This window comes from Aquincola agrisoli, from assembly GCF_036621135.1.
Taxonomy (GTDB): domain Bacteria; phylum Pseudomonadota; class Gammaproteobacteria; order Burkholderiales; family Burkholderiaceae_C; genus Aquincola; species Aquincola agrisoli.
Window position 1 is genome coordinate 1 of sequence record NZ_JAZIBG010000019.1, and the last position, 112880, is coordinate 112880.

The following is a 112880-nucleotide window of genomic DNA, read 5'->3' on the forward strand; positions in this document are numbered from 1 at the left end:
TGCGCAAGCTGCTGACCACGCTCAATGCCATGGTTCGCACCAACCAACCTTGGAACCACTCGCTTCACGGCGCTTGACTTCGAAGACGGTTACTCAGTGCAGCCGCTCGTTGAGCTGGTCGATCAGCGGCACCCAGTCGGCGTCGTCGCGCCATTCCTCGCGCAGGAACTGCGCCTGGGCGGGGGTCCAGAAGGGCGCGTCGGCGAGCAGCTGCCCCGGCGGCAACGGCCGGTGCGACGCGATGAAGCGCTCGATCTCGTCGCCGCCCGAAGGCAGTCCGAGCTGCTCGAACAGCTCGCTCAGCGTGTGGACGGGGGTTTCCATGGGGTTCTCTCCTCGAAGGCCGCGGCCCTGCCGGCCGCTGCGCCACCGTAGCAGCCGCGGGGCCGCCGGGCTGTAGGACAAGTCCACCTGTCGGGCGCCGCGCCGCGCTGGCGGACAATGCCAGCTTCCGCGAAATGCGACCGTTGGGGTGACGTCGATGTCCTGCGTCTCTGGGCAAGCAATGCGGCCGGCACGTGGCTGAGGCGAGGCCGCGGCCTGACGGCGCGCCCGCACCGCGGGCGCGCTCGCTGCGCACGCTGCTGGCGGCGCTGGTGGCGGCCTGCATGCTGCCGGCGGTGCTCGCCACGGGCGTGCTGCTGTTCGAGGACTACCGGCTGCAGCGCGACAGGCTCTACCGCGAGGAGCTCCTGCTGGCGCAGGGCGCGGTCGCGGAGATCGACCGCGAGCTCGCCCGCATCGATGCCACGCTGCAGGCCTTGTCGACCTCCCACGAGCTGGCCGCGGGCGACCTCGCGGCCTTCCACGAGCGCGCGAGCCGCGCGCTCGCCATCGGCCTGGTCGACAACTACGTGCTCGTCGACCGCCGGGGGCGGCAGCTGCTGAACACGCTGCGCCCCTATGGCGAAGCCCTGCCGGAGCACGGCACGCCCGCCGCGCTCGCACGGGTCTTCGAGGGCGGCGAATCGGTGGTGACGGGCCTCTTCGTGGGGGCGCTGTCCAAGGAGCCGGTCATCGGCCTGGCCGTCCCGGTGTGGCGCGACGGGCGGGTGGTCTACAGCCTGGGGGTCGGGCTGGCGCCGAGGCGGGTGGCCGGGCTGCTGCGCCGGCAGGCTTTGCCGGAGGGCTGGATCGCCGTGGTCGTCGACGGTTCCGGCTCCATCGTGGCGCGATCGCTCGACAACCAGCGCTTCGTCGGCGAGAAGGTGGTGCCGCAGCTGGCCGAGGCGCTGGCGACCCGGCGCGAGGGCGTGTTCGACAGCGCCACGCGGGAGGGCTTCGAGGTCATCACCGCGTTCAGCCGCTCGATGGTGTCCGACTGGACCGTGGCCGTCGGTGCGCCCCATTCGGTCCTGGTGTCCAAGCTCTACCGCGCCGTGTCGATCGCCGCGGTCGGCGTGGCCTGCGCCATGGGGCTGGGCATGCTGCTCGCGCTGTACTGGGCGCGGCGGTTGAACTCGTCGATGCGCCGCCTGATCGGGCCGGCCCTGGCACTGGGCCGGGGCGAGCCGGTGGCCGCGCCGCGCACCGGCCTGAAGGAGGCGGACGCGGTCGGCGAGGTGCTCGAGCAGGCTTCCAACATGCTGGCCCACGCGCAGCACCTCGCGCACACCGATGCGCTGACCGGCCTCAGCAACCGCCTGCTGTTCGAGGCGCTCGCGCACCGCCAGCTGGCCGACGACCTGCGTCACGGCCACCGCCGCGTGCTGCTTGCCCTCGACCTGGACGGCTTCAAGGCCGTCAACGACCACCATGGGCACGCCGTCGGCGACCAGGTGCTCAAGATGGCTGCGCAGCGCATCAGCGCCAGCCTGCGCTCGGCCGACGTGGCGGCCCGGCTGGGCGGCGACGAATTCGTGGTGCTGCTCAGCGACACGAGCCCCGACGGCGCCGTCGTCGTCGCGGAAAAGCTGGTCCGCATGCTGTCGGAGCCGTATCCGGGCGTCAGGCAGCCGGTGTCGGCGAGCGTCGGCATCGCGGTCGCGCCCAGCGGCGGCGTCACGCTGGCGGATCTGCTGCGCCGTGCGGACGAGGCGCTCTACGAAGCCAAGCGGGCCGGCAAGCGCCGCTGGGCGGCGCACGGCTGACCCGGGCGCAATCCACCCACGCCTGCACGGCCGGCGCCGCTCGGGTAGGCTGCGCCATTCGTTGACATCAGCAACCACCTGCAAGCGCATGACCACCCACCGGCACGCCGAACATCCCATTGCCCCGTTCTTCTTCGAGCGCTGGTCGCCGCGCGCCTTCACCGGCGAGGCGATCGATGAACCCACCCTGTGGACGCTGTTCGAGGCGGCGCGCTGGGCGCCGTCGGCCTTCAACGCCCAGCCCTGGCGCTTCATCTACGGCCGCAGGGGCACGCCCGCGTTCCAGACGCTGTTCGACGGCCTGCTGCCTTCCAACCAGGCGTGGGCGGGCCAGGCCTCGGCGCTGGTGGCGGTGGTCTCCGCCCGGCAGGTGACCGCGCCGGGCAAGGCGCAGCCGCAGGACAACCACTCGCACAGCTTCGATGCCGGTGCCGCCTGGGCGCACCTGGCCCTGCAGGCGCAGCTGTTGGGCTGGCACACCCATGGCATGGGGGGCTTCGACCGCGACAAGCTCCGCGCGAGCCTCGGCGTGCCCGAGGGCTATGCGTTCGAGGCCGTGGTCGCCATCGGCCGCATGGGCGACAAGTCCACGCTGCCCGAAGCGCTGCAGGCGCGCGAGGTGCCGAGCAGCCGCCGGCCGGCGGGCCAGTCGGCGGCGGAAGGCCGGTTCGACTTCGAAGGGGCCTGACCGCGCGGGGGCCTTGCGGCGGGCGGGGCCGGCTTCGCTGCGCGCTGGGGAACTAGGGGTGGGCGCCCCGCATGGTTTTTGTGACATTCCCGAACGCGAATGCCAAGCCGTGCCTGTAGGAGATGCCCATGACCGTCCCCCGTGCCCTGACCTTGCTGGCCCTGGCCCTGCCGCCGCTGCACGCGGCCGCGGTGCCGGTGGAGATCGGCGACGTCGCCCACTACCTCGACAACCGGGGGCCTTCCACCACCGGCCTGAGCACCGGCGTGCGCACGGTGCTGAGCGCCCTGCCGGTGCAACCGATCGGCGGCACGACGGCGTTCGCCTTCAATCCCGACTACCTGGACGGCACCCCCGTCCCGCTGACGTTCCAGTCGTTTGTCGTGGGCGGGGCGGAGTTCGCACGGACGCAGCCGGCCGCAACGGCGCCGTCCAGCGCCTGGACGCTGGTGTTCCGCAACGGCGGCGACGAGGTGCGGCGCCAGACGCCGGACATCGCCGGCGCGGCGCTGATGGGCTACGCCCGCAACGTGGCCATCGGCGGCACCGGCACGCCCACGCTGAGCTGGGCGGCGGCGGCCGGCGAGTCCTACGATGCCGTGCGCCTCAACTTCTACAACCTCGACCAGCGGGTGAATGGCGTCGCCACGCTGTTCCGCACCGCCAACCTGCCCTCGTCGTCGGCCAGCCAGTTCACCATTCCGACCGGATGGGGCCTGGAGGACGACACCCGGTACTCGGTCGAGATCAGCCTGATCCGCACCCGCGACGGCACCGGCAACCTGGCGCCGTCGAACCTGCTGTCGCGGTCGCGTTCGTACTTCGACTTCGTGCTGCTCGACGAGCCGGTGGCCGGGCCGGTGTACCTGCCGACCGTGACCGGCGGCGGCAGCGATCCCTACACCTTCCGCTTCAACATCAGCGGCGTGTCGAACGAGACGACGACGTTCATCGATCCGGTGGTGGCCGTGGGCTACGAGTACACGATCGGGGCGGGCGACCCGAACTTCGCCTCGGTGCTGCTGCCGTCGATCGGCGACGGGCAGTACCAGCTGCACCTGTGGGACGGCGCCGGCTGGGTGGCTGCGGGCAGCCTGCTGGCCGGCGAGCGCTTCGACTTCGCGCCCGGCGGTGTCGGCAGCTTCCGCATCACCGGCATCGAGCTCGAGGCGGGGCTCGATCCCGCCGATGCCACCGCGTTCGTCACCGGCCTGACCTTCGCGGCCAGCGGCAGCTTCACCGGCACGATGACGCCGCTGGTGGCTGCCGTGCCGGAGCCCGGCACCGTCTCGCTGCTGCTGGCCGGCCTGGCGCTGGTGGGCGGCTGCGCGCGCCGCAGGCGGCCTTGAAGCCGTGAAGACGCGCCCGCGGTGCACGCGGCGCGCCGGCGCCGCCGCACCTCAGGCCGGCGTGGCGAACTCGGGGCCGTCGTAGGCCTCGGGCACGTGCCTGCGGCCCTTGGCGATGTCGTCGGCCACCTGCTCGATGCGGGCCTTCACCGCGGCCGGTACGTCGGCGGCCATCGTGAGCCGCACCGCCTGCGGGTCGGCCAGGCCGACCTTGCGCACCTGGCCGGCCGGGAACGTGCCGGCGCGCACGTCACGCACCGCCTGGTAGACGCCGATGCTCACGTCGGCCACGGCCGAGGCCACGAACACCGAAGGGTCGACCGTCACCCAGTCGATCACGTTGCCGATCTGGCGCGTGCCCTTCTCGCGGCAGGCCTGCGTCACGCCGTCGCGCCCGGCGTTGAGCATCGTGAAGATGACGTCGGCGCCCTGCGCCATCTGCGCCAGCGCGACGCGCTTGGACAGCGCGTTGTCGTCCTGGTGGCCCGAGAAATTGGTCAGCACGCGCACCTTCGGGTCCGTCGCGCGCACGCCGGCGACGTAGGCCGCACGGCCCTTCAGGCCCGGCCGCACGCGGATGCCCGACATGTGCCCGACCACGCCGGTGCGGGTCGTCAGCGCGGCCAGCACGCCGCCGAGGTAGGCCGATTCTTCCTGCAGCACGTCGTAGCTCGCGAGGTTGGCGCCCGTCACCGCGCCCTGCGTGACGACGAACTTCGTGTCGGGGAACCGCGCGGCCACCTCGGCGCAGGCTTCGTTGTTCTGGCCGCCGTGCGCGATGACGAGGCCGGCGCCGCCGGACGCCAGGCGCGTCAGTTCGGCCGCCAGCAGCTCCTTGCGCGGCTGGATGTTGTCGATGAACCGGGTCTGCACGCCCAGCTCGGTGCGGGCGCGTTCCAGGCCGCGCCAGCCGCTTTCCATGAAGCCGCGGTCGTCGACCTTGCCGGCGAAGAGCGCGCCGACCGAGAGGGCGCGGCCGTCGCCGCCGAGGCCGCGCTGCGCGGCGCAGCCGGTGAGGAAGGGGGTTGCCAGGAGCGCTGCGGTGCCCAGCGCCATGCGGCGGCGAGAGAGTGTGTGTGTCATGGATCGGCAGTGTGAAAGGATCGCCGGCCTGGCCGGCGCCGCACGATCATGCACGGTATGTGCCAGCCCCACCGCTGCGGTGGGGCAGGGCACCGCTCACGCCGGCACGAACCCGCCGTCGAACGTCGGCCGCACGTCCAGCCGCTGCTTCAGCAGCCCCGCCTCCAGGAAGAAGTCGGCCGTGCGCTGCTGGTCGGCCAGCACCTGCGCATCGGCCGCGATCCACTGCTGACGGCGCCGCTCGAACTGCAGCCGCGCCGCGTCTGGGGCGATGCCGATGATGCGGGCCAGCGAGGCGGCGAACTCGGGCACGTGCCGGTAGGACCACTTCTGCGCCCGCACCACGCGCTGCGCGAAGTCCTGCAGCGCGGCACGCTTGTGGGCCAGCGCGCTGTCGGTCGCGGCCAGGAAGCTGAGCCCCGACGACAGCCCGCGGCCGCTGACGAGCACACGCGCCTGCCCGGCCGTTTCGGCCATGGCGGTGTAGGGCTCCCAGGTGGCCCAGGCGTCGATGGCGCCCTGCGTCAGCGCCAGCTTGGCGTCGGGCGGCGGCAGGAAGCGGAAGGTGTCGGCGTCGGGCTGGAGGCCGGCCGAGGCCAGCGCCTTCAGGGCGATGAAGTGCCCGATCGAGCCGCGGTTGGTGCCGATGCGCCTGCCCTTCAGGTCGGCCGCGGTCTTCAGCGGCGAATCGGGCCGCACCAGCACCGCAGTGCCGTACGGATCGGAGCGGTTGACCGCGAAGGCCTTGATGCGCACCCCGTTGGCCAGCGCGAAGATCAGCGGCGCATCGCCGATCGGGCCCAGGTCCACTGCCTCGGCGTTGAGCGCTTCGGCCAGCGGCGCGGCGGCCGGGAACTCGGCCCACTGGATCTCGTAGTTCAGCCCCTTCAGCTCGTCGGCCGCTTCGAGCAGCGCGCGCAGCCCGCCCTTCTGGTCGCCGGCCTTCAGCACGGTGGCCCGCGCGCTGCCGCTTTGGGCGCCCACGAAGGCCGGCACGGCGGCCAGCGCAGCCATGCCGAGGGCGAGCTGGCGGCGGGTCGCGTCGATCGTCATGGGCGTGCCTGCGTCGGTCGAGGTGGGAGGGACAGGGCGGCATTCATCGGGTCAGGCTCCGGACGCAGGCGAACGCCGCGTTTCGAACCGGACCTTAGGCCGCCCAGGCCTCACGGAGAACGAATGTTTTCCGATGACCTTATGCGCGCCGTCACGGCGTGTACGTGAGCGTACCGTCGGCGTTGCGCCTGTACTTCGAGAACATCTGCGTCCACATCAGGTCGGCCTGGCCGCCCGGATGCCAGAAGTGCGGCACGTAGTCCGTCGTCTGCCAGACGTAGTGCGCCTTGCCGCCGGTGAAGTACCTGACGTGCTTGCGCGCGTCGGGCCCGAGCGTGGCGGTGCTGGTCGGGACGGCCTCTTCCTCCCTCGCGGCATCGGCGTAGCCGTTGACCACCACGCGCCAGAAGCGGCGAGACGCTTCCTGCCCCGCGGCACCGCCGGGGAAGGAGTTGTCCGGCTCGGTGCCGCCGCGGCATTGCCACAGGGGCATGGGCACGTCGGTGCGGATCTGCGGATAGTTCTGGTAGTTGTTGTAGACCGTCGCCGAGAAGTGGCCCGAGTAGCACGGCGCGGCCCCCGCGAAGAGCTGCGGGTACTCCACGATCACGCGGTTGGTGAACGCGGCCCCCGCCGAGACGCCGGTGATGAAGATGCGCGAGCTGTCGATCCGGTACTTCGTCTTCAGGTGGTCGATCAGCTCGACGATGTACTGCACGTCGTAGTTGACCGTCCGCGTGGTGCTGATGGTGCTGCTGAAGACCGCGTCGAGCCCCTGCGGGAAGACGGCGATGAAGCCGTTCTTCTCGGCGGCGGGCACGTAGTCGGTGTTGATCGCCTGCCACCACGCCGAGCCGCGGATGCCGTGGAAGTTGAGCACCAGCGGCACCGTGCCGTTGCCGGCCGTCAGCTTGGCGTAGCCGGTGGGCAGGTAGGTCAGGAAGCGGCGGTCGCCCCGTGCGGCCTCTGAGAACTTGTGCGTGCTGTCGATCAGGCCCAGTTCCTGGTCCGTCTTCGTCTGCACCAGGGTGCCGTTCACGCGGTCGTCGTTTTTGAAGCGGATGACGTGGCTGAACATGTTCTTCCACAGGTACTGGCTCAGGTCGCGTCCCGAGAGCTCGGACCTGGCGGACGACACGCGCACCTCCTGGAAGCCGTTGGCGGCGTTCTTGTGGGTCGTGGTGCGGAAGTACCGGTCGCTGCGGCTGGTGGCCGCGGCCGCCACCGCGTTCTGCGCTTTCCAGTAGTCGGCCTGCCGCGTGACGTCGAGGCCCGCCTTCGTCGTGATCATCCATGCCGACATCGCCGTCGCGGGCAGCGAGGCACCGAACGGCGTGTCAGGCGACCGGACGACGGGGCCCGGCGTGGCAGGGTAGGTGTACGCCGTCTTCGGCAATGTGAACACGGCAGGGTCGGCCACGCCGTCGATGCCTGCCACCGCGCTGATGGGCGCCAGGTAGCCGATGACCGGGCCCATCATCGCGAGCTGGTGGGCCATCGCGGCCCCGGTGCCGAAGCCCGTGGGGTACACCGCATTGGTGTCGGAGATGTTGAACTTGCTGCGGATGTCCGCCCAGGCGGCCTGGATGTAGGCCAGTTCGTCGGGCCCGTCCTTGGCGAGGGTCGTGTTCCAGGTGCCGTTGACGGCTTCCGGATAGATCACGACGAAGCCGTTTGCTTCGGCCAGCTCGTGCCAGAGCGTCTGCCTGGCGTTGGCCTCGCCGTTCTGCCCCTGGTCGTGGAACGAGACGACGATGCGGATGTTCTTCAGGTTGACCGCCTTCAGCGCGTCGAGGTTCGACGGCAGGTAGTAGCGGTAGCTGCGGGCGGCACCGTTGACGGTGACCGTGCCCGTCGCGACCTTGTCGATCGCCACGGTCGGTATGGCCATCCCGCCATACAGGTCGTCGGTATCGTCGTTGTCGTCGCTGCTGCCGCAGGCGCCCATGGCCAGTGCCATGGCCACCACCACGGCCGACCGGCGGATGCCGGCTGTCCAGTGCTTGTCCATCTTCATCTCCCTCTGCAAAAATTCCGGTTCATCTCAAGAAAAAGGAACGACGAGCCGCGCCAGCACCACCTGCCCATCCGGGAGGTTGACGATGACCTGCAGCTTGTCGCCGGGCTGCAGCGCCACGTCCGGCGCTGCCATCCCGTTGGACGGCAGCGCGGCCAGCGCGAGCGTCGCCGTGCGGTCGCCTCGCGTGATGTCCAGCGCGCCCGTGGCGCCCTGGAGGGGCACTGGCGTGCCGTGGTCGTCCACGAACACCAGCACCCCGCCTTCAGCCTGCCGGACGAGCTCGACCGAGAGTTCGTTCGACCAGGCCACGAGGCCGCCGCGCAGCGGGAACAGGTCCCCGTGCGCGGCCGCCGGCAGCGCAGCGGCCAGCGCCGCTGCGAAGGCGAGCCGCCGGGCGAAGGGCCTCATGGGTCGCGCGTGCTCAGCGCGGCAGCACCTGGGCGCTGCGTGCCGCGGAGGCCCGCACGCACATCGACTGCACCTTCAGGAAGCGCTGCCACTCGTCGGTGCCGACCACGTAGGGGTGCGGGTCGGCCATGTCGGCGGCCGACTGCGGGTTGGGCACCAGCGCGCGGCGGTGGCGCAGCAGATCGTGGTTGAACAGGCTCAAGTCCTGCGTCTGGTGGTTGGCGAGCAACGTGTCGACGTTCTTCGCTGCCGTGACGGCTGCGAACTTGGCGAGCGAATCGATCTGCAGCATCTTGTTGGTCGCGTTGCCGGGAATGCCGAAGCCGCCGTACATGCCCGCCATGCGCTTGGTGCCGTGGTCGTACACCGGGAAGATGCTGGACACCGCGCCGTTGGTGTGGCCCGGCGTGGCAACGAAGTGGAAGGTGGTGTCGCCGACGGTAAAGTCCTCGCCGTCGCTGATCACGATGTCCTTGGCCGGGGAGTTGGCGCTCGTCATGCCGGCCCATGCCGCTTCGGTGGCCATCACCTTGAGGCCGTAGGTCTGCTGCAGGTAGCGGGCGCCGCCGTTGTGGTCGCCGTGCTCGTGCGTGATCAGCAGGTACTTGGCATCGGCCATGTTCAGCCCGAGCTTCTGCAAGCCCGCCACCAACACGTCGGCGGCCAGCGCCGCGTTGTTCAGCGCGTCGATCAGCACCAGGCCCTCGCTGGTCTTCACCGCCCAGGCCGACACGGCGCCGCCGCCCGCCCAGTAGAGGTTGTCGAAGACCTGGATCGGCGGCATCAGGTACGGATCCTCGGCGTCGCCCGAGTACATCGAATAGGCCTGCGCCAGGATGCAGCGGCGCAGGAACGCCGGTGCCTGGTCGCCGCCCGCCAGCTCGCGGGCACCGTTGAGGTAGGCGTTGACGAGGTCCTTCTGCTCGTTGGGGAAGGTGGGCACCGACGGGATCGTCTGCGCCGCCGCGCCGAAGGTGGCGGCCGCGCCGATGGTCATCACCATCAGCGCGCGGAGGAATCGCGGGTTGTTCATCGAGGTCTCCTGGGAGGGGTGGGCTGGCGCGGGGGAGGGGCCGCTCACCGCGGCAGCACCTGGCCGTTGCGGGCCGCGGCGACGCGCGTGCACTCCGAGATGATCTGGAGGAAGCGCTGGTACTGGCCGCTGGCCGCCATCACGTAGGGATGCGGGTCCTGGAAGTCCGCGGCGGACTTGGGCGCGCGGCTGAAGGCCCGGCGGTGGCGCAGCAGGTCGTGCCCGTAGACGCTGAGGTCCTCCGAGCCGTAGGCCGACATCAGCACGTTGACGCCCGCGGCCTGGCTCACCGTCGCGAACTTGGCGAGGGAGTCGATCTGCGTCATCTTGCCTTCGGCGCTGTCGGGGATGGCCAGGCCGCTGTGGAAGGCCGCCATGCGCCGGGTGCCCTTGTCGCTCACCGGGAAGATCGCCGTCAGCGCGCCCGCCGTCACGCCGGGCGTCAGCGTGAAGTCGAAGGTCACGTCGCCGATGGTGCTGCGCTGGCCGTCGTACAGCACGATGTCCTGCATGGGCGCGCCCGCCGCCGAGGCCATTGCGGCCCAGGCCGGCGCCGAGGCCATCACCTTGGCGCCGTAGGTCTCCTGCAGGTACTTGGCGCCGCCGATGTGGTCGGCGTTCTCGTTGGTCAGCAGCACGTACTTGATGTCCGCCGGGTTGAGGCCCAGCTTCACCATGCCTGCCACGAGGATCGTCTGCGCCTGGCTTGCGTTGTTCAGCGAATCGATGACCACCAGGCCGGCCGAGGTCTTCACGACCCAGGCCGAGATGGCGCCCTGGCCGACCCAGTAGACCTGGTCGAAGACCTGGATCGGCGGCATCAGGTACGGCGCCTGCGCGCTCGCCGCATACATGGGGTACACCTGCGAGTAGATGCAGGCGCGGTAGAAGTGCTGCCGGTTCTCCTTGCCGGCGATGATGCGGGCCTGGTTGAGGTGCTCGGCCACGTCGGCGTGGATCGCGTTGGGGAAGGTGGGAATCGACGGCGTCTGGGCGGCAGCGCCGCCCGTCAGGGCCGCGCCGAACGCCAATGCGGCGGCGAGCCTATGGAATCGCATAGGGCACATGGAGGTCTCCTGTGAGGGTGGGGACGGACCGGCGGTCCGCTGGGCGCCGGGGTGCGTCGGCGCGGCCGCGGGCTTCAGCCGGCGCTGCGGCGGCGGCGGACGGTCCAGGCGAGCGCGCCCACGCCGGCGAGCATCAGCGCGTAGGTGGAGGGTTCGGGCACGGCCACGGTGATGCCGCCGATCGTCGGCCACGCCGCCAGCAGGTTGCCTTCGTCCACCGCGATGCTCAGCGACAGCAAGGGTGCCGACGACACCACGCCGAAGAAGGCCGTCGCCGAGTTGAGCGACAGCAGCGTGGTGCTTTCGTTGAGGGCGGTGTCGGTGACGGTGATGCGCAGCGTCTGGTTGGCCAGCACGCTGCCCAGGTCGTTGGTGCCGAAGAACAGGCCGCCGATCGCGGTGGCGCCGCCGGAGAAGCCGCTGAAGGAAATGGCATCGCGCCGGTCGTTGTTCGACAGCCAGCGGCCGGCGTCGCTGCCCGCGCCGTACAGGCCGCCGGCGGAGGCCACGGTGTAGCCGTAGGCGCCGGCGCTGCGCGCGAGCGAGGCGGCCAGTTCGCCGCCGGCCAGATCGGCGAACGTGTCGGTCGAGGCCTGGCTCACCTGGGCCAGGAAGTCAGCCTCGGTGGTGTAGGTGGCGAAGCCTGCGTGCGCTGATGCGCCCATGGCGACCAGCGCCGCCAGGGCCAGCGGTTGGAGAACCTTGCTGTCGATCATTCACTTGCTCCTCGTTGTGATGGCTCTGAAGGGAGATGCGCCACGTACACGTTGCCGCTGCCCTCAGGTGGATTGTTAACGCTCACAATTTGGTAGCGCAACCATGTTCTCGTAGGTGTTAGCCCTGCCGGTACATGACTGACGGCGGGACAGAGCGTTGGCCTCAGAGCAGCGCGGGCTGCGACGCTTTCTATAGGAGGTATCGCTACCAGAGGGGCGATATGTGCCGGTCCGACACGTGGGTCTGCCACACCGTGCGCCCCGCCCGCGCAGGGCGCTGGAATGGCGCGGCAACTTGGAGACAATGTTGCATCTCGCACACGAACCGTAAGAAGCTGTGAACACTGGCGCCAAGCCCTTCACGATGCACGACGTCGCCCGACTGGCGGGCGTCTCGCCCATGACCGTCTCGCGGGCGCTGAACACGCCAGAGCGCGTCTCGCCCGAGATGCTCGCGCGGGTCCGCGAGGTCGTCCGACGCACGAACTTCGTGCCCAACGCCATGGCCAGCGGCCTGCGCCGCGCGCGGGCGCGGCTGGTGGCGGCGCTCCTGCCCACGCTGGTCGGTCCGGTGTTCCAGGAGATGGTCGAGGCGCTGGACCGGGCACTGCACGAGCGCGGCTACCAGTTGATGATCGGCCAGAGCGGCTATGACGCCACGCGCGAGGAGGCACTGCTGCGCGGCATCATCCAGCGCCGCCCCGACGGCATCATCCTCGTCGGCGCCATGCGCTCCGAGGAGGGCCGGCGCGCGCTGCGGGCGAGCGGCATCCCGGTCGTGGAGGCGTGGGAGCTGACGGCGACGCCGGTGGACATGCTGGTGGGCTTCTCGCATGCGGCGATCGGTGCGTCGGTGGTCGACTACCTGCATGCGCGCGGCCACCGCTGCATCGGCATGGTGAGCGCGGGCGACCAGCGCGCCCTGACGCGTGTGAACGCCTTCGCCGAACGGGCGCAGGCGCTCGGCATCACCGCCGTCGCGCCTGCCTTCACGCCCGCGCCGAGCACGATGGGCGCCGGCCGGGCGGGCCTGGCCGAGCTGCTGGCACGCTCGCCCCAGGTGACCGCCGTCTTCTGCAGCTCGGACATGCTGGCGCTCGGCGCCTCGATCGAGGCGCGCGAGCGCCGGCTGGCCGTGCCCAAGAAGCTGGCCATCATCGGCATGGGCGACCAGAGCGTCGCGGCGGATGCCGCACCCCCGCTCACGACGGTGCGCATCGATGGCACGCGCATCGGCCGCATCGCCGCCGAGATGGTCGTGGCGCGGGCGGACGGCCAGGCGCCGGGCCAGGCCGTGGTGGACATCGGTTTCTCGATCGTCGAGCGCGCGAGCACGTAGGCGCCGGCGCGGCATCGCTCAAGGGTCCATCGGCCCGAGCACGCCCTGCACCGCGAGCCGCAGTTCACGCACGATCAGCGCCATCTTGGCGTCCAGCCTCGTTACCGGGCCCCCCACGCCGAAGGCGACGGGATGGCCCCGCACCGGCCAGGGCAGGGGCATGGCGATCATGCCGGTACCGTCGAACACGCCGTGCCGGGACATCGCGAAGCCGTGCCGCCGCACCTGCTCGACGGCCTCGCGCACCCGCGGCAGCGTGGTGACCTTGACGATGCCGCGGCGCTCGCGCTGCGCACGGGCGACCAGGCGGCGCAGCGCCTGGTCGTCTTCGAGGCTGAGCAGCGCGATGCCGGTGCCGGACGAGCACACCGGCCGCAGCACGCCGGGCTCGGTCGGCACGACCTTCGGCCGCGCCCGCTGCGCGACGATGACGTACTGGGCATAGGTGCCGCGCCGCACGGCGGCGACGGCGGTCTCGCCGGTCACGCGGTGCAGTTGCTCGATCGCACGCTGCAGCGCCGGCTCGGCGGCCAGTCCGTCGTCGGCGATCCAGCTGCCCAGCTGTGCGACGCGGGCGGTCGGGACGTATTCGTGGCTGCGCCGGTCGTGTGCAACATAGCCTTTGCGGATCAGCGTGGCCAGCAGCGCGGCGGTGCTCGACTGCGGGAAGCCGGTGAGCTCGACGATCTCGCGCAGCGTCAACGGCACCTGCCGCGACTCGAACAGCTCCAGCAGCGTGAGCACACGCGCCGCGCTCTTCACTTCCTCGTGGCGGTCCATGCGGTGCAGAGATTTGGTGCCGGTCAGACCGGCAGGAAGGCGCTCTCGTGGCGGTGCACCTCGTCCATGCCCAGCATCTGTTCCAGCTCGCCCGTGGTCGCACGGCCGGCGGGCAGGGCCAGCCCCTGTCGCAGCGCTTCGAGGTTGTCGCGCACCGACCGGGCCGCGCCGGCGAGCGGCAGCAGGGGATGCGTGATCACGCTCGCGCGGCCGTGGAAGAGCGCCGCGTCCTGCGTGGCGGCCCAGCCGAGGCTGGAGATGAAGAGCGGCAGCGCGGGGAACTCTGCGCGCAGGGCGTCGAGCAGGTCGGTGGAGCGCAGCGCCGGGCTGATCAGCTTGAACCCGTCGACGCCCGCTTCGGCGTAGGCGCGCGCCCGGTGCAGCACCTCCTGTGGTTCGCGGGCATCCGTGCGGGCAACGACCATCAACGCCGGATCGCTGCGCGCAGCCAGTGCGGCCCGCAGCTTGCCGACCGCCTCCGGCACGTCCAACAGTTCGGCGTCGGCACTGATCAAGGGGCAGCGCTTGGGCGAACGCTGGTCTTCGAGCGTGATCGAGGCCACGCCGGCCGCTTCGAGTTCGGCCACCGTGCGCATCACGTTGAGCGCGTTGCCATAGCCGTTGTCCGCATCGGCCAGCACCGGGCGCGCCACGCGCCGGCAGACCGAGCGGCACACGCCGGCCATCTCGCTGGCGGTGGCCAGCTCCACATCGGGCAGGCCGAGCAGCGAGGCCGACACACCGAACCCCGACACCAGCACGGCCTCGAAGCCGGCCTGCTCGATCAGCCGGGCGCTGAGCACGTCGTAGCAGCCGGGGACGACCAGGGGCTGGGGCGCGCGCAGGCGCTCACGCAAGGCAAGACGGGTCGAGGCGGGCACGCTGCTGTCTCCTTCGATGCGCCGGCACGGGCGCGGCATGGCGACGACTGTAGCGAGCCGTCCGCAGGCGCATTCCATGGATGTGGAATCGGAAGCCGGGAATCGCTCGTCGTGAGGGGTCGGCGATGCACGGGCGTGCTCCACTGGCTGCACATCCAATACGCAAGGAGACAAGCATGGTCCTCGATCGACGCCAGTGGTTGACCTCGGCCGCGAGCCTGGGGGCGCTCGGCCTGGCAGGCGGCCCGGCGTGGGCGCAGGCCGCCTACCCCAACCGGCCCATCCGCATCATCGTGCCCTTCGGCAGCGGGAGCGGCTCCGACGCCACCGCGCGCTACTTCAGCGAGAAGCTGGCACCCATCCTCGGCCAGTCCATCTACGTCGAGAACAAGCCGGGCGCCGACGGGGCCATCGGCATGCTGTCTGCCAAGGGCGCGCCGGCCGACGGCTACACCCTGGTGCAGGGCGGCATCTCTCCTTCGGTCGTCAACGCCGTGCTGGTCAAGGACCTGGCCTACGACCCGGTGAAGGACTTCGTGCCGCTGCTGGGCTACGGCCGCAACATGAATGTGCTGGTCACCGCGAACGAATCGCGCCTGAAGACCTTCGCCGACGTGCAGCAGCAAGGGCGCGCCGCGACCGCACCGCTCAACGTGGGCACCTTCTCGACGACGCTGCATCTCGCCGTCGCCTGGCTCGGGGAGGCGACAGGCGTCCCGTTCACCAGCGTGCCGTACAAGGGCCAGTCGAACGTGCTGAACGACGTCATCGGCCAGCAGCTCGACCTGGCGCTGGTCGACCTGGGTGGCGCCTCGCCGCTGCTTCGCAGCGGCAAGCTGCGCGCCCTGGCCGTGACCGGGGAGAAGCGCAGCCCCGACTTCCCGGACATCCCGACGGTGCTCGAAAGCGGCGTGCCCGGTTACGTGCTGTACAGCTGGAACGCGTTCTACGTGCGCAGCGGCACGCCCGCGCCGATCCGCGAGCGCCTGGCCGATGCGATCCACCGCGTGATGACGTCGCCCGAGACGATCGACCAGCTCTACCGTCCCAAGGGCACCGAGGGCATCCCCCTCAGCGCCGAGCAGATGCGCAAGCTGCAGCTCGAGGAGATCGAGCGCTTCCGCCAGATCGCCGGCAAGCTGAGCACCGTGCTGCCGCGCTGAGGTCCCGATGTATCCCCGTCCCAATCCCTTGAAGGCGCGGCTCGCGGCCGACGAGCACATCCTTGGCCTGTTCGTCCAGACGCCCAGCCCGGACGCGGTCGAGATCGCCGCGGCCGCAGGGTTCCACTACGCGATCATCGACCTGGAGCATGGCTCCTTCGGCCTCACCGAGGCGCTGGCGATGATCCGCGCGGCCGAGGCCAGCGGCATCTGCCCCCTGGTGCGCGTGCCCGACCAGAGCCCGGCCATGCTGCGCCGCGTCGTGGAGGCGGGGGCCATGGGCGTCTACGTGCCGGACGTCCGCACCGCCGACCAGGCGCGGGCGGCCATCGCCGCCCTGCGGTTCAAGGCGGGGCACAACGGCGGTACGCGGGGCGCGTGCCCGACGGCCCGCGCCGCCCGGCCGCGCAACGCAGGCTGGCACGACTTCGTGCGCTGGTCCAACGACGAGCTGATGGTCTGCCTGCTCGTCGAGAGCGCCCAGGGGCTTCGCAACCTCGACGAGATCCTGGGCGTGCCGGGCATCGACACGATCGTGCTGGGGCGGTTCGACCTGTGGCACGAGCTGGGGCTGGAAGGTGACCGCTACCATGAGGAGATCGACCGGATCTTCGAAGACTTCGCGTCGCGGGCGAGGGCGGCGGGGGTGCGCTACGCGACGCGCCTGAGCAGCCTCGAGCATGCTGCGGCGCGTGAGCAGTGGCAGGCGGCGATGGCGCGCGGCGAGCGCGTCTTCACGCTCGGCTCGGACCGCCAGCTCCTGCTGCGCGCCTTCGAGGCCGCGACCGCCCCGATGGCGGCGGGGCCGGGGGTGGCTGCGGCTCAGAAGCTGGCGCTCAGGGTGCCGTAGAGGGAACGGCGCGGCCCGAACTGGGGCGCCCCGACGCCGACACCTGTGCCGTCGCGGACCTCGTACGACTTGTCGAAGAGGTTGACGATGGCCAGGCGCAGCCCGATGCGGCTGTGCCCCGGGCCCTTGACTTCCCGCGCCACGCCGACGTTCGTCTGCAGGTACGAAGGCAGGTGGTCCGAGTTGGGTGAGCCGCCCTCCGGGGTGCTGCGCATGCCGCTGCCGAAGAAGGCATCGGCGGATAGGACGTTGCCCCGCCACTTGTACGCCACGCCCCCCGACAGCGCGAGCCGCTGGTCGTGGTCCATGTAGACCCACTTGCCGTTGATGTAGTCGAGTTCTTCCTGTTCGAAGTTGTATTGCCCGGATGAAAGGCCCTTGCCGCGCGCCCAGGACACCGCGGCATTGAGGTAGGCCGAGACGTTGTCAGATCGGTACTGCGCGGTGAACTCCAGGCCGAAGACCCGGGCCTTCGACCAGTTGTACGGCGAGGTGACCAGGGCCCGCCCGAACTGCCCGAAGTCGACCATGTTGCGGACGAACTTGCCGTACACGTCGACGCCGAGGTGGAGTGCCGGCGTGGCCTGGTGTGCCAGCCCCAGCTCGAGGTAGTGGATGCGCTCCGGCACCACCGGCGACGAGAGCTGCACCTCGGGCTGATTGGTCGTGTTGGCGAACTTCGAGATCGTGTCCGGGCCGATGAGTTCGAGCCGGGGCGGATTGAAGAAGCGCGAATAGCCGGCATGCACCGACGTGCGCCCGCCCAGCCTGTACACGGCGTTCAGCCGCGGGCTGAGCTGGCTGTTCCGCGTCAGCCCGTCGAGCTTGTCGTACCGCAGCCCGTAGTTCACGGTCAGGTCCGGGGTAGCCTTCCACTCGTCCTGCAGGTAGACGCCGGCCAGATCGGCGGCGACCGAGCGGCCGTCGTTCACGCGCAGCGGCGCGCCCGGCACCTGCGCGCCGTCGTCGTCGGCGGGGAACACCAGGGCGTCGTTCTCGCTGTCGGTGCGCTGGTGGCTGAAGGAGAAGCCGGCGCGGACCGTGTGCGCCTTCGACGCGTGGAGGCTGGCATCGACCTGCAGTCCGTCGGCGCGGCTGTGGCGCGCGACGCGGGAGGCGATGCCACGGTAGAGGAGGTCGCCCACCGCATCGGGACGGAAGAGCACCTTGGAATCGCGCGTGAAGAACGCGACCTGGTAGTCGAGATCGCCGCCGTTGTTGCCTTCGTAGGAGAGCACGGCGTAGCGGGTCATTTCCCGTTGCGTCTCGTTCAGGTCGGCCGATGCGACGTCGCGAAGGTCTGCCACGCCATCCAGTGGGAAGGTGGGCGTCTCGCCGCGCACGTTGGGGATCTGGAAGCGGGACTCCGCCACGCCGGCCATCACGCTCCACCGCGACCGCAGGTCCGGCACGTAGGACACCATCGCGAAGCCCTTGGCCTGCTTCGTGTCGTTGTGGATCGCGTGGCGGTCGGCGGTGGGGAACAGGATGCCGTTGCGGCCTTGCAGGTGGCTGCCGGTGACGTAGTAGGTGAGCTTGTCGGTCGAGCCGCTCAGTTCCACGGCGGGGTGCAGCGTGCCGTGGCTGCCGCCCGTGAAGCCGATCTTGCCGCCGTCCTCATAGCTGTCCTTCGTCTCGATGTCGACGATGTTGGTGCGGTAGTTGTACTGGGCGGGCAGCGCCCCCGAGATGAACTCGACACGGCGTGCGATCCGCAGGTCGAACACCTGCCCGAAACCTCCGATGCCTTCAGGAATGATCGTTCCGTTGATGCGGTACTGCGGCTGGGTCATCTCGCCGCGGATGTGCAGCCCGCCATGGTCGCCCTGCACCACGCCCGGCGCCTGCAACATCAGGTGGTTCAGGGGCGTCTCCTCCCCGCGGGGGAGCTGCTCGATGTCCCGGCGATCGAACACATAGCGGCTGGTGCCGGTCTTGGGCGACAGCCCGTTGCGTGCCTTGTTGAAGCGTTCGCCGATCACTTCGACGGTGGTTGCGTCAGGGCCGGCGGCAGGGGCGGCAGGCGCCATGCCGAGCAGGGGCATGGCCAGCAGCGCGCGCGCCACCAAGTTGCGATGGGATTCCACGGGGTCTCCTCTCTCCGTCTTTTTCTCTGGGATGAAGAAGGCCGCCTCTGCGGGCGGCCTTCCGGGCTGATGCCCCGCGGCGCGGACTCAGTCGGCCGTGATCTTTCCGACCTCGATCACCTTCTTCCAACGGGCGAATTCAGCCGCCTGGAAAGCGGTGAATTCCTCCGGCGAGTTGGCGACGATCTCGAAGCCGAGGTCGAGCAAGCCCTTGCTGGTCTGCGGGTCGTTGAGTGCTTCGGCAATGGTGGCGTGCAGCTTCGACTTGACGTCGGCCGGGATGCCCTTGGGCGCCGCGAAGGCCTGCCACGAGTAGACCGTCACGCCCTTGTGCCCCAGTTCCTCCATCGTCGGCACGTCGGGAAGCAGCGGCGACCGCTTGGCGCTGGTGATGGCCAGCGCGCGGAGCTTGCCCGCCCGGATGTTGGGCATCAGGATGTTGATGTTGGTGAACGTGATGTCGACCTGGCCACCCAGCAGATCCTGCATGGCCGGCGCGCCGCCCTTGTAGGGCACGTGGATGGCCTGTGTGCCGGTCTCCTGCCAGAACAGTTCGGCGGTGAGGTGATCGGACGTGCCGTTGCCGGCCGAGGCGAAGCTCATCTTGCCCGGGTTGGCCTTCATGAACTTCATGACGTCGGCCAGCGACTTGTGCGGTGACGAGGCGGGAACGACCAGCACGTTCGGCGCCTGCACGGCGACGCTGATGTAGTCGAAGTCCTTGAGTGCGTCGTAACCCGCGTTCTTGATCAGGTGGGGGCCGATGACGTAGGGGCCGAGCGATGAGACGAGCACGGTGTAGCCATCGGGGGCTGCGCGCTTGACGGTCGCGGCGCCCAGGGTGCCGCCGGCGCCGGGCTTGTTGTCGACGACGACGGTCTGTCCGTACTTCTGCTGCAGCTTCGGCGCCACGGCGCGTGCGATGGAGTCGGTCGAGCCGCCCGCCGGGAACGGGACGACGAAGGTGATCTGCTTGTCGGGCCACGCGGCTTGCGCTGCGGCGGCGGCCAGTCCGAAGACGGCGGCGATGAGGGTCTTTTTCATGGAGGGGGCTCTAGCGTTGTCGAGATCGCGGCGTGCAAGAGGGCTGCGCCGCGCTGGCGGCGCCCGGCCGGCGGAAGGCTGCTCGAGGGGGCTCGTGGCAGGCCTTCGTGCCGGCCGGGCGTCCGTCCCGTTACCTCAGGGCGGTGACCGTGGCCGAGGCGACCAGCGTGCCCTTAGCGCCGCGGAGGCTGCCGACGATGTTGAACTGGTTGCCGGTCGCGGTGGAGGCGATGTCCGCCTTGCGGAACGTGGCCACCACCGACTTGCCGTCGCCCGACACCGCATAGGACAGCGCCTTCACGCCGTTGGCGTTCACCTGGCTGATGCCCCAGGTGCGCAGGTCCGCATTGCCGGCCACCGTCAGCACGGTGTTGACCGTGCCGACCGGCGTGCGCAGGTTCAGCACGTTCGGCACGACCTGCAGCGACGCGGTCGGCTTCACCGGATACGGCGGCGAGAAGGTGTCCACGGCCTTGATCACGCCTTCGATGTAGCCGAAGCCCTGCGCGAAGCCTTGCCTGTTGCCGCTGTCGTCGGGGCTGGAAGGCATGTGGTCCGGGTCGATGCCGTACTCGAAGCCTTCCTCGGCCAGCACCTGGATCAGCTTCGGGTAGTTGATGACGCCTTCGTCCGGCCACACTTCGCGGAAGTTGTCGCGATGACCTTCGATGTTGCGCAGGTGGATGTTGAAGACCCGCTTGGTGCGAGCCAGCGCGCGGACGATGTCATAGATCTCGGCATCGGGATCCCAGAGCGCCTCGGCCAGCGTGCCGCAGCACAGGTTCAGGCCGTGGTACGGGCTTTCGTACAGCGACAGGAACTTGAACAGGCCCATGCCGTAGGGCTGGCTCAGCACGTTCTCCAGCACGCCCTGGTAGCCGCCGGGCGGCGTGCCCGGATCCTGCGGGTGGCAGGCCGCCCGGATCTTGTACTGGTCGCAGACGGGCATCACGCGCTGCAGGAAGTAGTCGATGCGTTCCCAGAAAGAGTCGGCGGTGACGATGCCGGCGCGGGTCGGGCCCGGATCCGACAGCTTGCTCGCGTCGAACTCGCGGTAGGTGGAGTTGCCGCGGCCCGGGATCCGGCCCGAGGTCAGCACGCCCAGCAGGCTCATGTTGTACTTGAACGCCGGTATGCCGGCGGCGGCCATCGCCGAGATGCAGAGCTGGATGCTTTCGATGTCCCGGTCGCGCTGCGGGCTGTCGGCCATCATGATGGCCGGATTGCGTTCGCGGTCGATGTGCGTGGAGCCGAGGAACGGCAGGGTCACGCACTCCACGGTCAGGCCGTGCTTCGCCGCGAAGTCCATGACAGGACCGAAATCGGACGGCACCCAATAGTTGCGGCCGCCGCTGGTGGGCACCGACGGCAGCCAATGCTTCACGCCGTGGCGGACCAGGTAATTCGCCCATTCGTCCGTGGTCGAGCCACCCTGGCGGCTCACGTGCAGCTTGAGGGGGCGTGGAATCAGCCCAGGCGCGTTGCCGGCAGCGTTCTCTGCCAGCACGCTGGTGACGGCGGCGTGGACGCTGGGCGATGAGGCCAGCATCCCCGTGGCACCGGCCGCCGCGACTGCCGCCGCGCCACCGCTCTTCTGGAAAAATCCTCTGCGATCCATTTGTCTTCTCCTGAATGCCCTACCGGGCGTTGAGATGCCTGCATGCCGGATCTGGCGCACAGTCTTGTGATCAAGCTTTGAATGCCGCGTGTCCCACGCGGGCTCGCATCAAGCCGCGAGCGTGTCGCGCCAGCGGCTCGCCGGACGGGCCTTGAACGCCACCAGCAGGATGCCGGCCAGCATGAGCAGCCACGTGGTGGGCTCGGGGACGGCGGTCACCTGGAAGCCCACGGACGCCACGTTCAGCGCGTCGCCCCCCACGAAGGCCGTGGCTTCGCTCGTTAGCGACAAGCTGAACGTGTTGGAGGTGCCGGAGGGAATGAACAGCGAGAAGCTGTAGTTGTCGTTGACGGGAACGATGGTGCTCACCAGGGTGCCGGTGCTGTTGGTCAGCAGGAACGACAAGGTGCTGTCGGCGTAGGTGCCTGCGCTGCCGAAGTTCTCGCTGGTGTAGTTGAACTGGAAAGTGAAGTTGCCGCCGCCGGCGAACTCGCCGGTGTAGGTGCCCGAGCCCGACGCGCTGGCGAAGCCCGACAGGCCGCTGGCTTCCGCCGTGGTGCTCAGCAGGCCAGCCGTCGCGATCGCGGTTCCTGCGGCGTAGTTGCTGCCGTCGAAGGCCAGTGCGTTCGTCAGCAGCGGCAACGGCGCGGCGTCGCTGCTGCCGGACTTCACATCGGCGGTGGCATCCGCGATGGCTGTGGCGGTCGTCTCGTACAGCGAGCCGGTGAAGACCACCGGCGCAGCGTGAGAACCGAACGTCGCGCATGCCAGGGAAGCCACGAACAGTTGGGCTACGGTCCCTTGTCTCATACATCCTCCATTGACGTCTATCGAAGTTGACTCATGGCTCACCTTGAGCCGCTCACCTCATCTGCGGCCTCGCCCATCGGGCAGGGCGCACCAGATCAAAAGATATCGATAACAAATTCGGCTGCAAAAGCGGCCTATTGCGAAGCATCGATGCTTCAAAGCTCAGGAACGATGGCCGGGGGTGTCGATGGGCGAAGGCTGCGCGGGCGCGCTGCCTTGCGCATTGGTGTCGCGGGCCTCGGCGCCGCTGCCGACGCCCTCCTTGAAGCCCTTCACGGCGCCGCCGAGATCGGCGCCGATGTTCCTGAGCTTCTTCGTGCCGAAGATCAGGACGACCACCAGCAGCACGACGAGCCAATGCCAGATGCTGAACGAACCCAATGGCGGCCTCCAGACATCAGCGGTACACGCGACCCGTTGCAGCCCGGCTCAGCGGGCCCGGGCTGCCGGCTTGCTCGACATGGACACCGCCTGCGCGATCGGGTTCATGCCCGTGTAGCGGAGCTCCGAGACGATGGCCTGCCGGTTCGGCAGGTTGATGACCACGCGCAGCATGTCGCCGTGCTTGATCTGCGCGCCGTTGAGCACGACGGCGGTGCCGTCTGCCGTGGGTTGCATGGGATGGCTGCGGACCTTGCCGTCGCGCTGGATGTCGATCTGCGCCTTGGCGGCCTTGACGGAGAGCGGGATGTCGTGTTCGTCGACGTAGATGCGGAACTTGCCGTCCGCTTCGTTGGTGATCTCGATCGAGCGATCACCGCTCGCGGAGGCCGTGATGCCGCCGCGGACCGGCAGGTGCTCGTCGCATGCCCAGGACGCAGTGCTCAACACTGCCATCGCCCATACCGTGATGCCGCGCGTGAATGGAAACATGGGATTCGGACCTCGATGAAGGGAAGGGGCGCCGCCGGCCATGCGGTGGCGGAGGCTTCGTGCGCCACGGGGTTGGTAGCGCTACCGTCATCGTAGCTTTCAGGCGTGCCGCGTCATTGATCGTTTACGCGGAGTTGTCCGGATGCTTTGTATGACGTCTTCTCGAGGCCTTGCCGCGCGAGACGCGGCATGTTCCGTGCGCACGGGATGTCAGCCCGCGGCCGGCCGCCGGCTGCGGGCATGGCGGCGCCGGCTCCTTAGCGCTGCGTCGCCGTGTACCGCTCCACTCGGACGCCTTCCAGCGCGTAGCCGCTGCTGCCGTGCACGGTCGTGGCGCGCCGGGCCGTCAGGCGGCCGCTGATCCAGACCGTGTCCATCGTGCTCAACGACTTGTTCGGCTTGTCCAGCCGTACATGGATGATCTGGTTCGACGCCGGGGGCGGGGTGTGGATGCAGGCGCCGTAGTGCGGCACCAGCAGCAGCTCCCGCAGGCCCTGCGCGCCCGGATCGAGCGGCACGACATACCCCGGCACGCGGACGGACTGGCCGTCCATCGCCATGTTCAGCGGCGCCTCGTCCCAGACCTTGCGCAGCCGCTGCAACGCCGCAGCCGCACGCGGGTCGTCGTCGGAGAGCCGCGTCATGTCGATGCCCTTCAGGTCGCCCTGCCTGAAGTCGGCCCAGGGGTCCCAGTCCTTCGGCAGCAAGTCGTCCCAGCCGATGGTGCGGAAGGAGGGGCCCTGGCCAAGCGCGGGCCCGCAGAGCAGTGCGGCCAGCGCGGTGCACGCCCATCGGCGCCGGGGGTTCATGGGCGGGGCTCCTGCGGCGCGGCGGGTGAGAACGGGGCCAGCTTCTGGAAGAGCAGCGGGCCGGCGAGGCTGGGCAGGTCGTGCTCATGGTCGTCGTGGGGCGCCACGCCTTCGCGCGACTTGCGCAGCCAGACACGTGCCAGCGCCGGGTCGCGGGTCACCCCCTCGCCCCGCGCGTAGGCCCGGCCGAGCGCACGCTGGGCCGTCGGGTTGCCGGCCTCGGCGGCCTGCTGCAGCCACTCGAACGCGGCTCGCACGTCCTTGCGCACGCCCTGGCCGGTGGCGTGGGCGCGGTACAGGGCGTACTGCGAATTGGAGGCACAGGGCGCGTCGGCCTTCGCCGTGCTGCGGTACCAGCGCACCGCCTGGCGGCTGTCCTTGGCCGCGCCGCCCCAGCCGTGCTGGTGGAAGTCGCCCAGCATGCATTGGGCCGCCACGGCCCCTTGGTCGGCGGCGGCCCTGAACCAGCGGTGGGCGGCGGCCAGGTCCTTCGCGACCTTGGCGTTGCCGTTGAAATAGACGTAGCCGAGGTCCACCTGCGCCGGGACGTGGCCGCGGTTCGCCGCCTGCAGGAGGTAGGCCTGGGCCGCCTCCAGGTCCACCGCTTCGCCCGAGAGCCCGCGGTGGTGGCGCGCCATCGTGTAAGCGGCGGCGGCATGGCCCGCCAAGGCGGCCTGCATGAAGAGGTTCCTGGCCTGGCCGCGGTCCAGGGCGACGCCTTCGCCGGTGGCGTAGCGGCTGCCCAGCGCGAACTGGGCCTCGGCGTCGCCGCGCTGGGCGCCGGCCTGCAGGGCTTCCAGCGTCGCGGGGGCGGCCGCGCGCGCCTGGGCCGCGCACGCCGCCACGAGGGCGGCGCCCGCCAGCAGGCTCCGCAGGGCCGATGGCCGTTCCATGGCGTCAGCGGAACGTCTGCGTGACGTCGGCCGGCACGACGATCTCGCTGGCCGGGGTCAGCGTCATCGTGACCGAGCGTCCCTGCGAGATCGTCGCGAGGATCGCCTGCGCCTCGGCCAGCGAGCCCAGGCGGCGCGTGCGCAGCACCTCGCCCGGCTTGGCGTGCACGGACTCGACCGGGCCGCCGCGGTAGGTGATGCTGCGGTTCATGCCGGGGCTGAACTGCGTCAGGTTGTCCGGCAGGAAGCCCTGGTAGCCGTCCTGCACCTGCACCGACACCTGCACGTAGTAGCCCGCGGGATCGTTGGTGAACTGGTCGGTCGCCGTGACGATGCCGTTGGCCAGCAGCGGGATGGCCGGGTTCTTGTTCTGCGGGCCGACGAAGCCCTGGATGATCCTGCCGCCGTCGAGCAGCGTCGCGGTCACCGTGGGGCCGGCCTCACGGCCCGGCTTGAACGGCCCCGAGGTCTCGATGCTCTTGTAGGAAGGGTTCGCCGCATCGCTGGTCGCGTAGGAGACCACCGAGCGCCGCTTCTCGAGCTGGTTCGAGAACTCGCTCGTCAGGTTGGCGCCGGCCACGGCGGGCGAGTCGTAGACCTTGGAGCGCATCGCGTCCATCATCGTCAGCTGCCTGTTGGCGTTGGCCGGGTCGCGGTTGTACGCCTTCAGCGCCTGGTACACCTCGACGATGGGGAACTGGTTGGTGTGCTGGGGCGACACGAAGTCCACGTCGAGCGTCTGCTGCAGATAGCTGAAGCCGGACTGGAAGGCCAGACGCAACCAGCCGCTCGTGGCCGTCGGCGTCGCGAGGCTGCCGACGCCGTAGCCGCCGTGGTAGCCGAAGGTGTAGAACTTGCCGTCCACCGGGTTCTTGACGCGGAACAGCATGTTGGTGGTGCCTGGCGTGTGGCCGGGCGCCCAGATCACCATGATCTGCACGTTGCCGTAGTCGTACCACTCGTCGTACTTGTAGAAGTCCGTGGTGCGCGCACGGATCTCGGTCTCCGAGGCGGGCAGCGCGCCGGCGATGTTCCAGAGGTTGCCGCGCTGGTCCTGCTGGATGCCGGACGATTCCTCCTTCGAGGCCCACAGCTTGATGGGCTTGCCCGCGTTGTCCATCATGCGGATCTGCTCGATGACGGTGCCGTAGTGGTCACCGTGGCCGTGGGTGAGCCAGATGTCGGTCACGGCGCGCGGGTCCAGGCCCAGCAGCTCCATGTTCTTCCAGTACTGGTAGCCGCTGTTGGGCCAGCCCGCATCGATCTTGATGAACTTGTCGTCCGACTTGTCGTTGGGCGTGCCCATGTCGGCGCGGAACAGGTAGGACGCGACCTCGTTGTCGCCGACGTAGTACATCGTGTCCTTGACCATCTCGAACGGCTCGGTGCTCCGCGTGTAGGGCGCGTTGGTCACACCCGTCGCGTTGATCGCGACGTAGGGCTGCCCGGAGACCGGGTCGTTGCCTTTGTCCGCCAGCATCGGGCTCTGCGACGGCACGTCCCAGACTGGCTTGCCGTCGCTGGTGGACTTCGGCGTGAAGTACCAGATGGCGACGACCTTCGCCTTGTCCGCTTCCTGGTGGTTGCGGTCGAAGAGGAGGTAGGCGGCCTGGCGCGAGGTGGTGCTGTAGGCGTAGTCGGCGGTGACCGGGATGGAGGCGAAGTCCGACGCTGCGCTCGACGCGTAGTCCTCGGTGTTGACGTTGAAGACCTTGACGTCCGAGGCGATCTTGTAGGTTTCTTCGTAGCGCTTGATCGGCTTGTCGTAGGCACGCCCGGCCTGGTCGGCCAGCACGATGTTGCCGTCGCCGACCGTGATCGTGCCGTCGGTCTTGCCGTAGACCCAGCCGGCCGCGACCATCGGGCCGGGTACGTCCTTGTTGCGGCTGACCTCCGGTCCGTATCGGGCGACGTCGAACTGTGCGTTGGTCGACGTGCCCTTGCTCAGCACGACGTTGAAGGTCTGTGCCGGCTCCTGCGCCACCACGACCCGGTTGGCTTCGGTGCCCGCCACCCAGTCCACCAGGTTGCCGGGCACGAGCTTGGCGCTGATCGCTGCCGCGGCCTCGGCGGAGGCGGCCGTCGCGGTGAGCGTCCTGACGCCGTCCTTGGCGAGGACGGCGACGCTCACCGTCGGGTGGCCCGCGGCGTCCGTCCCGGTTTGCGGCGCGGCATACACCAGGCCGGCGGCCCGGAAGGCAGAGCGGTCGACGGCGTCGTTGCCGTCGCCGCCGCAAGCGGCCAGCGTGGCGCAGGCGATGAGCGTCGGCAGCACATGCCAGGGTCGGGTGGTCTTCACGGGAGTCTCCTTGTTGAGTTTGAAAGGGGATGGCATCAAGGCGATGGCCGGGTGAACGGGCGCAGGCCCGCCTTCGCCGTGCGTGCGGCGGCGGGTCCAAGGGTGCGGAAGGGCCGACGCTGCGGCCCGCCCGTCAGGCAGGCGAGCAGCGGGCGGGGGGCGACGTGTGGGCGGCGGGGGGCAGCGCGCGGGCCGCGGCGATGAGCAGGGTCTTCATCTCGACAAGGCGGCGGTATCGGTCTCCGACCCGCGCGGGGGTGCGTCAGGAGCGTTAACGTTAGCACTCCTGGTAGCGTTATCAAGCGTGCTTCGGGAAAACCCCGTGTTTTGCGCTTGCGGGGGCGGCGACGACTGGGAGCGCCGTGTCAGCGCGTGTGGGGCAGCCCCTGCCGCACGGCCCGCACCGGCTCGGCATCCATGCGGGCGATCAACCCGTCGAGCCCTGCGGCCGTACCGCTGCCGGCGGACCCCTCGGTGCGGCAGAGCAGGTCGTCCTCCGACCAGTCGGCCTGGCCTGGCCGGCCCAGGGCGCGCAGCCAGCCGTCGCGGTCGACGATGAACTGCAGGCCGGCCAAGGTGGCGGGCGCGCCGGGCAGGTGGCCGGCGATGCGGCCGTAGGCGCGCGCCGCCGCCGGTGCCGGCGCGATGCAGTCGGCACCAGCGGCCTCGGCGCCAGGGCCCATCACGACGGTGACGAAGCGCGGGTCTTCGATCGGCCGCGGCAGCGCACCGCCGGCGACCACCAGCCGCACGCGCTGGCCCCGCCATGCGGCCAGCGCGCGGGGGCGCTGGCCGCCATCGTCGCGACACTGCACGTCCAGTTCGGGCGCGCGCACCGGCCAGGGCCAGCTCGCCTGCCGGCGGGCGCCGTCGCCGGCCGCGAGCACCTTCATCGCGTCGAGCACTGCCCAGGTGTCGTCGGCACTCAGCGTGCCGGCGAAGCCCGGCATCGTCGGCGTGCCCCGCCGGTCCTGCAGGCCGTGCCTCACGCGCCAGAACAGCTCGCCCTCGGCCCGCTTCCACAGCAGGCCCGCGCCGAGCGTCGGCGGCCATACCGGCAGCGCGGCGGCATCGGGCCCTTCGCCGCGGCCGTCGCTGCCGTGGCAGCGCAGGCAGTGGCTCGTGTAGAGCGCCATCCCGCGCTCGATGCCCACGGCGTCGAAGGCCGTCGGCGAGCGGTGGAAGCTGGTCGGCACGGCCGCGGTCAGCACCAGACCGGGTTGCGGCCACGGTGCGAGCAGCCAGGCCGCGAAGGCCGCGGTCACCAGCGGCCAGCGCCTGCGCCGCCACAGCAGCCCGGCGGCGAGCAGCAGCAGCCCCGCTGCGGCCGCGGCCAGCGCCAGCGAGAACCGGCGCGCCAGGCCACCGTCCATCGCCAGCGTTTCCGCCGCGATGCGCCAGGGCAGGGGCCAGGCCGGCTGGCCGTCGACCGTGCCGGCCAGGCCCAGCCCGTGCAGCAACGCGAGCAGGCCGCCCTGCGCGGCCTCGACGACCGCGAGCAGCGTGTTCACCAAGGCGCGCCTACCAGGTGGCGTCCAGCCCGAGCAGCCGCAGCGCCTGGTGCCGCAGCGCGGCCAGCCGCGGGTGGCCGCGGTGGCGCGGGTAGGGCAGGGGGTTGGCGATGTCGGCCACGATGCGCGCGGGCCGGTCGCTGAACACGATGACGCGCTGCGCCATGAACAGCGCCTCTTCCACGTCGTGCGTGACCAGCAGCGCCGAGAAGCCCGCGCGCTGCCACAGCGCGACGAGTTCGCTCTGCATCGTCAGCCGCGTCAGCGAATCGAGCTTGCCCAGCGGCTCGTCCAGCACCAGCAACCGCGGGTCGTTGACCAGCGCACGCGCCAGCGCGACGCGCTGCGCCATGCCGCCCGACAGCTGGTGCGGATGCGCCTGCGCGAACTGCGTGAGGCCGACCCGCGCCAGCGCCTCGTCGACCCGGGTGCGCTGCGTCTTCAGCAGCCCGCGCGCCTGCAGGCCGAGCGCGACGTTGTCCCACACGGTGCGCCAGGGGTAGAGCGTCGGGTCCTGGAAGACGACGATGCGCGACGGATCGGGGCGCGTGATGGGTTCGCCGTCCTGCAGCAGCTCGCCTTCGGCCGCGGGTTCGAGCCCGGCCACCAGCCGCAGCAGCGTCGACTTGCCGCAGCCGCTGGGGCCCAGCAGCGCGACGAACTCGCCGGGCGCCACCACGAGGTCGACGCGGTCGAGCACGGGCAGCGGGCCCGCAGGCAGGTCGAAGTGGTGGCTGACGGCGCGGATGTCGATCTTTGCCCCTCCGAGCCGCTCGGTCGCCGGGTGCGTCGACCGGTCCGCCGCCCGCCCGCGGTCTTCCACTGTGTTCGGAACGGCGCTCACCATTTCACCGTGCCCTTCTGCCACGACAGCACACGATCGCGCACCGTGAACAGCAGCGTGATCAGCCCCGAGCACACCACCGCCATCACGATCAGCGCGGCGTACATGTTGCTGTACGAGGCCCAACCCTGCGCCCACGTGAGGTACCAGCCCAGGCCCGACTTCACACCCATCATCTCGGCCGTCACGAGGATCGAGAACGCCGCGCCCAGGCCCATGAAGAGGCCGACGAACACCTGCGGCAGCGCCGCGGGGATCGCCACCCGCAGCACCAGGAAGGTGGCCGAGGCGCCCATCGTGCGGGCCACGTCGTAGTAGTGGCGGTTGACGCCGGCCACGCCCGACCAGGTGAGCACCGCCACCGGGAAACCGGTGGCCAGCGCGATCAGGAACACCGCGGCCGCGTAGCTCGACGGAAACACGAAGAAGGCCAGCGGCAGCAGGGCCGAGGCGGGCACCGGCCCGAGGAAGCGCACCACCGGGTGCACCCAGTAGCCCACCAGCCGCGACCAGCCCATCGCCACGCCGACGACGAAGCCGGTGACCGCGCCCCAGCCCACGCCGTAGGCCAGCAGCTTGACGGAGTTGACCGTGCTGTCGCCCAGCCGCCGCCAGTCGTCGAGGTAGACCTCGGCCAGCGCGGTGGGCGGCGCGAAGAACGGCGTGGGCAGCCAGCCGAGCTTGGCGGTGAGCATTTCCCACGCGCCGAAGAGCGCTGCCAGCGCGACGATCCACGGCCCTGAAGGCCGCAGCGTGCGCAGCACCGCGTCGCCCCCGCGGCCGGCCGCGGGCGCGAGCAGCGCCACCGCCAGCAACAGCCCGGCGAGGCCGAGCGCCGCGCGGCCGAACTCGGCCGTGTAGACCCAGTCGGTGAAGCCCTCGACGCGGTTCTCCCACTGCAGCGTGAGCACGCCGACGGCGGCCCACGCGATGGCGGCCACGAGGCCCAGCCACCAGAAGCGCGGCGCTTCGGACCGTGTCCGCGCAGCGGCCCGGCGTGCAGCGCCGACGCGGGGCAGGGGGGCTTGCAGGGTGCTCATCGCAGGGCTCCTCAACCCAGCACGTGGGCGTAGACGTGCCTGGCCAGCCGCGCCGGATCGGTGCTCTGCTTCAGCACGCCCACCGAACGGAAATCGCGCGCATAGAACTCGATCTCCTTCAGCAGGTCGCCGCCCACCGGGTGGTGCTTGTGCGTCAGCGTGCCCAGCAGCGCGCGCAGGTCTTCCACCGGCACCTTGGGCGAATACTTGGCGAAGAGCTTGGCCGACTCGTTGGGGTTGTCGGCCACGTAGTCCGACGCCTGCACGATCGCGCGGGCCACGCCGGCGGCGACCGGGCGCTCCTTGCGCACCAGCTCGCCGCGGGCGCCAACGATGCAGCAGACCTTGTCCTTGTATTCGCCGGTGAGGTTGGTGGCGATCTCGGTGTAGACGCCGGGCTTGCGCTTTTCCAGCAGGTAGAGGTTCGGGTCGCCGTCGGCGATGGCCTGGATCTCGCCCTTGTCGACCGCCACGCCCAGCAGGTCGGCCGGGTACTGGCGCCAGGTCACGTCCTTGTCGGGGTCGATGCCGTTCTTCGCCAGCAGGATCGAGAAGAAGTTCTTGCCCGGCGCGGCGAGGTCGGGCACGCCGATGGTCTTGCCCTTCAGCGCCTGCAGCGTGGTGGCGCCGGTGGACTTGGCGCCGATCAGCCGCACGCAGCCGCCGTGCGAGCTGCCGATCAGCTTGACGTCGAAGCCCGCCTCCAGCGGCTTGAGCCAGCGGTGGATCATGCCCACCGCCGCATCCGCCTTGCCGGTGGCCAGCGATTCGAGCAGCTGGTCGGTCGAGCCGGTGTAGTTGATCAGGTCGACCGCCACGCCGTTGCGCTCGAAGTAGCCCAGCTCCTGCGCCGCCACCACGGGCGACAGGCAGAACGCGTTGGCGTTCCACGCGAACGTGAGCTTGCGCGGCTGCGCGAGCGCGCCGGTGGCGGCGACCGCCACCGGGCCCACCACCGCGGTCGCGCCGGCGGCGCGCAGCAGGTGGCGGCGGGTCAGGCCGGCGCCGTTGCGGGTGAATGGGTTCGTCATGCGGTCCTCCCGTTGATCGTTGTCAGGGTGTTGTCTAGGCAGGTGGCCCGGCGGTCAGGCGGCGCGTTGCTCGCGCGCGGCCAGCCGCTCGGCCACCAGCGCGCGGGTGCGCGGGATCAGCTCGCGGCCGTAGTCGATGGCGTCTTCCAGCGGGTCGAAGCCGCGGATCAGGAAGGTGGTCACGCCCAGGTCGTGGTAGTCGAGCAGCGCCTCGGCCACCTGCTCGGGCGTGCCCACCAGCGCGGTGCTGTTGGAGCGGGCGCCGGTCTCCTGCGCGATGGCCGTCCACAGCCGCTTGTCGACGCGCGTGCCCTTCTCGGCGGCAGCCAGCAGGCGCCGCGCGCCTTCGCTCTGCTGCGGGCCGCCGCGGCTGTAGCCGGCGTCCTGGCGGATCCGGCGCGTGGTCTGCAGGATGTTCTCGGCGCGGTCCCACGCGGCGCCTTCGGTGGCCGCCAGGATGGGACGGAACGACACCGAGAAGCGCACGCTGCGGCCGTGCTTCGCCGATTCGGCGCGCACGCGGGTGGTGATGTCCTTCACCTGGTCGAGCGACTCGCCCCACAGCGCGTAGACATCGGCGTGCTTCCCGGCTACCTGCAGCGCCACCTCGGACGCGCCACCGAAGAAGACCGGCACGTGCGGTTGCTGCACCGGCTTCACCTCCGAGAAGCCGGCCTCGAAGCGGTAATGCCGGCCTGCGTGGTCGAACGGCTGGTCGCTCGTCCACAGCCGGCGCAGGATGGCCAGGTACTCGTCGGTGCGCTCGTAGCGCTGGTCGTGGTCGAGGTAGTCGCCGTCGCGGCGCTGCTCGGCGTCCGACCCGCCTGAGATGAAGTGCACGCCCAGGCGGCCGCCGGTGAACTGGTCGAGCGAGGCGATCTGCCGCGCGGCCAGCGTGGGTGCCGTGAAGCCGGGGCGGTGCGCCAGCAGGTAGTGCACGCGCTCGGTGTGCGCCGCGGCGTAGGCGATGGTCAGCGTCGCGCTCGGGCCGGTGGAATGGTGTGGCACGAGGATGCGGTCGAACCCGGCGGCCTCGTGGGCCTGCGCGAAGCGGCGCACGTAGTCGCGGTCGATCGCCGGGCCTTGCGCGGCGTGGATCTCCGAGACCTTCTGGCCCTGGATCATCCCGATGAACTCGATGGTCATGATGGTGTGTGTCTCTGCAGCGGAGGTTCGTCGATGGGGGTGACGCTACGCCTCGTGCATGCGCGCCACAAAGAATCAAAACGAGGTTCGATGTGCGGATTGCATGTTTCCCAGGGGCTGGCTGCCCGCCTACGCTGTGCCTCCCGACCCAACCTCTCGCGCCCCGGGGCGACCGACGATGAGCAGCGTTTCCCTTGCCTACCAGGCGCCGCCGGCGCGTGGGCTGTTCGACGATTCACCCGCCACCCTGGCGGCGCTGACACGGCGTTTCGCGGCCGGCGCCGAGCAGCACGACCGCGACGGCTCGTTCCCCTTCTGCAACTTCCTCGAGCTGCATCGCCACGGGCTCGTGTCGGCCGTGGTGCCGACGTCGCACGGCGGCGGCGGGGCCTCGCTCGCGAGCGCACGGCGCATCGTCGCGGCGGTGGCGCGCGGCGAGCCCGCCACCGCGCTGGTGCTGACGATGACGTACCTGATCCACCGCTCGCTGTCGCGTGCCGACGCGCGCTGGCCGGCGGCGCAGCGCGACGCGGTGTTCCGCAGCGCGGTGGCCGACGGCGCGCTGGCCAACGCGCTGCGCGTGGAGCCGGCGCTGGGCTCGCCGGCGCGCGGCGGGCTGCCGGACACGGTGGCGCGGCGCACGCCGCGGGGCTGGCGCCTGTCGGGCCACAAGCTCTACACCACCGGCATCCCCGCGCTGCGCTGGCTGGCCGTGTGGGGCCGTACCGACGAGCCCGAGCCGCGCGTGGGCGTGTTCCTGGTGCCGCGCGAGCTGCCCGGCATCCGCGTGGTCGAGAGCTGGGACCACCTCGGCCTGCGCGCCTCGGGCAGCCACGAGGTGGTGTTCGAGGACGTGGCGCTGCCGCCGGAGAACGCGGTGGACCTCCGCCCGCCGGCCGATTGGGCCGCCGGTCCCGACCCCGACCAGCACGCCTGGATGATCGTGTTGCTGGGCGCGCTCTACGACGGCGTGGCGCGCTCGGCGCGGGCGTGGCTGCTGGACTTCCTCAGCGAGCGGGCGCCCGGCAGCCTGGGCGCGCCGCTCGCCACGCTGCCGCGGGTGCAGCAGGCGGTCGGCGAGATCGAGGCGCGGCTGTGGGCCAGCGATGCGCTGCTCGACGGCCTGGCGCGCGCGGCCGATGCCGGCACGCCGCCAACGGCGGCCGAGAGCGGCCTCGTCAAGTTCAACGTCACCGCCAACGCGATCCGCGCGGTGGAACTGGCGCTGGAGCTGACCGGCAACCACGGCCTGTCGCGCCGCAACCCGCTGGAGCGCCACCACCGCGACGTGCTGTGCAGCCGCATCCACACGCCGCAGAACGACAGCATCCTGCTGGCCGCCGGGCGCCTCGCGTTCGAGCGGACGGCCGGCACGGCGCCGCCGTGAGGCCGGGTGCGGCTCGTGGGCCCGGCCGCCCTGGCAACATCGCCGGCGACGGTGCGCGCACCTTGACCGGGAAGGTGTCGGTGCCATCGAACTTCATGCAGCATCCGACGAAGGGAGGAAGCGTCCATGCAAACTGATCCTGCGGTCCCCACGGCCGTTCCGCGGCTCGGGACCTTCGTCGATGCCCTGTCCGCACTGCTCGACGGCAGTCCGCCCGAGCGAGAGATCCTCGACACCGGCGGCCGCATGCTGGGTGCGCTGGTGTCGCACGACGACTGGCTGCCCGAGCCCTTCGCCCGGCCGGGCGACCGCTACCGGCAGTACGCGCTGCACCGCGACCCGGGCGGCCGCTTCTCGGTCGTGAGCTTCGTGTGGGGACCGGGCCAGGCCACGCCGATCCACGACCACACCGTCTGGGGCCTCATCGGCATGCTGCGCGGGGCGGAGTATTCGCAGGGCTACCGCTTCGCCGGCCCGGGCCGGCTCGTGCCCAGCGGCGAGGCCGTGCGCCTCGTGCCGGGCCAGGTGGAGGCGGTGTCGCCCCGCATCGGCGACATCCATCGCGTGCACAACGCCTTCGACGATCGCGTGTCGATCAGCATCCACGTGTACGGCGCCGACATCGGCACCGTCGAGCGCGCCACCTATGGGGAGAACGGCAGCCGCAAGCCCTTCGTCTCCGGCTACTCGCCGCTGCTGCTGTAAGTTCCTCCCCGATCCTTCGCCCGACCCCCTCACGCAACCCATGAGCCAGACCCTCGACCCCACGCCCATCCCCTTCGCCACGCCCGCCGAGGTGCGCGCCGCGCTGCTCGCACGCCGCGAGATCGCGCTGCTTGACGTGCGCGAGGAAGACCCGTTTGCCCAGGCGCATCCGCTGTGGGCCGCGAACCTGCCGCTGTCGAAGCTGGAACTGGAGGCCTACGGCCGCATCCCGCGGCGCGATACCGAGATCGTCGTCTACGACGACGGCGAAGGCCGTGCCGAGCGCGCGGCGCGCGGGCTGGTGCAACTTGGCTATACAAGCGTGCGCGTGCTCGAAGGCGGCCTGGCCGGCTGGCGCGACGCGGGCGGTGAGCTGTTCCGCGACGTCAACGTGCCCAGCAAGTCGTTCGGCGAGCTGGTGGAGGCCGAGCGGCACACGCCCTCGCTCGCGGCGGAGGAAGTGAAGGCGCTGCTCGACGCCAAGGCCGACGTCGTGGTGCTCGACGCCCGCCGTTTCGATGAATACCAGACCATGAGCATCCCCACCGCCACCAGCGTGCCGGGCGCCGAGCTGGTGCTGCGTGCGCGGGCGCTGGCGCCGGACCCTGCCACGCGCGTGATCGTCAACTGCGCGGGCCGTACGCGCAGCATCATCGGCACGCAGTCGCTCGTGAACGCCGGTCTGCCCAATCCCGTGGCCGCGCTGCGCAACGGCACCATCGGCTGGCTGCTCGCGGGCCAGCAGCTCGATCACGGCCAATCGCGCCGCTATCCCGCCGAGGTGCCGGCCGGGCAGCAGGCGGCGGCGCGGGCGGCCGCTGCCGACGTGGCCCGGCGCGCCGGCGTGCGGCGTGCGGGCCACGGCCAGCTGGCGGGCTTTGTCGCCGAGGCGGGCCGTACCACCTACCGCCTCGACGTGCGCACGCCGGAGGAGTACGCCGCGGGCCACCGCGAAGGTTTCCGCAGCGCGCCGGGCGGCCAGCTCGTGCAGGAGACCGACGTGCACGTGCCCGTGCGCGGCGCGCGCATCGTGCTGACCGACGAGGACGAACACGCGAGCGGCGGCGGCGTGCGCGCGGCGATGACCGCCTCGTGGCTCGCGCAGATGGGCTGGGAGGTGTGGCTGCTGGATGCACCGGCCGTCTCGCCCGCCGAACGGGTCACCGGCCCCGACGTGGCACCGCTGCCGCCGCTGCCCACGCCGCGCGGCGTGAGCCCCGCCACGCTGGCCGACTGGCTGGCGACCGGCGACGGCGCCGCGGGCGGGGGCACCACGGTGATCGACGTGACCACCAGCGCCAATCACGTCAGGCGCCACGTGCCGGGCGCGTGGTGGGCGATCCGCGCCGACCTGCGCGAGGCGCTCGGCCGCATCCCGCCGGCGCGCCGCTACGTGCTCACCTGCGGCAGCAGCCTGCTGGCGAAGTTCGCGGTGGCCGATCTGGAGCATGCGCTGCAGCAGGCGGGCCGCGACGCGGAGGTGTGGCTGCTCGAAGGGGGCAACAACGCCTGGGCCGATGCCGGCTTGCCCACCGAGTCCGGCGACGCGCACCTGGCGTCGCCGCGCATCGACCGCTACCGCCGCCCGTACGAAGGCACCGACGCCCCGCGCGAGGCGATGCAGGGCTACCTGGACTGGGAGTTCGGCCTCGTCGAGCAGCTCGGCCGCGACGGCACGCACCACTTCCGCGTCCTGCCCGCCGAAGGCGCGCTGGCGTGAGAACCGTCCTCAGCCAGTGGGGCGACACGCTCGATGCCGACTTGCGCGCGTGCCGCCGGGCCGACCATGTGGTGCTGGCCGCGCCCGGCACGCCGCAGACGCGCCACATCGTCGACGCCGCGGCGCTGGCCCATGCCCGGCCGGGGCTGCACCTCGTCAACGTGGCGCGCGGCAGCCTGGTGGATCAAGATGCATTGCTCGCCGCGCTCGACGCCGGCCGCATCGACAGCGCGTCGCTCGACGTCACCGAGCCCGAGCCGCTGCCCGCCGGCCACCCGTTCTACACGCACCCGCGCGTGCGGCTCTCACCGCACACCAGCGCCATCTCGCCGGCACAGCAGACGGCGCTGGTGGACAAGTTCGTGCGCAACCTGGCGCGGTTCGACGCGGGGGAGCGGTTGGAGGACTTGCTGGATGCGCAGCGCAGGGCGAGGGGCTACTGAGCGGGCGGTGCGGCGGCCGTGCTGCCCAAGTCCGAGAGCGCTTCGATCGTGGCATCGCCCAGCGTCACGCGCCGGGCGTTGCCGGTGGCTGGATCGAACAGCATGAGCGCCTGCGTGGTCGACAGGATCACGCGGCCGCGGGCGATCTCGTGCTGTTCCTTCACGACCCTGACGCAGCGCACGGTGGGCGCTGCCATGGCCGTGGCGGCCGGCTGGCGCCGGGGCGCCAGGCGCTGCTGGCGGGTCCGCAGCGGCTGGCACTTCTCGGGTGCGACGACCCACTCGTGGAAGAAGCTCTTGCCGGCGGCGTGTCCGATCATCGGCAACATGGCCACGGTCACCAATCCCAGCACGACGACGATCGCGGCCAAGATGACCACCAGCGGGGCCGAGACCGTGGCCAGCAGCATCACGGCGTGGCCATGCCACCCCAGGCCAGTCGCCTCCGACGGAGGCTTGCGCCATCCCACGCGCCTCGATTTCGTGCTGGGCTTGCTACTCGCCTTTCGAAAGAACAGCGTCCCTGCGATCCAGGCCACCGCCATGATGGCCATGAGGTGCCATTGCTCGGCGTAGAGCCGTAGCAGCAAGCGGGGTTCGACAAGGCTGGGGCCCATGCGCTCGAAGATCTGGTGCACTGCGATGGTGGCCAGCGTCAGCAGGTCGAACGCTGAATCGAAGGCACTGCCGGCCGGCAGCGAGAACATCGTCTCCGCGGCCAGTGCGACGCCGTAGCCCAGCAGCGCGGCACCGGCGGTCAGGGATGTCGTGCTGATGACTGCCAGCCATGCAGGCCAGTGGGTCTTCTTCGCCGGCGCGGTGGCATCCGGAGCCTGGTGTTGCGGATCCGTCATGAAGCATCTCCTCCTGAACGAGTTGGATGGCAGGGCGATGCTTTCTCGCGTGAGGCTCGCTGCGTGAGCCTGTTGCGTGTGCCACACGTTCCGGTCCGGCACGAGCTGATTGCAAGGCGCGGCGGCGTCGGGTAGATTGAGCCCGCCTCACTCAGCGGAGACCCCCATGCCATCGAGCCGTGTCCAAGCATTCTTCCGGACCTTGCGCAGCGATCCCGGGCTGCGCGGCGACTTCGATGCGGATGCAGAAGCTGTCATGGCCGAGTACGCGCTCGATGAGGCCGACCGGGCCTGGCTGCTCGACATCACCCGCCGCGAACGGGCTGCCGATCGTGGTGCGTTCAGGCCCCCTCCGGGATTCTGAGCGGCGCGGCCGGCGCGTGTTCATGACCATGCGCGTCGGCGAAGAGGAGGGCCGCGGCTTCGAGGTCGTCGACGATCTGCTGCCGCCCGCCGAGTTTGCGGCCGTGTGGCACAGCGTGCATCAGCTGCGTTACGAGACGGGTGGCGCATGGAACAAGCTCTGGGGCCTGGCCAGTCCGATGCCGGCCGTGTCGGCCAGCACGAGCAGCTTCGATCGCCCGCTCGGCGACGGGCTGGATGGCTTGATGGGGATGATGGAAGAGCGCATGCGCGCGTCTTCGTTGTTCGATCGCCCCTGGGCGGAACTCCTGGCGCTGGTGTTCCTGCAGCCCCGGGGCAGCCGGCTCGGCGCACATGGCGACTCGCGTTATGCGGGCAGCGCCGTGTTCTACGCGCACCCCGTATGGGAGCCGGATTGGGGCGGTGAGCTGTTCTTCCCGCAGATGCCGCGGCAAGACGATGGCGAGGAACCCGAGCCGCTCGACGGCCCGCTGGCCGAAGCCCGGCAACGGGCCCGCGAGGCCAGCCAAGGCACCGGCTGCTTCGTGGCTGCCCGGCCGAACCGGCTGGTACTGATCCGCCACGGCGTGTGGCATCGCACGCAGCGCGTTGATCCCGATGCGGGAGCGCATCTGCGGTGCGCGGTCGCTGCGTTTGCGGTGCCGCTGACTTGAAAGGCTTGCCCCCGCATCCTTGAGCCATCAGTGCAAACCCTGGCCCCTGCTAAATTCCGGCGTCTTTTGTATGCAGGAAGGAATACAGGGCATGGCGGGAATGCTGGCGATCGTGGTGTCGCTCTTGTCGTTGATGTACTTCGCCTACCGCGGGGTCACGGTGCTGCTGCTGGCGCCGCTGATGGCCGCGCTGGCGGTGGTGCTGTCGGGCGATCTGGCGCTGCTGCTGCCGATCTACACCCACACCTTCATGCCCGCGCTGGCCGGGTATGCGATGAACTTCCTGCCGGTCTTCCTGCTCGGCGCGCTGTTCGGACAACTGATCGCCGACTCGGGCGCCGCCCACACGTTGTCGGCCTGGATCGTGCGCGTGGTGGGCCAGCGGCATGCCGTGGTGGTCGTCGTGGCCGCCTGCGCACTGCTGACGTACGGCGGGGTGTCGCTGTTCGTGGTGGCGTTCGCGGTGTATCCCATCGCCAAGGATCTGTTCCGCACGGCAAAAATCCCCAAGCGGTTGATCCCCGCCGCCATCGCGCTGGGCTCGTTCACCTTCACGATGACGGCGCTGCCCGGCACGCCAGCCATCATCAATGCCATCCCGATCAAGTACTTCGGCACCAACGCGTTCGCGGCGCCGGGCCTGGGGCTGATGGCGGCCGCCATCATGGCCAGCGGCGGCCTGTGGTGGCTGCAGTCGCGCGTGGCGGTGGCGCGCCGCGCCGGCGAAGGCTACGGCCGGCACGATGACGAGCAGGACGCACCCGCCGTGCCGGAAGCCGAGGCTGCCGGCGCTGCCGCCATGCCGGTCTGGCAGGCGCTGCTGCCGCTGCTGCTGGTGGTGGGCGTCAACGCGCTCTTCACCTATGCGGTGTTCCCGAACGTGGACCTGGGCTTCATGCGCGAAGCCTTCCCGGCCTTGAACACGGCCACCAGCACCGGCCTGTGGTCGCTCGTCGTCGCGCTGGCGGTGGCCTGCACGGCGCTCGTGCTGATGCGCCTGGGCCGTTGGGCGGACCTCAAGGCCAGCGTCAACAAGGGCGTGTTCGGCTTCATGCTGCCGCTGTTCAACACGGCGTCCGAGGTCGGCTACGGCGCGGTGGTGGCCAGCCTGGCGGGCTTCGCCCTCATCAAGCAGGCGGTGCTGAACGTCTCGCCGAACAATCCACTGATCTCCGAGGCCATTGCGATGAACATCCTGGCGGGCATCACGGGCTCGTCGTCGGGCGGCCTCAGCATTGCGCTGGAGGCCCTGGGCGCCGACTACGTGCGCATGGCGCAGCAGGCCGGTATCGCCCCCGATCTGCTGCACCGCGTGGCGGTGCTGGCCGCTGGCGGCATGGACACGTTGCCGCACTGCGGCGCCATCATCACGCTGCTGGCGATCTGCAAGCTCACGCACCGGCAGTCGTACCTGAACATCGCCGCGGTCACCATGCTGTTCCCGATGACGGCACTGGTGCTGGTGATCACGCTGGGCAGCGTGTTCGGGAGCTTCTGACGCGGCGGGCCGCCGGCTTCAGGCCGGGTGCGCCGCGATGAGCCGGCCGCTCCTTCACACCCCCGCCCCCCGGACCGAGAACCCCTGCAGCGCCAGCTGCTCCCGCACGATCTCGGCCGCCCTGCGCTGCGCGGCCACGTCGTGCCGCGAGGCCAGGCCGATCACCACCATCGCCCCCAGGAAGCTGCCGTCGCCCTCGAACACCGGCAGCGCCACCGAGGCCATCTCGGCCACGCGCTCCGAGCGGGTCATCGCATAGCCCTGCGCGTCGATCTCGGCCTGGTGCGGCGTCTGCCCCCCGGTGAAGGCGAGCAGCACGTGGGCCGACGAGCCGCCGTCGGCCAGTGGGATGCGCGTGCCGACCTCGACATGGTGGCGAACCTCCTTCGAGGTGTTGCGGCGATACAGGCACACGCGCTCGTCGCCGCTGCGGATGTAGAAGGCGACCGTCTCGCCGGTCTGCCGCATCACCTCGTCCAGCGCGGGCTGCAGCCGGGCGCCCACTTCGAAGGTGTTGCGGTACAGCAGGCCCATGTGCAGCAGCGCCGGCCCGAGCGAATAGCTGCCGTCCTCGTGCCGGTGGACCATGCGGGCCTTCGCCAGCACGCCCAGCAGCCGCAGCAGCGTGGCCTTGTCCAGCCCGGTGGAGGCGGCCAGCTCGCGCAGCGTCATGCGCAGCCGGTCCTCGTGGAAGCTCTGGAGGATGGACAGGCCGCGCTCCAGCACGCCGGCAGGCGGCGTGGGCGGCAGATCGGTGTCGTCGAGGTCGGAGGACATGGTGGGCGGCAAGGGTGGGCGGCGGCGTGGGTCCGGATTGTTATGGCGGTTATTCCTGCTTGACAGTGCGGAGCCCATGCACCTACAGTTTTATTCATTGAACTGTAGTTCATTCAATGAAACGGCCGCAAGTGCAACACCCCGTCATCCCGGCGCTGGCTTCCCTCGTGGGCCCTGCCTACGTGCTGACCGATCCGGCCGCCACCGCGCGGTACACCACCGACTGGCGGCGCAACTTTCCCGGCGCGGCGCTGGCCGTGGTGCGCCCCGGCAGCACCGAAGAGGTGGCGCGCGTGGTGGCCGCCTGCGCCGAGCACCGCATTGCCCTGGTCGCGCAGGGCGGCAACACCGGCTTGGTGGGCGGCTCCACGCCCGATGACTCGGGGACCGAGGTGGTGCTCAGCCTCGACCGCATGACGGCCGTCCGGCGGGTCGACCCGCTGGACAACAGCATGACGCTGGAAGCCGGCTGCACCGTGCTGGCGGCGCAGGAGGTGGCGGCCGCGGCCGGCCGGCTGTTCCCGCTGTCGCTCGCCTCCGAGGGCAGCGCGACCGTGGGCGGCGTGGTGTCGACCAATGCGGGCGGCGAGCAGGTGCTGCGCTACGGCAATACCCGCGACCTGACGCTGGGCCTGGAAGTGGTGCTGCCCGACGGCCGGGTGCTGCAGGCGCTGACCGCCCTGCGCAAGGACAACACCGGCTACGACCTGAAGCAGCTCTTCATCGGCAGCGAAGGCACGCTGGGCATCGTCACCGCGGCCACCTTCAAGCTGTTCGCGCCGCCGCGCAAGGTGGTCACCGCCTGGGCGGCGCTGCGCGATCCGCAGGCCGCGGTGGGCCTGCTGGCGCGGCTCACGGAGGTGGTGGGCGAGCGGGTGACGGCCTTCGAGCTGATCGGCCGCGAAGCCCTGTCGCAGGTGCTGGCCCATGCCACGCCCGGCATGCGAGATCCGCTGGCCACGCCCTGCGACTGGATGGTGCTGTTCGACGTGTCGGAGACCTCCGCCGTGCTGGACCCGGCCCCGGCCGTCGAAGCCGTGCTGGGCGATGCCATGGAGGCGGGCGAGGTGCTGGACGCGGTGGTCGCCGCGTCGGGCCGGCAGGCGCACGAGCTGTGGGCGCTGCGCGAGCACGTGCCCGAGGCGCAGCGCCTGCACGGCGCCTCGATCAAGCACGACATCTCGGTCGCGGTCTCGCGCATCCCCGAGTTCATCGAGACGGCCGGCGCCGCGCTGCGTGCGCGCTTCCCGGGCATCCGCATCGTGTGCTTCGGCCACGTCGGCGACGGCAACCTGCACTACAACCAGAGCGCCCCCGAGGGCATGCCCGAGGCCGACTTCCGCGCGCAGGAAGAAGCGGTGCACGAGGTGGTGCACGGCGTCACCGCGCGCCTGCAGGGCTCGATCTCCGCCGAGCACGGCATCGGCCGCCTGAAGCAGGCCGCGCTGCTGCAGCACAAGCAGCCGCTGGCGCTGGAGCTGATGGCCCGCATCAAGCGCGCCATCGACCCCGCCAACACCTTCAACCCCGGGCGGCTGCTGCCGCCGGACCTCCACTGAACCGCCAGGACTTCCCCATGCCCGTTTCCGTCTTCGACATGCAATCGCTCCAGCACCTGTGGGGCACCGACGAGCTGCGCACGATCTTCGGCGAGGAGAACCGCGTCCAGAAGTGGCTCGACTTCGAGGCCGCGCTGGCCGCCGCCCAGGCCGAGCTGGGCATCATCCCCGAGGCCGCCGCGCGCGAGATCGCGGCGCAGGCCCGGGTGGAGCACATCGACATCGCCGCGATGTCGGCCGAGATCCGTCGCATCAAGCACTCGCTCGTGCCGGCCCTCAAGCAGCTGCAGGCGCGCTGCTCCAAGGAGAACGGCGAGTGGGTTCACTACGGCGCCACCACGCAGGACGTGGTGGACACCGGCGTGGCGCTGCAGCTCAAGGAGTTCCACGCCGTGGCCCTGCGCGACCTGAAGGCCGTGGGCCGCGAGCTGGCGCGCCTGGCGGTGGCGCACCGCGACGTGCCGATGGCCGGCCGCACGCACGGCGTGCAGGCGCTGCCCATCACCTTCGGCCACAAGTGCGCGCTGTGGCTCGACGAGATCGGCCGCCACCACGAGCGCCTGCAGCAGGCCGCGCCGCGGGTGCTGGTGGGCATGCTGGCCGGGGCCGTGGGCAGCCAGGCATCGCTCGGGCCGCAGGCCGAGGCGCTGGAGCGCCGCCTGCTCGACAAGCTGGGCCTGGGCACGCCGGCCATCAGCTGGGCGCCCGCGCGCGACCGCTTCGCCGAGTACGCCAACCTGCTGGCGATGATCGGCGCCACGCTGTCGAAGATCGGCAACGAGCTCTTCAACATGCAGCGCAACGAATTCGGCGAGGTGGAGGAGGGCTTCTCCGACGGCAAGCTGGGCTCGTCCACCATGCCGCACAAGCGCAACCCCACCTCGGCCGAAAACCTGGCCGGCCTGTCGCGGCCGCTTCGCTACAACGCCGCGATGATGGTCGAGGGCATGGTGCAGGAGAGCGAGCGCGACGGCATCGCCTGGAAGATGGAATGGAAGGCGCTGCCCGAGTGCTGCATGGTGGCCGGCGCGATGCTGTTCCAGGCCAAGAACCTGCTGGCCGGCCTGAAGGTGAATGCCGACGTGATGGCCGCCAACCTCGACCGCATGCGTGGCTACCTGCTGTCGGAGCGGGTGATGCTGGAGCTCTCGGAGCGCGTGGGCAAGCAGACCGCGCACGAGTGGATCTACGAGGCATCGATGCACGGCATCACCGCCAAGCTGGGCTTTGCCGATGCGATGCGCCAGCACGCCGGCCTGGCCGGGCTGCTCACCGATGCCGAGATCCGCGACTTCACCGACCCGATGCAGTACCTGGGGCAGTGCGGCGCCACCGTCGACCGCGTCGTGGCCCAGCAGCAGCACTGGCTGGATTGACCCCGAGGCGGTGCCGACGCTGCACCGCTCGATCACCAAGGAGACAACCCTCATGAAGAAGACGACTCGCCGCGCCGCGCTGGCGCGCACCCTGCTGCTGTGCGGCGCCGGCCTGCTGTGCGCGGCCATGGGCAGCGCACGCGCCGCCTACCCCGAGCAGCCGGTGAAGCTGGTGGTGGGCTTCCCGCCCGGCGGCGGCGGCGACCTCTACGGCCGCCTGATCGCCACCGCCCTGGGCAAAACGCTGGGCCAGACCGTCATCGTCGAGAACCGCACCGGTGCCGGCGGCAACATCGCGGCCGACATGGTGGCCAAGGCCAAGCCCGACGGCTACACGCTGCTGCTGGCGATGAGCGGCAACCTCGCCGTGGCCCCGGCCTTCCGGCCGCAGGCCATCCCGTACAAGGTGCCGGAGGACTTCACGCCCATCGGCCTGATCCTGGAGGCGCCGCACGGCCTGTTCGTGGCGCAGAACTCGCGCTTCAAGACGGCGCGTGAGCTGCTCGACGCGGCCAAGACGGCCAAGCTCAGCTTCGCTTCCACCGGGGCCGGCGCCGCCGCGCACATCGGCATGGAGATGGTCAAGCGCGAGGCCGGCGTGGACATGCTGCACGTGCCGTACCGCGGCTCCGGCCCGGCCATCACCGACATGCTGGGCGGGCAGGTCGACAGCTTCTTCGCCACCGCCTCGCCGCTGATCGGGCAGGTGCGGCAGGGCCAGATCCGGCTGCTGGCGGTGACCGGCGCGGCGCGCAACGCGGCCATCCCCGACGTGCCCACCTTCAAGGAACTGGGCGTCAACGTGCCCGTCACCCAGTGGTACGGCCTGGTCGCGCCGGCCGGCACGCCGCAGCCCATCGTCAAGCTCCTGTCCGAGCACCTCGCGCGGGCCCTGGCCACGCCCGAGGTGCGCGACGTCATCCGCAAGGATGCCGCCACCGAGCGGGTGCTGCCGATGGAGGAGTTCCGCCAGTTCATCGTCGACGACATCGCGCGCTACCGCGCCGCCGTCACCCCCCAACTGCTGAAGGAGATCGCGCCTTGACCGATCAACCCACTTCCACGAGCCCGGCCGTGTTCGACACCCTGGTCTCCGCCGGCCAGCTCGCCGAGGCACTGCGCTCGGCCACGCCGCCGGTGGTGCTCGACTGCAGCTTCGAGCTGACCGACCTGGAGGCCGGCCGGCGCCTGTACGAAGGCGGGCACATCCCCGGTGCGCAGCATGTGCACCTGGAGCACGACCTGTCCGCCCCCAAGACCGGCCGCAACGGCCGCCACCCGCTGCCGTCCCGCGAAGACTTCGCGCGGACGATGGCGCGCCTGGGCATCGGCGACGACACGCAGGTGGTGGCCTACGACAACGCCGGCGGCATGTACGCGGCGCGGCTGTGGTGGATGCTGCGCTGGGCCGGCCACCGCGCCGCCGCCGTGCTCGACGGCGGCCTGGCCGCGTGGCAGGCCGCCGGTGGCGCCCTCAGCACGCAGGTGCCTGCCGCGCCCGCGGCCGGCGGCTTCAGCCTGCGGCCGGCGCTGGTGCAGACGGTGGGCTTCGACGAGGTCAAGGCCAACATCGAGCAGCCCGAGCGGCTGGTGCTGGACGCCCGGGCGCCCGACCGCTTCCGCGGCGAGAACGAGACGCTGGACCCTATCGGCGGGCACATCCCCGGCGCGCGCAACCGCCTGTTCCGGGACAACCTGGGCGCCGACGGCCGCTTCAAGCCGGCCGCGCAGCTGCGCCAGGAGTTCGATGCCCTCACCGGCGGGCGGCCCGGCACCGGGCTCATCAGCCAGTGCGGCTCGGGTGTCACCGCCTGCCACAACCTGCTGGCGATGGCGCTGGCCGGCCTGCACGGCGCGGCGCTGTACCCCGGCTCGTGGAGCGAGTGGAGCGCGCAGCCCGGCGCGCCCATCGCCACCGGCGCGGCCTGAGCGGCCCGCCCTCCTGAAGCCCTCCTCGGAGTTCGCATGCTTCCCACATCCTGGTTCCGGCGCTGCACACGCGCCCTGGCCGCCGCCTGCCTGGCGGGCCTGGCTTCGGCGGCCCTGGCGGCCTACCCCGACAAGCCCGTCAAGCTGCTGATCGGCTTTCCGCCCGGCGGCGGCGGCGACCTCTACGGCCGCGCCATCGCCAACGAGCTGGGCAAGGTGCTCGGCGCCACCTTCGTGGTGGAGAACAAGGCCGGCGCCGGCGGCAACATCGCGGCCGAGCTGATGACGCAGGCCGCCCCCGACGGCTACACGCTGCTGCTGGGCATGAGCGGCAACCTCGCCAGCTCGGTGGCCATCCGGCCCACCATGCCCTACAAGGTGCCCGACGACTTCGTCTTCATCTCGCAGCTGGTCGAGACGCCTTACGGCCTCGTGGTGAGCGCCGACAATGCCAAGCTCAAGACCATCCAGGACTACATCGCCCAGGCCAAGGGCGACAAGCTCACCTACGCCTCCACCGGCACCGGCGGCGCCGCGCAGATCGTGATGGAGATGGTCAAGCAGCAGGGCGGGCTGGAGGTGCTGCACATCCCGTACAAGGGCTCGGGCCCGGTGATGACGGACCTGATGGGCGGCCTGGTGGACAGCTTCTTCGCGCCCTACACGCCGCTGATGGGGCAGATCACGCAGGGCAAGCTGCGGCTGCTGGCCGTCAGCAGCGACAAGCGCGTGCCCAGCCTGCCCGACGTGCCCACGCTGAAGGAGTCCGGCATCGACGTGGTGATGACGCAGTGGTACGGCCTGGTGGCGCCCAAGGGCACGCCCCAGCCGGTGGTCGACAAGCTGCGCCAGGCGGTGAAGCAGGCCCTGCAATCGCCCGAGCTGCTGAAGGTCTACCGCGGCGACGGCGCGCGCGAGGGCAGCCTGGCCGGCCCGGCCTTCCGCGACTTCGTGCTGAAGGACCTGGCCAACTACAAGCGCGCGGTGGAGCGCGGCAACCTGAAGATGGAATGAGCAGCGGCATGCTTTCCCACAGCGCGCACTGGGGCGTGTTCCGCGCCGCCTGGGACGGCGGGCGCCTGACGGTGCAGCCGCATCCCGGCGACCCCGATCCCAATCCCATCATCGACAACCTGCCCAGTGCGCTGCGCCACCCGGTGCGGGTGACGCAGCCGATGGTGCGGCGCGGGTGGCTGGCGCGCGGGCCCGGCCCCGACGCCACGCGAGGCCTCGACGGCTTCGTGCCGATGGCCTGGAGCGAGGTGCTGGACCGCCTGGCCGCCGAGCTGCGCCGGGTGAAGGACACGCACGGCGCCGAAGCCGTGTTCGGCGGCTCCTACGGCTGGTCGAGCGCGGGCCGCTTCCACCATGCGCAGAGCCAGGTGCACCGCTTCCTCAACACGGTGCTGGGCGGCTACGTGCGCTCGGTCAACAGCTACAGCGCCGGCGCCTCGGGGCCGATGCTGCCGCACATCATGGGCACCATGGAGGAGGTGGCGCGTCGCAACGTCACCTGGGAGCAGATCGTCGACCACACCGACGTGGTGCTGGCGTTCGGCGGCATGGCGCTGAAGAACTCCCGCGTGGCCTCGGGCGGCATCAGCCGCCACGTGGAGCGCGATGCCATGCGGCAGGCCGCGGCGCGCGGTTGCCGCTTCGTCAACATCAGCCCGCTGAAGACCGACCTGCCCGAGGAGGCCGCCTTCGACTGGCTGCCCGTGGTGCCCGGCACCGACACCGCGCTGATGCTGGGCATGGTGCACCAGCTCGTCGCCGAGGGCCGCCACGACCGCGCCTTCATCGCCAGCCACTGCGATGGCTGGGAGGCCTTCGAGGCCTACCTGATGGGCCGCGACGACGGCGTGCCCAAGAGCTGCGACTGGGCGGCGGGCGTGTGCGGCATACCGGCCGACACGCTGAAGGCCCTGGCCCGCTCGCTGGTGGGCAAGCGGGTGCTGGTGGTGGTGGCCCATTCGCTCCAGCGGGCCGAGCACGGCGAGCAGCCGGTGTGGATGGGCGCGGTGCTGGCCTGTGCGCTGGGCCAGATCGGCCTGCCCGGCGGCGGCTACAACTACGCGCTGGGCACGCTGGCCCACTACGGCAAGCGCAACAACGCGGTGGCGGCGCCTGCGCTGCCGCAGGGCAGCAACGGGGTGAAGGACTTCATCCCCGTGGCCCGCATCAGCGACATGCTGCTGAACCCCGGCCAGCCCTTCGACTACAACGGCCAGCGCCGCCACTACCCGCACATCCGGCTGGCCTACTGGGCCGGCGGCAATCCCTTCCACCACCACCAGGACCTGCAGCGCCTGGCCGAGGCCTTCCGGCGGCTGGACACCTTCGTGGTGCACGAAACCGCCTGGACGGCCACCGCGCGCCACGCCGACATCGTGCTGCCCTGCACGATGACGCTGGAGCGCGAGGACATCGGCGGCACGCCCACCGACCCGATGCTGGTCGCCATGCGCCGCGTGGCACCGCCCATCGGCCAGGCCCGGGACGACTACGACATCTTCTGCAGCCTGGCGCGCCGGCTGGGCGGTCTGGAGGCCTTCAGCGAGGGCCGCAGTTCGCAGCAGTGGCTGCGCCACCTGTACGCCCGTGTGCAGCAGGGCCTGCAGGCGATGGACCTGGAGGCGCCCGACTTCGACACCTTCTGGGAGCGCGGCGAGCTGATGCTGCCGCAGAAGCCCGACGACGGCGGCCTGCTGCGCGCCTTCCGCGACGATCCCGCGGGGGCCCGCCTGGCCACGCCCAGCGGCAGGATCCAGATCAGCTCGCCCGCGGTGGCGGCCTTCGGCTACGCCGACTGCCCCGGCCACCCGGCCTGGCTGCCGCCGCGCCATGCGCCCGACGCCACGCACCCGCTGTGGCTGGTGGCCAACCAGCCCCACACCAAGCTGCACAGCCAGCTCGATTTCGGCGCCTACAGCCAGGCCGCCAAGCGGCAGGGGCGCGAGGTGTGCACGATGCATGTGAACGCCGCCCGCGCCCGCGGCATCCGCGAGGGCGACATCGTGCGCCTCTTCAACGAGGTGGGCGCCTGCCTGGCCAGCGCGCACCTGAGCACCGACCTGCGCGAGGACGTGGTGCAGCTGCCCACCGGCGCCTGGTACGACCCCGCGGTGGACGCCCAGGGCCGCCCGCTGTGCGCACACGGCAACCCCAACGTGCTGACGCGCGACATCGGCACCTCGTCGCTGGCGCAGGGCTGCGCCGGGCAGCTCGGCACGGTGCAGGTGGAGCGCTTCGACGAGCCGCTGCCGCCGATCCGTGCCTTCGATTCCCCCGAGCCGCCTGCCGCATGACCGCCACCACCACGACGCCTTCGGGCATGGAGCGCCCCGGCCTGCCCGAAGCGGCGCTGGTCGCGCACACCCTGGGCCTGATCGAACGCCCACTGGCAGCGCCCACGCGCGAGCGGCTGGCGCAGGCGCTGCTCGACTGGTTCACCGCGGGCTGCTCGGCGGCGGCCCTGCCGGCTGCGGGCCGGCTGCGCGAGCTGGCGGCCCGGCTGTTCCCGGGCGAGGGCACGGCGCCGGTGTTCGGCGGCACGACGCGCGATCCGCACACGACCCTCTCGCCGATGGCGGCGGGCTTTGCCAACGCCGGCATCACCCACCTGCGCGAGATCGACGACGCGCACCGCGCCGCGATGCTGCACCCCGGGGTGGTGGCCGTCTCGCCCGCGCTGGCGCTGGCGCCCGGCCTGGGCCTCACGCAGCGGCGCGTGGCGCAGGCGGTGCTGGCCGGCTACGAGGTGGCCCTGCGTGTGGGCGAAGCCATGGGCGCGGGCCATGCCGGGCTGTTCCATGCCACAGCCACGGCCGGCAGCGTGGGGGCCGCGGCGTCCGCCGCGGTGGCGCTGGGCCTGGGGCCTGCGGCGTTCCACCATGCACTGGGCATCGCGGCCACGCAGGCCGCCGGCCTGTGGCAGCTGGTGGACGACGGCGCGCACGAGGCCAAGGCGCTGCACCCGGCCTTCGCGGTGCGCAACGGGCTCACCGCGGCCTTCGCGGCGCAGGCCGGCTTCCCCGGCGCGGCGGCCTTCGTCACCGGGCGGCGCGGCATGCGTGCGCTGCTGGCGGGCAACGGGCCGGTGGAGGTGCTGGCCGGCGATGCACGGGACATCGCGCGGTTGCACACCGCCACCATCAAGGCCTGGCCGGCCTGCGCAATGCTCTTCACGCCGCTGGACGCCATGCTGTCGCTGATCGAGGACCATGGCCTGCGGGCAGACGACGTGGCGGCGGTGGAGGTGGAGATCTTCAGCCACGCGCTGAAGATCGCCGGCGTGCACTGGCCGGCCGCACCGGCCGAGGCCGCCTTCAGCCTGCGCTACCTGCTGGCGGTGCTGCTCACCCGCGGCCGCATCGGCATTGCCGATACCGAATCGCCGCAACCGGAGGATCCTGCGCTGAAGGCCCTGGCCGAGCGCATCGCCGTGCGCGGCAGCGAGGGGTTCCAGCAGGCCTTCCCCGGCCGTCGGCCCAGCCGCGTGACGGTCACCCTGCGCTCGGGCCAGCAGCTCAGCGCCTACCGCGAGCTGCGCCGGGGCGATCCGGAAGACCCCTATACCTGGCCCGCGCTGCAGGCCCGCATGCGTGCGTTCGTGCCCGGCATGGACGATGCGCAGGCCGCGGCCCTGGTGGACGCCTGCGAGCGGCTGCTGGACCCGGCGCGGGACGACGAGCCCGCTGCGTTCCCGGCCGCCCTGTTCGGCGCCTGACCTGCCCGCCCATGGCATCGCCCCTTCCCGACGCATCCGCCCGGCCGCCGGCCGCGCGCGTGCACAGCTTCTTCGACCGCAGCACCGGCACCGCCACCCACGTGTTGTGGTGCCCGGCCACCCGCCGCGCGGCGGTGATCGACAGCGTGCTCGACTTCGATCCCCGGTCGGGCCGCAGCGCGACCCGCTCGGCCGACCGCGTGCTGGACTTCCTGCGCGACGAGGCGCTGGCGGTGGACTGGCTGCTGGAAACCCATGTGCACGCCGACCACTTCTCCGCCGCGGCCTACCTGCGGGACCGGGTGGGCGGCCGCATCGCCATCGGCGCGGGCATCCGGCAGGTGCAGCAGGTGTTCAAGCCGATCTTCAATGCCGCGCACATGGGCACCGACGGCACGCCCTTCGACCAGCTGTTCACCGACGGCGAGCGCTTCGCCATCGGTGAGCTCCAGGCCACCGTGATGCACACGCCCGGCCACACGCCGGCCTGCGTCTGCTACGTGGTGGGCGGCGACGCCTTCGTGGGCGACACGCTGTTCATGCCCGATGCCGGCTCGGCCCGCTGCGACTTCCCCGGGGGCGACGCCCGCACGCTGTTCCGCTCGATCCGCCGCATCCTGGCGCTGCCGGCCGAGACCCGGCTCCACCTGTGCCACGACTACCCGCCCGCGCACCGCGAGGCCACCTGGTGCACCACCGTCGCCGCCCAGCGCGCGGCCAACGTGCATGTGCACGACGGCATCGCGGAAGACGACTTCGTGGCGCGGCGCACCGCACGCGACCGCACCCTGGACATGCCCGCGCTCCTGCTGCCCGCCATCCAGGTGAACGCCCAGGCCGGCCGCTTTCCGCCGGCCGAGGACAACGGCGTGCGCTACCTGAAGATTCCGCTCGACGCGCTCTGAGTAACCGTCTTCCGAGTCAAGCGCCGCGCCGCAGGGCAGGCAGGGCCTACAACGCAAACCGCAGGGATGAGAACACCAGCGGCTGCGGCGAGGGTGCTTCCTCCCCGGCCGGCTGCTGCAGCACGCGCTGCAGGATCTCCGATTCATGCCGCGCGAACGCCGCCGAGCCGTGGCTGCGCGGGCGGGGCAGCCCGATGCGCTGGTCGAGCGAGACGTGGTGGTCCTCGATCAGCAGCACGCGGTCGGCCAGCGCGACGGCCTCGGCCACATCGTGCGTGACCAGCAGCGCGGTGAAGCCGTGGCGCTGCCAGAGCGATTCGATCAGGCGGTGCATCTCGATGCGCGTCAGCGCGTCCAGCGCGCCGAGGGGCTCGTCGAGCAGCAGCAGCCGCGGACGGTGGACGAGCGCACGCGCCAGCGCCACCCGCTGCCGCTGGCCGCCCGACAGCACGGCCGGCCATTCGTGGCCGCGGTCCGCCAGCCCCACCTGGGCCAGCGCCTCGCGGGCCCGGTCCTTCGCGTCGGGGCCTTCGAGGCCGAGCGCGATGTTGCCGAGCACGCGTTTCCAGGGCAGCAGCCGCGCGTCCTGGAACATGATGCGGATCTCGTCGCGGTGCTCGGCCAGCGTGCGCCCGTCGGGCGAGGCGATCCGGCCCCGCGTCGGCTGCTCCAGCTGCGCCAGCAGCCGCAGCAGCGTGCTCTTGCCGCAGCCGCTGCGCCCGACGATCGCGACGAACTCGCCCGGCGCGATGTCGAGGTCGATCGCATCCAGCACGGGGCGTTCGCCGTATTGCTTGCCGATGCCGCGCAGCGCGAGCGCCAGGCCGTGCGGCACAGGCTCATGGTGCCCGCGGGCGAGCGGCGCCGTGGCGCGGGGGGATGCCACCGCCGGGCGGTTGCCCAGCAGCGCGCCGCCGTCGAGTTGCAGGGTGGTCGGGTGATTCATCTTCTCGATCTCCATTCATGCCGCGCAACCCGAAGGCGCTACGGGGGTGGGCTACTGATACCCGGGGTGCCAGCGCAGCCACCAGCGTTCGAGGCCTTTTGCCAGCACGTCGGCCAGCTTGCCCAGCGCCGCGTAGAGCAGGATGCCCACCAGCACCACGTCGGTCTGCAGGAACTCGCGGGCGTTCATGGTGAGATAGCCGATGCCGGCCTGCGCCGAGATGGTTTCGGCCACGATCAGCAGCACCCACATCAACCCCAGGCTGAAGCGCACGCCCACCAGGATCGACGGCAGCGCGCCCGGCAGGATGACCTGCCTGTACAACGGCCAGCCGCTCAGGCCGTAGCTGCGCGCCATCTCGATGAGGCCCTTGTCGACCGAGCGGATGCCGTGGAAGGTGTTGAGGTAGATCGGGAAGAAGACACCCAGCGCCACCAGGAACAGTTTGGCCGTCTCGTCGATGCCGAACCACAGGATCACCAGCGGAATGAGCGCCAGCGCCGGGATGTTGCGGATCATCTGCAGCGTCGAGTCGAGCAGCGTCTCGGCCGTGCGGAAGGTGCCGGTCAGCAGGCCCAGCAGCAGGCCCAGGCCGCCGCCGATCGCGAAGCCGATGGCCGCGCGCTGCGTACTCACGGCCACGTGGGTCCAGATCTCGCCGGAGGCCGTGAGCCGCCAGAAGGCCTTCAGCACGGCCAGCGGCTCGGGCAGCACGCGCGTCGACAGCCAGCCCAAGGCCGACGCGGCCTCCCAGGCGGCCAGGATCAGTATCGGCACCAGCCACGGCGCCAGCCGGTGCACCACGGCGGAAGGTTGGGGCAGGGACATGGTCAGCTCGCCGAAGCGGTTTGGGGTACGTAGGAGTTCGCCACGATCTCGCCGAAGGGGCCAGTGAGCCGGGGCTGCACCAGCTTCTCGCGCAGCGACAGCGGCAGCAGCGGGAAGACCAGCTCGGCAAAGCGGTAGGCTTCTTCCAGGTGCGGGTAGCCGCTGAGCACGAAGTACTCGAGCCCCAGGTCGGCGTATTCCTTGATGAGCGAAGCCACCTGCTGCGGGTTGCCCACCAGCGCGGTGCCGGCCCCGCCGCGCACCAGGCCCACGCCGGCCCACAGGTGCGGGTGCACCTCCAGCCCCTTGCGGATGTCGCCCGGATCGAAGCGCCCGCCGTGCAGCGCCGCCATGCGGCGCTGGCCCTCGCTGTCCATGCTCGCGAACTTCTTCTGCGCCGCGGCCACGGTGGCCGGGTCGAGGTGCTTGACCAGGTCGCGCGCCGCGGCCCAGGCTTCGTCCTCGGTCTCGCGCACGATGACGTGCAGCCGGATGCCGTAGGTGAGGGTGCGGCCCAGCGCGGCGGCGCGCTCGCGGATGTCGGCCACCTTGGCCGCCACCGCCGCCGGCGGTTCGCCCCAGGTGAGGTAGGTGTCGAGCTGGCGCGCGGCCAGGTCGTGCGCCTCCGGCGACGAGCCGCCGAAGAAGAGGGGCGGATAGGGCGCCTGCACCGGCGGGTAGAGCAGCTTGGCGCCCTTCACGCGCAGGTGATCGCCTTGGTAGTCGAACGGCGTGCCTTCATGGCTGCGCGTCAGCACCTCGCGCCAGATGGCCAGGAACTCCTGCGACAGCTTGTAGCGGTCGGCGTGCGACAGGAAGAGGCCGTCGCCTTCCAGTTCCTCGGCGTCGCCGCCGGTCACCAGGTTCAGCAGCAGCCGGCCGCCCGACAGGCGGTCGAAGGTGGCGGCAATGCGGGCCTGCTGCACCGGCGTCATCAGCCCCGGCCGCAGCGCCACCAGAAACTTCAGCCGCCGCGTCGCGTCGATCAGGCTCGAAGCCACGGTCCACGGGTCTTCGCACGACTTGCCGGTGGGAATCAGCACCCCCTCGTAGCCCAGCGTGTCGGCGGCCACGGCCACCTGCTTGAAGTAGTTGAAGTCGGCTTGCCGGCCCCCGTGCGCGGTGCCGAGGTAGCGGCTGTCGCCGTGCGTGGGGATGAACCAGAGGATCTTGAGCGTCATGGCGCAACAGGCTTCGAAGAGGGGAGGGATGGGGTCAGCGCGCCGCCAGCTTGGCGCCGCCCGGCTGCCAGACGATGTCGGCCACGCGGATGGGCTTGGGGATGAGCCCGAGCTGCGCGAAGGCATCGGCCACGCGCTGCTGGTCGGCCACGATGGCGGGCGTCAGGGGCCCCACGGGCGACGGCGGCCGGCGTTCGAGCACGCGGTGCACGGTGGCCAGGCCCAGGCCCGCGAAGTCGGCGAAGCGCTGCGCGGCTTCCTTGCGGTTGGCCTGCGCCCAGGCATCGGTGGCGGTGAGGGCGGCGAACAGCGCGGCGAGGTCGGCCTCGCGCTGCGTGAGGCCGCGGGAGGCGAGGTAGAACGAAGTGTTCGACGACAGCCCCTGGCCCGTGGCCAGCACGCGCACGTTGCCGCCGACTTCCGCGGCCGCGTAGTACGGATCCCAGATGGCCCAGGCGTCGACCGCGCCCTTTTCGAAGGCGGCGCGGGCATCGGCCGGCGGCAGGTAGACCGGGGTGATGTCGCTCCACTGCAGGCCGCCCTTCTTCACGGCCTGCACCAGCAGGTAGTGCGCGCTCGAGCCCTTCTGCGCGGCGATGCGCTTGCCCTTCAGGCCGGCCAGCGAGGTGATGGCCGAACCGGGCTTCACCAGCAGCGCGGAAGCGAGCGGCTTGGCGGGCTCGGTGCCGACGTAGAAGAGGTCCTTGCCCGCGGCCTGCGCGAAGACCGGCGGTGAATCGCCCACGGCGCCGAACTCGACGCTGCCCACGGCCAGCGCCTCCAGCAGTTGCGGGCCGGCGGGGAACTCCACCCAGCGGACCGGGGTGCCCGGCAGGTGCTTGTCGAGCAGGCCCAGGCTCTTCAGCAGCACCAGCGTGAAGGAGCCCTTCTGGAAGCCGATGCGCAGTTCACCGGGCGAGCCCTGGGCATGGGCGGCCCCGGCGGCGACAAACGAGGCGGCCAGCGCACCGAGTACGGCGCGCCGCCGCGCGAAGAGGGGTTGTTGCGATGCCATGTCGATCCTCGAGGGAGTGCGCTTACTTGGCCGCGTCGGGCAGCGCGTCGGTGATGCGGATCGCCTTCGGGATCAGCTTCAGCTCGAAGAACGTGTCGGCGATCTTCTGCTGCTCGGCCGCCACCGCGGGCGTGACGGGCACGACGTTGAACTGGTAGCGCTGCAGCGCCTGTTCGACGACGGCCACTTCCAGGCCCTGGATCGGCGCGATGAGCTGCGCGGCCTTCTGGATGTTGGCCTTCAGCCAGCGGCCCTGCTCCACGCTGTCGGCGAAGAGCGCCTGGATGACCTGCGGCTTCTTCTGCGCATAGCTGCGCTCGGCCAGGTAGTAGGCGTAGTTGGGCACGATGCCCTGCGCATTGACGAGCACGCGCGCGCCGGCCTGCTTCTCGACCGCGGACAGGAACGGATCCCAGATCGCCCAGGCATCGACCGCGCCGCGCTCGAACGCGGCGCGTGCATCGGCCGGCGGCAGGAACACGGGCTGGATGTCGGCGTACTTCAAACCCGCCTTCTCCAGCGCACGCACCAGCAGGTAGTGCACGTTGCTGCCTTTGTTGAACGCGACCTTCTTGCCCTTCAACTCGGCCACGGTCTTCAGCGGCGAATCCTTGGGCACGACGATGGCCTCGGCCTGCGGCGAGGCGGGGTCGTTGCCGATGTAGACGAAGTCGGCGCCCGCGGCCTGCGCGAAGATCGGCGGCGCCTCCCCCACGAAGCCGACGTCGACGGAGCCGACGTTCAGGCCCTCCAGCAGTTGCGGGCCGGCCGGGAACTCCACCCACTTCACGCCCACGCCCAGGGGCGCGAGCTTCTTCTCCAGCGTGCCCTGCGCCTTCTGCAGCGCCAGCAGGCTGGCCGACTTCTGGTAGCCGATGCGCAGCAGCTCGCCGCTTTGCGCCCAGGCGGCAGGCAGCGACAGGGTGATGGCGGCGGCGGCCAGCCAGGAGGGTATGCGTCGAATCATGATGAGGTCCGTGGTCCGTCGAACAAGGTGGACGGAACGATACGCAGCGGCCTGCATACGCAGAACGAATCAAAGCGAGCTTGTATATGCAGGCCGTGACCTGCAGGCCGTGCCGGCGCGGGCCAGCGGGCGCAGCCGCTGGCGCGGCGGACGGGGGAGCGTGGCGGCCTGGACGGCCCGAACGGCCGCGGCGGCGCTAGGCGGCTTCGCGCAGCAGCGACTGCCCGGGCGTGCGTGCGGCGAGCAGGAGGCGGGCCTGCAACACGGCTTCGTCGATGCGGGCCCGCAGGGCTTCGCTGTCGAGCACGTAGCCGTCGAAGTCGGATGCCGCGGCGTACACCGCTGAGGGCACCGTCAATGCGCGGAAGAACGCGAACAGCGGCCGCAACTGATGGTCGACGACCAGCGCATGGCGGTCGCTGCCGCCGTTGGCCGCGAGCAGCACGGGCCGGCCGACGAGGGCGTCCGGCGACAGCAGGTCGAACAAGTGCTTGAAGAGGCCCGAATACGAGCCCTTGTAGACCGGGCTCACCGCCACGACGAGGTCTGCCGTCTCGATGGCGCGCAGCGCCGCGGCGCCTTCGGGCGAGAGGTCCTGGGGGGCGTTGGCCACGCCGATGTGCGGCGCGAGCTTGGCGATCTCCAGCACCTGCAGCGTCACGGGCAGGGCCGCCGAGAGCGCGTCGGCGATGGCCTGCGCGAGCACCTTCGTGCGGGAGCGTTCGCCGGTGTTGCCGACGACGACGGTGATGCGATGGGGTGTGGTCATGGTGTGGAAGGCTAGGTGCCGGGGGCGGGTGCGGCAACGAAGGTTTTGTCAGACCGATATGCGCTGGCCTGTTCGTGCAGCTCGCTCGTCAGGCGGTCGAGCAGCAGGCCGTGCCGCTTGAGCAGCGTGCGCAGCGTGTTGCGGGTGACGCCCAGCCGCTGCGCGGTGTGGACCTGGTTGTTGTTGCAGGCCTCGTAGGCGCGGCGCACCAGTGTTTCCTCGACGGCCTGGAACAGCGACGCGGTGTGTTCGCCCAGCAGTTCGTCGAACAGAGCGCCCAGGCGCTGCCGGGCATCGGGCGGGGCAGCGGCGGGCGACGCCGGCTCGGGCTGCGGCGGCCGGCTGCGCCGTGTCAGCTGCAGGTCGCCGAGTTGCAACACGCCGTCCCGCGATACCAGCAGCGCGAAGTGCACGGCGTTCTCGAGCTCGCGGATGTTGCCAGGCCATGCATGCGCGAGCAGGGCCTCGCGTGCGGCGGGCGAGAACACGGCATGCGCCAGGCCGAGCTTCGGGCCGTACACGCCGATGAAATGCTGCGTCAGCGGCAGGATGTCGCCGCGCCTCTCGCGCAGCGGCGGCAGTGCCACGGGCGCCACGCTGAGGCGGTAGAAGAGGTCGGCGCGGAAGCGCCTGGCATCCACCGCGGCATGCAGGTCGACGTTGGTGGCGGCGATGAGCCGCACATCCACCGGCACCGGCCGCCGCGCCCCCAGGCGCACCACCTGCCGCTCCTGCAGCACGCGCAGCAGCTTGACCTGGTGCATCAGCGGCAGGTCGCCGATCTCGTCGAGGAACAGCGTGCCGCCGTTGGCGGCCTCGAACCAGCCCGCGCGTGCGCCGGCCGCACCGGTGTAGGCGCCGGCCTCGTGGCCGAACAGCTCGGCATCGATCAGCGATTCGCTGAACGCGCCGCAGTTGATGGCGACGAACGGCCCGCCTCGCCCGCTCGTGCGGTGGATGTGGCGGGCCACCAGCTCCTTGCCGGTGCCGGTCTCGCCAGTGACGAGCACGGTGGCATCGCTGCGCGCGAGGCGCTCGATGTGCGCCAGCAGTTCCAGCGAGCGCGGATCGTGGCAGTACAGGGCCTTCGCGCGCTGGGGCGCGGCCGCGGGCGGCGGCTCGGGCAGGGCGAGCAGGTGGGCGGCCACGGCGGCGTTCAGACGGAGAAGCGCAGCCCGGCCAGGTCCGGTGCGCGATGGGAGGCGTGCGGCTGTGCGATGAGTTCGAGCCGGTTGCGGAAGGGGTCTTCGACGTAGAGGCGCTCCTCGCCGCTAGGCAGCGGCGCTTCGTCGAGCGGCAGGCCGGCGGCGCGCAGCTGGCGCGCGATGCCGGCGAGGTCGCGCACCCGCAGCGCCAGATGAGCCTGGGGCGCGACGCCGCTGTAGTGGCCTTCGGTGAGATCGAGCCGGTGCGTGCCGAGCGCGAAGCGCAGGGTGCCGGGCCGGTCGAGCAGCGGATCGCGCAGCTCGACGAGGCCGAGCAGGCCTTCGTAGAAGGCGCGGGCCTGCGCGCTGCCGCCCGGATCGATCGGCAGCTGGATGTGGTCCACCCCTTCGATGCGATGGGGGGCCTGGGGCAGGCGGGCGGTCAAGGCGTGTTCCTGAGGGTGGGTGGCGTCGCCGTGCAGCGTAGGGGCAGGCCGGTTGGCCGTGAACGAAGCGCTGCGGCTATGCATCGGCGGCGGGCGCATATGGCCCGTTTGAACGCCGGTGGTCTGGCAAGGCGCCGGGCTGCAGGGCGCCTCAGTGCGAGCGCGAGAAGCGCCGCAGACCGTCGATGTCGTTGACGTCGATGGCCCCGTAGCTCACCCGCACGAGGCCGGCGTTTTCCAGTTGGTGCAGCGCGCGGTTCGCGATCTGCCGCGACAGGCCCGACAGCCGCCCCAGCTCTTCCTGCGACAGCGCGACGGTCTGCGGCGAGGCAGCGCTCGGCATCCCTTGCGCCTGCGGATTGAGCTGCGGGTTGAACAGCTCGGCCAGGCAGTGCGCCACATGGCCCGCGACGTCGTGCATGCGGCTGCTTTCCACCAGTGCGATGAACTGGCCCAGCCGCGCGTTGAGCTGGTCGATCAGGAAGCGGTTGAACGGCAGGCTGGTGGCCAGCAGCCAGTCGAAGGTGGCGATGGGCATGAGCGCCATGCGCGTGTCGTGCAGCGCCACCACCTCGTAGGGGCGCGGCTCCTTCTTCAGCACCGAGCCTTCGCCGAACCAGCCGCCGGGCGACATGCAGCTGAACGTGGTCACGCGGCCGTCGGCGGCCACGTTGTCGACCTTGGCCATGCCCGCGATCACGCCCAGCCAGTGCAGTGCGGGCTCGTCGCGGCGGCAGATCACCGCACCGGCGGCGTAGCTGCGCTCCAGCGTGTCGCGCTCGACCCGGTGCATCTGTTCCTCGGACAGGCCGTGTGCCCACATCGAGCCGCGCAACATCGCCGCGAGCGAGGCCGAGATTGTCATTGCACAGACAGTATGCCGACGGGGGCCGGCTTAGCATGATTTCGGCGGCGTACCAGCCGTTCGAAAACCCTGCAGGCGTCCAGTCTAGGAACGCCCGTGCCAAGGAGACAATGATGAGAAACCCCTTCCCGGCCCGCCGGGCGCAGTGGCTTGCGGGCGCCTGCGCCGTGGGCATCGGCCTGCTCGTCTCAGGTTGCGGCGACGACGATGACGACGACGGCACGCCCCCCGTCAGCGCCCAGGCCGCCTGCGATGCGCTGGCCGGGCAAACGGTGGCCGGCGCCACCATCCGCACCGCCGTTATCGTGCCGGCGGCGCAGTCGGTGGGCGAATACTGCCGCGTGCTGGGCTCGATCCGCACCTCGCTGAACTTCGAGGTGCGGTTGCCCACCACCTGGAACAAGAAGCTGCTGTACGGCGGCGGCGGCGGATGGGACGGCGCCATCAGTGGGCCGCCGCAATCGCCTTCGGCCACGACGGCGGGCTACGTGATCGTGAGTTCCGACGGCGGCCGGCAGGGCAGCAACCTCGATGCGTCCTCGTTCCTGCGCAACCCGCAGGGGCAGCAGGACTTCGGCTACCTGTCGATCCACACCGTGCTGGAAGCGGCGAAGGCGATCGTCCACAGGCGCTACGACGCCGCGCCCGAGCGCAGCTACTTCGAGGGCTGCTCCAACGGCGGGCGCGAGGCGCTGATCCAGGCGACGCGCTTCCCCAACGACTACGACGGCATCGTCGTGCGCGCACCGGCCTACAGCTTCACCGAGCTGTTCCAGGCCTTCGTCGCGAACGGCAAGGCGCTCAATGCACCCGGCGGCCAGATCAACGACGCCAAGGCGGCGCTGATCGGCAACGCCGTGCGGGCGCAGTGCGACGCGGCCGATGGCGTGGCCGACGGCATCGTCAGCCATCAGGAGGCTTGCAGCTTCGACCCGGCGGCCCTGCGCTGCACCGCGGGCGACGCCGACACCTGCCTGACCGATGCGCAGATCCACACCGTGAACACGATCTACGGCGAGCTGCGCCGCGCCGACTCCAGCCTCGTGTATCCCGGCTGGGGGCCCGGCGGCGAAGGGCTGGGCTGGCCGGCGTGGGTGACCGGCACGGCCGTGGGGGGCACCGGGCTGCAGTTCCAGTTCGGCAGCGGGCTCATCAAGTACTGGGTGACGCAGGACCCCGCCTTCGACGTGCTGACCTTCAACCCCGAGAACTACGCGCCCGCGCTCGGGCTGGCGGCCAGCACGCTCGACGCCGGCCCGGACCTGCGCACCTTCTTCGCCCGCGGCGGCAAGATGGTGCTGGTGCACGGCACGCACGACTGGGCCATCAGCTACAAGGGCTCGATCAAGTACTTCAACGACGTGGCCGCCACGGTGGGCGGCGCCTCGGTGCGCGACGCGTCGATGGAGTTCTTCCTGCAGCCCGGCGTGCAGCACTGCAGCGGCGGCGTGGGGCCCGATACGGTGGAGCTGGTCGACGCCGTCGCCAAGTGGGCGGAGAGCAACACGCGGCCCTCGGCGCAGGGCATCGTCGCGAGGAAGCTCGACACCGCCGGGGCCATCCAGGCGAGCCGGCCGCTGTGCCGCTACCCGACCTTCCCGAAGTACAAGGGCAGCGGCGACGTGAACGCCGCGGAGAGCTACACCTGCCAGGCCTCGTAGCACCCGCGGAGGCGGATTCCTGCGCCGGCGGCGAGGGGGCGTGCCGCCAGGCGATACCATCGCCGGCCCGCCCCGACCGCCACCCATGCAAGACGCCCCGCCGCCCCCTGTCCAGCCCCGCAATCCGCTGCATGGCGTGACGCTGGAAGCCATCGTCACCGCTTTGGCGGCGCACTACGGCTGGAAGGGGCTGGGCGAGCGCGTGCCGGTGCGCTGCTTCACCAGCGACCCGAGCGTGCCGTCCGCGCTGAAGTTTCTGCGCAAGACACCCTGGGCACGCGAGAAGGTCGAGGCCCTCTACCTCTTCATGCTGCGGGAGCAGCGCCGCACCGCGCGGGACGCGGGCCGACCGGGCTGAGGCCGAACCGCCATGGAAGACGAATCACCCGTCGAGCACCGGCTGACCGAGCTGGAGATCAAGGCCAGCTACGCCGAAGACCTGCTCGACCGGCTGAACGACATCGTCGTGCGGCAACAGGCGCAGATCGACCTGCTGCTGCGCGAGGTGGCGCAGCTGCGGCGCGACAGACCCGAGCCCGACGGCGCGGTGATGCGCAACCTGCGCGACGAGTTGCCGCCGCACTACTGAAGCACCGGCCCGCCCGTCGCGGGCGGGGCTCAGAACGAGGCCCAGTCGTCCTCGCTGCCGGCCATCGCGGGCACCGGCGGCGCGGCCCTGACCGGGGCCGGGGCCGGGGCGGTTGAGCCGCCCGCGGCCATCGGCGGCTTCTTCGGCGCGGCGGCCGCGCGGGCGGCTGGCGCCGGCACAGGGCGGCGGAGGGCCGCGGCGCCCGTGCGTGCCGCCTTCGGCTGGGCTTCCAGCTTGAAGAGGCCCACCACTTCCGTCAGCCGGGCTGCCTGGTGGCGCAGGCTTTCTGCCGCGGCAGCGCTTTCTTCCACCAGCGCCGCGTTCTGCTGCGTGACCTGGTCGAGCTGCGTCACGGCCGTGCCCACCTGCTCGATGCCCGAGGCCTGCTCCTTCGTCGCGGCCGAGATCTCGCTGATGAACTGGCTCACGCGCTGCACCTGCGAGACGATCTCGCCCATCGAGCGGCCGGCATCGTCCACCTGCTGCGAGCCGGCGTGCACCTTGTCGACGCTGGCGCCGATCAGCACCTTGATCTCCTTGGCCGCTTCGGCCGAGCGCTGCGCGAGGCCGCGCACCTCGCCCGCCACCACCGCGAAGCCGCGGCCCTGCTCGCCGGCGCGCGCCGCTTCCACCGCGGCGTTCAGCGCCAGGATGTTGGTCTGGAACGCGATGCCGTCGATGGTGCCGATGATGTCGGCGATCTTCTTGGAAGAGGCGGTGATGTCCTGCATCGTCGACACGACATGGCCGACCAGCTCGCCGCCGCGTGCGGCGGCCTGCGACGCGGCGCTGGCCAGGGTGTTGGCCTGCGCGGCGGTGGCGGCGTTGTTCTGCACGGTGCTGGTCAGCTCCTCCATCGAGGCGGCCGTCTGCTGCAGGTTGCTGGCCTGCTCCTCGGTGCGCTGGCTGAGGTCGGCGTTGCCGGTGGCGATCTGGTCGGAGCCGGTGGCGATGCTGTCGCTGCTGGCGCGCACCTGGCTCACCACCTCCGCCAGCCGGGCCTGCATGCGCGCCATCGCCGCGAGGATGCTGGTGTCGTCGCCCGGCCGCACGGGCACCTGCGCCGACAGGTCACCTTCGGCGATGCGGCCCGCGATGCCGACGACCGTGTCGGGCTCGCCGCCCAGCCGGCCGGTGATGTTGCGCGTGATGCCGATGGCGACGCCGGCGCCGAGCAACACCACGCCGCCCAGCGTCGCGAGGATGACGAGGCGGGCGCTGCCGTAGGTGGCGTCGGCCGCGTGGGTCGCTTCGACACTGCCCTGGGCGTTCAGCTTGACGAGCTGGATCAGCAGGGCGCCGCCGTCGTCGAGATGGCGCTGCGAGGCGGCGCGAGCCAGGTCGCGGGCGTCGTCGTTGCGGTTGGCCCTCGACAGCGCACGGATCTTCGGATGCTCGCCCAGGTACAGCGCCCACTGGCGCTTGAAGTCGTCCCACAGCGCCTGCTCCTGCGGCGAGGAGACAAGAGGCTCATAGGCGGCGAAGTCGGCGGCCATCTCCTGGACCAACGCGTCGAAGCGGCCTTCGTAGATCGTCATCTGCTCGTCGCTGGTCGACAGCAGGTGCTGCAGCTCGGCGCGCCTGACGTCCGAGGCGGTCGCCTTGATCTCGGAGATCACCTGCACGCTGGGCAGCCAGTTGGCGGTGATCTCCTCGACGTTGCCTTTGAGGGAGGCCAGCTGCCCGATGGCGGACAGGCCGAGCCCCGCGGCCAGGGCGATCACCCCGCCGAAGGCCAGGGCGAGCCGCTGGCCCAGTCGCAGATTGCTCAGGAATTTCATGACGTTGGTGCTGTTTGAAATGGCGGTAGATGCTTATCGGAGGCATCGACCGCAGTTGAAGCGCCAAATCGTCAAAAGTGATTGAAATTCCTGGTGTAAGTGATGGGTGAATCTGCGGCGGCCGAAAGTGTCAGAAGGATGCCCAGTCGTCCGCCCCCGCTGCCGCGGTGGCCGGCTGCGGTGCAGGCGCGGGGGCGGGTGAAGCCTGCTTGGCGGCAGGCCGGGAGGCGGCCGCTGGTCGTGCGGCCGGCGTGGCGGTATGCGGCGCGGAGGCCGTGAAGGCCTTCGCGGCGGGGGCTGCGGCCAGGCTGCCCCCGCCCTGCTGCAGCTTGAACACCGCCACGGCCTGCACGAGCTGCTGCGCCTGCTGGCGCAGGCTGTCCGCGGCGGCCGCGCTTTCTTCCACCAGGGCGGCGTTCTGCTGCGTGGCCTGGTCCATCTGGCTGACCGCTTCGCCGACCTGGGCCACACCCGCGCTCTGCTCGGCGCTGGCTCGGCTGATGTCGCTCATGATCTGGTTGACGCGGCCGATCGACTGCACCACTTCGCTCATCGTCGTGCCGGCCTGGTCGACGAGCTGGGTGCCGGCCGCCACGCGTTCGACGCTCGCCGAGATCAGCGTCTTGATCTCCTTCGCGGCCTCGGCGCTGCGCTGGGCCAGCGTGCGCACCTCGCCGGCCACCACCGCGAAGCCGCGGCCCTGCTCGCCGGCCCGCGCCGCTTCCACCGCGGCGTTCAGCGCCAGGATGTTGGTCTGGAAGGCGATGCCGTCGATCACCGCGATGATGTCGGCGATGCGGGTGCTGCTCTGGTTGATCTCCTTCATGGTGTCGACCACGCGGCTCACCACCTCGCCGCCCTGCACGGCCACGGTGCTGGCGGTCTGGGCGAGCTGGTTGGCCTGCTGGGCGTTGTCGGCGTTGTGCTTGACGGTGGTGGAGAGCTGCTCCATCGACGCGGCGGTTTCCTCCAGCGCACTGGCCTGTTCCTCGGTCCGGGCCGAGAGGTCCTGGTTGCCCTGGGCGATCTGCGCCGAGGCGGTGGCAACGCTTTCCGCGTTCTGCCGGACGTTGGAGACCACCTTCACCAGGTTGGCCTGCATCGCGGCCATGCGGGCGACGACGCTGCTGTCGTCGCCGGCCTTCGCCCGGATCGGCCAGGTCAGGTCGCCTTCGGCCACGGCATTGGCGGCGGAGGCCACCTCGGCGGGCTCGCCGCCCAGCGGACGGGTGATGCTGCGGCTGATCAGCAGCGACACGCCGACCGACAGCAGCACCGCGGCGACGATCACCGCCCAGGTCGCCTGGGTGCTCTCGGCGACGATGACGTCGCTGTCGTCATAGGCCTTCTTGCCGAGCGCCACGTTCACGTCGACCAGGGCGGAGAGCAGGTCGTCCGCCTTCTGGAAGATGGGGGCCACCTGGTCCAGCAGCGCCGCCAGCGCCTCGGCGCTCTGCCCCTCGTCGATGAGCTTCGTGGTCTGGGCGGCGGCCGACAGGTACGGCGGCCAGGCGGCGTCGAACTGCGCCAGCAGTTCGGTTTCCTTCGCGGTGAGCGAGGTCTTGCGGTACTTGTCGATCAGCGCATTCATCTGCGCGATGTTCTTGGTCATGCCCTCGGCGATCGCCGCCCGCTTGGGTTTTTCGTCTTCCGCCAGGTACGCGAACATTGCGCGGTTGTGGTAGATCGCCTGCATGTTGGCGTTGGCGACGTCGGCCGTCGGCACCAGGTTGGTGTCGTACATCGTGTTCAGCATGTCGTTGACCTTGGAGGTCTGCGACAGGCCGAACAGCCCCACGCCGAGCGTGAGGGCCGCGGCGAGCAGGGCCAGCCCGATCATCCGGGCGCTGATGGTGCTTTGCGCTAACCACTTCATGTTTCTTCCCCTTCGATAGTTGAGGTGCCAGATGGCAGGTCACTATCGGATGGTGAAGCAATAATTGAAGTGATAAAAAAGAAACAGGCCGTCATTTTCCGACGTTATAACGGCCTGCCTGGCAGGAACGGACGGGCTCAGGGGAGCTGCGCAGTCACCTTGATCGACGAGAACCAGGCCGCCAGGTTGTCGATGTCTGCGTCGGTCAGCGGCTTGGCCATCACGCCCATCACTTCGTGCGCGCGCGCGCCGCTGCGGTAGGCGCGCAGCTGCGCGGCGACGTAGAGCGCGGGCTGCCCGGCGAGGTGGGGCGCATCGGGCGCGGTGCTCAGGCCGTTGGGGCCGTGACACACCGCGCACATCTGCGCCTTGGCCTTGCCGGCGGCGGCGTCGGCCGCCCCGGCGGGCAGGGCGGCCAGCGGCACCCCGGCCAGCAAGGCGGCGAGCCTGGCCGTGGTCAGGATGCCTGCCTTCACGGTGCGCTGTAGGTGATGCGGTAGATCGCGCCGGCGAAGTCGTCGGAGACGAGCAGCGATCCGTCCTTCATGACCGCCACGTCCACCGGCCGGCCGCGGTACACGCCGGTATCGCCGTCGAGCCAGCCGTCGGCGAAGACTTCGGTCTTGTCGGCGGTGCCGTCGGGCTTCAGGGAGGTGAAGAGCACCCGCGCCCCCACCGGCTTGGTGCGGTTCCAGGAACCGTGCTGCGCCGAGAAGAAGCCGCCCTGGTACTTGGCCGGGAACTGCTTGGCCGTGTAGAAGGCCATGCCCAGGTCGGCCGCGTGCGCATCGGTCATCACCTGCGGATTCACCGCGCCGGCGGGGATGGGATCCTTGTCGTAGCCGCCGTCGGTGATGCGCGTCTTCGCCACGATGTATGGGTAGCCGAAGAACTGGCCGGCTTGCGTGGCACGGTTGATCTCGCCCATCGGGATGTCGTCGCCCATGCCGTCGGTCTGGTTGTCGGTGAACCAGAGGGTCTTGTCCTTCGGGTTGAAGTCCATGCCCACCGAGTTGCGCACGCCGCGCGCGAACACCTCGCGCTTGCTGCCGTCGAGCGCCATGCGCACGATGCCTCCGATGCCGACTTGCTCGTACAGCTTCAGCTTTTCGCGCGGCTGCACGTTGAACGGCTGGCCGAGCGTGATGTACAGCAGGTTGTCGGGCCCCACCCGGCAGGTGCGTGCGCCGTGGTTGAAGGACTCCTCCTCGACCGGGATCAGCTGGCCCTGCGGCACGACCTCGGCCACCGCGACGTCGGGGCCTTCGTAGAAGAACTCCGCTGCCGGGAACATCAACACGCGGTTGTGCTCGGCGACGAGCAGGCTGCCGTCGCGGGTCCAGCACACGCCGTTGGGGACCTTGAAGTTCAGCGATGGCGCGAAGGCCTTGACCTCGCTGGCGGTGCCGGTGGACAGGCGGTCCGTCACGGCCCAGACGGCCGTCTTGCGGGTGCCGACGAACAGCATGTTCGTCGATGGCGCCACCGCCATGTGGCGCGCGTCGGGGACCATCGCATAGAGCGAGATGCGGAAGCCGGCCGGCAGCTTCACCTTCTCCAGGTTCTTGCGGATCGCGTCGGCGGCGGGGCCGGTCTGGGGCACCGGGGGGATGTTCAGGTCGGTGCCCGAGACCTTCATCTGCTTGAGCTTGTCGATGTTCTGCGCCTGCGCCGGCAGCACGGCGCAGATCGCGAGCGCGGCGGCGATCAGCGCGGCCTGCGGGCCGGGGGACGGGCGGTTCGTGCGTGGCATGTGTCTTGTCTCCTCGTTGTGGATGAATGCCCCCGGGGCTCCGCGGCCCGGGCCCACCCACCTTTGCAATGCATATGCCGGCGCGCGGCATCCGGGCAGCAGATGCCGCCTGCCCCGGAGGCCTCAGGACAAACCCGCGGCCCGACGCAGCGCCGCAGGTGTGCAGTGCCTGGGCATCGGTGCAGAGGCATGACCAGAAACTGGTCAGTTGTCTGAAGCTGTGCAGGCCTGCTATGGTCTGCGCTCCACAGGGGCCAGACGAGCGGCGTCAGACCGCGCGAGGAGACCACCCATGCTGGTACAAGCCCGTAGTGCAGTGCAGGACGATTGGCGGCTGGCGCAGATGCGCGCGCTGCTCGCGCGGCGCAATCCCGGTGCCGCCGAGGAGCCGCCGGTCGACATCCTCGAGAGCTGGGCGCGCTGCCTCGATGCGGGGCTCGATTTCTCGCGGCCGGTGCCGCTGGCCGTGGTGGAGGACGCCGACCTGCGCCGCCGCCGCGACGAAGCCGGCCGCGTCCGCGAACTGGCGCTGGTGGAACTGGAGATGCTGTTCCAGCAGATCGCCGGCTCCAACTTCCTGCTGGCCTTCGCCGACACCGACGGCATCGTGCTCGACCGGTACGCCGACCAGCGCTTCGCCACCAGCCACGCCGGTGCCGGCATCCCCGCGGGCAGCCTGTGGACCGAATCGGCGGCCGGCACCAACGGCCTGGGGACCGCGCTCGCTTGCGGCCGGTCGGTGGCGGTGAACGGGCCCGAGCACTTCTTCGGGCAGTTCTGCGACATCTCGTGCACCGCGGCGCCGATCCGCGACGCGGACGGCAGGATCGTCGGCGCGCTCGACGCCTCGTCGTACTTCGACACACGCCAGCGCCACACCCAGGCGCTGGTGCAGATGGCCGCGGCGCACATCGAGAACGTGCTGCTCGCGGAGCAGCGCGCCGCGCACCTGGTGGTGGCGATCCATCCCCGGCCGGAATTCATCGGCACGCTCAGTGCCGGCCTGCTCGCGTTCGGCGGCGACGGGTGCGTCAGTGCGTTCAATGCGCGTGCCGCCGGGCTGTTGAGCGGGCTGGCCGTCCGGCGGGGCACGGCGTTCGAGGACTTGTTCAACGAACCGTTCGAGCGCTTCGTCGCCCGCCTGCATGGCAGCGGCACGCGGCTGCGCGACGCGCTGGGCAGCGTGCTGGCGGTGTCCTGCCTGCAGCCGGGCGGCATCGCGGCGCGGCGGCCCTCGGTACCCGTCTCCGCGCCCGCGTCCACCGGCCGGCTGCCGCGTCCGGCTGCGTCGCTGCCGGCGGCGGGGGAAGTGGCCGAGGACGCCGCAGTGCAGCAGGCCTACACGCTGGCCGCGGCCGCCGTCCGCCGCGGCCTGCCGGTGCTGATCCAGGGCGAGACGGGCAGCGGCAAGGAGCTGCTGGCGCGGCACGCGCATGCGGCCAGCGGCCGGCCCGGGCCCTTCGTGCCCGTCAACTGCGGCGCCGTGCCGGCCGAGCTGTTCGAGGCCGAGTTGTTCGGTTATGTGGGGGGCGCGTTCACGGGCGCGCGCCGGCAGGGGCACGAGGGCCTGCTGGCCGCCGCGCACCGCGGCACGCTGCTGCTCGACGAGGTCGGTGAACTGCCGTTGCCGCTGCAGGCGGCGCTGCTGCGCTTCCTCGACGACGGGCTGCTGCGGCCGGTGGGCGGGCGCCAGCTGAAGGCGGTCGACGTCCAGGTGCTCGCGGCCACGCACGTCGAGCTGGCGCAGGCGGCGGCGCAGGGGCGCTTCCGCGCCGACCTGCTGTACCGGCTCGATGCGGTGACCGTGCGGCTGCCGCCGCTGCGCCAGCGAACCGATTTCGAGGCCGCCGCCGACCATGCGCTGCGGGCGCTGCAGGCCGATGCGCGCCTGACGCCGGCGGCGTTGCGGCGGCTCGCGGAACACGCTTGGCCGGGCAACTTCCGCGAGCTGCGCGCCTGCCTCGCGCGTGCACTGCTGGTGCATCCCACCGGCCTGCTCGATGCCGGCGACGTGGCGGGGGTGCTGCCACCGTCGCAGCGCGAGGCGCCGGGCCCGGGCCTGTCGCGCCTGCAGCAGGGCGCAACGCAGGCCGTGGTGGCCGAGTACCGCCGCAGTGGGTCGGTCAGCCGCACGGCGCGCAACCTGCGGGTCTCGCGGACGACGGTGTACCGGCACCTGCGCGAGGCCGGCGCGCTCGATTGAGCCGCGGCCGGGGCCTGGCGGCCCGCACGCTCAGATATCGCGGATGAGCTGCCGGAACTCGTCGACGTCCTCGAAGCTGCGGTAGACCGACGCGAAGCGCACGTAGGCGACCTTGTCGATGCGCTTGAGTTCGCGCATGACGAGTTCACCGAGCCGCGTGGAGGGCAGCTCCCGTGCGCCGCTGGTTCGCAGCTTCTCCTCGATGCGCTCGATGGCGGCATCGACCTGCTCCATGCTGACGGGCCGCTTGCGCAGCGCCAGCAGCATCGACGCGCGCAGCTTGGCGCTGTCGAACTCGACCCGCGCGCCGCCCTTCTTCACCACCGACGGCATCGCGATCTCCGGGCGCTCGTAGGTCGTGAAGCGCTTGTCGCAGCTCAGGCAGCGGCGGCGACGGCGGATGACGTCGCCTTCGTCGGAGTCGCGGGTCTCGACGACCTGCGTCTCCTCGTGGCTGCAGAAGGGGCAGCGCATGGAGCGGCGCGGGGCTGCCGGGTGTCAGCGGTAGACCGGGAATTCCCGGGTCAGCGCAGCCACCTTCTCGCGCACCTGGGCGATGACCGCCTCGTCGTGCGGGCGGTCCAGCACGTCGGCGATCAGGTGGCCGGTCTGGCGCGCCTGCTCCTCGCGGAAGCCGCGCGTGGTGAAGGCCGGGCTGCCCAGGCGGATGCCGCTGGTGACCATCGGCTTCTGCGGGTCGTTCGGGATGCCGTTCTTGTTGCACGTCATGTGCGCACGGCCCAGGATGGCCTCGGCCTCCTTGCCGGTGAGGTTCTTCGGCCGCAGGTCGACCAGCATCACGTGGCTTTCGGTGCGGCCGCTGACGATGCGCAGGCCGCGCTCGATCAGCGTCTCGGCCAGCACCGCGGCGTTCTTGGCGACCTGCTGCTGGTAGGTCTTGAACTCGGGCGCGAGCGCTTCCTTGAAAGCCACTGCCTTGCCGGCGATCACGTGCATCAGCGGGCCGCCCTGGATGCCGGGGAAGATCGCGCTGTTGATCTGCTTGGCGACCGCATCCTTCATCAGGATGATGCCGCCGCGCGGGCCGCGCAGGCTCTTGTGCGTGGTGGAGGTGACCACGTCGGCATGCGGCACGGGGTTGGGATACACGCCCGCGGCGATCAGGCCGGCGTAGTGCGCCATGTCGACCATGAAGTAGGCACCGATGGCCTTGGCGACCTTGGCGAAGCGCTCGAAGTCGATGCGCAGCGCGTAGGCCGACGCGCCGGCGATGATGAGCTTGGGCTTGTGCTCGTGGGCCAGCCGCTCCATCGCGTCGTAGTCGATCTCTTCCTTCTCGTTCAGGCCGTAGCTGACGACCTTGAACCACTTGCCGCTCATGTTCAGCGGCATGCCGTGCGTGAGGTGGCCGCCCTCCGCGAGGCTCATGCCCATGATGGTGTCGCCGGGCTGCAGCAGGCCGAAGAACACCGCCTGGTTGGCCTGCGAGCCGGAATTGGGCTGCACGTTGGCGTGCTCGGCGCCGAAGAGCTGCTTCACGCGGTCGATCGCGAGCTGCTCGACGATGTCGACGTACTCGCAGCCGCCGTAGTAGCGCTTGCCCGGGTAGCCTTCGGCGTACTTGTTGGTGAGCTGCGAGCCCTGCGCGGCCATCACGGCGGGGCTGGTGTAGTTTTCCGACGCGATGAGCTCGATGTGCTCTTCCTGGCGGCGGTTCTCCGACTGGATCGCGGTCCAGAGGTCGGGGTCGATCTGGGCGATCGTGTGCTGGTTCCGGTCGAACATGGCAGTCCTTCTTCAGAGTTGAAGACCCTGATCGCGGGCCGCCATCCGAGAGGACGGCGGTGCCATCGAGGGCTGCCCAGGCGAACGGCGGGCACGGCCTGGACAACAGGCCGCCCGCGCTCCACGGTGGTCATCCACCTCGGGCCTGCTGCAAGGCCCTATCGCCAGTCGCGCGGAACGCGAGTGTATCCGGTGGTGCAGCGGCCTTGCGCCGCCGCGGGGTGTCAGTCGAGCAGTGCCACCTGGGCCGCGTCGTCGGCCTTCGGCGCGGCGGGGATCGCCGGCGCCACCGGGGCCGCCGGCGCCGGTTCACGGGTCGCCGTCACGGCGGGCGTGATGGGTGCGTTGGTCGGTACGCCCTTGCCGTTGGCGATGCGCAGCAGGTTGGACTGCTCAGCGAGCACCTTGCCCGCGTAGCCGCCGTCGTCCGCCAGGTTGGCCGCGCCGACGTAGTAGCGCAGGCCCGCTTCGAGCCCGCCGGCGCGGGCGATGCACTCCTTGAGCACCTGCACCCCGACGCGCAGGTTGGTGACCGGGTCGAACGCCGCGTGGATGCCGCCGAACGCCTGGTACTTGTCGTCGTGCACCCGGGTCATCACCTGCATCAGACCCTGGGCGCCCACCGCGCTCTGCGCGAAGGGGTTGAAGCTCGATTCGATCGCGACGATGGCCAGGATCAGCGTCGGATCCAGGCCGGCGCGCTGGCCCACGTGCCATGCCTCCTGCACCAGCCGGCTGACCGGTTCCGGCGCGACGCGGTAGCGGCGTGACAGCCATTGCGCGACGGCCGCCTGCTGGCGTGTCAAGGCGCGCGGATCGGCCGCGGTCGCGCGGGTCACCGCATCGGCCTCGCCGAGCGACACCAGCATGTTGCCCTGCAACTCGGCCCGCGCCTCATGGCGCGATTGGAGCCAGTCGTAGGCCGCCTGCTCCACTTGGTGGCGCAGTTCGGCCCGGCCGCCGGCGAACACCAGCGCCGCGACCACGGCCAGCCCCAGCAGCGCCAGGGTGTTGTGGCTGACTTCCAGCAGGCCGTGGCCCACATCCCGGATGAACACGCCCAGCGAGGTTCTGACGGCGCGGACGATTCGAAGCAATTCCATCGTGTCCCTTCGTCGGTGGCCGCTCGGCCCGGCTGCGTGGGGCGCAGGGCGGGTGGCGAGGGGCGACCGTGATAATTCGCCGTGCTTTCGAGGCCTGTTTTTGCAGGACGCTCGCGGACGGCACCGCCCCGTGGGGCGGACATCGCAGCGTGCCGAACGTCACGGCAGCGGCTGCGGGTAAACCCTGATTAAGTCCGGGTAGGCGAATTCTGTGGGTGTTTTAATAACCGGTCAACCATAATGGAATCGTTCTTCATTCTAGGAAGTTATGAAGTACCGCGATCTTCGTGACTTCATCGCCCAGCTGGAACGGCTGGGCGAACTGGTCCGCGTGAGCCAGCCCGTCTCTCCCGCGCTCGAGATGACGGCGCTGGCCGACCGGGTGTTGCGGGCCGGCGGGCCGGCCCTGCTGTTCGAGTCCACGGGCAGCGCCGTCCCCGTGCTGGCGAACCTGTTCGGGACGCCGCGCCGGGTGGCGCTGGGCATGGGCGCCGACAGCCTCGGCGAGCTGCGCGACGTGGGCCGGGTGCTGGCCGCGCTGAAGGAGCCGGAGCCGCCGCACGGCCTGAAGGACGCCGGCCGCCTGCTCCACATGGCCAAGGCGCTCTGGGACATGAAGCCCACCCGGATGCGGGGGGCCCCGTGTCAAGAGGTGGTGATCGACACCGCCGACGTGGACCTCGGCCGCCTGCCGGTGCAGCTGTGCTGGCCGGGTGACGCCGGCCCGCTGATCACCTGGGGCCTCGTCGTGACCCGGGGGCCGCAGTCCGTACCCCAGCCGCGGCGCCGGCAGAACCTGGGCATCTACCGGCAGCAGGTCATCGGGCGGCGGGAGGTCATCATGCGCTGGCTGGCGCACCGCGGCGGCGCGCTCGATTTCCGCGAGTTCGCGCGGGTCCACCCGGGCCGGCCGTTCCCGATCGTCGTGGCGCTGGGCGCCGACCCCGCGACGGTGCTCGGCGCGGTGACGCCGGTACCGGACAGCCTGTCCGAGTACCAGTTCGCCGGCCTGCTGCGCGGCAGCCGCACCGAACTGGCCGACACGGCCGTCGGCGAGGGGGAATGGAAGCTCCAGGCGCCGGCTTCCGCCGAGTTCGTGCTCGAAGGCCACATCCCCTGCGCGCCGGCCGGCTTCGAGGGCACCAGCGAGCATGGCGTGCGCCTGCAGGAGCGCGGCGGCTACCTCCACGCGCTGGAAGGGCCGTTCGGCGACCACACCGGCTATTACAACGAGCAGGACTGGTTCCCGGTCTTCCGCATCGACCGCATCACGCACCGGCGGGATCCGATCTACCACTCCACCTACACCGGCAAGCCGCCCGACGAGCCGGCCGTGCTCGGCGTGGCGCTGAACGAGGTGTTCGTGCCGATCCTGCAGAAGCAGTTTCCGGAGATCGTCGACTTCTACCTGCCGCCCGAAGGCTGCAGCTACCGCATGGCGGTCATCTCGATCCGCAAGAGCTACCCCGGCCATGCCAAGCGGGTGATGTTCGGCGTGTGGAGCTTCCTGCGGCAGTTCATGTACACGAAGTTCATCGTGGTCACCGACGACGACGTCGACGTCCGCGACTGGAAGGAGGTGGTCTGGGCCATCACCACGCGCATGGACCCGGTGCGCGACACCACGCTGGTCGAGGGCACGCCGATCGACTACCTCGACTTCGCGTCGCCGGTGAGCGGCCTGGGCGGCAAGATGGGCCTGGATGCCACCAACAAGTGGCCGGGCGAGACCTCGCGCGAATGGGGCCGGCCGATCACGATGGGGCGTGAGATCGAGGACCGCATCGCGCACGTGTTCGACGCGGTGATGGCCGCAGGAAAAAATTCCAATTGATCCGGCGGGCGCGATGGGCAATTCGCGCTTGCGGCGCCAGGGGGGCTCACCTATTGTTGGTGGGCCTGCACGGCAGGCAACTTCCAACCGCGCAGTCTCTGCACGGGCGGAGCCCCGGACCTTCTACCTCCGGAGCCCCACTGGTGGCGTGAGTCACCCGCCCCTTCGCACCTTGGTGCGAAGGGGTTTCGCTTTTCAGGCCCCGGCCCACCACCCCAGCTTCTCGTGCCAGAAGTAGCGGTTGACCGTCACACCCTCGGTGGACGGCATCCAGCGGGTGAAGTCGGGCTCGCCGCGCGACGCCAGCCCCGCGGGAGCCGGGACCACTTCCAGCGCCATGCCGGCCTGCGCGGCGGCCTCGCGGAAGGCCCGCAGCGAACGCGGCATGTGCATGTCGTGTGTCACCAGCACGGCCTTGCGGATGCCGTCGCGCTGCAACTGCTCCACCATGAACCGGCCGTTCTCCCGCGTGTCGCGCGAGCGCTTCTCCACCCAGCGCAGCGGCAGCCCGAACTCCTGCGCCGCGATGCGCTCGGCGATGTCGCCTTCCGAGGGGCCGGGCATCGACCCGTGGCCGACTCCGCCGGTGAAGCCGACCGGCGCCCCGGTCTGGCGGCCGAGCCACACGCCGTAGCGCAGCCGCTCCATCGTCAGCGGCCGCAGGTTGGGCTGGCCGTACTCCGGCGCGTAGCGCTCGCGGCCCGCGCCCAGCACGATGATGGCCACCGGCTGGCCGGCGGCGGCTTCGCTGCGCAACTGCGCGACCTGCGCCGCGCCGAACGCGGCCGCGGGCGGCATGCCCACCTGCCGCAGCCATTCACCCGCCCCGACCGTCATGCCGAGCCAGCTCGCGGCCAGGCCAATCGACAGCGTCCACAAGCCGAGCGTCCGGCGCCGGCGCACGAGCCAGAGCCCGGCCAGCGACAGCAGCAGGAAGGGCGCTGGCGGCATCACCAGCGCGTTGAGCGCGGCTTTCCAGCTCTCGATGCCCAGCAACAGGAAGAGGTCGTTCACGGCAAGCGGTGGAAGCGGCTGCGGGCCGGCGCCCGCGCCGCGTCGGGCACAAAGCACGGGATTGTGGCGTGTGTCCCCGCGTGCGCTCCGGCGGCTTGTGTCGTGCGCTGCGGGCGGGCAGGATGCGGCCCCCGGAGGTTTGATTGACACGAGAACAGCGTTCGACAAGGTGTTGGGTGCACCGGCTGGGCCTGGCGGTGCTGGTGCTGGCGGCGGCCTGGCTGCTGCTGTGGCTGGCCGTCCCGCCTCTCCTGAAATCGCAGGCCCAGCAGCGGCTGAGCGCCCTGCTCGGGCGCGAAGTCACGATCGGTGCGATCGACTTCGCCCCCTGGGCGCTGGCCCTGACCGTGAGCGACCTGCGCATCGCGTCGGCCGCCGGTGCGTCGGCGCCGGCCCAGCTGGAGGTGGGCCGGCTGCACGTGAACGCGACGGCCGCCTCGCTGCTGCGCTGGGCGCCGGTGGTCGAGGCGCTGGAGATCGACGACCCGGTGCTGCGGGTGGCGCGGGTGGCCGAGGGCCGCCTCGACGTCGACGACGTGCTGGCGCGCCTCGCCCCGCCGCCGCAGTCCGCGCCCTCGGAGCCGGCGCGTTTTGCGCTCTACAACCTGCAGCTGCGCGGCGGCCGGGTGCTGGTCGACGACCAGTCGGTCGCGACGCGGCACGACGTGAGCGGCCTGACCGTGTCGCTGCCGTTCCTGTCGAACCTGCCGGCCGACATCGCCGTGAAGGTCGAGCCGCGCCTGGCGTTCCAGCTCGATGGCAGCCCGTTCGACACCGGCGCGCAGGTGCTGCCGTTCTCCGAGGTGCGCAGCGGGCGCGTCGCGCTGCGCGTCATCGACCTGAACCTGTCGCGCTGGGCCGCCTACGTGCCGCCGGGCGCGCCGGCGCGGCCGCAGCGGGGCTCGCTCTCCACGACGCTGGACATCGAGTTCTCGATCGACGCCGCCGGCGTGCCGACGCTAGCGCTGCGCGGCACCGCGTCGCTGCGCGACGTGGCGCTGGCCGATGCCTCCGGGGCGCCGCTGGCGGCCTGGCAGCAACTGCAGGTGGAACTGGCCGATGTGCAGCCGCTGGCGCGGCGCCTGGCCTTCGGCGCCGTTCAGCTCGACGGCCTGCAGCTCGAGGCGCGGCGCAGCGTCGACGGCCGCGTCAACCTGGCCGACCTGGCCGGCGGCCCGCCGGCGCCGCCTGCACCGGCGGCGTCCCCCACGCCGGCCGGCGCGGCCTCTGCCAAGGCGGCTCCGCTGGCCTCGCCCTGGCAGGTGAGCGTGCAGTCGTTCCGTCTCGGCGGCGCGGCCGTGCGCTGGCAGGATGCGGCGGTCTCCCCGGCGGCCGCGCTGAAGCTGGACGGCGTCGAGGTGGCTGCCGGGCCGTTCAGCCTGGCGGACGGCACGCCGATGCCTTTGCGCTGGTCGGCGCGTTTGGCAGGGGCTGGCGCCGGCGCCGCGCACGTGACCGGCGAGGGCCGCGCCGGCCCGGCCGCCGCCGCGCTGTCGGTCGACCTGCAGGACCTCGACCTCGCCTGGCTCGCGCCCTACGTGGCCGAGCACCTCGTGCCGCGCCTGTCCGGACGCGTGGCGCTGCAGGGCAGGCTCGACTGGGCCGCGGGCGACGCACCGCGCCTCGCATTCGACGTCGACGCCTTGCGCGTGTCCGACCTGCGCCTGGACGAGGCCGCCGGCGCGCGGGCGCCGCTGGCGTCGTGGCGCGTGCTGGCGCTGGCGGACAGCCGCGTCGACCTTCTTGCGCGCGAGGTGGCTGTCGGCCGGTTGACGATCGAGCAGCCGCAGCTCGACGTGGCCCGCGCGGCCGATGGGTCGTTCAACCTGGCTGCCTGGCTGCGAGCCTCGCCTTCTGGCACGGCGGCAACCGGCCCAGCGCCGCCGGCCGCCCCGGTGGCCGGTCCTGCCTGGCAGCTGCGGTTGCGCGAATGGGCGATCGACGGCGGGCGTGTGCGCTGGCGCGACGCCCGCCCGGCGAATGCGCCCTTGCCCGTGCCGGTCGCGTTGCAGCTCAGCGGGCTGCGCGTGGCGGGCAAGGGCCTGGCCTGGCCCAGCGGCCCGCGCGCCGCGCCAGCCCAGCTGCAGGTCTCGGCCCGGCTGTCGGAAGAGGGCGCCGTGAGGGCCGGTGAGGCGGCACGCATCGAATGGTCCGGCCAGCTGGCCCCCGATCCGCTGCTGGCGCGCGGCGAGCTGCGCATCGAGCGCCTGCCGGTGCATGCGCTGGCGCCGTATGCACCCACGGGCCTGCAGCTGGTGCTGGCCCATGCCGATGCCGGCTGGCGCGGGCGTGTCAGCGTGCAGCATCGGCCCACGGGCGTCGACGTCGCGGCCGATGGCGATGCCCAGCTCACCGACGTCCAGCTGCTGGCGCTGACGCCCGAAGGCGCAGCCGGCGACGAGTTGCTGAACTGGCAGCGCTTTGACCTGAAGGGCCTGCGCGTGCGGTTGGCGCCCGGGGCGGCCCCGAGCGTCGAGGTCGCCGAGGCGGCGCTGTCGGACTTCTATTCCCGGCTGGTCATCACCGAGCAGGGCCGCTTCAACCTGCGCGACGTGGCCGCGCCACCCGCCGCCGCGGCGTCCGCGCCGGCAGAGCCCGCACGCACCGTGTCGGCGCCCGCGCTGGCGTCGGCCAGCGCCGCGGCCTCCGCCGCCTCCCGGCCCGAGGGCATGGCCGAAGTGGACACCGGCGGGCTGCCGCTGGTCCTGTCGGTCGGCAGCACGCGCATCACCAACGGCCGGGTCGACTTCACCGACCGCTTCGTCAAGCCCAACTACAGCGCCGCGCTCAGCGAGCTGAACGGCACGCTCGGCGCCTTCCGCGCCGGCTCGCGCGAGATGGCGACGCTCGCGCTGCGCGGGCGCGTGGCCGGCACCGGCCTGCTCGACGTGAGCGGCGCGCTCAACCCCACCGCCGATCCGCTCGCCCTCGACATCCGTGCCAAGGCCACCGAGATCGAGCTGGCGCCGCTGTCGCCCTATGCGGGCCGCTATGCCGGTTATGCGATCGAGCGCGGCAAGCTCAGCATGGACGTGGCCTACCGGATCGACCCCGACGGCCAGCTCGCCGCCACCAACCGCATCGTGCTGAACCAGCTCACGTTCGGCGAGCGAGTCGACAGCCCGGACGCCACCAAGCTGCCCGTCACGCTGGCGATCGCGCTGCTGAAGGACCGCAACGGCGTCATCGACCTCGACCTGCCCGTCAGCGGCTCGATCAACGATCCGCAGTTCAGCGTCTTCGGCATCGTGATGAAGATCATCGGCAACCTGCTGGTCAAGGCGATCACCGCGCCGTTCTCGCTGCTGTCGGGCGGAGGCGACGACCTGAGCGTGGTGGAGTTCCTGCCCGGCACCGACCGGCTCGCGCCGGCCGGGTTGGCGGCGGTCGACAAGGTGGCCAAGGCGCTGGCCGACCGGCCGGGGCTGAGCCTCACGGTCAGCGGCAGCAGCGACCCGGTGGCGGAGCGCGATGCGATCCGCGCCGCGGCACTCGAGGCCCGGCTGGAGGCGGAGCGCCGCCGCGGCGCCCCATCGCCCGCGACGGCTGCGTCGGCTGCTTCGGCCCCCGAGCCGATCCCGGCCGGCGAGCGCGCCGCGCTGCTGCGCCGCGTGTACGCGGACACCCGACTGCCCGACAAGCCGCGCAACCTCATCGGCCTGGCGAAGGACCTCCCCGACGCCGAGATGGAAAGCCGCCTGAAGGCGGTGCTGCCCGTCACCGAAGAGGGCGCCCGCGCACTGGCGCTGCAGCGCGGCGCCGCGGTGCGCGACGCGCTGCTCGCCAAGGGCCTGCCGAGCGACCGCATCTTCCTCGCCGCACCGAAGCTGCGTGGCGAGGAGGCGGCCGGCCCGGCCGACGCCGCCAGCGCGCCCAAGGCCGGCGAAGTCCCGGCCGCGTGGACACCTCGCGCGCAGCTGGTGCTGTCGGCCCGCTGACGCCCGGCGGCGGCGCTGCCGCCGCCGTCAGATCGCCTGCAGCGCGCGGGCAAAGTCGCGTTGCAGGTCCTCGATGTGCTCCAGCCCCACCGCGAGGCGCACGAAGTTCGGCGCGATGCCGGCCGCCGCCATCTGCGCCTCGTTCATCGTGCCCGACCACATCGCCGCGGTGTGCACGATCAGCGTCTCGACGCCGCCGAGGCTCACCGCGTGGGTCGCGAGTTCGAGCGACGCGACGAAGCGGCTCGTCTGCTCGAAGCCCCCGCGCAGCGCCAGCGCGATCACCGGCCCGCAGCCCGACATCTGCCGCTTCGCCAGCGCATGCTGCGGATGGCTGGCGAGCCCGGGGTAGTGCACACGCTCCACCTGGGGCTGCGCCTCCAGCCAGGCCGCCAGCGCCAGCGCATTGGCGTTGATGCGCTCCATGCGCACCGGCAACGTGCGCAGCCCGCGCAGCAGCAGCCAGGCATCCATCGGCGACAGCACCGCGCCCAGCGTGATGTGCATCGGCCAGATGCGCTCGGCCAGCGCGTCCGGGCAGCAGATGACCCCCGCCGTCAGGTCGTGGTGGCCGCCGAGCGACTTGGTCGCGCTGTGCACCACCACGTCGATGCCCAGCGCGTGCGGCTTCTGGTTGATCGGCGACGCGAAGGTGTTGTCCGCGATGGTGAGGATGCCGCGCGGCCGGGCCAGCGCGGCCACGCCGGCCAGGTCGGTCAGCACCAGCGTCGGGTTGGCCGGGGTTTCGACCATGATCAGCTTCGTCTCGGGCCGCAGCGCCGTCTCGATCGCGGCCAGGTCGGACTGCTCGACGATGCTCACCTGCACACCGAAGCGCGGCAGCACTTCGTCGAACAGCTTGGCCGTGCTCATGTAGTGCCGGCTCTGCGCCACCACGTGGTCGCCGGCCTGCACCAGGCCCAGCACCGCGGTGCTGATCGCGCCCATGCCGGAGGCGGTGAGCATGGCCGTCTCGGTGCCTTCCAGCGCCGCCATCACGGCCGCCACGCGCTCGTGCGTCGGGTTGCCGTAGCGGGTGTAGTACGCCGCATGGCGCGGCGTGCCCGCCATCTCGGCGAACTCGGCCGCGTCGCGGGCCTTGAAGGTGGCGCTGTAGTGGATCGGCGCCACCACCGCGCGGTCGTCCGACAGGCCCGCGTCGGCGTGCAGCACCTGCGTGGTGTCGTGCCAGGCGGCGCCGCCGCCGGGCCGGCCGCTGCGCCCCGGCGTCATTTGCCGGCGATGCCGAGCAGCTCCACCTCGAACTGCAGCGTCGCGTTCGGCGGGATGACCCCGCCGGCGCCGCGTTCGCCGTAGGCGATGCCCGGCGGGCAGGTCAGCCGCGCCTTGCCGCCGACCTTGATGCGTTGCACGCCCTCGGTCCAGCAGGGGATCACGCGGTTGAGCGGGAATTCCGCCGGCGTGCCGCGGGCGATGGAGCTGTCGAACTCCTTGCCATCGGCCAGCACGCCGCGGTAGTGCACGCGCACGCGGTCGGAGGCAGCCGGCTGCGGGCCGGTGCCGTCCTTCAGGGAGCGGTAGACGAGCCCGCTGGAGGTCACGGTGGCGCCGGGTTCCTTGGCCGCCGTGGCGGCCAGGTCCGGCGTTGTTGCCGCTGCCGGCTGGGCAGCGGCAACAGACAACGCGGCGGTGCTGAGCAGGGTGGCAAGAAGTGTTTTCATCTGATTGGTTTCAGGACAGCAAGGTACCGATCATCGCGGATTGTGCGCACTAGGATCGCAGGCACCATGTTCCTCGGTCTCGACTACGGCACCTCCGAAGTGAAGGCGCTGCTCCTCGACGAGCGCCACCGCGTGCTCGGCACGGCCGGCGCACCGCTCGAGATCAGCCGCCCGCAGCCCGGCCACAGCGAACAGGCGCCCGCCGCGTGGTGGGACGGCACGCGGGCCGCCTGCGCCGAACTGCGCGCCGCGCAGCCCGAGGCCTGGGCGCGGGTGCGGGCCATCGGCCTGTCGGGCCAGATGCACGGTGCGGTGCTGCTCGACGGGGCTGACCGGGTGCTGCGCCCGGCCATCCTGTGGAACGACACCCGCTCGGCCGCCGAGTGCCAGGCCATGACGGCCGAGATGCCGGCGTTGGCGATGCTGTCGGGCTGCGTCGCGATGCCCGGCTTCACCGCGCCCAAGCTGCGCTGGGTGGCCGCGCACGAGCCCGAGGTGTTCGCGCAGGTGGCCAAGGTGCTGCTGCCGAAGGACTACGTGCGGCTGCTGCTCACCGGTGAGCACCTCACCGACTGCTCTGACGCCAGCGGCACGATGTGGCTCGACGTCGAGCGGCGCGACTGGTCCGACGACCTGCTCGCGCTGACGGATCTCACGCGCGCGCAGATGCCGCGGCTGGTGGAAGGCAGCGAGCCCGGCGGCACGCTGCGGGCCGGTGCCGCCGCGGCATTGGGCCTGCCGGCGGGCACCGTGGTGGCCGGCGGCGCGGGCGACAACGCCGCCAGCGCAGTCGGCATGGGCACGGTGCGGCCGGGCGCGGGCTTCCTGTCGCTGGGCACCAGCGGCGTGCTCTTCGTCGCCACGCCGGCCTACCAGCCCAATCCGGCCAGCGCGGTGCATGCGTACTGCCATGCGCTGCCCGGCCAGTGGCACCAGATGAGCGTGATGCTCTCGGCCGCCAGTTGCCTGCGCTGGGCGCGCACGCTGCTGAATGCGCCGTCGGAAGCCGCGCTCGAGGCGCAGGCCGCGGCGCTGACGCCGGCCCGGCGCGCCGCGGCGCCGATCTTCCTGCCCTACCTGAGCGGCGAGCGCACGCCGCATAACAGCGCCAGCGTGCGCGGCAGCCTGCACGGCCTGAGCCACGACACCGACAGCGCCGCGCTGGCCTACGCGGTGATCGAGGGCGTGAGCTTCGGCCTGGCCGACGGCCTGCATGCGCTGCAGGCCGCGGGCACGCAGGTGCGGCGCCTGTCGCTGGTGGGCGGCGGGGCCCGCAGCGCGCTGTGGGCGCAGCAACTGGCGTCGCTGCTCGGGGTGGAGATCGTCACCCACGCCGATTCCGCGGCCGGCGGTGCGCTGGGCGCCGCGCGGTTGGGCTGGCTGGCCGTCGGTGGCGTGCTGGACGAGGTGTGCACCGCACCGGCCGCGAGCCACCGCTTCGAGCCCGACATGGCGGAACAGGCCTTGTTGCACGCGCGCTACGGGCGCTTCCGCGGCTTGTACGGCTGAACCGGAGCGGCATGCGCCGCTGCGTCCCATCGTCGCTTTTTTGATCACTTGATGATCAGTATTGGCATATGCGTTGCACTCACGCCCCAGGTCATGGCACATTTGTGATCACAAATTGACCACAGGCGAACCCCCATGCACGCCGACGACGCCCGCCTCCGCGCCTTCCTGACCGAGCACCGCATCCACGAAGTGGAGTGCGTCATCCCCGACATGACCGGCATCGCGCGCGGCAAGATCCTGCCGCGCGACCTGTTCCTCAACGCCGGCGAGATGCGCATCCCCAAGAGCGTGCTGCTCAACACCGTCAACGGCCAGCAGCCCGACAACGGGCCGTTCGTTGGCGACACCGATCCCGACATGGTCTGCCTGCCTGACCCGGGCACCGTGCGCGTGGTGCCGTGGGCGGCCGAGCCGGTCGCGGTGGTGATCCACGACTGCCAGGAGTGGGACGGCCGGCCCGTGCAGCTCTCGCCGCGCGCGGTGCTGCGGCGCGTGCTCGCGCTCTACGATCGCGTGGGCTGGCAGCCGGTGGTGGCGCCCGAGATGGAGTTCTACCTCGTCGCCCGCCAGCAGAACCCGCACGAGCCACTGCAGCCGCCGCTGGGCCGCACCGGCAAGCCCGAGGTCGGGCGGCAGAGCTACTCGATCGACGCCGTCAACGATTTCGACCCCTTCTTCATGGAGCTGTCGAGCTTCTGCCAGCAGCACCAGCTGGGCGTGGAGACGCTGATCCACGAGGCCGGGCCGGGGCAGATGGAGATCAACTTCTCGCACGGCGAGCCGCTCGACCTGGCCGACCGGGTGTTCCTCTTCAAGCGCACCGTGCGCGAGACCGCGCTGCGCCACGGCGTATTCGCCACCTTCATGGCCAAGCCGATGGAGCAGGAGCCGGGCAGCGCGATGCACATCCACCAGAGCCTGAACGACCGCGAGACCGGCCGCAACGTCTTCAGCCGCGAGGACGGCAGCGCGAGCGACATGTTCTTCCACTACATCGCGGGCCTGCAGACTTACATCCCGCAGGTGATGCCGATGTTCGCGCCCTACGTCAACTCGTACCGGCGGCTCGCGCCCTACATGTCGGCGCCGATCAACGTGCACTGGGGCCACGACAACCGCACCTGCGGCATCCGCATCCCCAAGAGCGGGCCCGAGGCGCGGCGCGTCGAGAACCGCGTGCCGGGCGTCGACGTGAACCCCTACCTGGCGATGGCCGCGACGCTGGCCTGCGGCTGGCTCGGCCTGCGCGACAAGCTGCAGCCCGGCGAGCCGACGACCGACAGCGCCTGGAACGTCGAGCACGAACTGCCGCGGCACCTGGAAGACGCCATCGAGGCCATGCGCGGGTGCGAGCCGATGCGCGAGGTGCTGGGCGAGACCTTCGTCGACGCGTTCTGCGCGGTGAAGGAGCTGGAATACGCCACCTACAACCGCGTGATCAGCTCGTGGGAGCGCGAGCACCTGCTGCTGTTGGTGTAGGCCATGGATTCCTTCATCGACCCCGCGCGTGTGCAGGCGTTGACGGCGCGCGAGCGCAAGCGCTTCGCAGCGGCCCGCCCCCGCAGCGCCGAACTGGCCGCACGCGGCGCCGAGCACCTGCTGTTCGGCGTGCCGCTGCACTGGATGAACGACTGGGGCACGCCCTTCGCGCTGCATGTGGCCGAGGCGCAGGGTGCACGCCTGACCGATGCCGACGGCCACCAACTGGTCGACTTCTGCCTGGGTGACACCGGCGCGATGTTCGGCCACTCGCCGGCGCCGGTCGTCGCCGCATTGCAGGCCCAGGCGGCGCGTGGCATGACGGCGATGCTCGCCAGCGGGGACGCCGCCGTCGTCGCCCAAACGCTCGCGCAGCGCTTCGGCCTGCCGCGCTGGCAGTTCGCGATGACGGCCAGCGATGCCAACCGCTTCCTGCTGCGCTGGCTGCGCGCGGCCACCGGGCGGCCGGTGCTGCTGGTGTTCAACGGCTGCTACCACGGCACGGTCGACGACGTGTTCGTCGACCTCGAAGACGGCCGGCCGGTGCAGCGCGCCAGCCTGCTCGGGCAGGTGCACGAGCTCACGCGCACCACGCGCGTGGTCGAGTTCAACGACCTCTCCGCGCTCGAAGCCGCGCTGGCCCCCGGCGACGTGGCCTGCGTGCTGGCCGAGCCGGTGATGACCAACATCGGCATGGTGCTGCCCGACCCCGGTTTCTGGGAAGCGGCCACGGCGCTGATCCGCCGCCACGGCAGCCTGCTGGTGATGGACGAGACGCACACGCTGAGCAGCGGCCCCGGCGGCTATGCGCGCCTGCATGGCCTGCAGCCCGACGCGCTGGTGCTGGGCAAGCCGCTCGGCGGCGGCATGCCGTGCGCGGCCTACGGCTTCAGCGCCGAGCTGGCCGCGCGCTGCGAGGCGGCCAAGCGCAGCGCGCCGCCGGGCCATTCGGGCATCGGCACCACGCTGACGGCCAACCTGCTGGCGATGGCGGCGATGCGCGCGACGCTCACCACGCTGATGACCGACGCCGTCTACGCCCCGATGATCCAGCGGGCCGGCCAGCTCGCCGAAGGCCTGCGCGCGGCCATCGCGCGGCACGGCCTGCCCTGGTGCGTGACGCAGGTGGGGGCGCGCGCGGAATTCCAGTTCTGCGCCAGGCCGCCCCGCAACGGCACCGAGGCCGCCGCGGCGATGGACGATGCGCTGGAGCACCTCGTGCACCTGGCGCTGCTGAACCGCGGCGTGCTGATCACGCCCTTCCACAACATGATGCTGGTGTGCCCCGACACCACCGGGGCCGACGTGGCGCGGCTGCTCGCTGCGTTCGACGAGGTGCTGCACGACCTGGTGGCGCCGGACGGCCCGGCATGAGGGCCGATGCGCACCCGGCGCCGGCGGACGAGGCGCCCACGCAGCAGGACGCCATCTACGCCCGGCTGCGCCAGTGGGTGACTGTGGGGCGCTTCCTGCCCGGCGAGCGGCTGAAGATCCGCACCGTCGCGCAGCAGCTCGGCGTTGGCGAGATGCCTGTGCGCGCCGCCCTGCAGCGGCTGGCCGCCGAGGGTGCGCTGGTGAACGTGCCGCACGCGGGCGTCATCGTGCCCCGGCTGTCGGTGGCCGAGTTCGACGACCTGCTGCAGATGCGGCTGCTGCTCGAAGGCGAGGCTGCGGAGCGCGGCGCGCTGCGCATCGACCGCGCCGGCCGCGCGGCGCTGGCCGCGCTGGGCCGGCGCATGGCCGACACGCTGGGCCGTGCCGATGGCGCCGGCTACCTCGCGGCCAACGAGGATTTCCATGTGCTGCTGTACCGCGCGGCCGGCTCGCCGCTGCTGTTCGGCCTGATCGACACGCTGTGGTTGAAGGCGGGGCCGGTCTCGAACCAGCTGTTCGAGCTGCCCGAGGCCGCCGGCGCGCTCAATGCCGGCCACGATGCGGCGCTGGCCGCCCTGGCCGCGAACGATCCGGCAGGCGTACGGCTGGCGGTGGAGCAGGACATCTTCACCGCGGGGCAGCTCATCCGCCAGCGCCTGCGGTCCCGGGACCGCTGAAGCGCCGGCCGCGTCCGCGCCCTGCCGCCGCTCAGGGGGGCGGCCCGCCGAGCGCGCGGAAGTCGAGCGACTTCAGCAGCTCGGCGGTCTCCCGCATCAGCCGTGTCGCCGGCCGCGCGCGCGGCATGCCGAGCACCAGGTTGTTGCGCACCACGGGCGAGACGATCGGCGCGCGCTGCAGGCTGCCGGGGCCGAGCTCGTGGGGCAGCGCGCTCTGCGGCAGCACCGTGCAACCCACGCCCTGCTGCACCAGCCGCACCACCGTCTGCACCGAGCCCACCTCGGCCACCACCTGCAGGTGGATGCGCCGCGGCCGCGCGATGGCATCCACCAGGCTGCGGATCGCATTCGGCGCGCTGGGCAGCACCATCGGCCAGTCCGCCAGCGCGGCGAAGCTCACACGCGGCGGCAGCCGCGGGCCGTCGGCCGGCGCCACCAGCAGCAGCGATTCGCGCATCAGGGTCTCATAGGCCAGCAGCGGCGACGCAGGCGGATCGAACAGCAGCGCCAGGTCCAGGCGGCCGGCGATGAGCCACTCGCGCAGGTGCAGGCTGAGGCCTTCGGACACGGTGATCACCGCCCGCGGCAGGCGCTCGCGGAAACGCGTCACCAGTGCCGCCCCGAGGCCGGCCGCGACGCGGGGCGGGAGGCCCACCGTGATGCGCCCGCCGGGGCTCGCGTGCAGTTCGCGCAGCTCGTCGCGTGCGCGCTGCGCGGTGTCGAGCATGAGGCGCGCATGCACCAGCAGCGCCTCGCCGGCCTCGGTGAGCAGCGCCCCGCGCCCCGTGCGCACGAACAGGCGCTGCCCCAGGTCCGCCTCCAGCAGGCCCACCTGCCGGCTGAGCGTCGGCTGCGCGAGGTTGAGCGCCACCGCCGCGCGGCTGAAGCTGCCGGCGTCGACGACGCTGACGAAGTAGCCGAGCTGCCGCAGGTCCATGCCAGTTCCTCCATGTCGATTCAGCATAGCTGGTATAGACGACATGCCGTTACGCTCTGTGAGGCCGCTGCGCAGAATCGGCGCCATGCCCGCTGCATCCCAACTTCCGCCGCTGCCCGAGGGCGCCTGCAACGCACACTGCCACGTGTTCGGCCCGCGCGACCGCTTCCCGTATGCCGAGGGGGCCTTCGCGCCTGCGGCCGATGCGCCGAAAGAGGCGCTGCAGGCGTTGAACGACCGCTTCGGCTTCCGCCGCTGCGTGGTCGTGCAGTCGGCCTGCCACGGCTTCGACAACCGCGCGACGGCCGACGCCGTGGCTGCGCGGCCGGCCGACTACCGCGGCATCGCGCTGCTGCCGGCCGATGTGCCCGACGCCGAACTGGCACGGCTGGATGCCGCCGGCTTCCGCGGCGTGCGCTTCAACTACATGGGGCACCTGGGCCACAAGACGCCCATCGAGGACGTGCTGGCGCTCGCCGCGCGTCTGGCGCCGCTGGGCTGGCACCTGCAGATCCACGGCGACCCGGGCCTGCTGACCGAGCTGGGCCCCGCGCTGCGGCGCTCGCCGGTGCCGGTGGTCATCGACCACATCGGCCGCATCGACGCCGGAGCGGGGCTCGACCAGCCCGCCTTCCGCGCGCTGCAGGGCCTGATGGACGACGAGCGCTTCTGGGTCAAGGTGAGCGGCTGCGACCGCATCACGCGCGAGGGCCCGCCGTACGGCGACGCGCTGCCGTATGCGCAGCGCCTGGTGGCCGACCACGGCGACCGCGTGCTGTGGGGCAACGACTGGCCGCACCCCAACCACGCCGGCCCCGTGCCGGTGGAGGAAGAACTCGTCGCCCTGATCGCGCGCATGGCCCCGACGGCCGAAGCGCGCCAGCGGCTGCTCGTTGACAACCCCGAGCGGCTGTACCGCTTCGGCTGACATGCCTGGGATGAACAGATGACTGCACGATTCGAGAACAAGGTGGCCATCGTCACCGGCGCCGGCTGCGTGGGTGCCGGCTGGGGCAACGGCCGCGCGGTGGCCGTGCGGCTGGCGGAAGAGGGCGCCCGCGTGCTGGCCGTCGACCGCGATCCCGAGCGGCTCGAGGAGACGCTCGCGCTGGCCGGCCCGCTGCGCGAGCGCATCCGGCCCTGGTCGGGCGACGTGACGCAGGGCGACGGCGTGGCCGCGATGGCGGCGGCCTGCCTGGACGCCTTCGGCCGCATCGACGTGCTGGTCAACAACGTCGGCGGCTCGGCCGCGGGCGGACCGGTCGAGATGAGCGAGGAGGTCTGGCAATCGCAGATCGACCTCAACCTGAAGAGCGTGTTCCTGGGCTGCAAGCACGTGCTGCCGACCATGCTGGCGCAGCGCAGCGGCGCGATCGTCAACGTGTCGTCGACCTCCGGCCTGCGCTGGACGGGCGCGGCGCAGGTGGCGTACGCGGCCAGCAAGGCGGGCGTGATCCAGCTCTCGCGCGTGGTGGCGGTGCAGCACGCGGCCCAGGGCGTGCGTGTCAACTGCGTGGTGCCGGGGCAGCTCCACACGCCGATGGTCGAGGTGCGGCTGGCCAAGCAGCGCGCCGGCGGCGACGTGGAAGCGCTGCTCGCGCAGCGGCAGAAGCGCATTCCGGCCGGCTTCATGGGCGACGGGCGCGACACCGCGGCGGCCGTGCTGTTCCTGGCCAGCGACGAGGCGCGCTTCATCACCGGCACCGAGATCGTCGTCGACGGCGGGATGACTGCCCGATGTGATTGAGCCCACCCCCGAGCGCCTTCGGCGCTCCCCCTCGAGGGGCGCCACCAGCGGCCCGGCGGAGCCGGATCCGCGGTGGCCGCTTGGATTGTTCTTTCCTTGCCTGCTTTTTTAGATCGACTGGAGACATCCCCATGAAGATTCATCGTCGTTTGGCCATCGCCGCGCTGGCCCTGGCCGCTGCCGGCGGCGCGCTCGCGCAGCCCAAAAACACCCGCATCGTCGTCTCGTTCCCGCCGGGCGGGCCGGTTGACTTCGTGGCGCGGGCGCTGGGCGAGCAACTCGGCAAGGAACTGCAGCAGACGGTCATCATCGACAACAAGGGCGGCGCCAACGGCGCACTGGGCGCGAGCGACGTGGCCCGCTCGCCGGCCGATGGCAGCACGATCTGGATCACCAGCGTCGGTGCCGCGGCGGTCAACGCCTCGCTGTACGAGAAGCTGCCCTACGACATGAACCGCGACTTCGCGCCCGTCTCGCTGGTGGCCAACAACGTCGAGCTGCTGGTCGTGAACCCGGCCGATCCGGCGAAGAACGCCAAGGAGTTCGTCGCCAACGCCAAGGCCGCCAAGCAGCCGGTGTCGATGGGCAGCTCCGGCATCGGCAGCATCCCGCACCTGGCGATCGAGCAGCTCATCGACGCCAGCGGCGCACCGTTCGTGCACATCCCCTACCGCGGCGCGGCGCCGGCCATCACCGACGTGATGGGCGGACAGGTGGGCGGCTTCTTCGGCGACATCCCCGGCCTCATTGGGCACGTGAAGGGCGGCAAGCTGAAGGCGATCGGCCTGGCCTCCACCAAGCGCCACCCGGCGCTGCCCGATGTGCCCACGCTCGCCGAGCAGGGCCTGCCGGGCGTGGACACCAACAACTGGTATGCGCTCTTCGTGCCGGCCAAGACGCCGCCGGCCACCATCGACGCGTTGAACAAGGCTGTGCGCCGCGCGCTCGAGAACCCCGGCCTGCGCGAGCGCCTGCTCTCCACCGGCGCCGAGCCCGCACCTTCCACGCCGCAGGAGCTGGCCGCGCTGCTGAAGGCCGACACGGCCAAGTGGTCCAAGCTGATCCGCGACAAGAAGATCAAGGTGGAATGAGGATGAGCGGCGCACCACGCATTCCCCTCGTCGTGCCCGGCACGCGGCCCGAACTGGCCGAGACCGAGGCGCGCATCCTGGCCGAGCGCGGCCGCATCTCGCTGCTGTACCAGGCGCTGCTGAACAGCGCGCCGATCGCCGCCGGCTGGGAGCGCATGCTCACCGCCGTGCGCAACCAGACCGGCGTGCCCGCCGACCTGCGCGAGTTGATCATCCTGCGCGTCGCGGTGCTGAACCGCGCGAGCTTTGAGTTCCATGCGCACGTGCCGCACGCCGAGAAAGCCGGCGTGCCGGCCGCCACGATCGACGCGGTGCGAGAGACGCCGCTGCCCGCCGTGTTCACGCCGCGCGAGCGCGTGGTGCTCGAACTCACCGACGCGATGACACGCGACATCGAGGTGCCCGACGCGCTGATGGCACGCCTGCAGGCCGAGTTCGACGCGACCGGCGTGCTCGAGGTGGTGGCCACGGTCGCGGCCTACAACATGGTGTCGCGGCTGCTCGTCGCGCTGAAGATCGAACATGGTTGACGCTGCTCCCGCCGACGTGCTGCTCGCGTGGTTCACCTGGCCCGCCGAGGGCCAGCCCGCGCCGGACCTGCCGGCGCTGGCTGCGGCCGGCGTGCATGCCGTCTACCGTGCGGTGGACGGCAGCGATGCCCGGGCGTACGCGCGCCCCGGCGCCGATGCGCAGGCCATCGCGCAGCTGCTGCCCGGTGCCGTGCTGCTGCGCCTGCAGAGCCTGATGCAGCGGGATGGCGCCTCGGCGGAGGCGGACGCGCCGTTCCACTACGTCGTGGCGACCGACGTGGTGCCCGAGCACGAAGCCGACTTCAACGCGTGGTACGAGACCGAACACGCCCCCGGCCTGGCCGCCGTGCCGGGCACCGTGCACGCTGCGCGCTACCGGTCGAGCGACGCCGAGCGTGGCAGCCTGCCGCGCTACCACGCCTGCTACGACCTGCAGTCGCCCGACGGGCTCACCAGCGCGCCGTGGCTCGCGGTGCGCGCGACCGACTGGAGCAGCCGCGTCCGCCCGCAGTTCCGCAACACGCACCGCACGATGTACCGCCGCGTGGCCGGCCTGCGCAGCACGTCCTGAGCCCGCCCGGGCGTCAGCCTGGGAAGGCGCGCGTGAGCAGCGCGGCGACGTCGAGCGTTCGTGCATCCACCGCACCCACCACGCGGCCCCAGCGCGCCTCCAGCCGCGTGGCGAGGAATCCCTCCGCCACGGCGGTGGGCGCGTGCTGGCGCAGCAGCACCGCCTGCGCCAGCAGGACGAGGCGCTCGGCCAGCCGGCGGCCCAGCGCTTCGAGCGCGCCGGGCGGGGTGGCGAGCAGGGCGCGCAGGCCTTCCACCTCGGCGCGCAGCCGGGGTTCGTCGCCGGCCAGGTCCTGCAGCTCCGACAGCAGCGCGACGGCGGCGTCGGGCTCGCGGGCGATCGCGCGCATCACGTCGAGGCACATCACGTTGCCCGAGCCTTCCCAGATCGAGTTGACCGGCGCCTCGCGGTACAGGCGGGCCATCACGCCGTCGTCGATGTAGCCGTTGCCGCCGAACACCTCCATCAGCTCGCCGCACAGTTCCACCGTGCGCTTGCACACCCAGAACTTGGCGGCCGGCGTGACGATGCGCTTCCAGGCGCGCTGCGCCGGCTCATCGCCATGCTCGAAGGCCTGCGCGAGCCGCATCGCGAGCGCGAGCGACGCCTCGCTTTCGAGCACGGCATCCGCGAGCACCGCGCGCATCAGCGGCTGCTCGGCCAGCGCCTTGCCGAAGGCGTGGCGCCGGCGGGTGTAGGCCAGGGCCTGCACCACCGCCTGCCGTTGCATCGCCGCGCTGCCCACCACGCAGTGGAGCCGGGTGCAGGTGGCCATTTCGATGATGGTGGGGATGCCGCGCCCCTCCTCGCCCATCAGCCAGCCGTCGGCATCGAGGAACTCCACCTCGCTGCTGGCGTTGCTGCGGTTGCCCACCTTGTGCTTCAGGCGCTGGATCTGCACCGCGTTGCGGCTGCCGTCGGGCCGCCACCGGGGCACGTAGAAGCAGGAGTGGCCGCCGTCCGGCGTGCGCGCCACCACCAGGTGGGCATCGCACATCGGCGCCGAGAAGAACCATTTGTGCCCGCGCAGCCGGTACAGCGCGCCGCGGCCGCCCGCACCGGCGGGCGTGGCCGCCGTGGTGTTGGCCCGCACGTCGGAGCCGCCCTGCTTCTCCGTCATGCCCATGCCCAGCCAGACCGCGCGCTTGCCGGCCGCGGGCACGTCGCGCGGGTCGTACTCATCGGCATACAGCCCCTCCTTCAGCGCCGCCCACAGCGCGGGCTCCTGCTGCAGCACGGGGATGCTGGCCTGCGTCATCGTCGCGGGGCACAGCGTGCCGGCCTCGACCTGGCCCTGCAGGTAGAAGCCGGCGGCCCACGCCGCCCAGCGGCCGGGGCGCTCGTCCCTGAAGGGCAGCGAGACGAGGCCCTGCGCGCGGTACTGCGCCAGGAAGGCGTGCCAGCTCGGATGGAAGCGCACCTCGTCGATGCGGCGGCCCCGCGTGTCGAAGGCATGCAGCTCGGGCGTGAAGCGGTTGGCCAGCTCGGCCTGCGCGTAGCTCTCGGCGGTGCCCAGCGCGGCGCCGAAGCGCGCCAGCCGTGGCGCCATCCACGCCGCGCCGGCGCGCTCGACCGACTCGCGCAGCGCGGTGTCCGTCGTGTACAGGTTGTAGCCGCTCAGCTCGTCGAACTGGTTGGCGATCTCGTGGGTGGCTGCGGGGGCGTTCATCGTGCTGTCTCCAGGGGCCATGCCGCAGTCTAGGAACAAGCGGCGGTGCACGCGAGGCGGTGTTGCGTGCACACCCCCGTAAGCGCGACTGCACCTTTTGGGCGAGGCATCAAGGCGAGGCGCGGCCTAAGGTGATCGCACGAGCCCAGGCGGATCGGCGCCGGCGCCCCCAGGGGCCCGTCCGGGCCGGCCGGGCTGGCTCGCCGAAGGAGATCCCACCATGGCCCAGCAAGACCCCCGCCGCGTCGCCGGCCCCCTGCGCGTCCAGTTCGCCGGCCTGGCGCCCGGCGAGCCGATGCCCGTCTTCGCCCTCTATGAAACCGACGTGTCCGGCAGGCCGCTGCGCAAGCTGGCGGTGTCCAAGGATGGCACGCTCGACGTCGGCGAATCGCTGCCCAAGCTGCGCTATGTCGGCCTGGGCCCGGACGTGGAAGACCCGGCCGCGCTGCCCCGGCAGTCGCTCACGCGCTACCGCGTCTCGTCGGTCCTCGAGCCATGGACGAAGAACGGCATCCTGCTCGGCCGCGACATCTGGGACCGCTTCCGCTTCCACGTCACCTGCGTGTCGGGCACCGCGAAGAAGTGCCGGCCCTGGTGGTGGGACCTCGTCGCCCAGCCGCTGTTCGAGCGTGCGCCGCTGGCCCGGCTGCAGCTGGCGCAGCACGCGCTGCAGCCCGCGGCGCTGGCGCTGAACCCGCAGCTGTTCCCGTGGCGCTGCCTGCCGATGTGCGATGGCCTGGTGGAGGTCTACCAGCGCGAGTGCTGCTGCCACCGCATCCACCTCCCGGACCTGTTCGACCGCTTCGCCGAGATCCTGGCGGAGCTGCCCATTCCGCTGCCGGAGCCTTGGCCTCCCGGCCCGGACCCGGCGCCGCTCGAGCAGCAGTTCATGGCAGGCCGCGCGGCGAAGTCGGCGCGCAAGAGCCGCCTGGCCCGCTTCGATCCAACGAAGCTCGAACTCGCCAGCGCGCCGCCCCGGCGGCTGCTCGACGACTACACCGCCCTGCTTGCGATGCCCTCGGCCGCCGAGCAGGCAGCCTACGTGCAGGCGCGCCCCCACCTGCATCCGCTGCTGTGCCACTGCAGCACGCGCAAGGTGGGCGAGACGCCGCTGCAGCCGGGCGGCCGCTTCGACTTCTGCTTCATCGACTGGCCCCACCCGCACCCGCACCGGCACCTCTCCTGCACCACGGTGTACGCCTACAAGGTCAAGCAGTTCATCAATGGCGCCTGGGTGGTGGTGTACGACGGCCTGGCCGCGCACGACTATTTCGGCACGGGTGAAAGCGCCGAGCTGCATTCGCACGACAAGCGCGCCATCGTCTGCGACGAGCCCGACGACCAGGGCGACGGCACCGCCTACGCGATGCTGGACACGGTCGGTGCCACGGAGCACTTCAACTTTGCCGACCAGACCGGCGAATCGCAGCATGCCGCGCTCGATGCCGACGACGGCACGGTCGTTTTCGGCGGCGTGCCCGGCTGTCCGTGGGGTACTTCGCTGGCGCTGCACCTGCTGATCACGCCCGAGATGAAGGAGGCTGCCGTGGGCGCCCGGTACTACCGCCTGAAGGTCGCGCCGGTCGATGCGTCGGGCATGCTCGCCGGCCCGCCCGAGATCCTGGACGACAAGGTCACCTGGGAGCGCCGCATCATCGGCGGCAGCGGTCCGCAGATCTGGGAGCCCGTGGTGCTCGGCCCGCTGCCAGCGCCTGCCCCGGGCGGCGAGAGCAACCTCTTCACCATCCCGTACTGGGAGCTCGGGGTCAACGAGTGGCGCATGGGCATCTCGCAGGCGCACCAGGTGTGGGACACCACCGGCATGAAGAGCGACGGCAACGCCATCTCGCCGAACGGCCGCCATGCCCTGATCCTGGAGCTGTTCGACGCCGGGGGCCAGCGCATCAAGCCCAGCGGCGCCGGCGGCGCCGGCACCGCGAAGCCCTTCGTCTACAAGCGCTGGAAGAACACACCCGACAACGCAGCCGATGTGGTGCAGCCCGACCTGTCGCATGTGTTCTGGGTCGACAACACGCCGGTGGTGGCCGACATCGTGGACCTGCGCAAGGGCGGCGTGCCGAACATCGACGAATGCCAGTTCATGGTGGATGCGCCAGACACGCCCTTCTCGATCGGCTTTCGCGCATACCACGTCAACGGCGTCGACCACGCCGGCAACGGCGACGCGAACTCGTTCATGCGCGGCTACAGCATCGGCTGGCAGCGCGGCCTGGACGGCTCGACGGGCACGCTCGGCCACGCGCCGATCTACCCCGACAACCACCATGACGTGGCCGAGACCGGCGCGGCGGAAAGTTCGGGCTCGATGAGCTTCGAGCAGATGCTGACGGGCCCCGACGGCATGGGCGGCACCTTCGTGCGGCCGAAGTGCACCTTCAGCGTCACCCTGTACGTGGACTGCAAGCACACCAACGGCAGCAGCCGGCTGACGTGGGTGTACGACCGGTACGAAACTGCGTCGTTCGCGCTGGAGATCGCGCCGTAGCGGCGGCGGTGCGAGGCACAGCTGCGCGACCTGCCGGGCCGACTACAGCCGCCGCTTCGCGGGCCGGCTCGAAACGGGCAGGCCGTCGGTCGCCGATCCGGCGATGCATGGCCCCGCGGTTGGCGATCAGGTGCGCATCGGCGCCTGACGACTCAGAACCTGAACGCCAGCCGCAGGCCGCCCCAGTGGCGGCCATTCACCGTGATGGGTGCGGCGGCCTCCTTCATCACGACGAACTTGCCGCCGCCCATGTCGCGGCGGTAGGTCTGCAACAGGAAGGGGCGCGTGCTGCGCGCGCTGGCCAGGCCGGTGCGGTCGTCGAAGATGCGGCGGTAGCGGCTGTTGGCGGTGTCCCAGGCCAGGTCGCCGCGCTGCGGGTGGTTGTACTGGCGGTTGTGGGTCGGCACATAGCCGTTGCGGTCCACGGCGATGCAGAACACCACCTTGTCCGACAGCGCCAGCATGCGTTCCTGCACCGCCGGGAAGAGCCGGTCGGCCAGTGCGCAGAAGCGGGTGGTGTGCTGCGCGGGCCGGGTGCCGGGCACGGGCACGTAGCGCTCGTCGAAGAGGTCGGCGCCGTTGATCGCGCCCTGGCGCAGGGCGTCTTCCAGCAGGTGGGCGATCTCGGCAGCCGCCTGCTGCGCGCCCTCGATGTAGGGCGTGTCCTCGGTCGCCACGCCGCTGTCGGCCACCATCTCGATGAGCTGCTCGCTCACCTTGAGGAACGCCTCGCTGCGGGTCATCGCGGTGTCGAGGCTGCGCATGGTCTGCCGCATGTCCGCCTCGATCGCACCCATCTGCTGGTCCAGGCCCCGGCAGACGTCGCGGCTCTGCGCAGCGGCGGCGGCGATGTGGGTCACGCCGTCCGCCACGTCGTCGAGCGCGGCGTGCACGCCGCTTTGCGGGGCGGCACCGGCGGCATGGCCGCTCGGCGCGCGGATTTCGCGGGCCAGGGCCTCGATGCGTGCATCGAGGTGGCTCACGGTGCCCATGATGTCCTTCGAGCAGGACTCGACGCGCCCGGCCAGGTCCTTCACCGCATCGGCCACCACGCCGAAACCCCGGCCGGCCTCGCCGGCGCGCTTGGCCTCCACGCTGGCATTGAACGCCACGAGGCGCGTCTGCAGCGCGATCTGCGTGATCTCGCCGGCAGCATCGGCCACCTTGCGCAGGGTCTCGACGATGCCCGAGACCTCGCCGCCGACCGCCTGCACCGCCTCGCGGGCACGGGCGACGGCGCCGACGCCGTGTTCGGTGTGGGCACCGATCGTGTCCTGCACGCGGGCCACGTCCTGCATCTGGCGGGCCAACTCCTTCGCGGCCTGGGCCTGTGCGGTGGCCGTCCTGTGCGTGTCGTCGATGACGCCGCGGACTTCCGCGGCCTCGCGGCCCAGTCGCGTGGCGTGCTGAGACAGCCGGGTGACGATGGCCGCCCCGTCCACGGCGGGCTGCGCTGGCGGCAGGGGCGCGGCCGGCGCGGCCTCCAGGAGGCCGGGGGCGGACCCCTGGAACAACGACTTCAGCATGGCGGTACTTCCCGGGGTACGTCCTGGCGGCGCTGTCAGCGCCGCATCACCACTCGCGCAGCTTGACGCGCAGGCGCGCGATGCTCTGGCTGTGGAGCTGGCATACGCGGCTCTCCGTCACCTTCAGCACCGCGGCGATCTCCTTCAGGTTCATGTCGTGCTCGTAGTACATGCTCATCACGTACTGTTCGCGTTCCGGCAGCAGCTTGATCGCATCGACCAGCGCCGTGCGCATGCGCATGTCCTGCAGCACGGCCATCGGGTTGGCCTCCTCGGTGCCCACGTGGCGCTCGAGGTAGTCGTCGTCGCCTTCGTCGCCGCTCAGGTCTTCGAGGTAGACGAGCTGGGTGCCGCGCACCTTGCCCAGCAGCTCCTGGTATTCCGTCAGCGAGATGCCCATCTCGGCGGCGATCTCCGACTCGTGCGGCGCGCGGCCGAGCCGCTGCTCCAGCTTGTGCACGGCAGCCTCGATGTTGCGCTGCTGCCGGCGGTTGCCGCGGCTCATCCAGTCGCTGCCGCGCAGTTCGTCGAGCATGGCGCCGCGGATGCGCTGGGTGGCGAAGGTCTCGAACTGCACGCCCTGGGCGGCATCGAAGCGGCCGAGCGCGTCGTTCAGGCCGATCATGCCGACCTGGATCAGGTCGTCGATCTCCACGTTGGCCGGCAGCTTGGCGATCATCTGGTGGGCGAGGCGGCGCACCAGCGGGCTGTACTGCTTCAGCATCGCGTTGTTGTCGGTACGGCCTTTGGCGTTGTACATGTCCGGAACTCCAGAAAATCAGTTGGCCGACAGCGAAGCGGCGGCGGTGCCGTGGCGGTGCCAGGCGGGCACCGGCGCTTCGGGGGCGGTGTTGTCGTCCGCCAGCTGCTGGCGCACCAGGCGCATCAGGGCAGCTTCGGGTGCTTCGGCCACGTCGCAGGCCGGATCGACGGCGATCCAGTCGTGTACGGCGGCGCCGAGGAAGCTGTCGGCGCATTGGGAGATCTGCCGCGCCACGTGCTGCCGGCGCAGGCGCTGCGGCCCGACGGCCAGCATCAGGTCGAAGGCCATCAGCCCGTTGCGGCCGGCCAGCACCTTCATCGCGGCATAAGCGTGTGTGACGCTGGGCGCGAAGTCCGCGGCCAGCAGGATGGGCCGCACCACGCGGTGGCTGAAGAGCCGGCTCAGCTCGCTCGCGCCGGCATGCACCAGCACGACGTCGGCCTGCGGCGCGGCATCGCTCAGCGCGGTCAGCATGCCGGCGCAGGAGCCGCGCGTGTCGACATGGCGCAGCGGCAGGCCGCGCGCGGCGAGGTACGCAATCTGCGGCGAGAGCTGCTCGACGCCGGCGGCGAGGTCCAGCAGGGCCAGCTCGTGCGGCTCGGGTGCGGTTTCCGCTGCGTCGACCAGCAGCAGCTTGCGCCCACTGGCGGCGATCGCGGTGGTCAGCCGCTCGATCAGCACGGTGGCGAAGGCCACGTGGGGGTTGCTCGCCACCGCGATGTAGCGGGTGCGGGTGGGGTTGAACAGCTTCCGCAGGCCGTCGGCCTGGTCGAGCGGGGCGCTGCGGCTGGCGTAGAAGTCGCGCATCGGTGTGGCTTCCTTCAGGCGTGGGTGCCGCGGGCGCCGATGCCCTGCACGCCGGTGAAGATGAGGTTGACGTCGTTGGCGTCCATGCGCCAGGAGGCGGCCGGTGCGGCCTTCAGCGCCCGCTGCACCAGCGATTGCGCCGACAGGCGGTGCCAGTCCTCGGGCACGCGCTGGCCGTTGGCGACGCCGACGACCCGCAGCTTGTGGCGGATCAGCGCATCGAGCGCGGGGCCGAGCTTCACGGCCTCGTCGATCTTCGAGAGCACCACGCCGCGGCAGGCCTTGGCCTGGTAGCTGAGCATCACGTCCTCGATGGTCTCGCCCTGCGCCGAGGCGTTGACGACCAGCAGCTTCTGGATCGCGCGGTGGCCGACCATGTCGAGCAGCTCGCGGGTGCGGTTGTCGCGCTGGGCCATGCCGGCGGTGTCGATCAGCACCATCTTCTTGGCGCTGAGCAGGTCCAGCAGGTCTTCGAGCGAGGCGCGGTCGTGGGCGGTGTGCACCGGCACGCCGAGGATCCGGCCGTAGGTGCGCAGCTGCTCCTGCGCGCCGACGCGGTAGGCGTCGAGCGTGATCAGGCCCAGGTGGCCGGCGCCGTGCTTGGTGGCGAAGGCGGCGGCGATCTTGGCCGTGGTGGTGGTCTTGCCGACGCCGGTGGAGCCGACCATCGCGTACACGCCGCCGGCGTCCTCCAGCGCGGGCTCGTGCTCGGCCGCCAGCAGGTTGCGCTCCAGCACGCTGGAGGCCCAGGCCGTCTCGTCGAGCGCATCGGCGGGCAGGCCGTCGGCCAGCTTGCGGATCAGGGCGGGCGAGAAGCCGCAGTCCAGCAGCTTCTGGGTCAGGTTGGCCTGGCGCGGGTTGCGCTGCATGCGTTCCATGAAGGCCAGGGCACCGAAGCGTTCCTCGATCAGGCCCTTCATCGAGCGCAGCTCCGACATCATGTCGAGCTGGCTGTCGCGGGCCGCGGCGTGAAGCTCCTCGTCGTGCATCGACAGGCGGGCCTGCGTGTCGGCGAAGGGCGGGTGGGCGTGGCGGATCTCGTCGCGCAGCACCGGCGGCACGCGGCGGCGCGGGGCTTCGGGGCGGGGCTCCAGGCGCAAGTCGTGGCGCACCTCGGCGCGCGGAGCGCGGGCGGGGGCTGCTTCGCGCGGGGCGGGCACGGGGGCCGCGGGTGCCGCTGCAGGCGCCATCTCGGCCTTGCGGCGCTTGAGCATGCGCTCGCGGACGTAGTCCTGGAAGCTCAGCGTGCTCATGCCCAGGCGGCCGACGTCGCCGGTCACCTCGGCTTCGCCGTCGATGTGCGGCTCCACGCGCTCTTCGATCCGCGCGTCGCGGCGGCGGGCCGCGGCGGCGGGCGCCTCGGCCGCGGCGGAGCGGATCGTCGGGGCGTGGTTGGCGGCGCGCTCGATCTGCTGCATGCCGTCCGGCGCCATGGCCAGCACCTCGACGCCTTCTGCGCAGGGGCGGGTCGACAGCACAACGGCGTCGTCGCCGTAGGCCTGTTTCACCAGGTTCAAAGCGTCGCGCGATGTGCGACCGGTGAAGCGCTTGACGTTCATGCCGTGCCTCCGATGATCGAGCCGATCCGGATCGTGTGGGTGTCAGGGATCTCGCTGTGGGCCAGCACCTTGAGCCGTGGCGCGGCTCGGCGCAGCAGCCGCGCCATCGGCGCGCGGATCAGGTCGGGCACCAGCAGGCAGGCCGGCACGCCCAGTTCTTCCTGCTGGCGCGCCGTGTCGGCCGCGCTGCGGGTCAGCGTTTCGGCCACGCCCGGGTCGAGCGCGGCGCCGTGGGGCGAGGTCAGCGCCTGCGTCACCAGGCGTTCGAGTTCGGGGTCCAGCGCGATCACGTCCAGTTCGCGCACCGGGCCGTAGATCTGTTGGACGATGGCGGGTGCCAGGTGCGTGCGAATGCGGCGGGCCAGCTCGGTCGGGTCGGTCACCACGGCGGCGTGTTCGGCGATGCATTCGACGATGGAGCGCATGTCGCGGATGTGCACACCTTCTTCGAGCAGCAGTTGCAGGATCTTTTGCACGGTGGCGATTCCGACCATCTTGGGGATCACGTCTTCGATCAGCTTGGGGGCCAGCTTCGTCACGTGCTCGACCAGGTTTTGGACTTCAACCCGGCCCAGCAACTTGGCGGCATGGACCTGCATCAAGTGTGAAAGATGGGTCGCCACGACGGTCGAGCAATCAACAACCGTAAATCCGGCCATTTGGGCCACCTCCCGCTGGCGCTCGTCGATCCATGTCGCGGGCAGGCCGAAGGCCGGATCCGTGGTCTTGGTGCCGATGAGCTGCTGGGTCGCGCCGCCGGGGTTGATGGCCAGCAGCATGCCGGGGAAGGCCTCCGCTTCGCCGATCACGGCGCCGCGCAGCGATACCCGGTACATGCTGGGCTTGAGCTCCAGGTTGTCGCGGATGTGCACCGGCGGCGGCAGGAAGCCGACGTCCTGGGCGAACTTCTTGCGCACGCCCTTGATGCGGCCGAGCAGGTCACCCTTGCGCTCCTTGTCGACCAGGGCGATGAGCCGGTAGCCGACCTCCAGGCTGAGCGTGTCGACCGGCACCAGGTCGTCCCAGCTGGCCTCGACGTTGGCGGGCTGCAGCTCGCCACCTGGCGTGGCGCCAGGGCCGCCTGCCGGCTTGGGCGGCGCCTTGGCGGCCTCCTCGCGGCGATGGGCCTTCCAGGCCAGCGCGCCGGTGCCGGCGGCGATCATCAGGAACACCAGGTTGGGCATGCCGGGGATCACGCCGATCAGCCCGATCACGCCGGCCGTCAGGCCGAGCGAGGTGGGCGAACCGAACACCTGCTTGCGCACCTGGGTGCCGATGTCGCTGTCCTTGCCGACGCGCGACACCACCATCGCGGCGGCCACCGAGATCAGCAGCGCGGGGATCTGCGCGACCAGCGCATCGCCCACTGCCAGCAGCACGTAGGAGTTGGCTGCCTCGCTGGCCGACAGGCCGTGCTGGACCATGCCGATGACGAAGCCGCCGACGAGGTTGATGAAGAGGATCAGCAGGCCGGCCATGGCGTCGCCGCGCACGTATTTGCTGGCACCGTCCATGGAACCGAAGAACTCCGCTTCCTCGGCCACCTCGGCGCGGCGCTTCTTGGCAGCTTCCTCGTTGATGATGCCGGCGTTGAGGTCGGCGTCGATCGCCATCTGCTTGCCGGGCATCGCATCAAGCGTGAAGCGCGCGCCGACCTCGGCGATGCGCTCCGCGCCCTTGGTCACGACGATGAAGTTGATGACCACCAGGATCGCGAACACGATCAGCCCGACCGCGAAGTTGCCGCCGATCAGGAAGTGGCCGAAGGACTCGATCACTTTGCCCGCGGCGCCGGGACCGTTGTGGCCCTCCATCAGCACCACGCGGGTGGAGGCGACGTTGAGCGACAGGCGCAGTAGCGTGGTGATCAGCAGGACGGACGGGAAGGCCGAGAAGTCCAGCGGCCGCACCATGTTGGCGGAGACCATCATCACCATCAGCGCCATCGCGATGTTGAAGGTGAAGGCCACGTCCAGCACGAAGCCGGGCAGGGGCAGCACCATCATCGACAGCACGATCACGACGAACAGCGGGCCCGTCAGCGCACGCACCGTGCCGGCGTGGTTGCCGAAGAGGTCTTGCAGACGGGCCAGGGTCGGGTTCATGAGCCGGGATTGTTCCGGCCGGGGCGAAAACTTGAGTCGGAATAAGCGGCGCAAAGCGACCGCTTAATCGCCGCCCCCTCGCGGGCTCAGCGGCGGGCCGAGGGGTGGTGCGGATCGAGCTCGTCCGGCACCGGCAGGTCGGGCAGGTCGCCGGGCTGCGGCGCCTGGCCGGCCATCGCGGCGCGGAGCTGGTAGACGTAGGCGAGCACCTGCGCGACCGCGGAGAAGAGCGCGGCAGGGATCTCCTTGTCGAGCTCCGCGTGGGCGTACAGGGCACGCGCCAGCGGCGGCGCCTGGAGCACCGGCACCTTTGACTCGCGGGCGATGTCGCGGATGCGCAGCGCCAGCAGGTCCGCGCCCTTGGCGACGACCCGCGGCGCGCCCATCTTGGCTTCGTCGTACTTGAGCGCGACGGCGTAGTGGGTGGGGTTCATCACGACCAGGTCGGCGCCCGGCACGGCCTGGAGCATGCGCCGGCGCGCCATCTCGCGCATGCGCACCTTCATCTTGTTCTTCACCTCCTGGTTGCCCTCGAGCTCCTTGTGCTCGTCCTTGGCTTCCTGGTGGCTCATCTTGAGCTTCTCGGCCAGGCGGTGGCGCTGCCACGGCACGTCGAAGGCGGCGAAGAGCGCGAGGGCGATGACGAGCTGAACCAGCCCGTCCACGGCGGCCTGCACCGCATGCAGTACCGCCACGGGCAGCGGCATCGACAGGGCGCCCGCGAAGTCCTCGACGTGCGATCTCAGGTAGAGGGCGCCGATGGACCCCAGCACGGCGGCCAGCATGCACGCCTTCAGCGCGCCGACGAACTGGTCCTTCGAGAACAGGCGGCCGACACCGGCAAACGGATCGAGCTTGCTGAACTTGGGCGCGAGGGCCTTGGTGCTGAAGTTCCAGCCGCCCGACAGTGTGGCAGTGGCCGCGCCGATCAGGGACATGACGATGCCCATCGGGATGATCACCAGCAGCATCTGCGCGGCCAGTGTGGCCACGCGCTCGCCCATCAGCTTTGGGTTCGCCAGCGTGGCGTGGTCGAAGCGCAGGCCCTGCGCGAGGATGTTCTGCATCCATGCGGCCATGTCCGGCGCCCACTTCACCAGCAGCCAGCCGCCGATGGCGATGGCGGCGAAGTGCCCCAGGTCCGTGGAGCGGGCGATCTGGCCCTCTTCACGGGCCTTGCGCTTCTTGCGCTCGCTGGCGGGTAGGTTGCGGTCCTGTGCGTCGTCGGCCATGGGTCACCGGAGATGAACCGCGATGGTGCCGCGGCCCTGGGCCGGCGGATGCGCCGATAAAGCCGGGGAAAACGGGCCGGGCGGGCCGTCAGGCGGCGCGGCGGTCGCCGGCCGAGCCGGCCGCGAGCGCGTCGCGGGCCGAGCCGTGGTGGGTGATCAGCTCCCACACCAGGTCGTCGCTGAGGCGGATGCGGCACAACAGCGTGTTGCCCGAGGCCACCTTCACGAGCTGCGGCGGCGACATGTGCTCGATGAGGTAGGCCGCCTCCTCGGCGATGCCCAGGCGTTCCAGCGCAGCCGCCCGGTCCGTACGCAATAGCGCCTGGGCGAGCATCAGATAGCTCATGTTGGCTTCGCGGATCTCGGCGAGGATCTGACTGCTGTTCATGGTGGACGCGACGTCGGTGTGACTGAATGCAACCGACTGTAGACGGGCACCTCCTGCACCGGAAGCTCGCGCAGCCCCATCCGGCGCGTCCCGGAAATTCGGTCTGCGCTGTCAGCCTGTTTCCTACAGCAGGCGTGCCGGCTGGCCGTCAGGCCGAGGTGTCGAGCCGGGAGCCCGCCGCGGGCGCCACCGCGGCGCCATAGCCAGCCGTGCGGACACCGTCGCGCTGCGGCGAGGACGTCGGGCCCGCGGCCGGAATGCCGGTGCCCTGCGTCATGCCGGCTGCCTTCAGCATCGCGGGCAGGAGCGGCCCCCAGGACTGGCAGACCGCGCAGCCGCAGCCGCCGCCATGGGTGGATCCCGCACCGAAGCCGATGCTGAACGGCAGTTCCAGGTCCTGCAGCGGCGGCTGCGCCGGGCCGGCCGGCGTGGCGGACGTCCGGGACGCGGCGGGGCCCGCTTCGTCGCCGGAAGATCCGGGGGGCGGCACGGCGGGCGCGCCCTCGGGCCGGCGGCGGGCGACGGCGGCGGCGGGCGTGACGGCGGCGACCGGCTCGGGCTCCGCCCGGGCGGGGGAGGGCGTCGGCCGGACGGTGGTGATGGCGGCGCTGGGCAAGATGCTGTTCATGGTCACCCCGTGAAGGTCCACTTCTGGGGTGTCTTAACGGCAGTTCTGCAGCGCGCTTGAGGATCGCGGGATCCCCATCTAAAAAAAAGCGGGCACCCGCCCGCCTTTTTCCGTGGAAAGCTTCAGAAGCCCAGGCTGGCGAGGAGGTCGTCGACCTCGCTCTGGTCCTGGACCACGTCGGTGCGGCCTTCGGGGTTGACCACGGGGCCGTTGAGCAACGTGTTCTCGACCTTGTGCGCCTGCTCGGGCGGCGCGGCCTGCACCAGCAGCTTCACCAGGCTGTCTTCCAGTTCGGTGGCCAGCGAGACGACCTTCGCGACGACCTGTCCGGTCAGGTCGTGGAAATCCTGGGCCAGCATGATGTCGGTCAGGTGCTGGTCGATGCGGGCCGTGGCCTGCTCGACGTCGCTGACGAAGTTCATCACCGAGCCCGAAGCCACCGCGCGCACCGGATCCGCGACGATGGCCGCGCCGATGGCGCGCGTGTGCTCGCTGATCAGGTGGTGTTCGGCCTTGGCGCTGTCGACCGAGTTCAGCACCCTGTCTGCGGCATCCGCCGTCTTCCTCGCGATGTAGCTGAGGCGGCTGCGTGCGTCGGGCAGGCCGTCAGCGGCTTCCTGCAGCTTGGGCATCACGCCGAGCTGTTGCAGCGTGTCGTGCAACTGGCGGGTGATCGTGCCGAGTTGCTGGAAGATCTCGGGCGAAGCCTGCGCGGCCATCTGGGGGGCCAAGGCGGCGATGTCATCCATCTTCATTCTGGTGCTCCTTGGTACTTCAGGCGGTGGCAGCCAGCTTTTGCATGATCTTCTGGACCTTTTCTTCCAGCGTCGCCTTGGTGAAAGGCTTGACGATGTAGCCGGCCGCGCCGGATTGGGCGGCCAGCACGATGTCTTCCTTGCGGGCTTCGGCGGTCACCATCAGCACCGGGATGTGCTTGAGCGAATCGTCGGCCTTGACCGCCTTCAGCAGGTCGAAGCCGTTCATGTTGGGCATGTTGATGTCGGACACGACGAAGTCGAACTTCTGCGCCTTCAGCATCTGCAGGGCGATCGCGCCGTCTTCGGCCTCGTCGGCGTTGTTGCAGCCCATCTCCTTGAGCAGGCCGCGCACGATTCGGCGCATGGTCGAGAAGTCGTCGACGATCAGGAATTTCAGGTCTGTGGTGCTGCTCATGGAGGGCTTCCTCTCGGGGAATGAAGCTTTATCGGAGGTTGACAAGGGGACTTGAGGCGGGCGACTCGGGCCGGATCGACGCCACGCCGGTGGCCTCGGCCACCTCGGGGGCGGTGCGGAACACGCGGTCCTCGGCATCGCGGTTCATCACGATGATGCTGATGCGCCGGTTCTGCGGGTGGTAGGGCTCGCCGGGCATGAACAGCGTGCTGGAGGACAGGCCCTGCACACGCAGCACCCGGTCGTCGGGCAGTCCGCCCGCCACCAGTTCGCGGCGCGAGGCGTTGGCCCGGTCGGCCGAAAGCTCCCAGTTGCTGTAGCCGCGGTCGCCAGCAGAGAAGGAGTGCGCGTCGGTATGGCCTTCGAGCGTCAGCCGGTTGGGCACCTCGGCCAGCACCGTGCCGATCTCGCGGAGCAGGTCGCGCATGTACGGCTTCACCGTCGCGCTCCCGCTGTCGAACATCGGCCGGTTCTGGTCGTCCACGATCTGGATGCGCAGGCCGTCGCGCGTCATGTCGAGCCGGATCTGGCTGGCCAGCGGCGCGAGCTTGTGGTTGCTGCCGATCTTCTGCTCGACCTTGCGCTTGAGGTCCTCGAGCCGCGCGTGCTCGGCGCGGATCTGCTCTTCCTTCAGCGCCTGCAGGTTCACCGTGGCGCGGGGGGCGGCGATGTCGCCGCGCTTGACCTGGCCGGTGGTGCGCGTGAGGTCCTGCCCGCCGCCCTTCAGCACGTGCGAGGAATCGCCGGAGCCCGAGCCGCCCGCCTGCAGGGCCACGCGCAGGGGCGACTGGAAGTAGTCGGCGATGCCCTTCTTGTCGCCTTCGGTCGTGGAGCCCAGCAGCCACATCAGCAGGAAGAACGCCATCATCGCGGTGACGAAGTCGGCGTACGCGATCTTCCAGGCGCCGCCGTGGTGGCCATGGCCGCCCTTCTTGATCTTCTTGACGATGATCGGCTGGAGCTTCTTGCTGTCACCGGCCATCGCAGCTTCCCATCGCCGCGGCGACCACGCATGCCAGGCGGATCGACGCTGCGGTCAGTGCCCGCGGGGCGGATCTCACTTCTTGCCCTTCACATGGCCTTCGAGCTCCGAGAAGCTCGGGCGCTCGGTCGAATACAGCACCTTGCGGCCGAACTCGACCGCGACCTGCGGTGCGTAGCCCTGCATCGAGGCCAGCAGCGTGGTCTTGATGCACTGCAGTTCCTTGCTGCCTTCGTCGACCTTCTGTTCCAGCAGGCCGGCCAGGGGCTCGAAGATGCCGTAGGACAGCAGGATGCCGAGGAAGGTGCCGACCAGCGCCGAGCCGATCATGCCGCCGAGCACCGCCGGCGGCTGGCCCACCGAGCCCATCGTGTTCACGACGCCCAGCACCGCGGCGACGATGCCGAAGGCGGGCAGCCCGCCGGCGAGCCGCTGAATGGCGCCCACCGCCGCATGCGCCTCGTGGTGGTGGGTGTCGATCTCGCTGTCCATCAGCGACTCGATCTCGTGCGCGTTGAGGTTGCCGGAGACCATCATCCGCAGGTAGTCGGTGATGAACTCCATCACGTGGTGGTCGTTGCCGATCACCGCGTACTTGGAAAAGATGGCCGAGCTGTGCGGTTCCTCGACGTCCTTCTCGATGGACATCAGGCCTTCCTTGCGGGCCTTCTGCAGGATCTCGTACTGCAGCGCCATCAGCTCCATGTAGCGCGCCTTGGTGTACTTGCTGCCCTTGAAGCAGGCGCCGAAGCCCTTCATGGTCGCCTTCAGCACCTTGGGCTGGTTGTTGGCGATCATGGCGCCGATGGCCGCGCCCATGATCGTGATCATCTCGAACGGCAGCGCCTTCATGACGACGCCGATGTTGCCTCCGTGGGCGATGAACACCCCGAAGACGCATCCAAGCGCGACGAGCCAACCGATGATGACGAACATGGTGTGAGCGGGTACAGGTTTCCCGCGGTTTATCGGCGGCGGGTTCCGTTCACTTGAGTTTGGGGCGCGGGCGGCATGGCCGCTCGGCGCAACAGCGCGGTGTTGGCGCGCCAATAAAAAACGCGGACCCGGGGGTCCGCGTGAAAGCACAGGAACTGTGCCAGGAGGAGACAAACAAGCGATCAGATCGCCAGCACGGTGGTCTTCGGCTCTTGTGCGGCGAACTTGAATCCTTTTTTGGCGCTCAGTGCGCGCTGCCCTGCATGGTCAGCGAGCCGGCGGCCTTGCCCTTGCCGGCGCGTGCGGGCGGGTTGCACAGGCCGCAGGTGTAGTGGCGGGCGATCTCGTGCGGGTGGGTCACGTAGTGGCCGCCGCAGCAGTTGCACTTGGTCATCGTGAGCATGCCGTTGTCGACGAACTTCACCAGGCGCCAGGCGCGGGTGACGGACAGCAGCGGCTCCAGCCCCTGCACCTGCGTCTGCTCGAGGTACAGCTGGTAGGCCTTGATGACGGTGTCGATCTCGTCCATCTCGGCGGCCTTGTTCAGGTATTCGTGGATGTTGAGGAACAGGCTTGCATGGATGTTCGGTTGCCAGGTCATGAACCAGTCGGTCGAAAAGGGCAGCTGGCCTTTGCTGGGGCTCTTGCCGGAGACTTCCTTGTAAAGGCGCAGCAGGCGCTCGTAGCTCAGGTCGGTTTCCGATTCGAGGACTTGCAGCCGCGCGCCGAGGTTGATCAGCGTGACGGCCCGTTCGATTTGCTTGGCTTCGGTCAGGATGCTCTTGTTGCGTGCCATGATGTTCTCTCCGTCCTGTATCTCTGTGTTGTCTGCCGTGTAAGGGCTGCGTACCGGGGAAGGCGGCGTCAGGCGGCCTCTTGGTGGCGGCCGGCCATCAGGATGGAGGCGTGCAGGCGGTTGACCGCGTCGTTGGCGGAGGCCTTGCCATGGTTGGAGAGCAGGTTCCAGACGAGTTCGTCGTCCATGCGGAAGCGGCACAGCAGGGTGTTGCCCGAGGCGATCTTCATGATCTGGGCGGCCGACAGCGTGCCGATGAGCGTGGCGGTGTCCTCGCTGATGCCCAGGCGGTACAGGGCCTGCTCGCGGTCCGCGCGGATCAGGCTCTGCGCCAGCATCAGGTAGCTGAGGTTGGCTTCGCGGATTTCGGCAAGGATCTGGTCGGCGGTCATGGCGGGCTCCTGGTTCGTTCGTGTGCGGCCTGCGCCGCGATGAAGTGAACTTTAGAAGCCGAAACAAAGGGGCAACAGTGGCCCATCTCCAAGACTTGAGTCCCTGTTCTTCTCTCCGCTTGTCAGGCAACTTCCTACAAGGCCTGGTACTTGCGCGTTCAGCCGGTGTTGCGCAGGCCCGCGGCGATGCCGTTGATCGAGATGTGGATGCCGGTCTGCACCCGCTGCACCTGAGGATCGCCGTCGCGGCGCGCGCGGTAGCGCCTCATCAGCTCGGCCTGCAGGTGGTTGAGGGGGTCGAGGTAGGGGAAGCGGTGCTCGATCGACCGCGCCAGCGCGGTGTTGGACGCCAGGCGCTGGGCCTCGCCGGTGATCATGGACAGCACGTCGCCGGTGCGCTGCCATTCGGCCTGGATCGCCGCGAAGATGCGCTTGCCGAGCTTCTTGTCTTCCACCAGGTCCACGTAGCGCGCGGCGATGCGCAGGTCGGTCTTGGCCAGCACCATGTCGAGGTTGGACATCAACGTGCGGAAGAAAGGCCACTGCCGGTACATCTTCTGCAGCAGTGCAAGTCGGTTCTTGCGCCGGCCGGGTTCGTTGCCCAGCCATTCCTCCACCGCGGAGCCGAAGCCCGCCCAGCCGGGCAGAGCCACGCGGCACTGGCCCCAGCTGAAGCCCCAGGGGATGGCGCGCAGGTCCTCGATGCGCCGGCTTGCCTTGCGTGATGCCGGGCGCGAGCCGATGTTCAACTCGGCGATCTCGCGGATCGGCGTCGCGGCGAAGAAGTAGTCGGTGAAGCCCGGGGTCTCGTAGACCAGCCTGCGGTAGGCGCCGTAACTGCCCTCGCTGAGGGCCGCCGCGGCGTCCAAGAAGGCCTTCGGCGGGTTCTTGGCCGGGCTCAGCAGCGTGGCCTCGAGCGTGGCGGCCACAAGGGTCTCGAGGTTGCGAAGACCGATCTCCGGGTTGGCGTACTTCGATGAGATGACCTCGCCCTGCTCCGTCAGCCGGATCTGGCCGTTCACCGTCCCGGGCGGCTGCGCGAGGATGGCCTGGTAGCTCGGGCCGCCGCCCCGGCCCACCGTGCCGCCCCGCCCGTGGAAGAGCCGCAGGGTGAGGCCGTGCTGTGCCTTCAGCGGCTCGAACAGGCCCACCAGCGCCAGCTCGGCGCGGTACAGCTCCCAGTTGCTGGTGAAGAAGCCGCCGTCCTTGTTGCTGTCGGAGTAGCCGAGCATGATGTCCTGCTCGGCGCCGCTGCGGATGATCATCGGCAGCACGCCGGGCAGCTCGTAGAAGGCCCGCATGATCGGCTCGGCGTTGCGCAGGTCGCCGATGGTCTCGAAGAGCGGCACCACGATCAGCCGCGACACGGCCTGCTCGTTCAGCGTGCCGTGCATCAGGCCGCACTCCTTCAGCAGCAGCAGCACCTCCAGCAGGTCGCTGACGTCCTCGGTGTGGGAGATGATGTAGTGGCGCAGCGCCTCACGGCCGAAGCGGTCCAGCGCCTCGCGCGCGGCCTCGAAGACGGCCAGCTCGCCCGTGGCGAGCTCCGAGTACGCATGGCCCATCACCCGCAGCGGACGGGCGTCGTCGAGCAGGCGCAGCAGCAGCGCGCGGCGGCCGGCCTCGTCGAGCGCGACGTAGTCGGCCTCCACGCGGGCCGCGCGCAGCAGTTCGGCGATCACCAGTTCGTGCTGGTCCGAGCTCTGCCGCAGGTCGACCGTGGCGAGATGGAAGCCGAAGACCTGCACGGCGCGCATCAGCGGCGCCAGCCGCGGCGCGATGAGCGCCTGCGCATGGTGGTGGCGCAGCGAGTCGGCGAGCGTCTGCAGGTCGCGCAGCAGTTCGTCGCTGGAGGCGTAGGGGTTCTGCGGGGGCACCGCGTGGCGCAGCGCCTCGGTGCCCGTCAGCGCGTGCAGCGTGGCGGCCGTGCGGGCATACATGCCGATCAGAGCCTTGCGGTAGGGCTCGTCGTCGCGGTGGGGGCTGTGGTCGGGCGAGGCGTCGGCCAGCGCCTGCATCTCGGGTGTGACGGGCGCCAGCGTGTTGGAGATCGACAGCTCCGCACCCAGCGTGTGCAGCTCCACGAGGTAGAAGCGCAGCGCCACCTCTGCCTGCCGCGCCAGGGCCTGCCGCAGCGTCGGCGCGCCGACGTTGGGGTTGCCGTCGCGGTCGCCCCCGATCCACTGCCCCATGCGGAAGAAGCTTGCCACCGGATGGCCGGGCAGCGCCTGCTCCACCTCCTGGTACAGCCGGGGGATCTGGCGCAGGAAGGTGGACTGGTAATAGCTGAGGGCGTTCTCGATCTCGTCCGCGACGGTGAGCTTGGTCGTGCGCAGCATCCGCGTCTGCCAGAGCTGCGTGACGCGGGCGCGCAGCAGCGCCTCGTTTTGATGCAGCTCGCGCACCGTTTGCAGGCCGTCGCGCTGGTGCACCAGTTCGGCCACGGCGCGCTCCGCGTCGAGGATGCTCTTGCGCTGCACTTCCGTCGGGTGCGCGGTGAGCACCGGCGCGATGTAGGCGCGCGAGAGGGTCTGCGCGATCTCGTCCGCACGGATGTCGGCAGCCGCCAGGCGCTCGAAACTCATGGCGAGCGAGCCCTCCTGCAGGTGGCCCTGCGCCTCGTGGTGTTCGCGGCGGCGCACGTGGTGGCGGTCTTCCGCGATGTTGGCGAGGTGGCTGAAGTAGCTGAACGCGCGGATCACGCTCACCATGTGGTCGCCCGAGAGGTTCTTCAGCAGCCGGTCCAGCACGCGGCCGGCGGACGCGTCCTTCTTCAGCCGGTAGGCCACCGACAGCTGCCGCACGCGCTCGACGAGTTCATAGGCCTCCTTGCCCTCCTGTTCCCGGATCACGTCGCCGAGGATGCGTCCGAGCAGTCGGATGTCCTCGACGAGCGGCCTGTTCTTCTCGGCGGCATCGTCAACGGCTGTGCGGGCAGAGCGGGTGTGGCGTGGCATGGTCGGTTTCCGTGAGGTGTAATCCGGTTACGGATTCGATGGTAACTTTCCTGGGCCCGTTCGGGAACCTGCCGCGAAGCGTGCATCCGGCAGGCGCTAGCGATAATCGCGCCATGACTGCTCCGCTCCTGATCGCCACGCGCGAAAGCCGCCTGGCGCTGTGGCAGGCCCGCCATGTGCAGGCCCTGTTGTCCCGCCGTTTCGGTTTGGCCGTCGACCTGCTGGGCATGACCACCCGCGGCGACCAGATCCTGGACCGCAGCCTGTCGAAGGTCGGCGGCAAGGGGCTGTTCGTCAAGGAGCTGGAGACGGCGCTGGAGGAGGGGCGGGCGCAGCTGGCCGTGCATTCGCTGAAGGACGTGCCGATGACGCTGCCTGCAGGCTTCGTGCTGGCGGCCGTGCTGGAGCGCGAGGACCCGCGCGATGCGTTCGTCTCCGGCCGCTACGGCCGGCTCGAGGAGTTGCCGCCGGGCGCGCGCGTGGGCACGTCGAGCCTGCGGCGCGTCGCGCAGCTCGCGGCCCAGCGGCCCGACCTGGTGATCGAGCCGCTGCGGGGCAATCTCGACACGCGCCTGCGCAAGCTCGATGAAGGCCGGTTCGACGCGATCGTGCTCGCCGCGGCAGGGCTGATGCGGCTCGAGCTCGAGAGCCGCATCCGCAGCCGCTTCAGCGTGCAGGCCATGATCCCGTGCGCAGGCCAGGGGGCGCTGGGCATCGAGGTCCGCGAGGAAGCGGCCGGTCTGCGGGCACGGCTGGCCGAGCTGACGCACCGACCGACCTGGCTGGCGGTGCAGGCCGAGCGGGCGGTGTCCCGGGCGTTGGGCGGCAGTTGCAGCATGCCGCTGGCGGCGTTTGCCGACTGGACGCCCGACGGCGCGCTGCAGCTCGACGTCGCGCTGGGCCACCCCGAGGACACGCGGCAGCCGCTGCTGCGGGCCCGAGTGCAAGGCAGGGTCGCCGACGACGCCGCCGCCGTCGCACTGGGCGACGCCGCTGCCCGCCAGGTGTCGGAGCAGGCGCGGCCCGGCTACTTGCCGGACGCCGGCTGAGCCGCGGTGGCGCGGCGCTTGCGCCTGCTGGTCACGCGGCCGCAACCGCAGGCCGCCGACTGGGTCGCACGGCTGTCAGCGACGGGCTTCGAGGCGGCGGCCCTGCCTTTGCTGCGCACCGTGGCGAGCGAGGAGCCGGCTGCGCCTGCCGCCCGCGAGGCCGTCGCGAGGTGCGATGGCGTGGTGTTCGTCAGCCCGGCAGCGGTCACCCATTTTTTTGAAGCCGCCCGGGGGGTGTGGCCCTGGGCCGCGGGCCGGTGGGCGGCCGCGCCGGGGCCGGGCACGGCGCGGTGCCTGGCCGCGGCCGGTGTGCCCGCGCAGTGCATCGTGCAGCCGGCGGCCGATGCGGACCAGTTCGATTCGGAGGCACTGTGGCAGCAGTTGCGGCTGCACGTCCGGCCCGGCGCCGCGGTCGTCATCGTCCGCGGCGATGGGGGGCGTGACTGGCTGGCGCAGGCCTTGGCCGCGGCGGGCGCCCAGGTGCGGTTCGTGCAGGCCTACCGCCGCATGCCGCCGGCGCCGACGCCCGAGGAGCGCGTGGTACTGGACGAGGCCTTGCGCGAGCCCGCGTCGCATCTGTGGCTTTTCAGCAGCGCCGAGGCCATCGGGCACCTCGAATCGATCGCGCCCGGGGCAGACTGGTCGGCGGCGCTCGCGCTGGCGACACACCCGCGCATCGAGGCGCGGGCACGCCAGCTCGGCTGCAGC

General features: G+C 71.0%; 101 protein-coding genes and 1 riboswitch (1 of these 102 running past the window's edge). Of the genes, 39 read left to right on the forward strand and 62 right to left on the reverse strand.

Annotated elements, in window-relative coordinates; translation table 11 throughout:
• Positions 1-93 precede the first annotated feature (93 nt).
• Positions 94-324, reverse strand: coding sequence for a DUF2789 domain-containing protein (locus tag V4F39_RS06275; protein WP_332288458.1), 231 nt, complete (start codon positions 322-324; stop codon positions 94-96).
• A gap of 194 nt (positions 325-518) precedes the next feature.
• Here V4F39_RS06275 and V4F39_RS06280 point away from each other — a divergent pair, with 194 nt between their 5' ends.
• The 3 genes from V4F39_RS06280 (at position 519) to V4F39_RS06290 (ending at position 4127) form a co-directional block, all read left to right on the forward strand.
• Complete coding sequence (locus V4F39_RS06280; RefSeq protein WP_332288459.1) at positions 519-2090, forward strand: GGDEF domain-containing protein; 1572 nt, start codon at positions 519-521, stop codon at positions 2088-2090.
• Between the two features lie 88 nt (positions 2091-2178).
• Positions 2179-2778, forward strand: coding sequence for a nitroreductase family protein (locus tag V4F39_RS06285; protein WP_332288460.1), 600 nt, complete (start codon positions 2179-2181; stop codon positions 2776-2778).
• A gap of 128 nt (positions 2779-2906) precedes the next feature.
• Entirely contained in the window at positions 2907-4127 is a 1221-nt protein-coding gene (locus tag V4F39_RS06290; protein WP_332288461.1) for a PEP-CTERM sorting domain-containing protein, read from the forward strand.
• Positions 4128-4178: 51 nt separating this feature from the next.
• Here the strand turns inward: V4F39_RS06290 and V4F39_RS06295 are convergent, their stop codons facing one another.
• From V4F39_RS06295 to V4F39_RS06325, 7 genes are all read right to left on the reverse strand, one after another.
• The gene (locus tag V4F39_RS06295) at positions 4179-5210 is read right to left on the reverse strand and encodes a BMP family protein (protein ID WP_332288462.1); all 1032 of its coding nucleotides are present in this window, start codon (positions 5208-5210) and stop codon (positions 4179-4181) included.
• A 96-nt stretch (positions 5211-5306) separates the two neighbouring features.
• Complete coding sequence (locus V4F39_RS06300; RefSeq protein WP_332288463.1) at positions 5307-6263, reverse strand: ABC transporter substrate-binding protein; 957 nt, start codon at positions 6261-6263, stop codon at positions 5307-5309.
• A 151-nt stretch (positions 6264-6414) separates the two neighbouring features.
• Positions 6415-8274 carry a CE1 family esterase gene (locus V4F39_RS06305; RefSeq protein WP_332288464.1) on the reverse strand — a complete coding sequence of 620 codons (1860 nt, stop codon included), beginning with the start codon at positions 8272-8274 and terminating at the stop codon, positions 6415-6417.
• 33 nt (positions 8275-8307) lie between these two features.
• On the reverse strand, positions 8308-8691 hold the full coding sequence (locus V4F39_RS06310) for a hypothetical protein (RefSeq protein WP_332288465.1): 384 nt from the start codon (positions 8689-8691) through the stop codon (positions 8308-8310).
• Between the two features lie 13 nt (positions 8692-8704).
• Positions 8705-9724, reverse strand: a complete 1020-nt coding sequence (locus V4F39_RS06315; RefSeq protein ID WP_332288466.1) for an MBL fold metallo-hydrolase — start codon at positions 9722-9724, stop codon at positions 8705-8707.
• Positions 9725-9768: 44 nt separating this feature from the next.
• Positions 9769-10791, reverse strand: coding sequence for an MBL fold metallo-hydrolase (locus tag V4F39_RS06320; protein WP_332288467.1), 1023 nt, complete (start codon positions 10789-10791; stop codon positions 9769-9771).
• A gap of 74 nt (positions 10792-10865) precedes the next feature.
• A complete protein-coding gene (locus V4F39_RS06325; RefSeq protein WP_332288468.1) occupies positions 10866-11507 on the reverse strand; it encodes a PEP-CTERM sorting domain-containing protein in 642 nt (213 codons plus the stop codon).
• A 337-nt stretch (positions 11508-11844) separates the two neighbouring features.
• Between V4F39_RS06325 and V4F39_RS06330 the strand changes: the two genes are divergently transcribed.
• On the forward strand, positions 11845-12846 hold the full coding sequence (locus V4F39_RS06330) for a LacI family DNA-binding transcriptional regulator (protein ID WP_332288469.1): 1002 nt from the start codon (positions 11845-11847) through the stop codon (positions 12844-12846).
• Between the two features lie 18 nt (positions 12847-12864).
• Here V4F39_RS06330 and V4F39_RS06335 read toward each other — a convergent pair whose 3' ends face one another.
• Both V4F39_RS06335 and V4F39_RS06340 read right to left on the reverse strand, forming a co-directional pair.
• Positions 12865-13626 (reverse strand): IclR family transcriptional regulator, encoded by a 762-nt coding sequence (locus V4F39_RS06335; protein ID WP_332288470.1) that lies wholly within the window; start codon positions 13624-13626, stop codon positions 12865-12867.
• 23 nt (positions 13627-13649) lie between these two features.
• On the reverse strand, positions 13650-14507 hold the full coding sequence (locus tag V4F39_RS06340; protein WP_332288471.1) for an isocitrate lyase/PEP mutase family protein: 858 nt from the start codon (positions 14505-14507) through the stop codon (positions 13650-13652).
• A 176-nt stretch (positions 14508-14683) separates the two neighbouring features.
• Between V4F39_RS06340 and V4F39_RS06345 the strand changes: the two genes are divergently transcribed.
• Positions 14684-15670 carry a Bug family tripartite tricarboxylate transporter substrate binding protein gene (locus V4F39_RS06345; protein ID WP_332288472.1) on the forward strand — a complete coding sequence of 329 codons (987 nt, stop codon included), beginning with the start codon at positions 14684-14686 and terminating at the stop codon, positions 15668-15670.
• Between the two features lie 7 nt (positions 15671-15677).
• Complete coding sequence (locus tag V4F39_RS06350) at positions 15678-16520, forward strand: HpcH/HpaI aldolase family protein (protein WP_332288473.1); 843 nt, start codon at positions 15678-15680, stop codon at positions 16518-16520.
• Here V4F39_RS06350 and V4F39_RS06355 read toward each other — a convergent pair.
• The 14 genes from V4F39_RS06355 to V4F39_RS06420 form a co-directional block, all read right to left on the reverse strand.
• Positions 16493-18607, reverse strand: coding sequence for a TonB-dependent receptor (locus V4F39_RS06355; RefSeq protein ID WP_332288474.1), 2115 nt, complete (start codon positions 18605-18607; stop codon positions 16493-16495). The genes V4F39_RS06350 and V4F39_RS06355 overlap by 28 nt on opposite strands.
• 87 nt (positions 18608-18694) lie before the next feature.
• A complete protein-coding gene (locus V4F39_RS06360; protein WP_332288475.1) occupies positions 18695-19651 on the reverse strand; it encodes a Bug family tripartite tricarboxylate transporter substrate binding protein in 957 nt (318 codons plus the stop codon).
• A 130-nt stretch (positions 19652-19781) separates the two neighbouring features.
• Positions 19782-21269 carry a mannonate dehydratase gene (locus V4F39_RS06365; RefSeq protein WP_332288476.1) on the reverse strand — a complete coding sequence of 496 codons (1488 nt, stop codon included), beginning with the start codon at positions 21267-21269 and terminating at the stop codon, positions 19782-19784.
• A 108-nt stretch (positions 21270-21377) separates the two neighbouring features.
• Entirely contained in the window at positions 21378-22049 is a 672-nt protein-coding gene (locus V4F39_RS06370) for a PEP-CTERM sorting domain-containing protein (RefSeq protein WP_332288477.1), read from the reverse strand.
• 192 nt (positions 22050-22241) lie between these two features.
• Positions 22242-22460 carry a Sec-independent protein translocase subunit TatA gene (gene tatA, locus V4F39_RS06375; RefSeq protein ID WP_332288478.1) on the reverse strand — a complete coding sequence of 73 codons (219 nt, stop codon included), beginning with the start codon at positions 22458-22460 and terminating at the stop codon, positions 22242-22244.
• 48 nt (positions 22461-22508) lie between these two features.
• Positions 22509-22952: a hypothetical protein gene (locus V4F39_RS06380; protein ID WP_332288479.1), complete on the reverse strand. Its 444-nt coding sequence runs from the start codon at positions 22950-22952 to the stop codon at positions 22509-22511.
• Positions 22953-23209: 257 nt separating this feature from the next.
• Positions 23210-23761 (reverse strand): DUF3299 domain-containing protein, encoded by a 552-nt coding sequence (locus V4F39_RS06385; protein WP_332288480.1) that lies wholly within the window; start codon positions 23759-23761, stop codon positions 23210-23212.
• The gene (locus tag V4F39_RS06390) at positions 23758-24654 is read right to left on the reverse strand and encodes a tetratricopeptide repeat protein (RefSeq protein WP_332288481.1); all 897 of its coding nucleotides are present in this window, start codon (positions 24652-24654) and stop codon (positions 23758-23760) included. The genes V4F39_RS06385 and V4F39_RS06390 overlap by 4 nt, the downstream gene beginning before the upstream one ends.
• A 4-nt stretch (positions 24655-24658) precedes the next feature.
• Entirely contained in the window at positions 24659-26953 is a 2295-nt protein-coding gene (locus tag V4F39_RS06395) for an MBL fold metallo-hydrolase (RefSeq protein WP_332288482.1), read from the reverse strand.
• Positions 26954-27318: 365 nt separating this feature from the next.
• Entirely contained in the window at positions 27319-28464 is a 1146-nt protein-coding gene (locus tag V4F39_RS06400) for a c-type cytochrome (RefSeq protein ID WP_332288483.1), read from the reverse strand.
• A gap of 10 nt (positions 28465-28474) precedes the next feature.
• On the reverse strand, positions 28475-29311 hold the full coding sequence (locus tag V4F39_RS06405; RefSeq protein ID WP_378235061.1) for an ABC transporter ATP-binding protein: 837 nt from the start codon (positions 29309-29311) through the stop codon (positions 28475-28477).
• Entirely contained in the window at positions 29305-30348 is a 1044-nt protein-coding gene (locus tag V4F39_RS06410; protein WP_332288484.1) for an ABC transporter permease, read from the reverse strand. Before V4F39_RS06410 ends, V4F39_RS06405 begins: the two co-directional genes overlap by 7 nt.
• 11 nt (positions 30349-30359) lie before the next feature.
• Entirely contained in the window at positions 30360-31379 is a 1020-nt protein-coding gene (locus tag V4F39_RS06415) for an ABC transporter substrate-binding protein (protein WP_332288485.1), read from the reverse strand.
• Between the two features lie 54 nt (positions 31380-31433).
• Positions 31434-32525, reverse strand: coding sequence for an LLM class flavin-dependent oxidoreductase (locus V4F39_RS06420; RefSeq protein ID WP_332288486.1), 1092 nt, complete (start codon positions 32523-32525; stop codon positions 31434-31436).
• A 178-nt stretch (positions 32526-32703) separates the two neighbouring features.
• Between V4F39_RS06420 and V4F39_RS06425 the strand changes: the two genes are divergently transcribed.
• From V4F39_RS06425 to V4F39_RS06440, 4 genes are all read left to right on the forward strand, one after another.
• Entirely contained in the window at positions 32704-33912 is a 1209-nt protein-coding gene (locus V4F39_RS06425; RefSeq protein ID WP_332288487.1) for an acyl-CoA dehydrogenase family protein, read from the forward strand.
• Between the two features lie 126 nt (positions 33913-34038).
• Positions 34039-34617, forward strand: coding sequence for a cysteine dioxygenase family protein (locus V4F39_RS06430; protein WP_332288488.1), 579 nt, complete (start codon positions 34039-34041; stop codon positions 34615-34617).
• 40 nt (positions 34618-34657) lie between these two features.
• On the forward strand, positions 34658-36337 hold the full coding sequence (locus V4F39_RS06435; RefSeq protein ID WP_332288489.1) for a rhodanese-like domain-containing protein: 1680 nt from the start codon (positions 34658-34660) through the stop codon (positions 36335-36337).
• Positions 36334-36780, forward strand: coding sequence for an NAD(P)-dependent oxidoreductase (locus V4F39_RS06440; protein WP_332288490.1), 447 nt, complete (start codon positions 36334-36336; stop codon positions 36778-36780). Before V4F39_RS06435 ends, V4F39_RS06440 begins: the two co-directional genes overlap by 4 nt.
• On the opposite strand, the gene V4F39_RS06445 is transcribed toward V4F39_RS06440, so the two are convergent.
• Entirely contained in the window at positions 36774-37634 is an 861-nt protein-coding gene (locus tag V4F39_RS06445) for a hypothetical protein (RefSeq protein ID WP_332288491.1), read from the reverse strand. The two genes, V4F39_RS06440 and V4F39_RS06445, sit on opposite strands and share 7 nt — an antisense overlap.
• A 166-nt stretch (positions 37635-37800) precedes the next feature.
• Between V4F39_RS06445 and V4F39_RS06450 the strand changes: the two genes are divergently transcribed.
• The 3 genes from V4F39_RS06450 to V4F39_RS06460 all read left to right on the forward strand — a co-directional run bounded on the left by V4F39_RS06450 (position 37801) and on the right by V4F39_RS06460 (position 40169).
• Positions 37801-37998 (forward strand): hypothetical protein, encoded by a 198-nt coding sequence (locus V4F39_RS06450; protein WP_332288492.1) that lies wholly within the window; start codon positions 37801-37803, stop codon positions 37996-37998.
• Between the two features lie 22 nt (positions 37999-38020).
• Positions 38021-38671 (forward strand): 2OG-Fe(II) oxygenase, encoded by a 651-nt coding sequence (locus V4F39_RS06455; RefSeq protein WP_332288493.1) that lies wholly within the window; start codon positions 38021-38023, stop codon positions 38669-38671.
• 91 nt (positions 38672-38762) lie between these two features.
• Positions 38763-40169 (forward strand): GntP family permease, encoded by a 1407-nt coding sequence (locus V4F39_RS06460; RefSeq protein ID WP_332288494.1) that lies wholly within the window; start codon positions 38763-38765, stop codon positions 40167-40169.
• Between the two features lie 54 nt (positions 40170-40223).
• Here V4F39_RS06460 and V4F39_RS06465 read toward each other — a convergent pair whose 3' ends face one another.
• Positions 40224-40946 (reverse strand): IclR family transcriptional regulator, encoded by a 723-nt coding sequence (locus V4F39_RS06465; protein WP_332288495.1) that lies wholly within the window; start codon positions 40944-40946, stop codon positions 40224-40226.
• A 131-nt stretch (positions 40947-41077) separates the two neighbouring features.
• On the opposite strand from V4F39_RS06465, the gene V4F39_RS06470 reads away from it, so the two are divergent.
• The 8 genes from V4F39_RS06470 to V4F39_RS06505 are packed head-to-tail and all read left to right on the forward strand — an operon-like array spanning position 41078 to position 51444.
• Positions 41078-42505 carry an FAD-binding oxidoreductase gene (locus V4F39_RS06470; RefSeq protein ID WP_332288496.1) on the forward strand — a complete coding sequence of 476 codons (1428 nt, stop codon included), beginning with the start codon at positions 41078-41080 and terminating at the stop codon, positions 42503-42505.
• Between the two features lie 17 nt (positions 42506-42522).
• Positions 42523-43881, forward strand: a complete 1359-nt coding sequence (gene purB / locus V4F39_RS06475) for an adenylosuccinate lyase (RefSeq protein ID WP_332288497.1) — start codon at positions 42523-42525, stop codon at positions 43879-43881.
• Positions 43882-43933: 52 nt separating this feature from the next.
• On the forward strand, positions 43934-44926 hold the full coding sequence (locus V4F39_RS06480; protein WP_332288498.1) for a Bug family tripartite tricarboxylate transporter substrate binding protein: 993 nt from the start codon (positions 43934-43936) through the stop codon (positions 44924-44926).
• On the forward strand, positions 44923-45810 hold the full coding sequence (locus tag V4F39_RS06485; RefSeq protein WP_332288499.1) for a sulfurtransferase: 888 nt from the start codon (positions 44923-44925) through the stop codon (positions 45808-45810). The genes V4F39_RS06480 and V4F39_RS06485 overlap by 4 nt, the downstream gene beginning before the upstream one ends.
• A 36-nt stretch (positions 45811-45846) precedes the next feature.
• Positions 45847-46824, forward strand: a complete 978-nt coding sequence (locus V4F39_RS06490; protein ID WP_332288500.1) for a Bug family tripartite tricarboxylate transporter substrate binding protein — start codon at positions 45847-45849, stop codon at positions 46822-46824.
• An 8-nt stretch (positions 46825-46832) separates the two neighbouring features.
• Positions 46833-49118 (forward strand): molybdopterin guanine dinucleotide-containing S/N-oxide reductase, encoded by a 2286-nt coding sequence (locus V4F39_RS06495; RefSeq protein ID WP_332288501.1) that lies wholly within the window; start codon positions 46833-46835, stop codon positions 49116-49118.
• The gene (locus tag V4F39_RS06500; RefSeq protein WP_332288502.1) at positions 49115-50539 is read left to right on the forward strand and encodes an MmgE/PrpD family protein; all 1425 of its coding nucleotides are present in this window, start codon (positions 49115-49117) and stop codon (positions 50537-50539) included. The genes V4F39_RS06495 and V4F39_RS06500 overlap by 4 nt, the downstream gene beginning before the upstream one ends.
• Positions 50540-50550: 11 nt before the next feature.
• Positions 50551-51444, forward strand: coding sequence for an MBL fold metallo-hydrolase (locus V4F39_RS06505; RefSeq protein WP_332288503.1), 894 nt, complete (start codon positions 50551-50553; stop codon positions 51442-51444).
• A 46-nt stretch (positions 51445-51490) separates the two neighbouring features.
• Here V4F39_RS06505 and V4F39_RS06510 read toward each other — a convergent pair whose 3' ends face one another.
• The 9 genes from V4F39_RS06510 to V4F39_RS06550 all read right to left on the reverse strand — a co-directional run bounded on the left by V4F39_RS06510 (position 51491) and on the right by V4F39_RS06550 (position 59606).
• The gene (locus V4F39_RS06510; RefSeq protein ID WP_378235062.1) at positions 51491-52405 is read right to left on the reverse strand and encodes an ATP-binding cassette domain-containing protein; all 915 of its coding nucleotides are present in this window, start codon (positions 52403-52405) and stop codon (positions 51491-51493) included.
• 36 nt (positions 52406-52441) lie between these two features.
• A complete protein-coding gene (ssuC, locus tag V4F39_RS06515; RefSeq protein WP_332288505.1) occupies positions 52442-53218 on the reverse strand; it encodes an aliphatic sulfonate ABC transporter permease SsuC in 777 nt (258 codons plus the stop codon).
• A gap of 2 nt (positions 53219-53220) precedes the next feature.
• On the reverse strand, positions 53221-54399 hold the full coding sequence (gene ssuD / locus V4F39_RS06520) for an FMNH2-dependent alkanesulfonate monooxygenase (RefSeq protein ID WP_332288506.1): 1179 nt from the start codon (positions 54397-54399) through the stop codon (positions 53221-53223).
• 34 nt (positions 54400-54433) lie between these two features.
• The gene (locus tag V4F39_RS06525) at positions 54434-55414 is read right to left on the reverse strand and encodes an aliphatic sulfonate ABC transporter substrate-binding protein (protein ID WP_332288507.1); all 981 of its coding nucleotides are present in this window, start codon (positions 55412-55414) and stop codon (positions 54434-54436) included.
• Between the two features lie 22 nt (positions 55415-55436).
• Positions 55437-56381, reverse strand: a complete 945-nt coding sequence (locus V4F39_RS06530; RefSeq protein ID WP_332288508.1) for a sulfonate ABC transporter substrate-binding protein — start codon at positions 56379-56381, stop codon at positions 55437-55439.
• 196 nt (positions 56382-56577) lie between these two features.
• Positions 56578-57150: an FMN reductase gene (gene msuE / locus V4F39_RS06535; protein ID WP_332288509.1), complete on the reverse strand. Its 573-nt coding sequence runs from the start codon at positions 57148-57150 to the stop codon at positions 56578-56580.
• A gap of 11 nt (positions 57151-57161) precedes the next feature.
• Positions 57162-58298: a sigma-54 interaction domain-containing protein gene (locus V4F39_RS06540; RefSeq protein WP_332288510.1), complete on the reverse strand. Its 1137-nt coding sequence runs from the start codon at positions 58296-58298 to the stop codon at positions 57162-57164.
• Positions 58299-58306: 8 nt separating this feature from the next.
• Entirely contained in the window at positions 58307-58741 is a 435-nt protein-coding gene (locus V4F39_RS06545) for a VOC family protein (protein ID WP_332288511.1), read from the reverse strand.
• 151 nt (positions 58742-58892) lie between these two features.
• Positions 58893-59606 (reverse strand): Crp/Fnr family transcriptional regulator, encoded by a 714-nt coding sequence (locus V4F39_RS06550; protein WP_332288512.1) that lies wholly within the window; start codon positions 59604-59606, stop codon positions 58893-58895.
• A 113-nt stretch (positions 59607-59719) separates the two neighbouring features.
• On the opposite strand from V4F39_RS06550, the gene V4F39_RS06555 reads away from it, so the two are divergent.
• The 3 genes from V4F39_RS06555 to V4F39_RS06565 all read left to right on the forward strand — a co-directional run bounded on the left by V4F39_RS06555 (position 59720) and on the right by V4F39_RS06565 (position 61856).
• Positions 59720-61267, forward strand: coding sequence for a tannase/feruloyl esterase family alpha/beta hydrolase (locus V4F39_RS06555; RefSeq protein ID WP_332288513.1), 1548 nt, complete (start codon positions 59720-59722; stop codon positions 61265-61267).
• An 85-nt stretch (positions 61268-61352) separates the two neighbouring features.
• Positions 61353-61625 (forward strand): VF530 family protein, encoded by a 273-nt coding sequence (locus V4F39_RS06560; protein WP_332288514.1) that lies wholly within the window; start codon positions 61353-61355, stop codon positions 61623-61625.
• 12 nt (positions 61626-61637) lie between these two features.
• Positions 61638-61856, forward strand: coding sequence for a SlyX family protein (locus V4F39_RS06565; protein ID WP_332288515.1), 219 nt, complete (start codon positions 61638-61640; stop codon positions 61854-61856).
• A 29-nt stretch (positions 61857-61885) separates the two neighbouring features.
• On the opposite strand, the gene V4F39_RS06570 is transcribed toward V4F39_RS06565, so the two are convergent.
• The 4 genes from V4F39_RS06570 to V4F39_RS06585 form a co-directional block, all read right to left on the reverse strand.
• Positions 61886-63637: a methyl-accepting chemotaxis protein gene (locus tag V4F39_RS06570; protein WP_332288516.1), complete on the reverse strand. Its 1752-nt coding sequence runs from the start codon at positions 63635-63637 to the stop codon at positions 61886-61888.
• 130 nt (positions 63638-63767) lie between these two features.
• Positions 63768-65513: a methyl-accepting chemotaxis protein gene (locus V4F39_RS06575; RefSeq protein WP_332288517.1), complete on the reverse strand. Its 1746-nt coding sequence runs from the start codon at positions 65511-65513 to the stop codon at positions 63768-63770.
• 137 nt (positions 65514-65650) lie between these two features.
• Positions 65651-65989, reverse strand: coding sequence for a c-type cytochrome (locus V4F39_RS06580; protein ID WP_332288518.1), 339 nt, complete (start codon positions 65987-65989; stop codon positions 65651-65653).
• Positions 65986-67266 (reverse strand): PQQ-dependent sugar dehydrogenase, encoded by a 1281-nt coding sequence (locus tag V4F39_RS06585; protein WP_332288519.1) that lies wholly within the window; start codon positions 67264-67266, stop codon positions 65986-65988. Before V4F39_RS06585 ends, V4F39_RS06580 begins: the two co-directional genes overlap by 4 nt.
• Before the next feature lie 292 nt (positions 67267-67558).
• Between V4F39_RS06585 and V4F39_RS06590 the strand changes: the two genes are divergently transcribed.
• Positions 67559-69469: a sigma-54-dependent Fis family transcriptional regulator gene (locus tag V4F39_RS06590; protein ID WP_332288520.1), complete on the forward strand. Its 1911-nt coding sequence runs from the start codon at positions 67559-67561 to the stop codon at positions 69467-69469.
• A 30-nt stretch (positions 69470-69499) separates the two neighbouring features.
• Here V4F39_RS06590 and nrdR read toward each other — a convergent pair whose 3' ends face one another.
• The 3 genes from nrdR to V4F39_RS06605 all read right to left on the reverse strand — a co-directional run bounded on the left by nrdR (position 69500) and on the right by V4F39_RS06605 (position 72318).
• The gene (nrdR, locus tag V4F39_RS06595; RefSeq protein WP_332288521.1) at positions 69500-69943 is read right to left on the reverse strand and encodes a transcriptional regulator NrdR; all 444 of its coding nucleotides are present in this window, start codon (positions 69941-69943) and stop codon (positions 69500-69502) included.
• A gap of 24 nt (positions 69944-69967) precedes the next feature.
• Entirely contained in the window at positions 69968-71215 is a 1248-nt protein-coding gene (gene glyA / locus V4F39_RS06600; protein WP_332288522.1) for a serine hydroxymethyltransferase, read from the reverse strand.
• A gap of 67 nt (positions 71216-71282) precedes the next feature.
• Positions 71283-71397: riboswitch (ZMP/ZTP riboswitch) on the reverse strand.
• Between the two features lie 42 nt (positions 71398-71439).
• Positions 71440-72318 (reverse strand): transglycosylase SLT domain-containing protein, encoded by an 879-nt coding sequence (locus tag V4F39_RS06605; RefSeq protein WP_332288523.1) that lies wholly within the window; start codon positions 72316-72318, stop codon positions 71440-71442.
• Positions 72319-72586: 268 nt separating this feature from the next.
• Here V4F39_RS06605 and V4F39_RS06610 point away from each other — a divergent pair, with 268 nt between their 5' ends.
• Positions 72587-74152, forward strand: a complete 1566-nt coding sequence (locus V4F39_RS06610) for a UbiD family decarboxylase (protein ID WP_332288524.1) — start codon at positions 72587-72589, stop codon at positions 74150-74152.
• Between the two features lie 195 nt (positions 74153-74347).
• On the opposite strand, the gene V4F39_RS06615 is transcribed toward V4F39_RS06610, so the two are convergent.
• A complete protein-coding gene (locus V4F39_RS06615; protein WP_332288525.1) occupies positions 74348-75166 on the reverse strand; it encodes a YdcF family protein in 819 nt (272 codons plus the stop codon).
• A 143-nt stretch (positions 75167-75309) separates the two neighbouring features.
• Here V4F39_RS06615 and V4F39_RS06620 point away from each other — a divergent pair, with 143 nt between their 5' ends.
• A complete protein-coding gene (locus V4F39_RS06620) occupies positions 75310-79104 on the forward strand; it encodes a DUF748 domain-containing protein (protein WP_465251525.1) in 3795 nt (1264 codons plus the stop codon).
• Positions 79105-79131: 27 nt separating this feature from the next.
• On the opposite strand, the gene V4F39_RS06625 is transcribed toward V4F39_RS06620, so the two are convergent.
• Both V4F39_RS06625 and V4F39_RS06630 read right to left on the reverse strand, forming a co-directional pair.
• The gene (locus V4F39_RS06625) at positions 79132-80337 is read right to left on the reverse strand and encodes a trans-sulfuration enzyme family protein (RefSeq protein ID WP_332288527.1); all 1206 of its coding nucleotides are present in this window, start codon (positions 80335-80337) and stop codon (positions 79132-79134) included.
• Positions 80334-80786 carry an FKBP-type peptidyl-prolyl cis-trans isomerase gene (locus V4F39_RS06630; RefSeq protein WP_332288528.1) on the reverse strand — a complete coding sequence of 151 codons (453 nt, stop codon included), beginning with the start codon at positions 80784-80786 and terminating at the stop codon, positions 80334-80336. Before V4F39_RS06630 ends, V4F39_RS06625 begins: the two co-directional genes overlap by 4 nt.
• Positions 80787-80852: 66 nt before the next feature.
• Between V4F39_RS06630 and xylB the strand changes: the two genes are divergently transcribed.
• From xylB to V4F39_RS06650, 4 genes are all read left to right on the forward strand, one after another.
• Positions 80853-82295: a xylulokinase gene (xylB, locus tag V4F39_RS06635; protein WP_332288529.1), complete on the forward strand. Its 1443-nt coding sequence runs from the start codon at positions 80853-80855 to the stop codon at positions 82293-82295.
• A 135-nt stretch (positions 82296-82430) separates the two neighbouring features.
• Positions 82431-83777, forward strand: coding sequence for a glutamine synthetase family protein (locus V4F39_RS06640; protein ID WP_332288530.1), 1347 nt, complete (start codon positions 82431-82433; stop codon positions 83775-83777).
• A 3-nt stretch (positions 83778-83780) separates the two neighbouring features.
• On the forward strand, positions 83781-85151 hold the full coding sequence (locus V4F39_RS06645; protein ID WP_332288531.1) for an aspartate aminotransferase family protein: 1371 nt from the start codon (positions 83781-83783) through the stop codon (positions 85149-85151).
• The gene (locus V4F39_RS06650; RefSeq protein WP_332288532.1) at positions 85148-85828 is read left to right on the forward strand and encodes a GntR family transcriptional regulator; all 681 of its coding nucleotides are present in this window, start codon (positions 85148-85150) and stop codon (positions 85826-85828) included. The genes V4F39_RS06645 and V4F39_RS06650 overlap by 4 nt, the downstream gene beginning before the upstream one ends.
• A 31-nt stretch (positions 85829-85859) precedes the next feature.
• Here V4F39_RS06650 and V4F39_RS06655 read toward each other — a convergent pair whose 3' ends face one another.
• On the reverse strand, positions 85860-86765 hold the full coding sequence (locus tag V4F39_RS06655; protein ID WP_332288533.1) for a LysR family transcriptional regulator: 906 nt from the start codon (positions 86763-86765) through the stop codon (positions 85860-85862).
• Between the two features lie 85 nt (positions 86766-86850).
• Here V4F39_RS06655 and V4F39_RS06660 point away from each other — a divergent pair, with 85 nt between their 5' ends.
• The 5 genes from V4F39_RS06660 to V4F39_RS06680 all read left to right on the forward strand — a co-directional run bounded on the left by V4F39_RS06660 (position 86851) and on the right by V4F39_RS06680 (position 90704).
• Positions 86851-87693 carry an amidohydrolase family protein gene (locus V4F39_RS06660; protein ID WP_332288534.1) on the forward strand — a complete coding sequence of 281 codons (843 nt, stop codon included), beginning with the start codon at positions 86851-86853 and terminating at the stop codon, positions 87691-87693.
• Between the two features lie 18 nt (positions 87694-87711).
• Positions 87712-88512: an SDR family NAD(P)-dependent oxidoreductase gene (locus V4F39_RS06665; RefSeq protein ID WP_332288535.1), complete on the forward strand. Its 801-nt coding sequence runs from the start codon at positions 87712-87714 to the stop codon at positions 88510-88512.
• A 131-nt stretch (positions 88513-88643) separates the two neighbouring features.
• Positions 88644-89603 carry a Bug family tripartite tricarboxylate transporter substrate binding protein gene (locus tag V4F39_RS06670; RefSeq protein WP_332288536.1) on the forward strand — a complete coding sequence of 320 codons (960 nt, stop codon included), beginning with the start codon at positions 88644-88646 and terminating at the stop codon, positions 89601-89603.
• A gap of 2 nt (positions 89604-89605) precedes the next feature.
• Entirely contained in the window at positions 89606-90133 is a 528-nt protein-coding gene (locus V4F39_RS06675; protein ID WP_332288537.1) for a carboxymuconolactone decarboxylase family protein, read from the forward strand.
• Positions 90126-90704, forward strand: a complete 579-nt coding sequence (locus tag V4F39_RS06680; protein ID WP_332288538.1) for a hypothetical protein — start codon at positions 90126-90128, stop codon at positions 90702-90704. Before V4F39_RS06675 ends, V4F39_RS06680 begins: the two co-directional genes overlap by 8 nt.
• A 13-nt stretch (positions 90705-90717) precedes the next feature.
• On the opposite strand, the gene V4F39_RS06685 is transcribed toward V4F39_RS06680, so the two are convergent.
• Positions 90718-92373, reverse strand: coding sequence for an isovaleryl-CoA dehydrogenase (locus V4F39_RS06685; RefSeq protein ID WP_332288539.1), 1656 nt, complete (start codon positions 92371-92373; stop codon positions 90718-90720).
• A gap of 220 nt (positions 92374-92593) precedes the next feature.
• On the opposite strand from V4F39_RS06685, the gene V4F39_RS06690 reads away from it, so the two are divergent.
• Positions 92594-94879, forward strand: coding sequence for a hypothetical protein (locus V4F39_RS06690; protein ID WP_332288540.1), 2286 nt, complete (start codon positions 92594-92596; stop codon positions 94877-94879).
• 152 nt (positions 94880-95031) lie between these two features.
• Here V4F39_RS06690 and V4F39_RS06695 read toward each other — a convergent pair whose 3' ends face one another.
• The 15 genes from V4F39_RS06695 to ppc form a co-directional block, all read right to left on the reverse strand.
• The gene (locus V4F39_RS06695) at positions 95032-96405 is read right to left on the reverse strand and encodes a methyl-accepting chemotaxis protein (RefSeq protein ID WP_332288541.1); all 1374 of its coding nucleotides are present in this window, start codon (positions 96403-96405) and stop codon (positions 95032-95034) included.
• A gap of 46 nt (positions 96406-96451) precedes the next feature.
• A complete protein-coding gene (locus tag V4F39_RS06700) occupies positions 96452-97165 on the reverse strand; it encodes an RNA polymerase sigma factor FliA (RefSeq protein WP_332288542.1) in 714 nt (237 codons plus the stop codon).
• 18 nt (positions 97166-97183) lie between these two features.
• Positions 97184-97975 (reverse strand): P-loop NTPase family protein, encoded by a 792-nt coding sequence (locus V4F39_RS06705; protein WP_332288543.1) that lies wholly within the window; start codon positions 97973-97975, stop codon positions 97184-97186.
• A 14-nt stretch (positions 97976-97989) separates the two neighbouring features.
• A complete protein-coding gene (gene flhF / locus V4F39_RS06710; RefSeq protein ID WP_332288544.1) occupies positions 97990-99534 on the reverse strand; it encodes a flagellar biosynthesis GTPase FlhF in 1545 nt (514 codons plus the stop codon).
• Positions 99531-101639, reverse strand: coding sequence for a flagellar biosynthesis protein FlhA (gene flhA, locus V4F39_RS06715; RefSeq protein ID WP_332288545.1), 2109 nt, complete (start codon positions 101637-101639; stop codon positions 99531-99533). Before flhA ends, flhF begins: the two co-directional genes overlap by 4 nt.
• An 86-nt stretch (positions 101640-101725) precedes the next feature.
• Complete coding sequence (gene flhB / locus V4F39_RS06720; protein ID WP_332288546.1) at positions 101726-102871, reverse strand: flagellar biosynthesis protein FlhB; 1146 nt, start codon at positions 102869-102871, stop codon at positions 101726-101728.
• 88 nt (positions 102872-102959) lie between these two features.
• On the reverse strand, positions 102960-103259 hold the full coding sequence (gene flhD, locus V4F39_RS06725; protein WP_332288547.1) for a flagellar transcriptional regulator FlhD: 300 nt from the start codon (positions 103257-103259) through the stop codon (positions 102960-102962).
• 148 nt (positions 103260-103407) lie between these two features.
• Positions 103408-103887: a hypothetical protein gene (locus V4F39_RS06730; protein WP_332288548.1), complete on the reverse strand. Its 480-nt coding sequence runs from the start codon at positions 103885-103887 to the stop codon at positions 103408-103410.
• Between the two features lie 122 nt (positions 103888-104009).
• The gene (locus V4F39_RS06735) at positions 104010-104642 is read right to left on the reverse strand and encodes a protein phosphatase CheZ (RefSeq protein WP_332288549.1); all 633 of its coding nucleotides are present in this window, start codon (positions 104640-104642) and stop codon (positions 104010-104012) included.
• Positions 104643-104661: 19 nt separating this feature from the next.
• Positions 104662-105060, reverse strand: coding sequence for a chemotaxis response regulator CheY (gene cheY / locus V4F39_RS06740; protein ID WP_332288550.1), 399 nt, complete (start codon positions 105058-105060; stop codon positions 104662-104664).
• Between the two features lie 28 nt (positions 105061-105088).
• Complete coding sequence (gene motB, locus V4F39_RS06745; protein WP_332288551.1) at positions 105089-106042, reverse strand: flagellar motor protein MotB; 954 nt, start codon at positions 106040-106042, stop codon at positions 105089-105091.
• A gap of 75 nt (positions 106043-106117) precedes the next feature.
• Positions 106118-106978, reverse strand: coding sequence for a flagellar motor stator protein MotA (gene motA, locus V4F39_RS06750; protein ID WP_332288552.1), 861 nt, complete (start codon positions 106976-106978; stop codon positions 106118-106120).
• Between the two features lie 244 nt (positions 106979-107222).
• Entirely contained in the window at positions 107223-107774 is a 552-nt protein-coding gene (flhC, locus tag V4F39_RS06755) for a flagellar transcriptional regulator FlhC (RefSeq protein ID WP_332288553.1), read from the reverse strand.
• Between the two features lie 68 nt (positions 107775-107842).
• On the reverse strand, positions 107843-108166 hold the full coding sequence (flhD, locus tag V4F39_RS06760) for a flagellar transcriptional regulator FlhD (RefSeq protein ID WP_332287574.1): 324 nt from the start codon (positions 108164-108166) through the stop codon (positions 107843-107845).
• Between the two features lie 158 nt (positions 108167-108324).
• Positions 108325-111123 carry a phosphoenolpyruvate carboxylase gene (gene ppc, locus V4F39_RS06765; RefSeq protein WP_332288554.1) on the reverse strand — a complete coding sequence of 933 codons (2799 nt, stop codon included), beginning with the start codon at positions 111121-111123 and terminating at the stop codon, positions 108325-108327.
• A 113-nt stretch (positions 111124-111236) separates the two neighbouring features.
• Here ppc and hemC point away from each other — a divergent pair, with 113 nt between their 5' ends.
• Entirely contained in the window at positions 111237-112172 is a 936-nt protein-coding gene (gene hemC, locus V4F39_RS06770; RefSeq protein ID WP_332288555.1) for a hydroxymethylbilane synthase, read from the forward strand.
• An 18-nt stretch (positions 112173-112190) separates the two neighbouring features.
• Positions 112191-112880, forward strand: the 5' portion of a protein-coding gene (locus V4F39_RS06775; RefSeq protein ID WP_332288556.1) for a uroporphyrinogen-III synthase. 72 nt of this gene lie beyond the right edge of the window; the window shows 690 of its 762 coding nt (coding positions 1-690); the start codon lies at positions 112191-112193; its stop codon lies off the right edge, out of view.

Excerpts from the sequence above, each read along its gene's own strand:
- V4F39_RS06275 (WP_332288458.1), bottom strand. The coding sequence starts at position 324 with ATGGAAACCCCCGTCCACACGCTGAGCGAGCTGTTCGAGCAGCTCGGA.
- V4F39_RS06285 (WP_332288460.1), top strand. The coding sequence starts at position 2,179 with ATGACCACCCACCGGCACGCCGAACATCCCATTGCCCCGTTCTTCTTC.
- V4F39_RS06290 (WP_332288461.1), top strand. The coding sequence starts at position 2,907 with ATGACCGTCCCCCGTGCCCTGACCTTGCTGGCCCTGGCCCTGCCGCCG.
- V4F39_RS06295 (WP_332288462.1), bottom strand. The coding sequence starts at position 5,210 with ATGACACACACACTCTCTCGCCGCCGCATGGCGCTGGGCACCGCAGCG.
- V4F39_RS06300 (WP_332288463.1), bottom strand. The coding sequence starts at position 6,263 with ATGACGATCGACGCGACCCGCCGCCAGCTCGCCCTCGGCATGGCTGCG.
- V4F39_RS06305 (WP_332288464.1), bottom strand. The coding sequence starts at position 8,274 with ATGGACAAGCACTGGACAGCCGGCATCCGCCGGTCGGCCGTGGTGGTG.
- V4F39_RS06310 (WP_332288465.1), bottom strand. The coding sequence starts at position 8,691 with ATGAGGCCCTTCGCCCGGCGGCTCGCCTTCGCAGCGGCGCTGGCCGCT.
- V4F39_RS06315 (WP_332288466.1), bottom strand. The coding sequence starts at position 9,724 with ATGAACAACCCGCGATTCCTCCGCGCGCTGATGGTGATGACCATCGGC.
- V4F39_RS06320 (WP_332288467.1), bottom strand. The coding sequence starts at position 10,791 with ATGTGCCCTATGCGATTCCATAGGCTCGCCGCCGCATTGGCGTTCGGC.
- V4F39_RS06325 (WP_332288468.1), bottom strand. The coding sequence starts at position 11,507 with ATGATCGACAGCAAGGTTCTCCAACCGCTGGCCCTGGCGGCGCTGGTC.
- V4F39_RS06335 (WP_332288470.1), bottom strand. The coding sequence starts at position 13,626 with ATGGACCGCCACGAGGAAGTGAAGAGCGCGGCGCGTGTGCTCACGCTG.
- V4F39_RS06345 (WP_332288472.1), top strand. The coding sequence starts at position 14,684 with ATGGTCCTCGATCGACGCCAGTGGTTGACCTCGGCCGCGAGCCTGGGG.
- V4F39_RS06350 (WP_332288473.1), top strand. The coding sequence starts at position 15,678 with ATGTATCCCCGTCCCAATCCCTTGAAGGCGCGGCTCGCGGCCGACGAG.
- V4F39_RS06360 (WP_332288475.1), bottom strand. The coding sequence starts at position 19,651 with ATGAAAAAGACCCTCATCGCCGCCGTCTTCGGACTGGCCGCCGCCGCA.
- V4F39_RS06365 (WP_332288476.1), bottom strand. The coding sequence starts at position 21,269 with ATGGATCGCAGAGGATTTTTCCAGAAGAGCGGTGGCGCGGCGGCAGTC.
- V4F39_RS06380 (WP_332288479.1), bottom strand. The coding sequence starts at position 22,952 with ATGTTTCCATTCACGCGCGGCATCACGGTATGGGCGATGGCAGTGTTG.
- V4F39_RS06385 (WP_332288480.1), bottom strand. The coding sequence starts at position 23,761 with ATGAACCCCCGGCGCCGATGGGCGTGCACCGCGCTGGCCGCACTGCTC.
- V4F39_RS06390 (WP_332288481.1), bottom strand. The coding sequence starts at position 24,654 with ATGGAACGGCCATCGGCCCTGCGGAGCCTGCTGGCGGGCGCCGCCCTC.
- V4F39_RS06405 (WP_378235061.1), bottom strand. The coding sequence starts at position 29,311 with ATGGTGAGCGCCGTTCCGAACACAGTGGAAGACCGCGGGCGGGCGGCG.
- V4F39_RS06410 (WP_332288484.1), bottom strand. The coding sequence starts at position 30,348 with ATGAGCACCCTGCAAGCCCCCCTGCCCCGCGTCGGCGCTGCACGCCGG.
- V4F39_RS06415 (WP_332288485.1), bottom strand. The coding sequence starts at position 31,379 with ATGACGAACCCATTCACCCGCAACGGCGCCGGCCTGACCCGCCGCCAC.
- V4F39_RS06420 (WP_332288486.1), bottom strand. The coding sequence starts at position 32,525 with ATGACCATCGAGTTCATCGGGATGATCCAGGGCCAGAAGGTCTCGGAG.
- V4F39_RS06425 (WP_332288487.1), top strand. The coding sequence starts at position 32,704 with ATGAGCAGCGTTTCCCTTGCCTACCAGGCGCCGCCGGCGCGTGGGCTG.
- V4F39_RS06430 (WP_332288488.1), top strand. The coding sequence starts at position 34,039 with ATGCAAACTGATCCTGCGGTCCCCACGGCCGTTCCGCGGCTCGGGACC.
- V4F39_RS06435 (WP_332288489.1), top strand. The coding sequence starts at position 34,658 with ATGAGCCAGACCCTCGACCCCACGCCCATCCCCTTCGCCACGCCCGCC.
- V4F39_RS06445 (WP_332288491.1), bottom strand. The coding sequence starts at position 37,634 with ATGACGGATCCGCAACACCAGGCTCCGGATGCCACCGCGCCGGCGAAG.
- V4F39_RS06450 (WP_332288492.1), top strand. The coding sequence starts at position 37,801 with ATGCCATCGAGCCGTGTCCAAGCATTCTTCCGGACCTTGCGCAGCGAT.
- V4F39_RS06455 (WP_332288493.1), top strand. The coding sequence starts at position 38,021 with ATGACCATGCGCGTCGGCGAAGAGGAGGGCCGCGGCTTCGAGGTCGTC.
- V4F39_RS06460 (WP_332288494.1), top strand. The coding sequence starts at position 38,763 with ATGGCGGGAATGCTGGCGATCGTGGTGTCGCTCTTGTCGTTGATGTAC.
- V4F39_RS06465 (WP_332288495.1), bottom strand. The coding sequence starts at position 40,946 with ATGTCCTCCGACCTCGACGACACCGATCTGCCGCCCACGCCGCCTGCC.
- purB (WP_332288497.1), top strand. The coding sequence starts at position 42,523 with ATGCCCGTTTCCGTCTTCGACATGCAATCGCTCCAGCACCTGTGGGGC.
- V4F39_RS06480 (WP_332288498.1), top strand. The coding sequence starts at position 43,934 with ATGAAGAAGACGACTCGCCGCGCCGCGCTGGCGCGCACCCTGCTGCTG.
- V4F39_RS06490 (WP_332288500.1), top strand. The coding sequence starts at position 45,847 with ATGCTTCCCACATCCTGGTTCCGGCGCTGCACACGCGCCCTGGCCGCC.
- V4F39_RS06495 (WP_332288501.1), top strand. The coding sequence starts at position 46,833 with ATGCTTTCCCACAGCGCGCACTGGGGCGTGTTCCGCGCCGCCTGGGAC.
- V4F39_RS06500 (WP_332288502.1), top strand. The coding sequence starts at position 49,115 with ATGACCGCCACCACCACGACGCCTTCGGGCATGGAGCGCCCCGGCCTG.
- V4F39_RS06505 (WP_332288503.1), top strand. The coding sequence starts at position 50,551 with ATGGCATCGCCCCTTCCCGACGCATCCGCCCGGCCGCCGGCCGCGCGC.
- V4F39_RS06510 (WP_378235062.1), bottom strand. The coding sequence starts at position 52,405 with ATGGAGATCGAGAAGATGAATCACCCGACCACCCTGCAACTCGACGGC.
- ssuC (WP_332288505.1), bottom strand. The coding sequence starts at position 53,218 with ATGTCCCTGCCCCAACCTTCCGCCGTGGTGCACCGGCTGGCGCCGTGG.
- ssuD (WP_332288506.1), bottom strand. The coding sequence starts at position 54,399 with ATGACGCTCAAGATCCTCTGGTTCATCCCCACGCACGGCGACAGCCGC.
- V4F39_RS06525 (WP_332288507.1), bottom strand. The coding sequence starts at position 55,414 with ATGGCATCGCAACAACCCCTCTTCGCGCGGCGGCGCGCCGTACTCGGT.
- V4F39_RS06530 (WP_332288508.1), bottom strand. The coding sequence starts at position 56,381 with ATGATTCGACGCATACCCTCCTGGCTGGCCGCCGCCGCCATCACCCTG.
- msuE (WP_332288509.1), bottom strand. The coding sequence starts at position 57,150 with ATGACCACACCCCATCGCATCACCGTCGTCGTCGGCAACACCGGCGAA.
- V4F39_RS06550 (WP_332288512.1), bottom strand. The coding sequence starts at position 59,606 with ATGACAATCTCGGCCTCGCTCGCGGCGATGTTGCGCGGCTCGATGTGG.
- V4F39_RS06555 (WP_332288513.1), top strand. The coding sequence starts at position 59,720 with ATGAGAAACCCCTTCCCGGCCCGCCGGGCGCAGTGGCTTGCGGGCGCC.
- V4F39_RS06560 (WP_332288514.1), top strand. The coding sequence starts at position 61,353 with ATGCAAGACGCCCCGCCGCCCCCTGTCCAGCCCCGCAATCCGCTGCAT.
- V4F39_RS06565 (WP_332288515.1), top strand. The coding sequence starts at position 61,638 with ATGGAAGACGAATCACCCGTCGAGCACCGGCTGACCGAGCTGGAGATC.
- V4F39_RS06570 (WP_332288516.1), bottom strand. The coding sequence starts at position 63,637 with ATGAAATTCCTGAGCAATCTGCGACTGGGCCAGCGGCTCGCCCTGGCC.
- V4F39_RS06575 (WP_332288517.1), bottom strand. The coding sequence starts at position 65,513 with ATGAAGTGGTTAGCGCAAAGCACCATCAGCGCCCGGATGATCGGGCTG.
- V4F39_RS06585 (WP_332288519.1), bottom strand. The coding sequence starts at position 67,266 with ATGCCACGCACGAACCGCCCGTCCCCCGGCCCGCAGGCCGCGCTGATC.
- V4F39_RS06590 (WP_332288520.1), top strand. The coding sequence starts at position 67,559 with ATGCTGGTACAAGCCCGTAGTGCAGTGCAGGACGATTGGCGGCTGGCG.
- nrdR (WP_332288521.1), bottom strand. The coding sequence starts at position 69,943 with ATGCGCTGCCCCTTCTGCAGCCACGAGGAGACGCAGGTCGTCGAGACC.
- glyA (WP_332288522.1), bottom strand. The coding sequence starts at position 71,215 with ATGTTCGACCGGAACCAGCACACGATCGCCCAGATCGACCCCGACCTC.
- V4F39_RS06605 (WP_332288523.1), bottom strand. The coding sequence starts at position 72,318 with ATGGAATTGCTTCGAATCGTCCGCGCCGTCAGAACCTCGCTGGGCGTG.
- V4F39_RS06610 (WP_332288524.1), top strand. The coding sequence starts at position 72,587 with ATGAAGTACCGCGATCTTCGTGACTTCATCGCCCAGCTGGAACGGCTG.
- V4F39_RS06625 (WP_332288527.1), bottom strand. The coding sequence starts at position 80,337 with ATGACGCCGGGGCGCAGCGGCCGGCCCGGCGGCGGCGCCGCCTGGCAC.
- V4F39_RS06630 (WP_332288528.1), bottom strand. The coding sequence starts at position 80,786 with ATGAAAACACTTCTTGCCACCCTGCTCAGCACCGCCGCGTTGTCTGTT.
- xylB (WP_332288529.1), top strand. The coding sequence starts at position 80,853 with ATGTTCCTCGGTCTCGACTACGGCACCTCCGAAGTGAAGGCGCTGCTC.
- V4F39_RS06640 (WP_332288530.1), top strand. The coding sequence starts at position 82,431 with ATGCACGCCGACGACGCCCGCCTCCGCGCCTTCCTGACCGAGCACCGC.
- V4F39_RS06645 (WP_332288531.1), top strand. The coding sequence starts at position 83,781 with ATGGATTCCTTCATCGACCCCGCGCGTGTGCAGGCGTTGACGGCGCGC.
- V4F39_RS06650 (WP_332288532.1), top strand. The coding sequence starts at position 85,148 with ATGAGGGCCGATGCGCACCCGGCGCCGGCGGACGAGGCGCCCACGCAG.
- V4F39_RS06655 (WP_332288533.1), bottom strand. The coding sequence starts at position 86,765 with ATGGACCTGCGGCAGCTCGGCTACTTCGTCAGCGTCGTCGACGCCGGC.
- V4F39_RS06660 (WP_332288534.1), top strand. The coding sequence starts at position 86,851 with ATGCCCGCTGCATCCCAACTTCCGCCGCTGCCCGAGGGCGCCTGCAAC.
- V4F39_RS06665 (WP_332288535.1), top strand. The coding sequence starts at position 87,712 with ATGACTGCACGATTCGAGAACAAGGTGGCCATCGTCACCGGCGCCGGC.
- V4F39_RS06670 (WP_332288536.1), top strand. The coding sequence starts at position 88,644 with ATGAAGATTCATCGTCGTTTGGCCATCGCCGCGCTGGCCCTGGCCGCT.
- V4F39_RS06675 (WP_332288537.1), top strand. The coding sequence starts at position 89,606 with ATGAGCGGCGCACCACGCATTCCCCTCGTCGTGCCCGGCACGCGGCCC.
- V4F39_RS06680 (WP_332288538.1), top strand. The coding sequence starts at position 90,126 with ATGGTTGACGCTGCTCCCGCCGACGTGCTGCTCGCGTGGTTCACCTGG.
- V4F39_RS06685 (WP_332288539.1), bottom strand. The coding sequence starts at position 92,373 with ATGAACGCCCCCGCAGCCACCCACGAGATCGCCAACCAGTTCGACGAG.
- V4F39_RS06690 (WP_332288540.1), top strand. The coding sequence starts at position 92,594 with ATGGCCCAGCAAGACCCCCGCCGCGTCGCCGGCCCCCTGCGCGTCCAG.
- V4F39_RS06695 (WP_332288541.1), bottom strand. The coding sequence starts at position 96,405 with ATGCTGAAGTCGTTGTTCCAGGGGTCCGCCCCCGGCCTCCTGGAGGCC.
- V4F39_RS06700 (WP_332288542.1), bottom strand. The coding sequence starts at position 97,165 with ATGTACAACGCCAAAGGCCGTACCGACAACAACGCGATGCTGAAGCAG.
- V4F39_RS06705 (WP_332288543.1), bottom strand. The coding sequence starts at position 97,975 with ATGCGCGACTTCTACGCCAGCCGCAGCGCCCCGCTCGACCAGGCCGAC.
- flhF (WP_332288544.1), bottom strand. The coding sequence starts at position 99,534 with ATGAACGTCAAGCGCTTCACCGGTCGCACATCGCGCGACGCTTTGAAC.
- flhA (WP_332288545.1), bottom strand. The coding sequence starts at position 101,639 with ATGAACCCGACCCTGGCCCGTCTGCAAGACCTCTTCGGCAACCACGCC.
- flhB (WP_332288546.1), bottom strand. The coding sequence starts at position 102,871 with ATGGCCGACGACGCACAGGACCGCAACCTACCCGCCAGCGAGCGCAAG.
- flhD (WP_332288547.1), bottom strand. The coding sequence starts at position 103,259 with ATGAACAGCAGTCAGATCCTCGCCGAGATCCGCGAAGCCAACATGAGC.
- V4F39_RS06730 (WP_332288548.1), bottom strand. The coding sequence starts at position 103,887 with ATGAACAGCATCTTGCCCAGCGCCGCCATCACCACCGTCCGGCCGACG.
- V4F39_RS06735 (WP_332288549.1), bottom strand. The coding sequence starts at position 104,642 with ATGAAGATGGATGACATCGCCGCCTTGGCCCCCCAGATGGCCGCGCAG.
- cheY (WP_332288550.1), bottom strand. The coding sequence starts at position 105,060 with ATGAGCAGCACCACAGACCTGAAATTCCTGATCGTCGACGACTTCTCG.
- motB (WP_332288551.1), bottom strand. The coding sequence starts at position 106,042 with ATGGCCGGTGACAGCAAGAAGCTCCAGCCGATCATCGTCAAGAAGATC.
- motA (WP_332288552.1), bottom strand. The coding sequence starts at position 106,978 with ATGTTCGTCATCATCGGTTGGCTCGTCGCGCTTGGATGCGTCTTCGGG.
- flhC (WP_332288553.1), bottom strand. The coding sequence starts at position 107,774 with ATGGCACGCAACAAGAGCATCCTGACCGAAGCCAAGCAAATCGAACGG.
- flhD (WP_332287574.1), bottom strand. The coding sequence starts at position 108,166 with ATGACCGCCGACCAGATCCTTGCCGAAATCCGCGAAGCCAACCTCAGC.
- ppc (WP_332288554.1), bottom strand. The coding sequence starts at position 111,123 with ATGCCACGCCACACCCGCTCTGCCCGCACAGCCGTTGACGATGCCGCC.
- hemC (WP_332288555.1), top strand. The coding sequence starts at position 111,237 with ATGACTGCTCCGCTCCTGATCGCCACGCGCGAAAGCCGCCTGGCGCTG.